A 111254-nucleotide genomic window follows, 5' to 3' on the forward strand; every position below is an offset into this window, starting at 1 on the left:
TGGCGGGAGGTGCCGGAGACGGTGAGGACCGAGGGCAGGCGGCGCGCGACGCGCTTCTGCATGCGGGTGAACGCGTACCAGCGGCGGACGGAGGCGCGGCGCTTCCAGTCGGGCGCGGCGTCCAGTTCGAGCTGCCGGTCGACGGTGATGGGGTGGTGGATGGTGGTGACCAGGGGCGCGCCGAGGTCGCCGAGGAGGCCGTATCCGAGGGTCTGGTTGTCGTGCACGACGTCGAACTCGCCGCGCCGGGCGCGCAGATGCCGCCGGGCCCGCAGGCTGAAGGTGACGGGCTCGGGGAAGCCGCCGGTCCACATCGTCGCCACTTCGAGGGCGTCGACCCAGTCGCGGTACTCGTCGCGCTTGGGCGTGCGGAAGGGGTCGGGCGAGCGGTAGAGGTCGAGGCTGGGCAACTCGGTCAGCTTGAGGTTCTCCAGTCCCGCGCCCTCGTCCAGGACGGGGTAGGGCTGTGCGCCGATCACTTCGACGCGGTGGCCGAGCCGGGCCAGTTCGCGCGAGAGATGGCGTACGTAGACGCCCTGTCCCCCGCAGAACGGGTTCCCCTTGTACGTGAGGAGAGCGATGCGCAACGGGCTTTCGCCGTCGGCGCCCGAGCCCTTGCGGGGGCCTGCCTCCATGGCCTCAGCGGTCACTTACGGCCCCCTTCTCCCTGCAGTTCTCCGCGAGGTTACGCCGGGACGGTAATCTAGAACAAGTTTCAGACTTGATCGCTGAATGATCGCTGGACGAGCTTTGAATCTACCGGCAGGTAGGCGAGGTGTAAGGCCCGGATCAGGTGATTCGCGCCACCACGGGCTCCCTGCCATGCTGTGCGATCTCGCGAGGCGTTTTCGGAGGGGCATCGACATGACAGCGGAAGTCAAGGCGGCGAGCCCTGCGGCGCCACCCCTCACCGAGCGCCAGGAGGCGCGCCGCCGCCGCATCCTGCACGCCAGCGCCCAACTGGCCGGCCGGGGCGGCTTCGACGCCGTGCAGATGCGGGAGGTCGCCGAGGCCGCCGGCGTCGCCCTCGGCACCCTCTACCGCTACTTCCCCTCCAAGGTCCACCTACTGGTCGCCACCATGCAGGACCAGCTTCAGCAGATGCACACGACCATCAGGAAGCGCCCGCCGGCCGGCGAGACACCCGCCGAGCGGGTCGCCGAGACGCTGATGCGGGCCTTCCGCGCGCTCCAGCGCGAACCGCATCTGGCGGACGCGATGGTGCGGGCCCTGACCTTCGCGGACCGCTCGGTGAGCCCCGAGGTCGACACGGTGTCCCGGCTGACGACGGCGATCATCCTGGACGCGATGGGGCTGACCGGGACGCCGACCGCGCAGCAGCTCTCCGCGGTCCGGGTCATCGAGCACACCTGGCACTCGGCGCTGATCACCTGGCTCTCGGGCCGGGCCTCGATCGCCCAGGTGAAGATCGACATCGAGACCGTGTGCCGGCTCATCGACCTGACGGCGGAGTCCCGGACGTAAAGAAGTCCGCCCTGCCGTCTGCCGCACAGGGGCGCACAGTCGTATGGCAAATGCGCCCCCCGCCTCGTCCTTGGCCAGTTCTCTGCGTCACGACGGGGGTACTCACCGCTATGAATGGTCAGCGTGCTTGAACGGAGCAACCGGAAGCGGGGGGCTGGAGGGGCAAGTGTGATCCGGGTTCTTCTCGTGCACGACGCCTGTCTGTTGCGAATGGCTCTGGCGGAACAACTCGCCCGGGAGCCGGATCTGGAGGTGTTCCACGCGCCGTGGTCACACGCGCGCGGCCGTCAACGCAGCGTAAGACCGGACCTCTGCGTGGTGGATCTCGACGACGAGGCCACCTACGCGATGGATCCGCTCGGCGATCTGACCGGCCCCTCGGCGCTCGGCAGGGGCTGCCGGGTCCTGGTGCTCGCCACGGCCAACCGGCCGGGGCAGCTGCGGCGGGCGGCGGAGGCGGACGCGCTCGGTTACGTGAACAAGGCGAGCCCGCCGGAACGGCTGCTCGCCGGCATCAGACAGGTGGCGGCCGGCCGGCGGTTCGTCGACGAATCGCTGGGGTTCGGCTTCCTCAAGGCGGCTCAGATGCCCCTCACACGGCGGGAGTTGAGCGTGCTCTCACTCGCCGCCAGGGGCGCGTCGGTCGCCGAGATCGCGAACAGTCTCCATCTGTCCAACGGCACGGTGCGCAACTACATGGCCGCGATCACCCGCAAGACCGGGGCGCGGAACAGGATCGACGCCATAAGGATCTCGCAGGGCGAGGGGTGGGTGTGAGACGGCATCCGGCTCTCCCCACTCCCCCGCCCCGTTGAGATCCCGGTAGAGGGAGGAAAGCTCCATCAGCTCGTCGTGCCGGCCGCACAGGGCGTGCGCCCCGTCCATCACCAGGACGCGGTCGGCACGGCGGGCCGAGCTGATGCGGTGGGCGATCACCACCAGGGTGCCGCCGGGGCGCGCCGCGAAGGCCCGTTCGGCGCGCGCCTCCGCGACCGGGTCGAGGTGACAGGTCGCCTCGTCGAGGACGGCCAGCGGGGCGTACGAGAGGTGGGCGCGGGTCAGCGCGATCAACTGCCGCTCCCCCGCCGAGAGTTCCGCCGGAGCGAGCGGGGCGTCGAGCCCGCCGAGCCGCCCGATCAGCGGGGCCAGGCCGACGGCTTCGGCGGCCGTGGTCATCTCCTGCTCCGGGACGGGGTCCGCCCGCAGGTAGCACAAGTTGTCGCGGAGCGTCCCGGTGAAGACGTACGCCTCCTGCGGGATGAGGACGCGACGCCCCACGGCCCCCTCGCCGCGCACGGGCATCCCGTCGACTCGCACGTCCCCGGCGTCCGGTTCGAGGAGTCCGGCGATGATTCCGGCCAAAGTTGATTTGCCGATCCCACTGGGTCCGACGACGGCGAGATGCTCCCCGCGGGCGACGGTGAGCCCCAGGTCGCGCAGGACGGGCTCGGCGTGGGGGCCGTAGGCGAAGGTGACGGAGGAGAGGTGGAGGGCCGGGGTCTTCTTTGGCGGAACAGGTTCGGCGGCTTCCGGCGACGGGGGGTCGGCGGCCCCCGTCGCCGGGGTCGGTGTCCCGTCCGTGTCCGGCGGCGGGTCCCACACCAGGCGGCGCAGGACGATCGCCAGGCGGGCGCCGCTCGTGCCCAGGCCGTTGATCAGGTTGTGGAGGGCGGGCAGCAGGGCCTGGGTGACGTAGGCGAGGGCGCCCACCAGGGCGCCGGGCGTCACTCCGTTGTCCAGGAGCCAGGGGCCCGTCGCGAGGAGCAGGACGAGCGGGAGCTGGCCGCCGGTCGCGAGGGCCGCCGTGCGCAGGAGGCCCCAGCGGGCGAGCGCGCCGGCCGCCGCGTACTCCCGGGCGACCCCCCGGTCCAGGTCCGCGGCCACGTCCTGCTCCGCACCCGCCGCCGCGACGTCCCGCAACCCCGGCCCGACCACGCCCAGTTGGCCGGCCAGCCGCTCGTCCGCGACCAGGAAGTCCTCCTGCCGCCGGGCCAGCGGACGCAGCGACACCACGAAGAGGCCGATGCCCGCGAGGAGCGGCGGCGCGACCACGAGGAGCAGGAGCGGGTCGAGCGAGAAGAGTCCGGCGAGCGCGCCCGCCGCCGTGAAGACGAAGGAGCGGGAGACCATCACCAGGCCCGCGAAGGTGTCCCTGGCGATCTCCACCTGCTGGGTGAGCCGGGAGACGGCGGCGCCGTCCGCGTCCCGCAGGCCGCGCCCGACGACCTGCCGCACGAGGGTGTCCCGCAGCGGCTCCACCAGGTCGGCGACGGCGCGGTACACCTGCCCCGTGCCGTACGCGGCGACCAGCACGCCGAGCGCGGCCGCGCCGAGCCAGCCGAGGCCGACCGCCTCGCGCCCGTCGAGGAACCCGTCGTCCAGGGCGCGGGCGAGTGCGTACCCGGTGAGGAACGTCTGGCCGGTCTCCAGGACGGACCAGAGTGCGAGCCGCGCCACCACCGGCCACCTGCGCCGCAGGAAGCGGACGCCCCGTCGGTACGGGCCGTGCGCGCCGGAGGACGGCCTCACGCGCCGAACACCTCCCGGTACTCCGGCCGCTCCCACAGCTCCGCGTGGGTGCCGACCGCCCGGATCCGCCCTTCGTGCAGCCAGGCCACCGTGTCCGCGCGGGCCGCCGTCGCCGCCCGGTGGGCGATGATCAGCCGGCTGCGGTGCGGGGTGTGGCGGAGCAGCGCCTCGGCGATGTGGTGTTCCGTCACCGTGTCCAGGCTGGACATGGCGTCGTCGAGGATCAGCAGGCGGCCGCCGCGCGCGAACGCCCTTGCCAGGCCGAGGCGTTGGGCCTCGCCGCCGGAGAGCGGGGCCTCGGCGCAGGGTGTGGCGTAGCCGTCGGGGAGTCGGGTGATGAAGGTGTCGGCGCGGGCCGCGCGGGCCGCGTCGCGGATGCGCTCCGGCGTCGGGCGCGGTGCTCCGAGACCGATCGTGTCCTCCAGGGTCTCACCGAGCAGCGCGGGCCGCTCGAAGGCGTAGCCGACCTCGCGGCGCAGCTCCTCGCGGCCGAGCGCGTCCAGCGGGACGCCGTCGAGGCGTACGACGCCTTCGTCGGGGTCGGCGAGGCGTCCGGCGAGGGAGGCGAGCAGCGACTTTCCGGCGCCGGACCGGCCGACCACGGCGACCGTGGCGCCTGCGGGCACGGTCAGGTCGACGCCGTCGAGGACGGCGCGTCCGCCGCGCGATGCCTTGACCCCGCGCAGCTCCAGCAGGCCGCCCGTGGGCGGGAGTTGTGTGGTGCCGTACGGGGTGGCCGGTTCGTCGAGGACCTCGGCCAGGCGGTGCGCGGCGGCCTTCGCCCGTACCAGGCCGCCCAGTTGGCCGACGAGCATGCCGATGCCGGTGGCGAGGACCGCGTACCGGGTCGCGGCCAGCAGGTCGCCGACGCTGATGCGCTGGTCGAGCACGAGGAGGCCCGCCACCGCGGCGACCGCGATCTGGAGGAGCGGCGCGACGGCGACGGCCTGCGCCTGGGAGCGGCCCTGGACCCGCCACATCCGGTGGCCCTGGTGGGAGAGTTCGGGGAGGGTCCGCAGGACGCGGGCCTCCTCCTTCTCCTCGGTGTGCGCGGCCGCGATGGTCCGCGCCCCGCCGATCGCCTCGCTGAGGCGGCCCGCGATGTCCCCCTGGATCCGCTGGTAGCGGGCCACGCAGTCGGAGGAGACGCGCACGAACGCCCGCAGGAGCAGGAAGAGGACGGGTGCGCCGACGACGAACACGACGGCGAGTAGGCCGTCGATCAGGGCGAGGGCGATCACCGCGCCGACGGGGGTGACCAGGGCGGCGAGGAGCGCGGCGAAGGTGGCGGGCGCGATGCCCGCGTGTGCCGCGTTGTCGATGAGGCGCGCCACCAGGTCGCCGGGGGCGAAGCGCGCGGTGGTCCGCGGTCCGACGGCCAGCACGTGGCGTGTGACGCGGCCGCGCAGCCAGGCCGTGGTGCGGGCGTTGGTGGTGCCGGTGAGGACGCCGTCGACGGCGTCGAGGAGGGCGCTCGCGCCGATCAGCGCCGCGCACGCGAGGATCCAGCGGGTGGTGTCGGGGTCGGCGCGGCCGGTGAGGTGGCCGGTGAGGACGGCGTCGAGGGCGTGGCCGATCGCGAGCGGCAGGAGCAGGGTGGCGCCGGACCCCGCGACGGCGCAGAGCGCGAGGACGGTGCAGCGGGCGGCGCTGTACCGGGTCGCCGCGCCCAGCAGGCGGGTGTCGGCGGCGGGTCGGTGGGGACGGGTGGTCGTCGTCGCCATGCGGTCCTGGTCTCCGTCGCCTCGTCCTTCGGTGTTCCGTGGCGGGGAAGGGGTGGGCCCGGGCGGGCCCCTCGCGAGGTGCCGCCCGGGCCTTGTATGCCCCGCTCAGATGCGGTCAGGCGTCAGAGACACAGAACGACGCTCGCGTCGCTCCAGCAGAGGAGCAGGCTCGCGAGGCTCGCGCCACCGCCGCCGCCGGTCATCTCGTCGGACTCCATGCTTTGCAGGTCGAGAAGTGCCATGGTCTTACCCTCTCTCTCGGGGGATTGCTTTCTCTCCGTGCTGGTTGTGTCACGACCCCGCTGTGTCGCGGGACCGGCTCTTGGGCCGCCGCAGGGGCGGCAGGAAGGGGACGTGCGCGGTGCCGTCGCCGAGCGCGGCGGCGAGTGCGAGGAGGCAGCCGGCCGTCCCGGTGTGCAGGTCCATGGACAGGCGCAGCATCTGGTGTCCGGGGAAGGCGAGCTGCCCGGCGTACGCCATGGCGAACCAGCCGAGTTCCTCGATCTGCGCGGCGCTGTCCTCGGGGGTGATGCCCGGGGTGGTGGTGCGGTTGACGTGCAGCAGCAGTCCGGCGCGCCCTTGGACCAGGCCCGGCTGCACGCAGAAGCGGGAGCGGGCGGCGGCGAGGATGGCGGGCCGTACCGCCTCGAACACGGCGTCGTCCCGGTGTACGAGGTAGTCGTCGATGACCATGCCGATGCCGACGCTGCCGTCGCCGAGGTAGGGCATGGTGCGCCAGCCCTCGTTGACGGCGAGGCTGCCGTCGCGCTCCTGGGTGACGCACTGGGCGAGGTCGGCGCGCAGGGCGCGGGCCGCCAGGTCGAGGAGCGCCGGGTCGCCGTCGCGCTCGTAGAGCCGCAGGAAGAGCAGGGCGGGGCCGGTGGCGCCGCGCAGCAGTCCGGCGCGCCGCCGGCCGGGCTTCGCGGTGGCGTCGGCGGTCTCGGCGGTGAGGCGTTCGGCGAGGAGTTCGGCCGCGCGCCGCGCGTCGCGGGCGAGGGTGGTCTCGCCGGTGCTGTGCGCGAGGGCGTCGAGGGCGAGGCCGAGTCCGGCGAGGCCGCCGTACAGGTCGGAGGGGAGCCGCTGCCAGTTCTCCCGGAGGATCGCCTCGACGAGGTCGAGGGCGCGGGTGCGGTGGCCGAGCCGGTCGAGGACGTGGGCGACGCCGGCGAGACCGTCGTGGAGGCCGAGCGGGGTGCCGGTCGGGGCGGGCGCGGTGTGTTTCAGGAGCCAGCGTTCGCCCTCCTCGTAGCGTTCGGCGCCGCTCTCGGCGAGGGCGAGCAGCACGCCGGCCGCGCCGTGCGCGAGGCCGAGGCCGCCGCCCTCGGAGAACTGCGCGATGTCGCCGGGGAAGAGCCGGTCGTCGCGTTCCGGGGTGGCGGTGGCGAGGATGGCCTTGACCATGGAGTCCCGGCTGTGCGGCCAGTCGCCGGGGTCGACCAAAGGCGTGGCCGTCACCGCCGCGGGCCCGGGGCTCCCGGCCGTACTCGGGCCGCCGCGCTCGATCTCCGCGACCGCCTCGGCCAGGAACTCCTCGGGTACGTCGGGGAATTCGGCCGCGATCACCTGTGCGAAGTGGGCGGCCTTGCCGCGGTCGATGGAGAGCAGCGAGGTGATCGGCAGGAAGAGGGCGAGGCGCAGACAGGCGAGGGCGTAGCGGTCGATGTCGGTGCCCCTGCGGTCCGGTGGCGCGAGGAAGCCGGGGTGGGCGACGACTTGGCGGCCCGCGTCGCCGACGGCTGTCGCCGCCTCGAAGTCGAGGAGGGAGACGGACTTCTCGTCGGGCGAGACCATGATGTTGAAGAGGTGCAGGTCGTTGAAGACGACGCCCCGCTCGTGGACGGCGGCGACGGCCTCCTCGACGGCGCGGTGCATGCGCAGCGCCCAGGCCGTGTACTCCGCGATGGCCGCGGTGTCGGGCCGGCTGGTGCACAGCGGGTGCCGGTGGGCGAAGAACGAGTTGAGGGTGGACCCTTCGAGGAAGTCCATGACGAGGAAGCGGTGGCCGTCGAGGAGGAACCAGTCCCGGACCTCGGGGGCGACGCCGAGTCCGGAGAGTTTCTCCAGGGCGTCCCTCTCGCGTTCGAGCCGGGCCACGGCGTCGGCGCCGTCGGAGGCGAGGCCCGCGTGCGGGCGGCCCTCCTTGAGGACGACCTTGCGGCCGTCGCGGGTGTCGGTGCCGGCGTAGACGCCGCCGCCGTTGGAGAAGTGCAGGGCCTTCTCGATGCGGTACGGCAGGTCGGCGAGGGTCGTCGTGTTGCGGGCCGCGAGCGCCGGTTCGAGGAAGGCCGGCAGGGTCACCCACTCGGGGACCTTGAAGGCGGGGTCGCGCGGGTCGGGTACGAGCTGTCCCTCGCCGTTCTCGATGGCGGGCACCAGGGTGCCCTTGCCGTTGTCGCACATGCGGCGGGTGAACGCGCCGTACCTGACGTACAGCGGGCCCTGCCGCCAGCGCAGGTCGGTGAGGATGTACGGTCCTTCGGACCCGTCGAGCAGGTCGCCCAACTCGCCGAGGGTCCGCTCCAGTTGCGCCTCGTCGGCCGGGTAGACGGTGACGGCCTTGCCGCTGTGGTCACGTCCGGCGTACTTGCTGTTGCGCAGGTGCAGCAGGTGCTTGGCCGGCACGAACTTGAAGGGGATGCCGCGCGGCACGCAGTAGTCCCACACGGTCGCCGTGACGCGGTCGGCGTTCTCCAGGGTGGCGGAGACGTGGATCTTCCAGCCCTGCTGGGGGCCGGGGAGCGAGGTTCCGCCGTCGTCCACGGGGACGAGGGAGAGCCAGTCGCCGATGCGTCCCGAGCGCCATCCTGCGGGAACGGGGCGACCCGCGGCGGGGAACTCCGGGGCGCTCGAAGCACCCTTGGACGACAACCGGTCCGGGGTCTCGTAGAAGTGCCTGTCGGCCAGACAGTAGACCTCGTACCGCTTGTCCATGGTGTCCCCTCTCCGCTGGGCGTGGCAGAGAGATTTCCAGGACGCAAAGAGGCGGAACAGTCACGAGTGTCATCGGATGGCCGTGCGGAACGCATGCGTAAAGTCACGTTCGCTCTTGTTCGAGAGCACAGAGTATCCGCGGACCGGACAAATGGCGACGCCCGCGCCTTGATCAGGATGAACAGGGCGCGGGCGCACGGCGTTCGGGCCGGTCCGGGCTACTCCTCCGGCGGGAAGACGATCTCGCCGCCGCCCGCCAGGGCGATCGTGATCGCCTCGACCGGGCAGCCCTCCGCGGCCTCCAGGATCTTCTCGTCGGCGTCGGTCTCGGCCGCGGTGGGGTGCGACTGGCGGGCGGTGTCCAGCTCGAAGCCGCCGGGCGCGGTGAGCACGCACATCCCGGAGCCGATGCAGACCGACCGGTCGACCTCGATGTGCCAGCGGTCCCCCATCAGGCACCGCTCCCCTGGTAGCCGTTGGGGAGGTGGATCATCTTGTGCTCGAAGTACTCGCCGTACCCCTCGGGGCCGAACTCGCGGCCGAGGCCGGAGTTCTTGTAGCCGCCGAAGGGGCCGAGCATGTCGAGGCTGAAGGTGTTCACGGAGTACGTCCCGGTGCGCACCCGCCGTGCGATGTCGATGCCGTGCTCGACGTCGGCGGTCCAGACGCTGCCGCTGAGTCCGTAGTCGGAGTCGTTGGCGATCCGCACCGCCTCGCTCTCGTCGCCGTACGGCAGCAGGCAGATGACGGGCCCGAAGATCTCCTCGCGGGCGATGCGCATGGAGTTGTCGACGCCGCCGAACAGCGTCGGCTCGACGTACCAGCCCTGGTCGAGGCCGGGCGGCCGGCCGCCGCCCGCGAGGAGCTTGGCGCCCTCCTCCTGGCCGATGCGGATGTAGTCGAGGGAGCGCTGCTGCTGGCGCCGGGCGACGAGCGGGCCGAGTTCGGTGGCGGGGTCGAGCGGGTCGCCGACCTTCAGGGCGGACGCGGCGGCGGCGAAGGCCTCGGCGAACTCGTCGTAGCGGGTGTGCGGCACGAGGATGCGGGTCTGGGCCACGCACGCCTGGCCGTTGATCATCCAGGCGAACGGCGTGATGCCCGCGACCGCGCTCGCCGCGTCGGCGTCCGGCAGGACGACGGCGGCCGACTTGCCGCCCAGCTCCAGCGTCACGCGCGTCAGGTTGCGGGCGGCGACCTCCATGACGCGTTTGCCCGCGGCGACGGACCCGGTGAAGGAGACCTTGTCGACGCCGGGGTGCCCGACGAGGTACTCGCTCACCTCGCGGTCGGCGCAGATGATCGAGAGGACTCCTTCGGGCAGCCCCGCCTCGGCGGCCAGCTCGGCGAGTATGTACGCGTCGAGGGGCGCCTCCGGGGAGGTCTTGAGGATCACCGGGCACCCGGCGAGCAGCGCGGGCGCCAGTTTGGCGGCGGCGGTGAACTGCGGGACGTTCCACGGTACGACGGCCGCGACGACACCCATCGGCTCGCGCCGGACGAGGATCCTGCCGAGGACTCCGTCGCGCGCCTCCTCGTACGGGAAGTCGCGGGCGACGGTGATCGCCGCGTCCCACACCATCATCGCGGCGAGCGCCTGCACCATCACGCTGGAGGTGTAGGGGGTGCCGTTCTCGGTGCTGATGACGCGGGCGATCTCCTCGTGGCGCGCCGCGAAGCCGTCCTTGATCTTGGTGATGACCTCGATGCGCTCGTCCAGGGTCATGCGCGGCCAGGGCCCGTGCTCGAAGGCCCCGCGGGCGGCGGCGACGGCGCGGTCGACGTCGGCGGGGGCCGCGTGCGGCACCCGCGCGAAGACCTCGCCGGTGTGCGGGGAGACGACGTCGATGACGTCCTTGCCCAGCGGGTCCACCAACTCCCCGCCGATGAACAGCTGTCCGTGTTCCACGAGCTCGGTCATGGCTGACTGCCTCCTGCGGGGCGGTTCCTGACACCGTTTCAGAACTGATACCAGTTCTAGTTGGCGGAGTCCACGAGCGGAAGAGCCAACTCTGCGTCGAGTCGGCCGACTTGGCCGCCCGTTGAAACCAGTTCTAGTTATAGTGGCGGCACCCGGCGACGAGAGACGAGGCCCCATGACCCCGACCCCGCAGGTGACGGACCCGCCGGTGACCGAGCACGGCGGCGGCGTGTGGAGCATCAAGGTCCCGATCCCCGACAACCCCCTCGGCTGCACCCTCGTCCACCTCCTGGACACCGACGCGGGCCCCGTCCTCATCGACACCGGCTGGGACGACCCGACGTCCTGGGACACCCTCACCGCTAGACTCGCCGCGTGCGGCGTCGCGCCCGCCGAGGTGCACGGCGTCGTCATCACCCACCACCACCCCGACCACCACGGGCTCTCCCAGCGCGTCCGGGACGCCTCCGGGGCGTGGATCGCCATGCACGAGGCCGACGCGGCCGTGGTCCGCCGCACCCGGTCGAGCCCCCCGGACCGCTGGTACGCCTACCTGGTCGACAAGCTCACGGCCGCCGGCGCCCCCGCCGACCACATCGCCCCGCTCGTCCGTGCCAGGGACGAGGGCCGCCCCCGCAAGCTCCCCGGCCTGGCGCCCGCCCTTCCGGACCGCCCCATCACCCCCGGCGAACTCCTCGCCCTGCCCGGACGCAGGCTGCGCGCGATCTGGACGCCCGGCCACACACCGGGACACGTCTGCCTGCACCTGGAGGAGGACCACCCCACGGGCCTGCCCGGCCACGGCCGCCTCTTCTCCGGCGACCACCTGCTGCCCGGCATCACCCCGCACATCGGCCTGTACGAGGACCCCGACGCCGAGACGGCCACAGACCCCCTCGGCGACTACCTGGACTCCCTCGAACGCGTCGGCCGCCTCGTCCCCGCGGAGATCCTCCCCGCCCACCAGCGCGCGTTCACCGACGCCCCCGCCCGCGTCCGCGCACTCCTCGCCCACCACGAGGACCGCCTGACCGGACTTCTCACCCTGCTCGCCGAGCCCCTCACCCCCTGGCAGATCGCCGCGCGCATGGAGTGGAACCGCCCCTGGGACGAGATCCCCTACGGCTCGCGCAACATCGCCGTCTCGGAGGCCGAGGCACATGTGCGGCGCCTGGTGAAGCTGGGGCGCGCGGAGGCCGTGGCGGGGAGCGATCCGGTCGCGTTCGTGGCGGTGTGACCCGGAGGGCGCACGGACCGGCCGATAGAGTGGGCGAGTCGTCCTCACGTCCGCGCAGGGGGAAGCCGGTGCGAATCCGGCGCTGACCCTTCCCCGAGCTCTCGGCTTCGCTCGAGCAGGGGAGGCCCCCATCCGTATGCCATCGAGCGTGGCAAGCCGGAATGCCCGGTGCGGTTCGTGACCGGCTCGCTTCATCGGACCCCGATGAGCGGCACCGTCGAGGTATACGGAGCCGGAGCCGCCCGGCAGCCGTGCTCGCACGCGCCGTGCCGCCCCGCTCCCCGCAGGGAGAGGCAACCCGCCGCATCATGAACGTTCGCCGCAGCGCAGCGGTCCTGGCCGCCGTGGCCGTGTTCGGCTCGGTGGCAGCACCGGCCGCCTTCGCGGACGACGGCAAGCCGTCGCCCTCGGCCGCGCTCCCCTCGGGCCTCTACGGCAAGGGCGACCCCAAGTTCGACGGCGTCTTCCGCCAGTCGTACGCCCTGCTCGCCCAGAACAGCGAGGGCGTCGAGCCCGCCGAGAAGGCCGTCGACTGGCTGACCGGGCAGCAGTGCGCGAGCGGCGGCTTCGCGGCGTACCGCGCGGACGCGAGCGAGCCGTGCGACTCCAAGACCCCGGTGGACAGCAACTCCACCGCCGCCGCCGTGCAGGCCCTCGCCGCGCTCGGCGGCCAGGACGCGACGGTCAAGAAGAGCGTCGAGTGGCTGAAGTCCGTGCAGAACACCGACGGCGGCTGGGGCAACACCCCGGGGCTGCCCTCCGACGCGAACTCCACCGGCATCGTGGTCGGCGCGCTCGTCGCCGCGGGTCGCAACCCCGCCGACGTGAAGTCGCAGGACGGCAAGTCCGCCTACGACGCGCTGCCGAAGCTCGCCATGGACTGCAAGGACGGCGGCGCCTTCGGCCTCGCCGACCCCAAGTCCGGCAAGCTCGCGCCGAACGCCTACGCCACCGCCGCAGGGGTGCTCGGCAGCCTCGGCAAGGGCCTCGTCGTCACCGCGCCCAAGAAGTCCGAGGACACCGCGCCCAAGTGCGCGAAGCCGGACACCGCCACGCAGGCCGCGAGCAACGGCGTCGGCTACCTGCTCGACGCCCTCGGCAAGGCCGACGACCACCTCATGTCGCCGATGGCGGGCGCCAAGGACCAGCCGGACTTCGGCACCACCGCCGACTCCGTGCTCGCCCTCGCCGCCGCGGGACAGAGCGAGCAGGCCGAGAAGTCCGCCCAGTGGCTCGCGAAGAACTCCGCGGACTGGGCGAAGCAGTCCGGCCCGGCCGCGTACTCCAAGCTGATCTTCGCCGCGCACGCGACCGGCATGGACCCCCGCGACTTCGGCGGCGCCGACCTCGTCAAGCAGCTGAACGCCCAGGGCCCGGCCCCGCAGTCCGCGAAGTCCCCGGAGGCCTCCGACGCGGACGAGAAGAAGGACGACGACGGCGGCGTCAGCATCTGGTGGATCATCGGTGTCGGCATGGTCGCCGGCATCGGCATCGGCTTCCTGTACAGCGGCAACCGCAAGAAGCAGCAGCCGTGACGCGCGGCCGGGTGCGGCGCGGCCGGCTGCTGGCCGGGGCGCTCCTCGGGGCCCTGCTCGGCCTTCTCCTCGCCGCGCCCGCCCAGGCCGCCGGCTACCGCTACTGGTCGTTCTGGGAGCGGGACGGCGACCGGTGGACGTACGCCAACGAAGGGCCGGGCACCGCGCACCCCGACGACGGTGACGTGCAGGGCTTCCGCTTCTCCGTCTCCGACGACTCCAAGAACTCCGCCCGGCCGCGCGGCCGGGCCGACTTCCAGGACATCTGCGCGAAGACGCCCGCCAAGGACGGCCGCAAGCGGGTCGCGCTGGTCATCGACTTCGGCCTGCGGAAGGACGCGCCCAAGGGCGAGACACCGCCCGCGCCGCGGCTGGCCTGCGCGCGGGTCGCCCCCGACGCCACCAGCGCGGACGCCCTCGCCTCGGTCGCCGAGCCGCTGCGCTACGACGTGAAGGCGCTGCTCTGTGCCATCGACGGCTACCCGAAGACGGGCTGCGGCGAGCAGGTCAGCGGCTCGGACGCCACCGAGGCGCGCCCGAAGACGGACTCGGACACCGCGGACGACGGCGGGCCCTCCCTCGGCATGGTCGCCGGGATCGCCGCCGTCGCACTGCTCGGCGGTGCCGCGATCTGGCAGACCAGGCGCCGCCGCGGCTGACACGGGGCCGGCCCCACGGACCGGCACGGACACCACCATCGACAACGACTCCGAATCCGACAGCAGAGCACCATGACCGACCACGGCAGCAGGGCGCCCGGACCCCTCCGGCGCCGCCTCGCCCCCCAGGCGCACCGGAGCAACGCCCTGCACCCGGGCGCCTGGTGGGTGTGGGCCATCGGCCTGGGCACCGCGGCGTCCCGCACCACCAATCCGCTGCTGATCGGCCTGCTGATCGGTGTCGCCGGCTATGTGGTGGCGGCGCGGCGGACGTCGGCGCCGTGGGCGAAGTCGTACGGCGCGTTCGTGAAGCTGGGGCTGGTCGTCATCGCGATCCGTCTCGTCTTCGCCATCGTGCTCGGCTCGCCGATCCCCGGCACGCACACCGTCGTCACCCTGCCCGAGGTGCCGCTGCCCGACTGGGCGAAGGGCGTACGGATCGGCGGCCGCGTCACCGCCGAGGGCCTGGTCTTCGCGCTCTACGACGGCATCCGGCTGGCCGGCCTGCTGATCTGCGTCGGCGCGGCGAACGCCCTGGCGAGCCCGGCGCGGCTGCTGAAGTCGCTGCCGGGCGCGCTGTACGAGGTCGGGGTCGCCGTCGTCGTCGCGATGACGTTCGCGCCGAACCTCATCACCGACGTGCAGCGGCTGCGCGCGGCGCGCCGCCTGCGCGGCCGCCCGGACAGCGGCATCCGGGGGCTCGTCCAGGTCGGCCTGCCCGTCCTGGAGGGCGCGCTGGAGCGGTCGGTCGCGCTGGCCGCCGCGATGGACGCGCGCGGCTTCGGCCGCACCGCGCCCGTCCCCGCCGGGGTGCGCAGGGTGACGGCCGTGCTGACGCTCGGGGGCCTGATGGGCGTCTGCGTGGGGACGTACGGACTGCTGACCGCGCAAGGCGCCTCGTACGGCCTGGCCTGCCTGCTCGCCGGGCTGCTCGCCGCGCTCGCGGGGCTGCGGCTCGGCGGTCGCCGCTCGGTGCGCACCCGCTACCGGCCCGACCCGTGGGGCCCGCGCGCCTGGCTGGTCTCCGCGTCCGGGGTCGCGGTGGCGGCGCTGGTCATCTGGTCCGCGTCCCACGACCCGGCGGCCCTCCACCCCGGCGTCGTCCCGCTGGTCGCCCCGTCCCTGCCGCTGTGGCCCGCGCTTGCGGTACTGATCGGGCTGCTTCCCGCGGTCGTGGCTCCGGTGCCGGGGGCGGACGGGACGTCACCCGTGCGGCAGGACCAGGACAGTCAGGACAGGGACAGGGCCGCTGCTCCCGAGGCCACCCAGTGGGGCGCCTCGCCCGCCGCATGGCGAACGGCCCCCTCCCCCGACGAACCCACCTCCCCCACACGCCCCACACCCTCCGAGGAGCCCTCATGATCCGCTTCGAGGATGTCTCGGTGACCTACGAGGGGGCGCCCGGGCCGACCGTCCGCGGGGTCGACCTCACCGTGCCCGAGGGCGAGCTCGTGCTGCTCGTCGGGCCGTCCGGGGTCGGCAAGTCGACGCTGCTCGGGACCGTGAGCGGGCTCGTGCCGCACTTCACGGGAGGCACCCTGCGCGGCCGCGTGACCGTGGCGGGGCGCGACACCCGTACGCACAAGCCGCGTGAGCTCGCCGACGTCGTCGGGACCGTGGGCCAGGACCCGCTCTCGCACTTCGTGACGGACACCGTCGAGGACGAGCTGGCGTACGGGATGGAGTCGCTGGGGCTCGCGCCCGACGTGATGCGGCGGCGCGTCGAGGAGACCCTCGACCTGCTCGGTCTCGCCGGCCTGCGCGACCGTCCCATCGCCACCCTCTCCGGCGGCCAGCAGCAGCGCGTCGCCATCGGGTCGGTCCTCACCCCGCACCCGCGGGTCCTCGTTCTCGACGAGCCGACGTCCGCCCTCGACCCCGCCGCGGCGGAAGAGGTCCTCGCCGTGCTCCAGCGGCTGGTGCACGATCTCGGCACGACCGTCCTGATGGCCGAGCACCGCTTGGAGCGGGTCGTGCAGTACGCGGACCAGGTGCTGCTGCTCGCCGCGCCGGGCGAGGCGCCGGTGCTGGGCGATCCGGCCGCGCTGATGGCCCGCTCCCCCGTCTTCCCGCCCGTGGTCGCGCTCGGCCGTCTCGCGGGCTGGTCGCCGCTGCCGCTGACCGTGCGGGACGCGCGGCGCAGGGCGGGCGCGCTGCGGGAGCGGCTCGCGGAGGCCGGTCCGCCCCGGGACACGCCCACCGAACCGGCCGCCGCCGAGCGGACCCCCGGCCGGTGGCCCCGGCTGCGCAAGGAACGTACGCTCCGTACACCCGAAACACCCCGTACGTCCCCTGCACCCCGCACGCCCGAAGCCGCGCCGGCCGCCCGTGTCGAACGCCTCGCCGTGCGCCGCGGCCGCGTCGAGGCGCTGCGCCGCGTCGACCTGATCGTCACCCCCGGCGAGACCGTCGCGCTGATGGGCCGCAACGGCGCCGGGAAGTCCACACTCCTCTCCGCCCTCGTCGGTCTGCTGGAGCCCACCTCCGGCACGGTCCGGGTGGGCGGCGCGGTCCCCCACCGCACGGCACCGCGGCAGCTGATCCGGCACGTCGGCCTCGTCCCGCAGGAGCCGCGCGACCTGCTGTACGCGGACACGGTGGCCGCCGAGTGCGCCGCGGCGGACCGGGACGCCGGTGCGCCGCCGGGAGCGTGCCGCGCCCTGGTGAGCGAGCTGCTGCCCGGCATCACCGACGACACGCACCCCCGGGACCTCTCCGAGGGGCAGCGTCTGGCGCTCGCCCTGTCGATCGTGCTGGCCACGCGCCCGCCCCTGCTGCTCCTGGACGAGCCGACCCGCGGCCTCGACTACGCGGCGAAGGCGCGGCTGGTCGGGATCCTGCGGGGGCTCGCCGCCGAGGGCCACGCGATCATGCTGGCCACGCACGACGTGGAGCTGGCCGCCGAGATCGCCCACCGCGTGGTGATCCTCGCGGACGGCGAGGTCGTCGCGGACGGCCCGACCGAGCAGATCGTGGTGTCGTCGCCGTCCTTCGCGCCGCAGGTCACGAAGGTCCTCGCGCCGCAGGAGTGGCTGACGGTGGCGCAGGTGCGGCAGGCGCTGGCACTGGACGAGGAGGGCGTGTCGTGACGGGTGGGCGGAAGGTCCCCCTCGCGCCGGGCGGCCCGCGCCGGGTGCGTCCCATCCGCCTCGGCCTCCGCTCCGTCGCCGCGCTCGCGCTGGTCAGCGCGGTGGGCGTGGCCGCGTTCGGGTGGCCGCTGCTCGCGGCCGGCGGTTCGGGGCTCAGCGATCACGCGCAGGACGCGCCGTGGCTGTTCGCGGCGCTGCTTCCGCTGCTGCTCGCCGTCGTGGTGGCGACCATCGCGGACGTCGGGCTCGACGCGAAGGCCATCGCGATGCTGGGCGTGCTGGCCGCGGCCGGTGCCGCGCTGCGGCCGCTGGGCGCGGGGACCGCGGGCATCGAGCCGATGTTCTTCCTGATGGTGCTGAGCGGCCGGGTGCTCGGGCCCGGCTTCGGGTTCGTGCTCGGGGCGGTGTCGATGTTCGCGTCGGCGCTCCTGACCGGTGGTGTCGGGCCGTGGATGCCGTTCCAGATGCTGTCGATGGGCTGGGTCTGCATGGGCGCGGGGCTGCTGCCGGGGCCCGACACCCTGCGCGGCCGCCGTGAGCTGTGGCTGCTCGCGGCCTACGGGGCGGTCTCCTCCGTCCTGTACGGCACGGTGATGAACCTCCAGGGGTGGCCCTACCTCGGCGGCCTGGCCACCGGTGTCTCCTTCGTGCCGGGCGATCCGCTCGCGGACAACCTCGGCCGTTTCGTCGCGTACTGCCTGGCGACCTCGCTCGGCTGGGACCTGCCGCGGGCCGTGGTCACGGTGCTGCTGAGCCTCGCGCTCGGCCCCGCCGTCCTGAAGGCGCTGCGGCGGGCCACGCGCCGGGCGGCGTTCGAGGCGCCGGTCACATTCGAGGCCCCCAAGGCGTGAGGGAGCCGGCACGGGCCGTCACATCGGGGGCCCGTGTGCGTGAGGCGGCCCACAGGACCTTGGTCCTCTACGAAAGAGGTCCGTACCCCGCACCTCTTGACGTACATGCATCAATACCCCGTCTGACCTGGGCATTGAGAGCCACGTCACACGATGGACATTCGGTCCGAGTGCGGCTTCCACTAGTAAAAGGGGTCATTGCGGCAAGGGCTCGGGCCTGTTTCTCTGGATGAGTCGCAAGGCGCCGACAGCCCCCCGGGGCCTCGGCGCCGCCGCATGTCCCCCACACTTCCGTGTGCGACGGCGTGCGCCGCGACCGCCCCGTTCCCCACCGGAAGGTCCTCTGTGCCCGCCTCGCTCATCCGCCGCATCGCTTCTCCGAAGAAGGCCCTCACCGGCGGCCTCGTCGCCGCCGCCGCCTCCGGCATGGTCTTCGCCGCGGCACCGGCCCAGGCAGCCACCCCGACCACCGCGAAGGCCGCCGTCCCGGCCGCCGCCCCCGCCGCCGCTCCCGCGTCCGCCAAGGCGATCGCCAAGAAGATGATCCCGGACCCGGCGCAGTTCGCCGCGTTCGACAAGATCGTCTCGCACGAGAGCGGCTGGAACCCGAGCGCGACCAACTCCTCGTCCGGCGCCTACGGCCTGGTCCAGGCCCTGCCCGGCTCGAAGATGGCCTCCGCGGGCGCCGACTGGAAGACCAACCCCGAGACCCAGATCGAGTGGGGCCTCAAGTACATGAACGAGCGCTACGGCAGCCCGACCGGCGCGTGGAGCCACTGGCAGGCGAACGGCTGGTATTGAGCCGCCGTGACCCGCCACTGAAGGAGGCGGCGACCCCGGACCGGGGTCGCCGCCTCCTTCGCGTCCCGCTGCGGCTACAGCCGCTGAATGATCGTCCCCGTCGCCACCGCCCCGCCCGCACACATGGTGATGAGCGCGAACTCCTTATCCCTGCGCTCCAGTTCGTGCAGGGCCGTCGTGATGAGCCGCGCCCCCGTCGCCCCGACCGGGTGACCGAGCGCGATCGCCCCGCCGTTCACGTTGACCTTCTCCAGGTCCTGCTCGAAGACCTGCGCCCAGCTCAGCACCACCGAGGCGAAGGCCTCGTTGACCTCGACGATGTCGATGTCCTTCAGGGACATCCCGGCCTTGCCGAGCACCGCGCGCGTTGCGTCGATCGGACCGTCCAGGTGGAAGTGCGGGTCGGCGCCGACGAGGGCCTGCGCGACGATGCGGGCCCGCGGCTTCAGCTTGAGGGCCCGCGCCATCCGCTTGGACGCCCACATGAGGGCGGCCGCGCCGTCCGAGATCTGCGAGGAGTTGCCCGCGGTGTGCACGGCGGTCGGCATGACCGGCTTGAGGCCGCCGAGGCCCTCCATCGTGGTGTCGCGCAGCCCCTCGTCGCGGTCCACGAGCCGCCACATGCCCTGCCCCGCGGCCTGCTCCTCCTCCGTGGTGGGCACCTGCACGGCGAACGTCTCGCGTTTGAAGCGCTCCTCGGCCCAGGCGACGGCCGCCCGCTCCTGCGAGATGAGGCCGAGCGAGTCCACGTTCTCGCGGGTGAGGCCGCGCTTGCGGGCGATGCGCTCGGCGGCCTCGAACTGGTTGGGCAGGTCGACGTTCCACTCGTCGGGGAAGGGCTTGCCGGGGCCGTGCTTGGACCCGGAGCCGAGCGGCACCCGCGACATCGCCTCGACGCCACAACTGATGCCGACGTCGATGACACCGGCCGCGACCATGTTGGCGACCATGTGGCTCGCCTGCTGGGAAGAGCCGCACTGGCAGTCCACGGTGGTCGCCGCGGTCTCGTACGGCAGCCCCATGGTGAGCCAGGCCGTGCGCGCCGGGTTCATGGACTGCTCACCGGCGTGCGTCACCGTGCCGCCGACGATCTGCTCGACGCAGTCGGCGTGGATGCCGGTGCGGCCGAGAAGTTCGCGGTAGGTCTCACCGAGCAGGTAGGCGGGGTGGAGATTGGCGAGCGCGCCTGAGCGCTTGCCGATGGGCGTGCGCACTGCTTCGACGATGACGGGTTCCGCGGCCATGGGGTGGTCCTCCCTCTCCACGTCCCGCGAGCCGTCCCGGCGGCTCGCGAGTAGAACTAGTACGCGTTCTAGTTCCGTTCAGCAGTCTGCGGAGCGGAGCCCCGGTGCCGCAAGGGTCTTGCACGCACTGCGCCCGGGATCCGCACGCAACCGGACCCGCCGTGGGCCTTGTGTCTTGTAGAACCCGTTACTACCTTGCGGGCCAAGCCTTCTGACTGACCGTCAGGACATGCGCCGGGCGGCCCGTCGGAATCCAGTTCACGCCTGGAGTTGCCGATGTCCTGTCCAGCGCTGCCCGACGGGTTCGACTTCACCGACCCCGACCTGATCCAGGACCGGATCCCCCTGCCGGAGTTCGCGCGGCTGCGGCAGACGGAACCGGTGCACTGGGTGACCCAGCCGTACCGCGTCTCCGGCTACGACGACGCGGGCTACTGGGCCGTCACGCGGCACGAGGACGTCAAGTACGTCTCCACGCACCCGGAGCTCTTCTCCACCAACGTCAACACCGCGATCATCCGCTTCAACGAGTCGATGGACCGGGACCGGATCGAGGTCCAGAAACTGATCATGATCAACATGGACCCGCCCGAGCACACCCGGGTCCGCCAGATAGTGCAGCGCGGCTTCACGCCCCGCGCCATCCGCTCCCTGGAGGACGCGCTGCGCGCCCGCGCCCGCTCCATCGTGGAGACGGCGCTCGCCGGCGCGGGCGACGACGGCTCCTTCGACTTCGTCACGAACGTCGCCTCCGAGCTTCCGCTACAGGCCATCGCCGAGCTGATCGGCGTGCCCCAGGAGGACCGCTCCAAGATCTTCGACTGGTCCAACAAGATGGCGGCGTACGACGATCCGGAGTACGCCATCACCGAGGAGATCGGCGCCGAGGCGGCCATGGAGATCGTCGCGTACGCGATGAACCTCGCCGCGGCCCGCAAGGAGTGCCCCGCCAAGGACATCGTCAGCCAGCTGGTGGCCGCCGAGGACGAGGGCAACCTCTCCTCCGACGAGTTCGGCTTCTTCGTGATCCTGCTGGCGGTGGCCGGCAACGAGACCACCCGCAACGCCATCACCCACGGCATGCACGCCTTCCTCACGCACCCCGACCAGTGGGAGCTCTACAAGCGCGAGCGCCCCGCCACGACGGCGGAGGAGATCGTGCGCTGGGCGACCCCGGTGGTCTCCTTCCAGCGCACCGCCACCCAGGACACCGAGCTCGGTGGCGCCCGGATCAGGAAGGGCGACCGGGTCGGCATCTTCTACTCGTCGGCCAACCACGACCCCGACGTCTTCGAGTCGCCCGAGAAGTTCGACATCGGCCGCGACCCCAATCCGCACCTCGGCTTCGGCGGCGGCGGCCCGCACTTCTGTCTCGGCAAGTCCCTCGCCGTCCTGGAGATCAACCTCATCTTCAACGCGATCGCCGACACCATGCCCGATCTGCGCCTGACCGGCGACCCGCGCAGACTCCGCTCCGCCTGGCTCAACGGCGTCAAGGAGCTCCGGGTCAGCACCGGCCGCGGCGCCCGCCCATGAGCCGATAGAGCGCCTTGAGGCGACCTATCAGGTCAATCACCTTTACGGAACCAACGTTTCCGTTGCATGAAGCGTCCTGAGAAGTGAACCTTGGCTTCCCAGGACTCGAACGGAAACGGTGACCGTGGTCTCTGCCGACGTCTCGCTCGCCCCGTCCGGCACTGCGTCCACCGGCCGGAACCCCCCGCTCCGGCATTTCCTGCGGCGCTACCGCGTACCGCTCCTGGCCACCGTCCCCACCCTTCCCCTGTACGCCGTGTGGGTGGCGTTCCTCGCGACGGGCGGCGGCGACCTCGCGGCGCAGGAGGCCTGGGCGCGGTTCGCCTCCGAGCACGGCACGGCCGCGTACAACCTCTTCTGGTACGGCGGCATGCACACCGCCAACTACAGCCTGATCTCGCCCTATCTGATGGCCGCCCTCGGTGTGAAGACCGTGACGGCGGTGTCGGGGATCGCGGGCGCCTGGCTGGTCGCCGTCCTGATCGAGCGCACCGGCATCCGCAGACCCCTGTGGCCCGCCGTGCTCGCCTCGCTCGCCGTCTGGTGCAACGTCGCCTCGGGGCGGACGACGTTCGCGCTCGGCCTCGCCTTCGGCCTCGCCGCCTGTCTCGCCCTGGTGGGCCGCCGGCGCACCGTCGCCGCGGTGGTCTGCGCCGCCCTCGCCACCATGGGGTCCCCGGTCGCGGGGCTCTTCCTCGTCGTGGCGGGCGCCGGCTACTTCTTCGTACGCGACTGGGTGCGGTCGGCCGCGCTGCTCCTGCCGCCGTTCCTGGTCGTCGCGGCGACCACGGTGCTCTTCCCGTTCACCGGTGAGCACCTGATGCCCTTCGACCGGATCTTCCCGCCCGTCCTGTTCAGCCTGGCGCTGATCGTCGCGGGCCCGCGCGAGTGGCGGGTGCTGCGGTGGGGCGCGGCCGTCTACGCGGCCGGGACCGTCCTCACGTACCTCATCCCCTCCCCCATCGGCACCAACGTCGAGCGGCTCGCGGAGCTGGTCGGGCCCGCCGTGCTGCTCGCCGCGCTGCTCGCCCCCGGCCTGACGCGGGCCCGCCGGATCGTCCTGACGGTGGCGCTCGTGCTGTCCTCGGCCTGGGTGGCGCAGAAGACCCTCGACGACCTGCGGGTCTCCACGAAGGTGCCGAAGTGGGCCGTCGACACCCACGGCGTGGTGCGGGAGCTGGAGCGCCTGGAGGCCAACCGGACCCGCGTCGAGGTCGTGCCGACCCGCAACCACCGCGAGGCCACCGCCCTCGCCCCGTACGTCAACATGGCGCGCGGCTGGAACCGCCAGCTCGACATCGAGCGCGGCCGCCTCTTCTACGACGGGTCGTTCTCGGCGGCCAGCTACCGCAAGTGGCTCGACAAGTGGGCCGTCGGATACGTGGTGCTGCCCGCGGGCAAGCCGGACGGCTTCGCCGAGGACGAGGCGGAGCTGGTGGCGAGCGGCCCGAAGTGGCTGGAGCCGGTGTGGAAGGACGCGCACTGGCAGATCTTCCGGGTGAAGGACCCGGTGCCGCTGGTGTCCGAGCCCGCGGCCGTCGTCCGCTCCACGGGCTCGAACGTGGTGGTGCGGGTGCCCGAGCGGGGCTCGGTGACGGTACGCCTCGTGTACTCGCCGTGGCTCCGGGCGGAGGGGGCCTGCCTGAAGCGGCACGGCGAGTTCACGCGTCTGTCGGTGCCCGCGCCCGGCACCTACGAGATCAGCTCGGGGTACGGTCCTGCGCGCAGTCGTCCTTCGACATGCCGGTGACCGGCTCCCTCACGGGCGTCTCGCGCTGCTGCCGGACCCGGGGCCCGGACAGCAGATAGGTGAGGCCGAAGCCCGCGCCGACGACGGCCGCGCCGCCCACCGCGTCCAGGATCCAGTGGTTGCCGGTCCCCACGATCGCGCAGACCGTGAAGAACGGGTGCAGCAGGCCGAGCGCCTTCATCCACCACCGGGGCGCGACGACCGCGATGACCAGGCCGCACCAGAGCGACCAGCCGAAGTGCAGCGAGGGCATCGCCGCGTACTGGTTGGTGAGCGCGGTCAGCGTGCCGTAGTCGGGCTGGGTGAAGTCCTGCACGCCGTGCACCGTGTCGGTGAAGCCGAGCTCCGGCATCAGGCGCGGCGGGGCGAGCGGATAGGCCCAGAAGCCGATGAGGGCGAGGACGGTGGCGAAGCCGAGCGCCGAGCGCGCCCACCGGTAGTCGGCGGGGCGGCGGACGTAGAGCACCGCGAGGACGCTCAGCGGCACCAGGAAGTGGAACGACGTGTAGTAGAAGTTGAAGAACTCCTCCATCCAGCCGGTCCGCGCCGTCAGCTGGTTGAACCAGTGCTCGATGTCGATGAACAGGAACTGCTCGATCGCGTGCACCTGCTCGCCGTGGTGCTCGGCGGTGGCCCGGCCCCCGGAGATCGTGCCACCGGTCGCCGCGAGCCTGACCTGCTGATACGCGGAGTAGCCGACGCGGATCAGGAGCAGTTCGAGCAGCAGGTTCGGGCGGGTCACCACGCGCCGCCAGAACGGGACGAGCGGCACCCACTTCCAGCGCGCCGGGACGGGCGCCGCGTAGTCCGTGGGGATGGGGCTGCGGTACTGCGGGTGCGTCCGCGGCAGGAACGGCACGACGGTGGCCGCGGCGAGCGCCGCGATCAGCACGACGTTGTCCCGGATCGGCTCGGTGACCGGCATGTTCGGCAGCATCATCTTGGCGGGCAGCGTCGACACGAGGACGACGGCCACCGGCCACATGTAGCGGTCGGACCGGCGCTTGCCGACCCGGCCGACCACCGCGAAGAGCACCCACAGGAGCTGGTGCTGCCAGGTCGTCGGTGAGACCGCGACCGCGACACAGCCGGTGATCGCGACGGCGAGGAGCAGCTGCCCGTCCTTCGCGTAGCGCACCGCGCGGCGCAGGCCGACGAGGACGAGGGCCGCGCTCAGGGCCAGGAAGAGCGCGATCTCCAGCGGGCCCTCGAAGCCGAAGCGGAGCAGCATGCCGTGGAGCGACTGGTTGGCGTTGGCGTCCGGGTTCGCGCCGAGGCCCGCGCCCCCGAGGTGGTGGAACCAGTACGTCGACGAATCGCTCGGCATCGCCGCCCAGGTGAGCGCGGTGCAGGCGGCGAAGGCGGCGCCGGTGGACGCGGCGGCCTTCCTGCGGCCCGTGTACCAGAGCAGCGGCGCGAAGAGCAGCATGGTCGGCTGGAGGGCCGCGCCGACGCCGATGAGGACTCCGCCGGTCCGCTCGCCGCGGACCGCGAAGAGGCCGAGCAGGACGAGCAGGACGGGGAGGATGCTGGTCTGGCCGAGGTGCAGGGTGTTGCGGACCGGCAGCGACAGCATGAGCAGGCTGACCGCGACGGGGGCGGCGAGCAGGGCGGTGCGCCGGGTGACCGGCCGGGGCAGGGCGCGGGCGGCGACCAGGCCGAGCGCGACGACGAGGCCGAGCGTGCCGAAGGTCCAGGCCCAGCCGAGCGCCTGCTCGCCCGAGCGTGAGAGCGGCTTGAGGACAAGGCCCGCGAAGGGGGTGCCGGTGAACTTGTCCGTGTCGTAGAAGGAGCCCTTCACATGGAGGACGCCCTCGGGCCCGATCCACGTCTCCAGGTCTGTGAGGCGCTCGCCCGCGGGGGTCCGCAGGACGTCGGTCGCCTGCCGGATCGCGAGGACGGCGGCGAGCAGCCAGAGGACGACGCGGGCCGCTCCGGTCCGCGAGTCGGGGCCACCGGCCGGCCCTGCCCCCAGGGCGCCGCCACTCCTGTGTTCAACGTTCGCCACGCGCCGTCGACCCTCCCGCCCCGCTCGTCCTGTCCTCTGCCCTGTCCAAGCTCTTCGCGGCCCTTTCCAAGCCCCTCATGTGAGACGCACGCAACCACCTTTTCACCTGGCAGCCACATCGCTTTCTCTCGGCCTCTCCGGGCGCCGCACGGTGCCGCGCCCGCCGCCGGGGGCCGGGAATCGGCCCCCGACCTGCGGTTCCGGTGCCGCTCCTGTGCGGTTCACGTGTGCTTGGCGTGCGCTTGGCGTGCCGTATGCGTGCGGTTCCGTGCCGGGGCGGCGACATAGATCACATACAGACCTAGTCTCCCCTACCGGGCGAAAAGCCGTTTGGCCTGGACAACAGCGGTTTCCGTGCGGTCCGCTGCCGCCCGGACACCCACCGTAATGATGCCCCTTGCACCTATGGTCGCTTTTCGGGCCGCCCCCGGCTACCGGGTGCGGCCGTGTCCTTGTCGTCGACCGAAAGAGGCGAGCGAACCCTTGGCGAGCGCCACACCCGTCGCAGTACGCAAGCCGGAGTCCTGGCAAGGACACCTGCCCGAGCCCCGGACCGGGGCCCCGGAAGAAGCAGCTCAGGACGGCACCGTCACCGTCACCGACCCCGCGATGGTCAAGCGCGCGGTGAAGGCGGCCGCCCTCGGCAACGCGATGGAGTGGTTCGACTTCGGTGTCTACAGCTACATCGCCGTCACCCTGGGCAAGGTCTTCTTCCCCTCGGGCAACCCGACGGCGCAGCTGCTCTCCACCTTCGGCGCCTTCGCCGCGGCCTTCCTGATCCGGCCGCTCGGCGGCATGGTCTTCGGCCCGCTCGGCGACCGCGTCGGCCGTCAGAAGGTCCTCGCCCTGACCATGATCATGATGGCGGCGGGCACCTTCGCGATTGGCTTGATCCCTTCGTACGCGTCGATCGGTGTCTGGGCACCCGTGCTGCTCCTCGCGGCCCGCCTGGTGCAGGGCTTCTCCACGGGCGGCGAGTACGCGGGCGCCTCCACGTTCATCGCCGAGTACGCCCCCGACAAGAAGCGGGGCTTCCTCGGCAGCTGGCTGGAGTTCGGCACGCTGGCGGGCTACATCGGCGGCGCGGGCCTCGTGACCCTGATGACGGCCCTGCTCTCCTCGGACGACCTGCTCTCCTGGGGCTGGCGCATCCCGTTCCTGATCGCGGGTCCGATGGGTCTGATCGGCCTCTACCTCCGCATGAAGCTGGAGGAGACCCCGGCCTTCGCCGCCGAGCTGGAGAAGGCCCACAAGGACGAGCAGACCCGCGCGAAGGTGCGCCTGCGCGACATGGTCACGGGCCAGTGGAAGGCGCTCCTCCTCTGCATGGGCCTGGTCCTGGTCTTCAACGTCACGGACTACATGCTGCTGTCGTACATGCCGAGCTATCTGACCAGCGAGCTCAAGTACGACGAGACGCACGGCCTGCTCGTCATCCTGGCCGTCATGGCGCTCATGATGTGCGCCCAGCCGTTCATGGGGGCGCTCACGGACCGTGTGGGCCGCCGCCCGGTGATCGCCGCGGGCTGCGCCGGCTTCCTCCTGCTCTCCGTCCCCGCCATGCTCCTGATCCGCGACGGCTCCCTGTGGGCGATCGCGCTGGGCCTCGGCGCGCTCGGCATGCTCCTGGTCTGCTTCACGGCGTCGATGCCGTCGACGCTCCCCGCCCTCTTCCCGACCAAGGTCCGCTACGGCTCCCTGTCCATCGGCTTCAACATCTCCGTCTCGGTCTTCGGCGGCACGACCCCCCTGGTCGTGACGGCACTGATCGGCGCGACGGGCGACAAGATGATGCCCGCGTACTACATGATGGTGGCGGCCGTGGTGGGCGGCATCGCCGTCTGGTACATGACGGAATCGGCCCGCAGCCCGCTGCCGGGGTCACCGCCGGCGGTGGAGACGGAGGCGGAGGCGAGGGCGCTGAGGGGTTGCGACGTCCCCTAAAGGGCCGGCTCGGGGAACGGCGCCCCCGCCTGCCACCCCGCGAACAGCGGCATCTCCCCCGCCCCGTCGAGCACGACGACCCCGAAGGGCCGGTCGAAGGCGACCCGCTCCACCCGTCGCGGGCGGTACGCCGAACCCGGCCGCATCGGCACGGCCGTCACCGCCGCCGCCTCGACCCCCCGCTCCGCGATCCTCACCACCGCCTCCTGCACCACCTGGGATATCGCGAGCCGCTCCGGCGACATCCCGGAGAAGTCGGCCGCGTCGCTCATGGCCCACCGCACGCCGAGCGCGCCGAGCTGCCCTGTCGCCTCGGTGCGCGTACGCAGCGAGAAGCGGGGCAGGGCCATGACGATCTGCTCGGCGTCGATCGCCGACCGCCGCTCGCGAGGCGCCCAGGCGAGCGGCAGCACCGCGGCAGGCCCGGCCCCCGGCTCCCCGAGGACGAACCGGACCCGTACGCCCCGGAGAGAAGGCAGCCCGTCACGCGAGGCACACCACATCTCGACGACGCGCGCACCCGCGTCCGCCGCTGCCCCCGCACCCAGAGCCGCGTCCACCCTCCACGCGTCCCCCGACGCCACCTCCCGCCGCATGGTCGGCACCTGATGCGCGACGCCCACCGCGTCCGTGAAGAGGGCGTCCCGCGTGGCCGCCCCCTCGAAGGGGTCCTCCCAACGCGCCTGCAAAGCCAGCGCGTTGACCAGCAGGAGCAGTGTGTCCGGGGTGACGGTCACGGGCAGGCGCTCGATCATGCCCCCCGTGGCCTCCCGCACCCACGCGTCGGCGGCGTCCGCGTCCATGGGCCCGAAGCCGATGTCCGGCAAGGCCTTCTCGTACTCCCGCAGGACCGGCACCCGGCTCCACACGCGCGTGGCGGCGCCCAGCGCGTCCGTGTCCGTGAGGGCCCGCGCGCCCTCCGTCACCGCGCGGGCGGCCTCGGCCCCGGCGACGCCGAGCAGCCCCCGCAGCTCGTCGGCGGTCTCGCCACGGGCGCCCGCCGCGACGGAGGCCAACGCGAGCCACATGCCGGCCGGCGAGCACACGAAGTCACCCGGCCCCTCGGCCTCCCCGGCCGACCGCACCATCTCGGGCAGCCACCGCTCGGCGAACCCCCGCACCACTCCCCCGTACGCCACCACATTTCCCCCGTACGCCACCACAATTTCCCCCGTCGCCAGAACCCGCTGATCTACAACTCCCAGTATGCGAGCCCCCACTGACAATCCCCTCCACTCACCGTAGACTCCTTAGCGAAACTAACTAGAGAGTCGAACATTCGAACGTCGAGCAGCCGAAGGGAACGTGCGAGCCGCATGAACCAGCAGCAGTGGAACTCCGTCGACGACTACTTCACCGACCTCCTCGCCCCCGCCGACGAGGCCCTGACCGCAGCCCTGCGCGACAGCGACACGGCCGGCCTCCCCCACATCAACGTCGCCCCGAACCAGGGCAAGCTGCTCCACCTCCTCGCGCAGACACAGGGTGCCCGCCGTGTCCTTGAGATCGGCACGCTCGGCGGCTACAGCACCATCTGGCTGGCCCGCGCCCTGCCCTCCGACGGCCGCCTCATCACCCTCGAACACAACCCCGTCCACGCGGACGTGGCGCGCGGCAACCTCGCCCGCGCCGGACTCGACAAGCTCGTCGAGGTGCGCGTCGGCCCGGCCCTCGACTCGCTCACCGCGCTCGGCGCCGAACACGCCGCGCACCCCGACCCCTTCGACCTCGTCTTCATCGACGCCGACAAGGCCAACAACGCGCACTATCTGGAGTGGTCGCTCAAGCTCACCCGCCCGGGCAGCCTGATCATCCTCGACAACGTCGTACGGGGCGGTGCCGTCACCGACGCCGCAAGCACCGACCCGAGCGTGCTCGGCACCCGGGCCGCGCTCGAACTCATCGCCGACCACCCCAAGTTGAACGGGACGGCGGTGCAGACGGTCGGCGTCAAGGGGTACGACGGCTTCGCACTCGCCCGCGTACTGCCCTGACGCCAGACCTGTGCGGGCTCAACCCTCGTGGTAGTAACCGATGTTCACGCTCCGCGGCCCCGACCTGTCCTGGATCACGATCTCCCCGGAGCCGCCCCGGGAGAGCGACGCCGCCCCTCCGTAGACGAGGGGCCGCGCCGCGCCGTCGGACACCACCCGCACCTCGGAGGCCGGATCGGGGTTCGAGCCGCGCAGCCACCGGACGGACCAGGCCCCGTCGGGCCCGCAGCGGAACTCCAGATGCGTACGCGACACGAACAGCCAGTCGTCGGGCGTCACCAGACGGCACACGCTCCTGTCCCGTCCCACCCGCAGCACCGCGCCCGGCTCGCTCGGCGTCTCGGCCATGAACATGCCCGCGGTGGCGCCCGCGTCCGCCCCGGACACCGAGGCCATGGTCAGCTCCAGCACGTCGGTACGCTCCTTCAACTCGGGGCGGCACGGCCGTGGTTGGCGGTCCGCGGCCGCTGTGTCGCGCTGCCGCATCCTAAGCGCCTCCCCCGTGCGGACGCACGGCCCCAGGGACAAGCCACTCCCCGAGGGCCCCGACCCGACGTACGACGTCGACGAGGTGACCCGCGACCGGCGGAGGCGCCACCAGGCCTGACCCGCCCTCGGGAGCCGCCGTTTGACGGTCCCTTTTCGGGCAACTCGATTCGGGGAACGGGTGTCGAGGCCCCCAGGGTCTCGCGCCCCAGGCCGATCCCCGAGCCGAAAAGGGCACCCACCCATGTCCACAGTCCTGCTCATCGTTCTGATCGTGGTCGCCGTCGTCCTCGTCGCCGCCGCTTTCGCCGTACTGAGCCGCAAGCGGCGGGGCGCGGGCGGCAAGCGCAGCCTCAGGCACCGCTTCGGGCCCGAGTACGACCGCGCGGTCGCCCGGCACGACGGCGACACCAAGGCCGCCGAGCGCGACCTCGGCGAGCGTGTGAAGCGGCACGGTTCGCTGCGTACGCGACCGCTGGCGCCCGCCGCCCGCGAGGGGTACACGGCGCGCTGGACCGTCGCCCAGGAACGTTTCGTCGACTCGCCCCGCGAGGCCCTGATCGAGGCCGACCGGCTCATCTCGGAGGTGGCGGCGGCCCGCGGCTTCCCCGACGCGGGCCACTACGAGGACCAGGTCGACGCGCTCTCCGTGCACCACGCCCACCACGTCCATGGCTACCGCAAGGTGCACCGCGCGGCGCTCGAGACGCCGGGCACCGACGAACAGCGCACCGGCACCGGCACCGGCACCGAGGAGATGCGCGCCGCCATGATCGAGGCGCGGGCGCTCTTCGACGCCTTGGTGAAGGATCACCACGCCGACGCCGACGCCGCGCACGACAGCAGGCGCGGTATCAACAAGCGCTCCACCGGCATCACCCACAAGGGAGTTCAGCATGGCTGACGGCACCGGCACCGGGACCGCTCTCTTCCCGCCCGACGCACGCGACAAGCTGACGCTGCGCCTCCAGAACGCCGTGAACGGCTTCGTCGACGAGCCGCGAACCGCCGTCGAGAGCGCCGACCGCGTCCTGGAGGACACGATCGCCGACCTGACGCGCACCCTGGAGGAATACCGCCGCACCCTGCGCACGTCCTGGCAGTCCCTGCCGGCGCAGGGCGCACCCGGCGAGCCCGCACCCGCGACCATCGACGCCACCCCGCCCGCTGCGCCCCGGCCCCACACCGGCGACCACACGACCGGCGCCACCGGCGACGCCGCCACCGGGGACACGGAGCAGCTCCGTCTGGCCCTGCGCGACTACCGCGAGACGGCGGAACGCCTGATGCGCCTGTGACGCGCGCTCCCGTTCCCCCCGCCGGGGTTCACGCCGCTCCGACATCCCGGTGCGGCAGGATGGCGGTATGAGCATCGTGAAGATCAATGCCCTCACCGTCCCCGAAGAACAGCGCGAGATCCTGGAGAAGCGCTTCGCCTCCCGTGCGGGCGCGGTGGAGAACTCGGACGGCTTCGAGTGGTTCGAACTCCTCCGCCCGATCGAGGGCACCGACCAGTACCTGGTCTACACCCGCTGGCGCGACGAGGCCTCCTTCCAGGCGTGGATGGAGGGCCCCATGAAGGCCGCGCACCAGGGCGGCGGCGAGGGCGGCGACCGCCCCAAGCCCGCCGCCAGCGGGTCCTCGGTCTGGTCCTTCGAGGTCATCCAGCAGGCCGCGCCCAAGGGCGCATAGCCTCGCGACGGCAAGCGGCAGTGTCCCGTACCCGGATCGAGCACTCAGCTCCGAGTACGGGACATTGCCGTGTCCGGAGAGACGTCCGGAGACGATGGAGCGCCTCCCCCTCCTCAGTCCCCGCACTGTTCCCAAGGGTCCGGAGTGCCGTGGGAGAGGACGAGGCCGTACGACTCCGGGAGCTCGCAGTCGTTCTGCTGGGTCCACTGGTAGGCCAGGACGCTCCAGACGGCGACCACGATCACCGTGACCACGCCCGGCACACTCCAGCGCGACGGTCCTCCGGGAGCGCCGCCTCCGTTGCGGGGCGGTCCGACGGGCGGGCGCTCGGGCGGGACGCCGGGCGGTCCCCCGGGGGGCGGCTTGGGCGGTTGCCAGGCCGGGCCCGTGTACCCCCGGGGCCGCCACCCTTCCTCACGGTCCTCGCGGTCCTCATGGTTCGGCATGCCCACCAGTATCGCGGCGATGCCCTCAACTGCACCTGTCGCGTGCGCAGTTGAGCGCAGGCCGCCTCACTCCATCACGCCGCTCGCGCCACCGTCGACCCGTTGTGGGGGCGCTCCGCCTCCGAGCCGCAGAGTTCGGAGCTGAGCTCCTTGACCAGCTGGGCCAGGTCGGTCGGGCGGTGGGGGCCCCACCAGTCGCCGAGCAGTTCGGACAGGGACTCCTCGCGGGCCGTGGCCAGTTCGGCGGCGACCTCGCGGCCCCGGTCGGTGAGGACCATCTCCAGGCCCTGGCGTTCGGCCAGGCGGCGCTCCTCGACCTGGCGGGCGGCGGCCGTGATGACGGTCAGCGGCACCGTGGTGCGCTCGGCGAGCACGCCGGGCTCGACGGAGCCGTGCCGGGCGACGCGCAGGAGCAGCCAGCTCGACGCGGGCAGCAGGTCGTAGCCGGCCCGCTCCGTGATCCTCTCGTAGATCTTGCGCCGGCCCTCGCGCGTCCCGAGCACCGAGAGCGCCCGCGCGCACTCGTCGTACGACGAACGCTCCACGGGGTTGCTGGCCAGCGTCTGTGTCGGGTCGGGTGCCGTGACGGAGGCGCGCAGCTTGTCCTCGCGCAGGAACCAGGCGAGGAGGAAGGCCGCCAGGGCGACCGGCGCCGCGTAGAGGAAGACATCGGTGATGGCCGAGGCGTACGCGTGCAGGGCGCTGGGGCGCAGCTCGGCGGGGAGCCGGGCGATGCCGCGCGGGTCGGTCTCCAGGGTGCTCACGCTCAGGCCGGGCGGCAGCTGCTGTCCGCCGAGGGCGTCGGTGAGTTTGTCGCCGAGCCGGTTGGTGAAGACGGTGCCGAAGATCGCGACGCCGAAGGAGGCGCCGATGGAGCGGAAGAACGTCGCGCCGGACGTGGCGACGCCGAGGTCCTCGTAGCTGACGGCGTTCTGCACGATGAGGACGAGGACCTGCATGACCAGGCCGAGGCCCAGACCGAAGACGAAGAAGTACGCGCTCATCTCGCCGGTGCCGCTGTTCTCGTTCAGCTGGTGGAGCAGGAGCAGTCCGAGCGTGGTGATGGCCGTACCGGCGATCGGGAAGACCTTCCAGCGGCCCGTACGGCTGACGATCTGGCCGGAGGCGGTCGTCGACAGGAGCATGCCGGCCACCATCGGCAGCATGTGCACGCCCGACATCGTCGGGGAGACGCCCTGCACGACCTGGAGGAACGTGGGCAGATAGGTCATCGCCCCGAACATCGCGAAGCCGACGATGAAGCTGATGACGGCGGAGAGCGTGAAGGTGCGGATGCGGAAGAGCTTCAGCGGGATCACGGGCTCCGCCGCCCTGCGCTCCACCGCCACGAAGGCCACGGCGAGGACCACGCCGAGCACCGCCAGGCCGATGATCTGGGGCGAGCCCCAGGCCCAGGTGGTGCCGCCGAGGGAGGCGACGAGGACCAGGCAGGTGGCGACGGACGCGATGAGGAACGTGCCGAGGTAGTCGATGGTGTGCCGGGTCCCGCGCACCGGGATGTGGAGGGTGGCGGCGATGACGGCGAGGGCGAGCACGCCGATGGGCAGGTTGATGTAGAAGACCCAGCGCCAGCTGAGGTGCTCCGTGAAGAGCCCGCCGAGCAGCGGCCCGAGGACGCTGGTCGCACCGAACACCGCGCCGAACAGACCCTGGTACTTGCCGCGCTCGCGAGGCGACACCAGGTCACCCACGATCGCCATGGACAGCACCATGAGCCCGCCGCCGCCGAGTCCCTGTAGCGCGCGGAACCCGATGAGCTGCGGCATGTTCTGCGCCATGCCGCACAGCGCCGAGCCGACCAGGAAGATCACGATCGCGGTCTGGAACAGCTTCTTGCGGCCGTACTGGTCGCCGAGCTTGCCCCAGAGCGGGGTCGCGGCCGTCGCCGCCAGCATGTACGCGGTGACGACCCACGACAGGTGGTCCATGCCGCCGAGCTCGCTGACGATCGTCGGCAGAGCGGTGGAGACGATGGTCTGGTCGAGGGCGGCGAGGAGCATGCCGAGCAGCAGTGCGCCGATGGAGATCAATACGTTTCCGGGGGGATGCCCGTTGCCGCCGCCGGCGGCGTGCGTGTGACCGGGGCCGGGTCCCTCTCCTGCGGAGCGGGCGCTGACGTCCTGCGACATGGACACCTCCTGGGGGTCCGTCGGGGCCGCGGATCCTCGGGTCAACTGGCTCAACTGGCTCGACGGAGCCGACTGCTCTCGCCGGTTCGGCGGGCTCAGCTGTTCTCGCCGAGCCCGCCGGGCCTGCCGGGCCTATCGGGTCTATCGGGGCTGAAGTGTCCGGTGAGTCTGTTGAGCCCGGGGAGTCCGTTGCGGCCTTCCCATTCCATCCTGGTCCGTGTCTCCCGTTATGGCCTGTTGAAGCGAGGGTCTGCATAATCGCTGGAGCTCTCGGGGCGGGCGGGACGCAGGAGGGGAGGAACGGCCGGTGGCCGGACGGGACGAACGGCAGGAGGGGTTACGGGGCGGGCGAGGGTGCCCCGCGTGCGGGGCCGGACCTGGTGAGGCCGGGGGTGCCGCCTTCGCTTGCGGTTGCGTGGCGGGGGTGGGTGGCGTGGCGGGCGCTGGCAGCCCGGCAGGCACGGGCGGTGCGGGTGACCTGGCAGACGCGGTCGGCCCGGCAGGCCCGGCAGACGCGGTCGGCCCGGCAGGCCCGGCAGACGCGGTCGGCCCGGCAGGCCCTGCCTGCGCAGCAGGCGAGGGCGACGCTGTGCGGCCGCCGCGGAAGGACGGCACGGCCGACCGGGTCGACGCCGCCGACCCGGCAAACCCGGGCGGCGCGGGCGGCGCGGGCGGCCCGGCCCGTGGGGCAGGGGTGGGCGGCGTGGTGGGGTCGGTTGATGCTGTGGAGCGTGCTCGTGTGCGGTCTGCGGAGGCTGCCGTCGCCGGGGACTTCGATCCGTTGCGCATACGGCCCTACGTTTCGTTGCCGGACCCGGACACGGCCGTACCTGCGGGGCATGCGGGGGCGGGTACACCCACGCCCCGCAGCTTCTCCGGCCACCGGGGCGTGGGGGTCGGCGCCGACACCGGCACGGGCACCGAAAGGCACCGTGAGCCCGTGGCCGACGTGGCCTCGGGTCGCAAGCGGCGCCTCGCGTTGCTCGCCGTGGGCGGGGCCGGGACCGCAGCGGCCGTCGTGGCCGTCGGCGTCTTCGCGGTGGGGCTGGTCTCGTCGGCCACGGACGGGCCGACCCGGGACCGGGCACTGCCGGGCGACCCCGCGTCGGCGTACGCCGATCCGACGAAGCCCGCCCCACCGTCGGCGAGACGGTCCGCGTCGGCCTCCCTCTCGCGCACGCCCTCCGTCACCCCGAGCGCACCGCGCGTGAACCTGCCGCCCACGCCCACGCCCACCCGCTCGGCGTCACCGACGCCCTCGGCCCCGTCCCCGACGGCGCGCGCGACCGGCTCGACCCGGCCGTCGGCGTCAGCGCCGCCCCGCAAGGCGGCCGACACCACGCTGAGGCAGGGCGACAAGGGGGCGCCCGTCGCCGAGTTGCAGGGTCGGCTGGCGCAGCTCTACCTGTACGTGGGTGAGCGGGACGGCGTCTACACGTTCCGGGTCGCCGACGCGGTGGCCCGCTACCAGTGGGCCCGCGGCCTCACGGACGACGCCCGGGGCGAGTACGGCCGCCAGACCCGCCGCAGCCTGGAGGCGGAGACCTCGGAGCCCTGAACCGCCTCGCCGGCCAGTCCATCCGGGCCGGGCCGGGCCGAACCAGGCCCTCACTCAGCCCGGTCGGCGGTGCGGATGTCAGGCGAACGTGAGCCGGATCGACCCGTCCCCCGCGTCCGCGACCCCCACACCCGTCAGGTCGTCCACATGCACCGTCGGCGCGAAGCGCGCGGCCCGGGGGCCGACGCCCACCACCCTCATGCCGGCCGCCTGTCCCGCGCGTATGCCCGCCTCGGAGTCCTCGAAGACCACGCAGTCCGCCGGGTCGAACCCGAGCGCCGCCGCCCCCTTGAGGAACCCCTCGGGGTCCGGCTTGCTCGCGCCCACGCTCTCCGCGGTCACCCGTACGTCGGGCAGCGCGAGCCCGGCCGCCGCCATGCGGCCGGTGGACAGGGGCACGTCGGCGGAGGTCACGAGCGCGTGCGGCAGGCCGAGGTCCGCCAGCGCGGCCATGAAGGCGGGCGCGCCCGGCACGGGCACGACGCCGTCCATGTCGGCGGTCTCCGCGGCGAGCATCTCGCGGTTCTCCGCGTAGTTCTCCTCCATGGGGCGCTCCGGCAGCAGCACCGCCATGGACGCGTACCCCTGCCGCCCGTGGACGACCTTGATGACCTCGTCGAAGTCGAGCCCGTGCCGCACGGCCCAGCGCCGCCAGCAGCGCTCGACGACGGCGTCGGAGTTCACGAGGGTGCCGTCCATGTCGAGGAGAACGGCCCGGGCGGTCAGAACGGGTGCGACAGAGTCGGCGGTCGTCGCCGTCATCGGGTGCTCCAGAGCGCAGAGGCAGCGAAAGATCAAGGCAGCCCCGCCCGCCGGTCAGGGAGTACGGGCGGAGCCACTTTGTTTCTGCACGGTACAAAAAGCGGGCCCCAAAAGCCAACGCCGCAGGTCAGACCGGTCAAGACCCGCAAAAAGGACCCGGGACCGCCAGCGGCATTAGCGCCACCTGGGCCACCTGGGCCACCTGGGCCACCAGCACCACCAGGGCCGCCTAGGCCACCTGCGCCGCCAGTGCCACCGGCACCACCCGGGCCACCAGCACCCCCAGCACCCCCAAGGCCACCGGGATCACCAGAGCGACCCGACCTCAAGCAATCGCCTCATACAGACTCCATACCCCGAGCCCCAGCATCAGCAGCGCCGCGATCTTCGTGATGAGCGCCAGCGGCACCCGCTTCATCAGCGCCTTTCCGCCGACGACGCCGAGTCCCGCGACCGCCCACAGCGCGAGCACCGCGCCGAGGCCGACGGAGAGCGGGTCGTCGTAGCGCGCCGCCATGTTCGCGGTCATGATCTGCGTCAGGTCGCCGAACTCGGCGACGAGGATGAGCATGAAGCCCGCCCCCGAGACCTTCCAGAAGCTCTGGTCCTCGGGCTGCCTGACCTCTTCCTCCTCGCCGCCGCCCTTCAGGAGCAGCATCGCGGCGCCGCCGAGGAAGAGGACGCCCGTCAGCGCGTGGACCAGCTGCTGCGGCAGCAGGGTCAGGACGCTGCCCGCCGCGACGGCGAGCACCACGTGGACGGTGAAGGCGGCCGCGACGCCGGCGAACACGTACGAGGCGCGGTAGCGCGTGCCGAGGACGAGGCCGGCCAGCGCCGTCTTGTCCGGCAGCTCGGCAAGGAAGACAACGCCGAAGACGAGCGCCGTCACGCTGAAGCTGATCAAGGGTTCCTCAATCGGTCGGGGCCGCCCCACCGAGAGTGTTCCACCGTTTCGCGTACGACACCTCGGCACGGCAGCGCACACGGACGTACACGGGTGTGGACGTCTGGACGTACACAGGGCTGCGCACGTCGGGCACTGCTTGCCGAAGGTCTCGCTGGCCTGCCCCGCGGGGCCTGCCTCCGGGCGCCGGCTCAGACGAGCTGAGCAGTATGTCGACGGTCCGGCGAAGAGCTACTCCCCTTCTGCGCCGTCCATCGTACGGGACGGCGCAGAGGTCGCGACCAGGGACTTTTGACCCGCGCCGGAGTGACCTGGAACACGCAAGCGCACGGAAGGGGTGCGGAGGGGTGCGGAAGGGGTGCGCCGAGGTCAGGAGCGCACACGCCGCACGGAAATGCACGGAATGCAACTTCCGTCCCGCCCAATGCACTTGACGCCCCGCCAGAACCCTTGAAGTCGGCACCTCTTTGACGCGACCCTGTCACTAGACGCACATCCACCCGTAACCACGACCCGCAACTCTGACCGCCCCACCGGTCAACAGCCCCCCACACCAAGGGAGTTCGCATGCCCACTGTCTACGCGCGTCGATGCACCCGGCCCGCCTTCGCCGCCGCGGCCCTCGCCCTGGCCACCGCCACCACCCTCCTCACCGGCACCTCCGCCCAGGCCGCTCCCCCGGCCCCGGTCAGCGCCGCCACGGCCCGCACCTACCTCGGCGAGCTCACCGTCAAGGCCGAGGGCTCCTCCGACGGCTACAGCCGCGACAAGTTCCCGCACTGGAAGACGCAGTCCGGCACCTGCAACACGCGCGAGGTCGTCCTCAAGCGCGACGGCACCAACGTCCAGCAGGACGCCAGCTGCGCCGCCACCTCCGGCACCTGGAAGTCCCCCTACGACGGCGGCACCTGGACCGCCGCGTCCGACGTCGACATCGACCACGTCGTGCCGCTCTCCGAGGCGTGGAAGTCCGGTGCGAGCGGCTGGACCACCGCGCAGCGCGAGGGCTTCGCCAACGACCTGGCCCAGCCGCAGCTGATCGCCGTCACCGACAACGTGAACCAGGCCAAGGGCGACCAGGACCCGGCGGAATGGCTGCCGCCCACCACCTCGTACCACTGCTACTACGCCCGGATGTGGGTGGACGTGAAGCACCACTACAAGCTGTCGGTGAACACCGAGGAGAAGAGCGCCCTGTCCTCCCTGCTCAGCGGCTGCTGAAACGATTCCTGACCGCCGGCGGTCCTGCCGGGTCCGACGGGTTGCCCGGAACCGGCCCGCCCTCCTCCGTCGTTCCGTACCGTACGGGGCGACGGAGGAGGGTGATCACCTGTGGCACGGCTGCGCCTGGGTCCACTGCTGAGGTACGTCGACGGCGCCACGGCGACCGTCTGGGTCGAGGCCGACCGGCCCTGCACCGCCGAGGTGCGGTGCGCCGACGGCGCGCGCGGCTCGGCGCGCACCTTCCAGATCTCCGGCCATCACTACGCACTCGTCCCGGTCACCGGCCTGACCCCCGGCACCGAGACGGCGTACGAGGTGCGGCTCGGCGACGGCGAGGGCGCCGCCGTCTGGCCCCTGCCCGAATCGCCCCATCCCGCGAGCACCATCCGCACGCCGGCCGAGGGCGGCGACACCGGCGCCGACGAGCTGCGCGTCACCTTCGGCTCCTGCCGGTGGGCCGCGCCGCCGTCCGGCGAGCACGACCCCGTGGGGCCCGACGCCCTGGACACCCTCGCCGCCCGCATCGCCGCCGACCCGGCCGCCGAGCGCCCGGACGTCCTGCTGCTCCTGGGCGACCAGGTCTACGCGGACCAGACCTCCAAGGCCACCCAGCGCTGGCTCGCCGCCCGCCGCGACCTCGCCGATCCCCCGGGCGCCCAGGTCGCGGACTATGAGGAGTACGCCCACCTCTACTACGAGTCCTGGCTCGACCCGGAGATCCGCTGGCTGCTCTCCACCGTGCCCAGCAACATGATCTTCGACGACCACGACATCATCGACGACTGGAACACCAGTGCGGCCTGGCTCGCCGAGATGCGGGCCACGCCCTGGTGGCGCGAGCGCATCCTGAGCGGCCTGATGTCGTACTGGGTCTACCAGCACCTCGGCAACCTGCCGCCCGAAGAACTCGCGCGCGACGCCCTCTACGCCTCGGTGTGCGCGACCCCGGACGGCACCGACGCGCTGCGCGCCTTCGCCGCCAAGGCCGACGCGGACCCCACCACCGCCCGCTGGAGCTACCGGCGGGACTTCGGCCGCGTCCGCCTGCTGATGGTCGACACCCGCGCGGCCCGCGTCCTGGCCGAGGGCGGGCGCGCCATGCTCGACGCCGACGAGGCCGACTGGCTGCGCGAGCAGGCGCTGGCGGAGCCGGGTTCGTACGACCATCTCCTCATCGGCACCTCCCTGCCCTGGCTCCTCCCCCACCTCATCCACGACGCCGAGGGGTGGAACGCAGCGCTGTGCGGCGGCGAGCGCGGCGACCGCTGGGCCCGCTTCGGCGAGAACCTGCGAAGACGCTCGGACCTGGAGCACTGGGCCGCCTTCCCCGCCTCCTTCGAGGCGCTCACCGCGCTGATCGCGGAGGCGGGTTCGGGCCCGCGGGCCCCCGCGACGGTGTGCGTGCTCTCCGGCGACGTCCACCACGCCTACATCGCCGAGCCGAGCTGGCCCGCGGGCGAGGGCCCCGAGGCCCGGGTCCTCCAGCTCACCTGCTCCCCCGTGCACAACTCCATCCCCGCCTCCATCAAGCTCGGTTTCCGCTTCGGCTGGAGCCGGGTGGGGCGCGCCCTGGGACGGCGCTTCGCGCGGCACGGCGGGGTGACGCAGGCGGGCATCGACTGGCGCAGGACGGGCAGCCCCTGGTTCGGCAACCAGCTGATGACCCTGACGCTGCGCGGCCGTTCGGCCCTGCTCCGGCTCGATCAGGCACGGGCGGTGCGCGGCGGGAGCGTACGCCTGGAGACGGCGGAGTCGACGCGCCTCTCGTGACGGACGTCCGGGCGTGACGCGTCCCACAGCCGGAAGCGGATCCTCCGGCAGGGGTTCGGCATCAGGGTCGCCGACGGCATGATGAGGCGGACCGATGCGGACCGTCCGGTTCCAGCGTTACAGCGTTGCAGCGTTGCAGCTGTTTCGAGGTTCTGGCGTTCCGGCGTTCTCTATATGCCCCGGGAGTCACGCTTTTGTCTGCACCCGTATCCGCGCCGCTCCCACCCGCGCCACCCCGGCCCGCACCGCACGAGTCCGCCCTCGCCCTGGTCGGCGCGGGCCCCCGCGGCACCAGCGTGCTCGAACGGCTCTGCGCGTCGGCGGCCGAACTCCTCGCACCGGGGACACGGCTGACGGTGCATGTCATCGACCCCGCCCCGCCGGGCGCCGGCCGCGTCTGGCGCACCGCGCAGCCCGCCGAGCTCCTGATGAACACCGTCGCGTCCCAGGTGACCCTCTTCACGGACGAGAGCGTCGACTGCTCGGGGCCGATACGGCCGGGCCCGAGCCTGTACGAATGGGCGGCCGCCGGACACGCCCCGGGGCTCGGGCCCGACGACTACCCGACCCGCGCCTGCTACGGCCGCTACCTGGAGTGGGTCTTCGCCGAAACCGTGCGCGGCGCCCCCGGCGCGGTCCGCGTCCAGGTGCACGCGGCGCGCGCGGTGCGCCTGACCGGGACGGCCGACGGGGCGCAGACCCTCGTACTGGACGACGGCCGCCGCCTGTCCGGCCTCGCGGCGGTCGTGCTCGCGCAGGGCCACCTGCCGACGGCCGCCACGCCGGAGCAGCGGCGCCTGACGGACCACGCGGCGCGGCACGGCCTGCGCCACTTCCCGCCCGCCAACCCCGCCGACCTGGACCTCTCCGCCGTCGCCCCCGGCGAGCGGGTGCTGCTGCGCGGGCTCGGTCTCAACTTCTTCGACCACATGGCGCTGCTCACCGAGGGCCGCGGCGGCCGGTACGCGCGCACGCGCGGCGGCGCACTGCGGTACCTGCCCTCGGGCCGCGAGCCGCGCCTGTACGCGGGCTCGCGGCGCGGCGTCCCGTACCAGGCGCGCGGCGACAACGCGAAGGGCCCGTACGGGCGGCACGTCCCCGCGGTCCTGACCGCTGACGTCGTGGCCCGCTTCCGCAAGCGCGCGGAGAGCGGGGACGCCCCCGACTTCCTCGTCGAGATATGGCCGTTGATCGCGAAGGAGGTGGAGACGGTCTACTACGCGGCGATGCTTGCGGGCCGGCGCGGCAGCGGTCCGGCGGAGGTGAGTGACTTCCGTGGACGGTTTCTCACCACCGCCCATCGCAGCCCTGAAGAGGCGCGCGTCCTGGGCGAGTTCGGTATCGCCGAAGCCGACCGCTGGTCGTGGGACCGGCTCTCCCGGCCGCACCCGGCCCGCCCCTTCGCCTCCGCACGCGCCCATCGCGCGTGGCTCCTGGACCGGCTGCGCGAGGACGCCGCGCAGGCCGCGCTCGGCAATGTCGCCGGGCCGCTGAAGGCCGCCCTCGACGTGCTGCGCGACCTGCGCAACGAGCTCCGCGGCATCGTCGACCACGGCGGCCTCTCCGGCGCCTCGCGCCGCGACCACCTCGACCGCTGGTACACACCCCTCAACGCCTTCCTGTCCATCGGCCCGCCGCGCCGCCGCATCGAGGAGATGACGGCACTGATCGAGGCGGGGGTCCTTGAGGTGCTCGGCCCGCGCCTGACCGTGCGGCCCGACGACGGAGCGTTCCTGGCGCACTCCCCCGACGTGCCGGACTCCGCCGTCCGTGTCACCACGCTGATCGAGGCCCGGCTGCCCGAGCCCGACCTGCGCCGCACCGGCGACGCGCTGCTCGGCGAGCTCCTGGCGGGCGGCGGGTGCAGGCCGCATGTGGTCGATGGTTATGAAACCGGAGGCCTCGACGTGACGCCGCGGCCCTACTGCCTGATCGACCGTCAAGGCCGCGTCCAGACACGGAGGTTCGCGTTCGGAGTGCCCACCGAAGGGGTCCACTGGGTGACCGCGGCCGGTGCCAGACCCGGCGTGGACTCGGTCACCCTGTCGGACGCGGACGCGGTGGCGCGGGCCGCGCTCCGCCTGGCCGCCGGGGCCGACGAGCCGCTTCCCGGGCCCGGGGCGGAGCCGAAGCGGAATCTTCGGCCGACCGAATGTTGAACTTGCAAGCACTAATTAGGTTCGCCTAATCTTGGGCCTCCGCTCGGTTACCGTCCCCCGACCGAAGGAGTTCCCCACCATGACTGGACGTCTCAACAGCGCCCAGCCCTACGCCCTCGGCCTGTTCCGCATAGTGATCGGCCTGCTCTTCGCCTGCCACGGAGTCGCCTCGCTCTTCGGCGTCCTCGGCGGCGCGGCGGGCGGCGGCACGATCGCCGCCGGCACCTGGCCCGGCTGGTACGCGGCCGTCATCCAGCTCGTCGGCGGCACGCTGGTCCTGCTGGGCCTCGGCACCCGGGCCGCCGCGTTCGTCTCGTCCGGCTCGATGGCCTACGCCTACTTCACGGTCCACCAGCCGGAGGCGCTGTGGCCCATCGAGAACGGCGGCGACGCCCCGGCGCTCTTCTGCTGGTCCATGCTGCTGCTCGTCTTCACCGGGTCCGGCGCGTTCGGCCTCGACCGGTTCTTCGCCTCGCGGGGCGAGAGCGGGGCCGACGGGCAGGACGCGGACTCGAAGCGCGCGCCGGTCGCGGCCTGACCCGCGCGGCATCCGCTCACGGGGCGGCGCCTCCTCACTCGTGCCTCGCGGTACGGGTGAGGGGGCGCCGTTTCGCGTGGACGCCTGAGCACGGGGGCCGCCCGGACTCGGGACTTCGGGGCCGTACGCCGCATCGGAGGAGGCAGCCGGGTGAACGTGATGTAGGGAACATCTAAACCCCCAGTGGATGTCTCGCCCCCCACGCGGCGTACGCTGTACAGCTGTCACCAGGCCGCCCCTGCCGTTCCCCGCGACAACAGCGGCAACGCGCTGCCAACCGGGGAGTAACGGGGAGTTACGGTGCTTGAGAGTGTGGGGGCCTTGACCGGCAGTCCGTGGATCTACGCGGTCGTCGCCCTGTCCGTCCTGTTCGACGTGTTCGTACCCGTGCTGCCGAGCGGCGTCCTCGTCATCATGTCGGCGACGGCGGCCGCGGCGGCCGGAACCGGTGCGGGGCATGTGCCGCACGGCGTCCCCGACATTCTGGTGCTCACCCTCTGCGCGGCGACGGCCTCCGTGCTCGGCGACATGGTCGCCTTCCGCCTGGCCTGGCGCGGCGGCGAACGGCTCGACCGCGCCATCGCCCGCTCCCGGCGCCTGACCACCGCGCAGGAACGGCTCGGCACCGCGCTCGCGCGGGGCGGCGGCATCCTCGTCGTCATCGCCCGCTTCGCACCGGCGGGCCGCTCGATCGTCTCCCTCGGCGCGGGCGCGGCCCACCGCAAGCTGCGCGAGTTCCTGCCCTGGTCGGCCCTGGCGGGCCTGGCCTGGGCCGGCTACAGCGTCGCCCTCGGCTACTTCGGCGGCCAGTGGCTCGGCGCGACGTGGCTCGCCACGGGTGTCTCACTTCTCGCCCTGTTCGCGGCGGGGGCGGGGGCGGCGTTCTTGGTGCGCCGCCCGGGGGCGGAGGCGGCGGAGGCGTAAGCCCGCCGCCGTCCCGGCGGTCCGCATCCCGCGACCTGCGGGCCGGTCGTGGCTTGGCGCGCAGTTCCCCGCGCCCCTGAGAGGCCACCCGGGGCGGGGCACCCTTTCGCAGCACGCGCCGTCACGAAGGCCGGGCCTCGCGCACAGGGGCGGTCCGTATCTCCGCGACCTGCGGGCCGGTCGCGGCTTGGCGCGCAGTTCCCCGCGCCCCTGAAAAGCCACCCGCCTGAAAAGCCACCCGGCGCCGTTTCCGGCGGTACATGCGCGGCCACGGAAGCCGAACCGGCGCGGGGGGCGCGACAGCGTGAGCGGTTACGACGCGCGTGCCCCGCGTACTTCCAGGCCTGCCAACAGTTCCGCCGTCGCCTCCGCCACCGCGTCCACCGCGCGTTCGAACACCTCGCGGTTGTGCGCGGCCGGGGCGCGGAAGCCGGAGACCTTGCGTACGTACTGAAGCGCGGCGGCCCGGATCTCCTCCTCGGTGGCGTCCTCGGGGATGGCGGGCGGACGGAGCGTCTTGATGCTGCGGCACATGCCTCCAGCTTGCCACCGACCTGCCGCCCCGCGGGCCGCCTCGGGCCACCTCAAGCCACCTCGGGCCAACCAGAGGGTCGGTGCCGAGTTCGAGACCAGACCCACCGGCCGGATCACTCGCACACGCAATTCGAACAGGAGTACCATTACGGCGTGCCTGCCACCCCAGCCCATGACTTCCCGAGCGACCTCCTCGCCGGCCAGGAGGAACTGCACCAGGTCCGCTCCACGCTCCTGGCGCTGCTCAAACGCCTGCCCTGGTCGGTCGAGCCCCTCGACGGCTTCAGCGACACGGGTGGCTGGCGCAGGGTGGAACGCCCCGCTTCCCCCGGCTGGACCCCCGACGAACAGGCCGAGGTCGAGAAACTGCGCACGCGCGAAAGGGAGTTGGCGGTCTTCGTGACCTGCCACCGCTACTGGGAGCAGGTCTCCGGACCGGACGTCGTCGCCGCGCGGGCCCACCTCAAGCACGTCCACGAGACGCCCGGCGACTGACTCCCGTAAAGCCATTGACACGCGCAGACAGCGGGCGTTGACTCCCTACCAGCCGCGCACAAGAGCCCCCTTCGAGCCACGGAGGTGCAGCCATGAACGTCTTGATAGTCGTCGCGATCCTGGCTCTCGTCGGCCTCGGCTTCGATCAGCCTCTGCTCTGGCTGGCCGCGGCGGCACTCGCCTTCTACCTGGTCCGTTTCTACGAGGGCGGTTCGGCCGACAAGAAGAGCGGTTCCGGAAGCGGCGGCAGTGGCGGAAGCGGTGCGGGTGGGGGAGGCGGCGCAGGAGGCGGCGGCTACCCCAAGACGTACCGCGACTACCGCATCCGCAAGGAGCGCCAGGAGCGGTGGGACCGCAGGTACCGCAGGACGCACCCCGGATCCGGCCGCTGAGGCCCCGGCAGGGACGGCCGAAGAACAGCGCCATGTGAAGCGCGAAGGCCCCCGTCGACAGTCGCCTGTCGGCGGGGGCCTTGGCAGCCCACGGCAGGTTGCGCCACTGATGGCGACCTGCCGGCACCCGGAGCGGCGTCAGTGGCGCGGACCCTGCTTCCGGTCGCGCCAGGCGTCGCCCATCGCGCCACCGCGCTCACGCTCGCCCTTGCCGCGGTCGAACTCGATCTGCTCCTTGCGCACGGAGTCGGAGATCTCCTGCGTCTCGGTGACCTTCTCGGTCTCCAGACGCACCCGCTCGACCGGCACCGACTCCTTGCTGACCACCGCCTTCTCGGCGTGCAGGGTCACCTCGGTCTCGGCCTCGCCGATGTTGGCGCGGGTCCGGTCGCCCTCCCGGATGGGCTCGCGGACCACACGAACCTCCTCGTGGGAGACGGGTACGGACGTCTTTACGTCCTCGGTGACGACCACCTTGCGCAGACGGGCCCGCCCGACCACTTCCTCTTCCGTCCCCACCCGCAGCCGCTCCTCGGAGCGCACCATGTCCTCGGCCTTGCCGGTGTCGGCCGCGCCGGCCCGCGTGGCGAACTCCCGCGAGCCACCGGCTCCCGCGCCCGCGCCCGCCATACCGGCGGCGGTCCGCGTCTGGTTGCCGCCCGCCGTGCCGCGCGTGGTCGCGTCCGGCCGGGCGAGTCCGTAGTGGGCGTAGAGCTCGTGCTCCTCACCCGGCTCTATGTGCTGGTCGGCGTCGATACGGGGAGCGTCCTTGACGGCCTCCTTCGTCGTCGCCACGTGCAGCTTGTCCTCCTGACGGCGGGCGCCGGCCAACGGGACGAAGCTCTGCTTCATACCGAACAGACCGGTCTTGACGGTGATCCACTCGGGGCGGCCGCTGCGGTCGTCGAGATACACCTGCTCGACACTGCCGATCTTCTCGCCGGTCCGGTCGTAGGCCGTCAGGCCCGCAAGCCCGTCGGGGGTGGTGAAGGCCTCGCCCTGCGTCATGGGTGATCACTCCCTTGGAGCGCGCGACAGGCGAAAACCGACTTTCGCCTCGGAGGACGCACGCCTCCCCTCCATCGCGCTCCGCCCGGCGGCACACCGCAACCAGGAAAGTCACGCACCGTGCCCGGACGCCCCGTCGGAGGCCCCCCACCTGCACGCCTGCGGCGATCGGACCGATCTGGCCCCGCACCCCTCGATTAGCCCATTCGAGTGACCCCGGGGGAGGCCCCGCAGCGGCCCCGCAGTGGCCCACATGAAGAAGCCCCCCAGCCGATCACGGCTGGGGGGCCACGAGCAGGATCAACCCGCTACTTCACCCGGTGGGCGCGGACGGTTTCGAACCGCCGACATCCTCCTTGTAAGGGAGGCGCTCTACCCCTGAGCTACGCGCCCGGGACGAGTGGACAGCCTACCTTGCCGCAGGCAGTGCCCCGCAAACCCCTTATCGGCAGCGGGCAGCGGGCAGCGGGCAGCCGGGGGTTAACCCCACCCCGGATCCGGTGGCCGGCGGGATTCTCCCGGCTCGGGCGGTTCCGTAAGGTCTGTCCCGGAGCACAAGATCACTTCAGGGGGAGCCCGCCATGCCCGTCCGCACCCGTCGCCGTACGCGCACCACCCGCGCACTCGCCGCCGCCGGCGGAACCGTCGCCGTCGTCCTCCTGGTCGGCGCGTGCGGGGCCGACGCCGCGGACGACACCGAACCGGAGCACCGGACGTTCGCCCTGGCGGGCAAGACGCTGACCGTCGTGTCCAGCGACTCCACCCTCGAACTGGCCCCCGCCGACAGCGACGCCAAGGGCGTGCAGGTGACCCGGTGGTTCGACGGGGAGACCGTACTGGGCGGCGACCCCAAGGTGACGTGGAAGATGGACGGGGACCGGCTCACGCTCGACATGAAGTGCTCCGGAGTCATCGCCAACTGTTCGGCCAGGCATCGGGTCGAGGTGCCGCGCGGGGTCGCGGTGACCGTCGAGAACGAGGACGGCTCGGTCACGGCGAGCGGGTTCCAGAAGCCTTTGAAGATACGGACGAAGGACGGCTCGGTCACCGTCAAGAACACCCGCGCACCTCTCGACCTGCGCAGCTCCGACGGCTCCGTCACCGTCGACGGCGCCGAGGGACCGCTCGACCTGCGCAGCTCCGACGGTTCCGTCACCGCACGCCACATCACCTCGCGACAGGTGAGCGTCGACTCCAAGGACGGCCGCGTGCGCCTGGAACTGGCCTCCGTGCCCGACCGCGTCGAGGCCCGGAGCAAGGACGGGTCCGTCGACATAGCGGTGCCCGGCAGGCAGGGCGGGAAGAAGGTCGCGTACGACGTACGGACCGACGTCTCCGACGGCTCCGTCGACGTGTCGGTGCCGCGCGACGACACCAGCTCCCACCGCCTGTCCGTCCGCAGCGCCGACGGCAAAGTCACTGTGCGCAGCGCGAACTAACCGGCCCGTGTATTCGTCCTTAACCGGTGGGAGAATGTGACACCGGGCAGGGCGGATGAAGCACGGGAGAGGGATAGTGACGGCGACACCTTCGCAGCCGTACACACCGGACAGAACCGAGGCCGAGAGCACCACAGCAGCGACAGCCACAGCGGCGGATTCAGGGGTCGGGGGCGGGGCGGGTGCGGTCGGTCGTCGCGCGGGGCGCGCCCGGCGGGTTCCCGGCCGTCGCCCCGGGTCCCGGCCCCGGCCCGGCGGGAGCGCGCGCCGCGGCGCTCCCCTCCGTGCCGCCCTCGACACCCTCGCCCTCGTCACCGCCGTCACCCTCTCCCTGCCGCTGCTCGCCGCCGCCGTGCCGGCCGCGTTCGCGGGCGGCGGCACCCGCCGGTGGTTCGGCGGCCGCGGCGAGAGCCTGCGCGCCGAGGCGCAGGCCGCGAAGGACGCCGCCGCCGCGGCCTTCTACGAACTGGACACCGCCCAGCGCGATCTGCGCATCTCCATCGAGACGATCGTGGCCGTGGACTCCTCGCCCGCGGCCCAGCGCGCCGTCTCGGACTTCGAGGCGATCGGGCGGCGCATCGACGAGGTCAGCCATCAGTACATCAACGCGGTGGACGCCCACGACCTCGACCGGGACGACCTGGAGTCCTCGGTCGCGGCCCGCGCCAAGACCGAACTCACCGCGGCCAGGACCGAGCTGGGCAGGACGAAGCAGGACCTGGAGCGCTTCCAGCAGGGCCTCGGCCCGCTGCTCGACAAGGCGGAGACCCAACTGGCGCGGCTCGCCCCCGCGGTGGAGCGGGCCCGCCAGACGCTGCTCGCCGCGAGCAACGCCCTGGACACCGTGCGGGCCGCGGGCCTCAAGGCCGACGACCTCGCCGCCCGGCTCGCCGCCCTCGGCCCCGAGCTGACCAAGCTCAACCAGGGCGCGGGCCGGCACGGGGTGCCGGAGACGTTGCAGCGGGCCGACCGCGTCCTGCGCGACGCCGAGGCCGTGCGCGCCGAGGCCGAGCGGCTGCCCGAGCGGGCCGCCGAGATCGACCGGCGGCTCGTCTCGCTGCGCACCCGCGCGCAGGCGCTGACGACCCGCAGCGGCCAGGTCGAGCCCGTCCTCAGCGAGCTGCGGCGCAGGTTCTCCGCCGCCTGCTGGCAGGACCTTCAGCACGTGCCCGACCAGGCCGCGGAGCACGTGCGCCAGGCCGAGGCCAAGCTCGCGGAGGCGCGGCAGGCCCGTGAGGAGCAGCGCTGGCCCGACGCCACCGCGCGGCTCTCGACCGTCCGCGCCCTGCTGAACTCCACGGACGAGGCGGTCTCGGCGGCCGGCGACCGCCTCCAGCGGCTGAACGCGGTGTCGAAGGACCCGCAGCAGGAGATCGACCGCACCCGCTTCGCGATCCGGGACGCACAGCGCCTGGCGATGGCGGGCCGCCAGACCCCCGAGCCGCGCCACGCCCGCCCGCTCGACGACTCCGTGGCCCGCCTGGACCGCGCGGTGGCCTCCTTGGAGGGCCGCCACCCCGATTACTGGCACTTCCTCACCGAGACCGAGGCGGTTCGCACGACCGTGGCGCGCGTGGTCGCGCAGATCCGGGAGGAGCGGGGGCAGGGGGTCTGAGAGCCTGTCGCACGACCCCGCCCGGGGTCCGGCTTGAACCACTGTGCGAATGTGGGGAGATGCGTGACTTCCCCACGGATCTCCGGGCGCGGCGCCTCGTCGCCATCGTGCGCGGCACCGATCCCGACGCCTCCTTCCGTACGGTCATGACGCTCGTGGAGTCCGGCGTTCCGCTGGTCGAGGTCTCCCTCAGCGGCGCCGACGCCCTGGGCGTGCTGCGCCGGGCGCGGGCCGAGCTCGGCCCGGACGCCTGGCTCGGCGCGGGCACGGTCCGCACCGCCGACGACGCCCGCCGCGCCGCCGACGCGGGTGCCGACCTCATCGTCACGCCGGGGCTCGGCGCGGGCGTCGACGAGGCGGTACGCCTCGGACTGCCCGTACTCGGCGGCGTCCTCACGCCCACCGAGGTCATCGCGGCCGAGGCGGCGGGCGTGACAGCGCTGAAGGTCTTCCCGGCGTCGGCGATGGGCGGCCCCACGTATCTCAAGGCGCTGCGCGCCCCCTTCCCCCACACGCCCTTCGTGCCGGTCGGCGGGGTGGACGCGGTGGCCGCCGAGGCGTATCTGGAGTTCGGCGCGGTGGCGGTGGGCGTCGGCTCACCGCTGATCGGTGACGCGGCGGACGGCGGCGACCTGGGCGCGCTGCGGGCGCGGGCGGCGGAGTTCGTGGCGGTCACGGCGGTGACGGCCCGATGAGCGACGTCCTCACCCTCGGCGAGACCATGGTCGCCCTGCGCGGCAGCGGCCCCCTCAAGCTGGGCGGCTCGATGGACGTGTCGGTCGCGGGCGCCGAGAGCAATGTCGCCATCGGCCTGTCCCGGCTCGGCCACACCGTCCGCTGGGCGGGCGCGGTCGGCGACGACGAGGCCGGTGAGCTGGTCCTGCGCACGCTGCGCGCGGAGGGCGTCGACGTCACCGCGGCCACGCGCGACCCGCTGGCGCCGACGGGCCTGGTCCTCTTCGAGCCGCGGCTGCCGGAGGTGACCCGCGTGCACTACTACCGTGCGGGGTCGGCGGGTTCACGGCTCGCCCCGGACGCGGTCGAGGCGGCCTTCGCGACCGCCCGGCCCCCGCGCGTCCTGCACCTGACGGGCATCACGCCGGCGCTCGGCCCGTCGGCGGCCGAGGCGTGCCGGCGCGCCCTGCGCCTCGCCCGCGAGCACGGCACCCAGGTCTGCCTGGACGTGAACTTCCGCGCCCGCCTGTGGAGTCCCGAGCAGGCGGCGACGGAGCTGCGCGGATGGCTCCCGTACGTCGACGTCCTCATCGCCTCCGACGACGAACTGCCGCTGTGCCTGCCGGCGGGCGCCACGGAGAAGTGCCTCATCGACGACGGGGTCCGCGAGGTCGTGGTCAAACTCGGCGCGGCCGGCGCCACGGTCCACACCGCCGAGGGCGAACTCCACTCCGCCGCACGCGAGGTGCGGGCCGTGGACACGGTGGGCGCCGGCGACGCGTTCGTCGCCGGCTACCTGTCGGCCCTGCTGGACGACACGGACGTACGGACCCGCCTGGCCCGAGCGATCACGACGGGAGCATTCGCGGTGACAACCCGCGGCGACTGGGAGGGCGCCCCGACACGCGCGGAGCTGCCCCTACTGGAAGCGGCCGCAGGAACGACGCTCCGCTAGCCCGGGAGGGCGCGGGGCCCGGGGGAAAGCGCCCGCAGGGCAGCTTTTCAGAGGCGCGGGGCCCGGAGGGGGAAAGCGCCCGCAGGGCAGCGCTTTCAGGGGCGCGGGGAACTGCGCGACCAGCCACACCCAGCCCGCAGACGAACTCCCCCAGTCCCCCAACGGCGCCACGCCTCACCCGCAGCAGCCCCCACCACAACAACCGCCCCCGCCACCACCAGCAGCACCCGCACCACCACTCGGCGCCGCAGCAGAGCCCCCCACAGCCACGGTGGAAAGCAACTTAACCGTGTCCTCGTGCCCTCCGGGGCACACCGCGGGATCCCCCGACTCGGCCATGGGACGGCTCAGCTCAAAGGTCTCACCACAGGACCGGCACCGGTATTCGTATCGAGGCATGGCCCCAGGTTACTGGGGCCCCACCGCCCTGAGGAACGCCCTCACGATCGACTCCCCCGCCGCGACCCCGCGCTCCCCGAGCACCGTGAGCCCCGGCGCCGTGAACCCCGTGTCGGCGAGCTCCCCGTGGCCGGGCCGCCAGGAGCGGTCCGCCGCGAGCAGCAGGTCGGCGTCGAGCAGCGAGTCCCCCGCCGCGAGGACCTCCGTCGCGCCGGCCCGCCGCGCGACCTCCCGTACCGCCGCGCTCTTGGTGAGCGGCTTCGGCACGGCGTAGAGCTTGCGGCCCTGGAGCGAGACGGTCCACCCGCGCTCCTCGGCCCAGACGGCGAGCTCCTTCACCCACTCCGCGGGCAGCAGCGCGCGCTCGACGACGAGGTACGCGAAGAGGTCCTCGGCGACGCGCTCCTTGAGCAGCCAGGCCGGGTCGGCGGTGCGCACCAGGTGGGCGCGGACCTCGTCGAGGGTGGCGCACTCGGCGGCGAGGCGGCGGTCGACCGCCGCCCGCCAGTCGGGGTCGGAGACGCCGTCGACGAGCAGGTGCCCGCCGTTGGCGCAGATCGCGAACCGCGGCGCCGGGCCCGGCAGATGGATGCGCCCGTACTGTTCGCGGGTCCGGGTCGTGGTCGGCACGAAGACGGCGGTGCGGCCCAGCTCGTCGAGGAGCCCGGCGGCGGTCTCGGTGACGTACGACAGCGGCTTGCCCTCGTACACCTCGACGCAGAGCAGGCGTGGCGCCTCGGCGTCGGGCATGATCAGGCCGAGGGCGGCGGTGGAGTAGATGAGGGTGCGGTCGAGGTCGCTGGCGATCACCATGGTGCTCACTTGGCGGTCACCGCCCTGCCGTCCGCGCCCGTCGCGCCGCGCGTGTACTTGGGGTGGATCAACCCGACGCAGGTGTACGGGAGTTCACCGACCTCCTCGACGGGCACGCCCCGCTGCTCGGCGAGCAGGCGTACGTGGTCGAGGTCGGCCCCGGCGCCCGCGCGGGCCAGGATCTTCCAGGGGACGCGGCGAAGGAGCACGCGGGTCGTCTCGCCGACGCCCGGCTTGACGAGGTTCACGTCGTGGATGCCGTACTCCTCGCTGATGCGCTCGACGGCGGCCCAGCCTTCCCAGGTCGGCTCGCGATCGGCGGAGAGCACCTCCTTGACCTGCGCGTCCACCAGGTCATCGACCTCCGCGAAGCGGCGCGCGATCGCGTCGATGAACTCGCCGGACAGATCCGCCCCCGCGAGCTCGCGGTAGAACTTCGCCCCGTGGAAGTCGTCCGGGCCGACCAGGTCGGCGCGGAGCACGGTGCGCGAAATGAGCCCGGAGACCGTGGAGTTGAGGCAGGCGGAGGGGATGAGGAAGTCCTCGCGGGTGCCGTAGGTGCGGACGCACGAGCCGGGGTCGGCGAGCACGGCGATCTCCGGGCTGAACCCGGCGGCGCCGCCCGCCGCCTCGAACTCGCGCACCGCGTCGGCCAGTTCGCGGGTGATCGCGCCCTTGCCGGTCCAGCCGTCGACGAAGACGACGTCGGCCGGGTCGTGGTGGGCGGCGAGCCAGCGCAGCGCGTTGGCGTCGATGCCGCGGCCGCGGACGATCGACACGGCGTAGTGGGGCAGGTCGAGGCCGTGCCGGTGGGCGGCCCAGCGGCGCATCAGGACGCCGACGGGGGTGCCCGCGCGGGCCAGGGAGACCAGGACCGGGCGCGGGGACCGCTCCGCGAGTACGGTCTCGGTGACCGTGCCGACGGCCTGCGCGATGCGGGCGGCGGACGTGTCGAGCGCGGCGCGGAACAGCTCCTGGTAGCGCTCGCTCGGCTGGTACTCGACGGGCAGCGACTCGGCGTAGTGCGCGCCACCGCTCTGTATCGCCTCCTCGCGCTCCTCCGTGGGGGCTTCGAGCGTCACGTCCGAGAGGTCCTGGAGCAGCCAGCCGACGTCTTCGGGCGCGTACGAGGAGAAGGCGGGGCCGCGGAGGGGCGCGGGGAGCATGCGGGACCTTTCAGGGACGTGCCGGGATGCGCATTCGGGTACGTACGAGGGGACGACGGCCAGCAGGACGTGCCCGGTGTGCGCGGACAGCTGCGCCAACAGGCCGTCGGAGCCGTGCAGTTGGGGCGTGTCCGCGACCGAGTCCACGACCGCGACGACCGCGTCGAAGCCGCCGCCCGCGACGTTGTACGCGTACCGCGTGCCGGGGCCGTCGGCCGGGTCGTCGTGCGCGGGGAAGGTGAGGCGGGTGCGTATCGCGTAGCCGGGGTCGTCCACGGCGAGGACGGGCGAGCGCGTCGTGGTGGAGAACCGCACCTCGACACCGCCCCGCGCCCTGCCGTCGCCCCGCGCCCCGCCACCGACCCGCGCTCCGTCACCGGCCCCCGCCTCACCGCCGGTCCGCGCCCCGCCGCCGATCCTGCGCTCCAGCTCCGCGCCGAGCGCGAGCGGCGCGTACATCAGCTCCTCGAAACCGAGGACGAGCACGCGGCGCGCCCCGGCCGGCAGGGCCTTCTCGATCTCGGCCGCCATGTCCGGCAGCGCCGCGTCGAGGGCGGCGCGGTGCGCGGGCGTGAAGCCGTGCCGCCCGCCGTCGGGGACGCCCGCGGGCCAGCCGAGCTCGACGCGCGTGACGGGACCGGGGCCGGAATCGAGGTCCCCTCCGGACGGCGGGACGGTGCGCGTCTCGTACTCCGCGACCAGCGCCTGCCCCTTCTCCAGGACGCCGTCGGGCAGCCGCACCGTGCCGGACGCCGTGGCGACGAGGTCGACGCGCGCGCCGATCTCGCGGGCGAAGCCGGCGAGCCGCCCCCGGTCCGCGGGCGAGCGCATGTCGACCAGCGCCACTATCACGTACCGCTCGCGGGGGAAGCGCTCGTGCAGGGCGCGGATGGTGTTGAGGACGGTGTTGCCGGTGGAGAACTCGTCGTCGACGAGGATCAGGGGTCCTGCGCCGGCGAGCAGCCGCGGGTCCTCGGGCAGCAGCAGGTGCGAGGTGGCGTGCGAGTGGGACTCCTCGAAGCCGCCCGCGCGCTCGACGCCGTCGACGGGGCGCCGGGTGGAGTGCAGGTAGGGCGCGAGGGCGACGCCGTCGGCGACCGCGTGGCCGAGGCCCGTCGCGGTCTCCGCGTAGCCGAGGACGACGGCGCGCCGGGCCTCGTCGTCGCCGAGCAGCTCCCGCACCCGGACGCCGAGGTCGTGCCCGGCCGCGTACACGACCGAGGGGCGCTGGGGCACGTGCTTGCCCAGGACGTTCGACACCAGGAGGTGCGCCCGCTTGGGGTTGCGGCGCAGGGCGAGGCCGAGCAGGCCGCGCAGCGACGCGTCACCGTCGAGCCCGACCCCGAGCCGCTCGGCGACCCAGGTCCCCGACCACGCCGTCGTCTCCGGCACCGCGTCTTCAGTCACGTACGTCATGTCCCTTACGTTCGTCGGCCGGGAAACCGGCACGTTCGTCGGCCGGAGATCCGGCACCTTCGTCGGCCGGGGAGTCCGGCCGGTCAAGCGGGAAGTCCCGCGGTGAGCAGCTCCACGAAGCCGATGTCCGCCTTGGCCACGCCGAAGACCTCGGCGCGCCGCAGGGTCCGCTCGGCCCAGGCGCGGTGCGGCTTCACCTCGTTCATCTTGTTCGTGTACGAGGAGCGCAGCACCCCGCCGCCGCCCCGCTCGGGCCGGAGGATGTCCTCGGCGTCGCTGAACTCCTCGTGGCTGACCACGGAGAGCGCGTGCACGGGCAGCACGTGCGAGGGGTGGATGCAGGTCTTGCCGAGCAGTCCGTTGGCGCGGTCGAGCTCGATCTCGCGGAGCAGCCCGTCCATGTCGTGCGCGATGAGGGCCTGGCGCAGCTCTTCGGCCCGGCTCTCCAGGAAGGGGCTGCGGCGCAGCTGCGGCTTGAACATCCGCTCCTGGACGCGGAAGTACTCCCACACGGGCCCGGTCACGGTGAAGCCCGTGCCGTCGGCCCTGCCGAGGACGTTGACCACGTCGGCGATGACGGAGGCGACGATCTGCACGTCGTAGGCGGTCATGTCCGGCGGTCGGCGCAGTCCGTACGCCGAGCAGAAGTCGGTGACACCGAGGCGCAGCGCGAGGACCCGGTCGCGATACTTGTCGACGGTGCGGGCGATGCCGGCGAGGGTCTCGGCGCGGCTCTCCAGGTGCAGCAGCTCGGGCGACTCCAGGACGGGCATGGCGAAGAGTCGGCGGCCCTGGCCGCCCGCGGGCCCCGCGGGGAGCTCCGCCTCCGCGGCCACCACCGCCTCCAGGAACGGAACGCCCCGCTCCTCGGTGAACTTGGGCAGTACGAATCCGGACAGCAGCCGGACGCTCGTCCCGAGCCTGCGGACGAGGTCGGGTATCTGCTCGGCGGCGCGGACCCGGATGAAGAGCAGCGGCGGCTCCGCGTCCCGCTCCGCGAGGTCGGCGAACTGCCGGACGAGGTTCTCCTCGGCGTCGGCGACCTCGGAGTCGTCGATGGAATCCTCCAGGCAGACCACCATGGAGACCACGCCGCGCCCGGCCTGCTTCATGATGTCTTCCGCGAGGCGGGGGCGGGTGGCCGGGCTGTAGAGCGTGGCGCCCAGGGCGGGCGCGAGCAGGTGGGGCGGGGAGTCCGCGGTGAAGGCACACGGCTCCCGGTGGAAGAGGCGCTGACGCACCTCTGGGGCGATGTGCCCGAAATGACGCATGTGATTCCCCTGCTGTCGCCTGTTTCGTCGACGTGGGCCGTTCGGATGTGGCCGGTAATAGTACGTAGAGACGGGTGCCGGGGGTTCCCTCCGGGCATGAACTTCAGGTAACCCGGCCATGTCACACATGCTCACCACACCACCGTCGCACGTTCGCAGCACCCGCAGGTCAGGGGCGTGATGACGCGACCGGGAGCTTCGGCCCCCCGCGTTGTCCCACTCGTGCGGGGGAAGGCAGGATGACCGTATGACGCACGCGATGTTGAAGGGGTCGAACGTCCCTCTCGAAGCCTCGTCCGTCCGCGCGGTGCTGCGCTGGGCTCCGGGCCAGGGCGTCCCCGACGTCGACGCGTCGGCGCTGCTGCTCGGCGGCGACGGCCGGGTCCGCTCCGACGAGGACTTCGTCTTCTACAACCAGCCCCGCCACCCCGGCGGCAAGGTCTGGCGGCTCGGCAAGAAGCGGGTCGCCGAGGGGCTCACCGACACGATCCAGACGGATCTGGCGGGTCTGGATCCGGCCGTGGACCGTGTGCTCCTCGCCGCGTCGGCCGAGGGTGTCTCCTTCGAGCACGTACCCGCGCTGCGGATCCTGCTCTTCGACGCCGCGGTCGCCGAGGGCGAGCCGCTGGCCTACTTCGACATCACGCCGCAGACCGGCGAGGAGACCGCGCTGATCTGCGGGGAGCTCTACCGCCGCGGTGAGGGCTGGAAATTCCGTGCGCTCGGCGAGGGGTACTCCAACGGTCTGGAGGGGCTCGCCTCCGACTTCGGGATCTCCGTGGACGACTCGGATTCCGGCGCCCCGGAGCCCTCGCCCGCCCCCTCGGCCTCCTTCCCCCTGCCGCCCCGGCAGCCGGTGCCGCAGCACCCCCAGCCGTCCGCCGCCCAGCCGGCCCCGCAGACGCCCCCGCAGCCCGCGTACGGCTACCCGCCCGAGCCGCCCCGCCACCCGGCGCCCCAGCCCGCGTACGGCTATCCGCCGGCGGCGGCCACCCAGCCCGCCCCGATGGCGCCGCCGCCCCCGGTCGCCCAGCCGTCGTACGGCTATCCGCAGCCGGTGACGCCGATGCCGGACCCGAACTTCCGGCTGCCGCCGCAGGGGCCGCAGTTCCTGCCCCGCTGAGAGGGCGGGCCGGCCCGGCGGGCGCACGGGGCTCAGCCCACCTTGGTCTTGTAGCCCCGGCCCCATTGCAGTCCCCAGCCGTACAGCCGGTCGAGCTCGGCCTGGAAGCCGTAGACGAACTTCACCTCGCGGCGCACGATCAGCTCGTTCTTCACGTTCTCGATGGAGACGACCGCGCAGGAGCGGGCCTGCGGCTGCCGCTCGTCCAGGTCGATCTCGATCCGCGGGCCGTTGCTGGGGTAGAGCGTGACCTTGGCCTGTGTGCGGTCGAAGGCCGGCGTCTGGTCGTAGATGTAGGCGAAGACCAGGAGCCGCTTGATGGACTCGCGGTGGTCGAGGTTGACGTAGATGGTCTCGCCGGACGGTGAGCCGAACCGGTCGTCGCCGCTGAGCTTCACGAACGGCGGGCCGTTCAGGTCCCCGAAGAAGCTGCCGAGGGGTTGTACGACACCCTTGGTGCCGTCCATCAGTTCGTACAGACAGCCGATGTCGAGGTCGACGTTGACCACGCCCTGTGTGTGGGCCTGGACGACGTCGGGCTGGAAGAGTTTGAAGGGGTGCCGCAGCAGGCCGCCGCCGCGGCGCGGCTTGCCGATGAGGTCGGACGTACGCATCTGCCAGGACAGGTTGACGCGCAGGTTGCCGGTGGCCGCGCCCTGTTTGGAGAGCGAGACCGTCGGGTGCCGTTTGGTGAGTTCGATGGAGTTGCTGGCGGCGCTGCCCGACTCGAAGTCCATCGAGCGCCCGCGCCACAGACCGTCCCAGAAGGACATTCCGCCCCCAAGTGCCCTTGTGCCGCCTACGGAACCGACGGGGCGGCCGTGAGGACATCTCCTCGACGGCCGCCCCGCACAGAGCGTTCCTCACCCGGGCCGTCATCACACTCCGGAAACCGGAATCGGACAGCTCGGTGAGCGAATCAGTCAGTGTCAGACACCTGACGACACCTGGGTCTTGTCACCGCTCGCGTTCCCCTCGGCCGCCGCCAGCCTCCGGTTGCGCAGCACGGACGAGACGAAGGACCAGGCGATGAGGATGACGCCGACGGAGCCGGTGATGACCTCGTGGATCTCGTACTGGATGGTGACCAGGAGGATCACGGCGAGGGCGCCGATCGCGTAGTGCGCGCCGTGCTCCAGGTAGACGTAGTCGTCGAGGGTGCCCTGGCGGACCAGGTAGACCGTGAGGGACCGGACGTACATCGCGCCGATACCGAGACCCAGCGCCATCAGCACGATGTCGTTGGTGACGGCGAAGGCGCCGATGACACCGTCGAAGGAGAAGGACGCGTCCAGGACCTCCAGGTAGAGGAACATGAAGAACGCGGCCTTGCCGGCCATCACGACGGCAGGAACCTTCTTGCCGGACCGCTTGGCCTCTTCCTCCTGCTCGTGCTCGCGCTCCTCTTCCTCCTCCAGCTTGTTCTCGAAGTAGCCGGAGAGGCCGCCGACGACGAGATACGTGATGAGACCCGCGATACCGGAGATGAGGACCGTCTGCGCCTTGTCCACATGGGTGCCACCGTGCTGGTGGGCCTGGGTGGCGAAGGTCATCGCGGTGATCATGAGCACGATGAGCGCGATGCAGACCGACAGCATGTCGACCTTGCCGAGCTTGGCGAGCGGGCGCTCGATCCAGCCGAGCCACTTGATGTCCCGGTCCTCGAAGATGAAGTCGAGGAAGATCATCAGCAGGAACATGCCACCGAAGGCGGCGATCGACGGGTGGGCGTCGGTGACCAGCTGCTGGTACTGGTCCTTGTCGTTGAGGGCGAGGCGGACCGCCTCGATCGGGCCGGTCTTGGCGCTGATGGCCACGATCACGACGGGGAAGACCAGTCGCATACCGAAGACCGCGATCAGGACACCGATGGTGAGGAAGATCTTCTGCCAGAAGGCACTCATCTTCTTCAGGATTCCGGCGTTGACCACCGCGTTGTCGAAGGACAGCGAGATCTCGAGGATGGACAGGATCGCCACGACGCCGAAGCCGGTCCACCCCCCGTAGAACACCGCGGCGACCAGGCCGAGCGCGGTCACCGCGAACGACCAGCCGAAGGTTTTCAGAATCACTGGTTACCCAATCGTGTGTTTACGGGCTCCCGTTTAGCGGTCTCCCCCGCGCCGGTCCCCTGCTTTACGAAACGTTGACCCCGAAGTCTAGAGCGATACCACGCAGGCCAGACGCGTACCCCTGCCCGACGGCACGGAACTTCCACTCTTCCCCGTACCGATAGACCTCGCCGAAGATCATCGCGGTCTCCGTGGAGGCGTCCTCACTGAGGTCGTACCGCGCGAGCTCCTGGCCGTCCGCCTGGTTCACGACGCGGATGAACGCGTTGCTGACCTGGCCGAACGTCTGCCCTCTGTTGTCCGCGTCATGGATCGAGACGGGGAAGACGATCCTGTCGCAGTTGGCCGGCACCTTGGAGAGGTCGATCAGGACCGACTCGTCGTCGCCGTCACCCTCACCCGTGAGGTTGTCGCCGGTGTGCTCGACGGAGCCGTCGGGGCTCTTCAGGTTGTTGTAGAAGACGAACCACTCGTCGCCCAGGACCCGGCCCGCGTTGCACAGCAGGGCGCTGGCGTCGAGGTCGAAGGGGGCGCCGGTGGTGGAGCGCGCGTCCCAGCCGAGGCCCACGAGGACCTGGGTGAGATCGGGTGCGGCCTTGGAGAGGGAGACATTGCCTCCCTTGGCGAGCGTGACGCCCATGGTGCTGGTCCTCCCCGTGGTGACGAGAGCCGTGCGCCCGCGGTGACGGGCGCACCAGGTGGTTGAGCGCGTCCGGCGCCGCACCTCGTGCGTGTGCGGCGCCGGACGGATGACGCGGGGGTGTGCTCGGCTCAGACGTTGACGCCGAAGTCCTGCGCGATGCCGCGCAGGCCCGAGGCGTAACCCTGGCCGACCGCGCGGAACTTCCACTCGGCGCCGTGGCGGTACAGCTCGCCGAAGACCATCGCGGTCTCCGTCGAGGCGTCCTCGGAGAGGTCGTACCGCGCGATCTCGGCGCCGCCCGCCTGGTTCACGACGCGGATGAACGCGTTGCGGACCTGGCCGAACGACTGCTGGCGGTTCTCGGCGTCGTAGATCGAGACGGGGAAGACGACCTTCTCGACGTCGGCGGGGACCGCGGCCAGGTCGACCTTGATCACCTCGTCGTCGCCCTCGCCCTCACCGGTGGTGTTGTCACCGGTGTGCTCGACGGAGCCGTCGGGGCTCTTCAGGTTGTTGAAGAAGACGAAGTTCTGGTCGCTGCTGACCTTGCCCTCCGCGTTCGTCAGGATCGCGCTGGCGTCGAGGTCGAAGTCCGTACCGGTGGTGGTGCGGACGTCCCAGCCGAGGCCGACCAGAACCGCGGTCAGGCCCGGCGCCTCCTTGCTCAGCGATACGTTGCCGCCCTTGCTGAGGCTGACTCCCACGAGTCCTCCCAATTGGTGTCCAGGGGCGGGGAGCCCCAAGCGTTGCGTTGCCATCGGATCAACGTGTGGATCCTAGTGACCGGTTCCCGGCCGCGAGCGAAAACGGGGGTTGCTCAGAGCGTTTCGAGGGCCTTGACGTACTCATTCAGGTCACGGGCGTCCGGCAGGCCGTTGACGACGCTCCAGCGGACCACGCCCTCCTTGTCGATGATGAAGGTGCCGCGCACCGCGCAGCCCTTCTCCTTGTCGAAGACGCCGTACGCCCGCGAGACCTCGCCGTGCGGCCAGAAGTCGGAGAGCAGCGGGTACTCCAGGCCCTCCTGCTCGGCGAAGACGCGCAGCGTGTGGATGGAGTCGTTGGAGACGGCGAGCAGCTGGGTGTCGTCGTTGACGAACTTCGGCAGCTCGTCGCGGAGCGCGCAGAGCTCGCCGGTGCAGACGCCGGTGAACGCGAACGGGTAGAAGAGCAGCACCACGTTCTTCTCGCCGCGGAAGTCGGAGAGCCGCACGGTCCGGCCGTGGTTGTCCTTCAGCTCGAACTCCGGGGCCTCGGTGCCCACCTCGATCGCCATGAGTGCGCATCCCTTCGACGGGGCCCCTCGGGTGGGGCCGTTCGGGTGACACCCACCCTACTTGCGGGGATCTACGCCTTTCGGGGCGCTCGGCACACGCGTGAGGCCCCCGCCGACGGATGGTCGTCGGCGGGGGCCTCACGGTCGTTACGCGGTGCCGCTGCGGGCTCCATCGGGGCCCGGCGCTCTAGCGCTTCTTGGCGGCGCCCTTGGGGGTGAGCAGCCGGCTGCCGTTCCAGTCCTTGCCGGCGTTGATGCTCTTGGTCTGGGAGAGGCCCGCTGTGGTGGCCGCCTCGCCGATCTCGCTCGGCTCGACGTACCCGTCACGACCGGTCTTCGGAGTGAGCAGCAGGATCGAGCCGCCTTCCTCCATGTAGGCGATGGCATCCACCAGCGCATCGGTCAGGTCCCCGTCGTCCTCACGGAACCAGAGCACCACGGCGTCGGCAACGTCGTCGTAGTCCTCGTCGACGAGCTCGGAGCCAATGGTCTCTTCGATGACCTCGCGGAGCTCCTGATCGACGTCGTCGTCGTAGCCGATCTCCTGGACCACCTGGTCGGGCTGGAAACCAAGCCTTACGGCAAGGTTCGTCTCCGCGTGGTCCGCGGTCGCGCTCACGGATTGCCTCCTGATCATGTTTTTGGGAATGCCTGTCAGCCACGCGCGTGCGCGGGGCGTTGGCCGTAGTCCACACGGGCGGGACGGATCGCGCAAGTACCCGGCCGTCGAGACCGCCGAAACGGTGATGTTCCCGACCGTGTCGCCGCAACTGCCGCCACACCTGTACGAGGCCGAACGGCTCTGCGAAGCGGCTGGACACGTTGGGCGTATCGTTGCGATTTGGGCCGAGCCTACCCCAGGGTGGCCGGATGAGCGTCTCGGTTACCAATCGGTAGACATGACGTTTGCGTCCGCGAGGTACACGATGGGAAACGCCGCACGGCCAGCACACCGCAGGCGAGAGCCCCAACAGCGAAGGAACAGCGTGGCTTCCGGATCCGATCGCAACCCGATCATCATTGGCGGCCTGCCGAGTCAGGTCCCGGACTTCGATCCCGAAGAGACCCAGGAGTGGCTCGACTCCCTCGACGCCGCGGTCGACGAACGCGGCCGCGAGCGGGCCCGCTACCTGATGCTCCGACTGATCGAACGTGCGCGCGAGAAGCGCGTCGCCGTGCCCGAGATGCGCAGCACGGACTACGTGAACACGATCGCCACCAAGGACGAGCCGTTCTTCCCCGGCAACGAGGAAGTCGAACGCAAGATCCTGAACGCGACCCGCTGGAACGCCGCGGTGATGGTCTCCCGCGCCCAGCGCCCCGGCATCGGCGTCGGCGGCCACATCGCCACCTTCGCCTCCTCCGCCTCGCTCTACGACGTGGGCTTCAACCACTTCTTCCGCGGCAAGGACGAGGGCGACGGCGGCGACCAGATCTTCTTCCAGGGGCACGCCTCCCCCGGTATCTACGCCCGCGCCTTCCTCCTCGACCGGCTCACCGAGCCGCAGCTCGACGCGTTCCGCCAGGAGAGGTCCAAGGCGCCCAACGGCCTCTCGTCGTACCCGCACCCGCGCCTGATGCCGGACTTCTGGGAGTTCCCGACCGTCTCCATGGGCCTCGGTCCGCTCGGCGCGATCTTCCAGGCCCGGATGAACCGCTACATGGAGGCGCGCTCCATCGCGGACACCTCCAAGTCGCACGTCTGGGCGTTCCTCGGCGACGGCGAGATGGACGAGCCGGAGTCGCTCGGCCAGCTCTCCATCGCCGCCCGCGAGGGCCTGGACAACCTCACCTTCGTCGTCAACTGCAACCTCCAGCGCCTCGACGGCCCGGTGCGCGGCAACGGCAAGATCATCCAGGAGCTGGAGTCGCAGTTCCGCGGCGCCGGCTGGAACGTCATCAAGCTGGTCTGGGACCGCAGCTGGGACCCGCTGCTCGCGCAGGACCGCGACGGCATCCTGGTCAACAAGCTGAACACGACGCCCGACGGCCAGTTCCAGACGTACGCCACCGAGACCGGCGCGTACATCCGCGACCACTTCTTCGGCGACGACCACCGGCTGCGCGCCATGGTCGAGAACATGACCGACGACCAGATCCTGCACCTGGGCCGCGGCGGTCACGACCACAAGAAGATCTTCGCGGCGTTCTCGGCGGCCAAGGCGCACAAGGGCCAGCCGACGGTGATCCTCGCCCAGACGGTCAAGGGCTGGACCCTCGGCCCGAACTTCGAGGGCCGCAACGCCACGCACCAGATGAAGAAGCTGACGGTCGACGACCTCAAGGGCTTCCGGGACCGGCTGCACATCCCGATCACGGACAAGCAGCTGGAGGACGGCGCCCCGCCCTACTACCACCCGGGCCGGGACTCCGAAGAGATCCAGTACATGCACGACCGCCGCAAGGGCCTCGGGGGCTACGTCCCGACCCGCGTCGTGCGCGCCAAGCCTCTCCAGCTGCCCGACGACAAGGCGTACGCGGCCGCGAAGAAGGGCTCGGGCCAGCAGTCGATCGCCACCACCATGGCGTTCGTCCGCATCCTGAAGGACCTCATGCGGGACAAGGAGATCGGCAAGCGCTTCGTGCTGATCGCCCCCGACGAGTACCGCACCTTCGGCATGGACGCGTTCTTCCCGAGCGCGAAGATCTACAACCCGCTCGGTCAGCAGTACGAGGCGGTGGACCGCGAACTCCTCCTCGCGTACAAGGAGTCGCCGACGGGCCAGATGCTGCACGACGGCATCTCGGAGGCGGGCTGCACGGCGTCCCTCATCGCCGCCGGTTCGGCCTACGCCACCCACGGCGAGCCGCTGATCCCCGTCTACGTCTTCTACTCGATGTTCGGTTTCCAGCGCACCGGCGACCAGTTCTGGCAGATGGCCGACCAGCTCGCGCGCGGTTTCGTCCTGGGCGCGACCGCCGGGCGCACGACCCTGACCGGTGAGGGCCTTCAGCACGCGGACGGCCACTCGCAGCTGCTCGCCTCCACGAACCCCGGCTGTGTCGCCTACGACCCGGCCTTCGGCTACGAGATCGCGCACATCGTCAAGGACGGCCTGCGCCGGATGTACGGCCCCGACAGTGAGGACGTCTTCTACTACCTCACCGTCTACAACGAGCCGATCCAGCACCCGGCCGAGCCCGCCGACGTGGACGTCGACGGCATCATCAAGGGCATCTACCGCTTCAAGACTGGTGAACAGGGCGCCATTCCGGCCCAGATCATCGCGTCCGGCGTCGCGGTGCCGTGGGCGGTCGAGGCGCAGCGGATCCTCGCCGCGGAGTGGAACGTCAAGGCGGACGTCTGGTCGGCGACCTCCTGGAACGAACTGCGCCGCGAGGCGGTGGACGTGGAGCGCCACAATCTTCTGCACCCCGACGAGGAGCAGCGCGTCCCCTACGTCACGCAGAAGCTGTCCGGCGCCGAGGGCCCGTTCGTGGCCGTCTCCGACTGGATGCGGAGCGTCCCCGACCAGATCTCCCGCTGGGTGCCCGGCACGTACCAGTCGCTGGGCGCGGACGGCTTCGGCTTCGCCGACACCCGCGGCGCGGCCCGCCGCTTCTTCCACATCGACGCGCAGTCGATCGTGGTCGGCGTGCTGACCGAGCTGGCCCGTGAGGGCAAGGTCGACCGCTCCGTCCTGAAGCAGGCGATCGACCGCTACCAGCTCCTCGACGTCACGGCCGCGGACCCGGGCGCGGCCGGGGGCGACGCGTAACACTCCATCCGAAGGGCGGCGGGGTACGGTCCCGCCGTCCTTCGGCGTTTTCTACGATGCGCCCATGAAGGAAGAACCGGCGCCAACCGCACAGAGCCGCTGGGAGCGGCGCACCCAGCGCCCGCTCCTCGCGCTCGCGGTGGCGTTCGCCGTCGCCTACGCCGTGCCGATCGTGCTGCCCGACGCCGGCCGGGCCGTGACGCGTACCTGTTCGTTGGTGGAATGGTGCGTCTGGGGCGCGTTCGCCGTCGACTACGTCGTGCGTCTCCTCCTCGCCGAGCACCGCGGACGGTTCGTGCGCACCCACTGGCTGGACCTGTGTGCCGTGCTCCTTCCGATGATTCAGCCGCTGCGGCTGCTGCGGCTCGTCGCCACACTGACTCTCGTCGGCCGCCGGGCGCGGATGGCGTCGCAGATCCGGCTGACGACGTATGTCGTGGGCTCGGTGGTGGGCCTGCTGATGTTCGGTTCCCTGGCGGTGCTCTCCGTGGAACGGGACGCACCGGGCGGGAACATCAAGACGCTCGGCGACGCGGTGTGGTGGTCCTTCACCACGATGACCACCGTCGGCTACGGCGATCACGCGCCGACGACGGGCCTCGGCAGGGTGCTCGCGGTCGGTCTGATGCTGTCGGGCATCGCCCTTCTCGGTGTCGTCACCGCGAACATCGCGGCGTGGTTCATCGCCCGCTTCGAGAAGGACGACGCCGAGGAGCGGCGGCAGACGGCCGCGATCGAGGCGCTGACGGCCGAGGTACGGGCGCTGCGGGCGCAGGTGACGGCGCTGTCGGGTGCGCAGCCGGGAGCGGTGGGCGCCGAGCCGCAGGCGGGTCCGGCGCCGCAGGTGGGTGCGGTGCCGCGGCCCGGAGCGGGGAAGCCCGGCGCGTAGCCGGAGCCTCCCGTCCCGGTGAGCGTCGCGCGATCCTGCCGACTCCGCGACCACGTACGGCCGCGTGAGCCGGGGCGCTTGCGCGTGGTGTTTTGCGAGTACCCCCGTTCAACTCTCCCAGACCTTGAAAGCCCGTACCCGATAAGGGGATTCGGGGGCCCAAGTGCCGCTGCCCGGATAGGTGTTGAACTCGCCGGTCTCGGCGCACTCCGCCGACTGGTACACCGTCACGGGCCGTCCCGTGCGGTTGGCGACGGCCTCCGCGCTGCCCCCCTCCGGCAGCGCGGTGCAGCTCTCGATGTCGATGTCCGCCAGTTCGTACGCATGGCGGGTGCCGTGGAAGTTCGCCTTCTCCCAGAGGCAGAGCTCGCCGGCGCCGCACCCGCGCAGTGTCGGTGGGGCGGCGGCCCCGGCGTGCGTGGGCGTGAGGACGATCGCGGCGAGTGCGGCTGCCGTGACGGTCGTGAGCGTGGTCGTGAACGTGGTCGTACGCATGTGTGTCGTCCCCCGTATGCCGTGTGCGGATCCTCTGTCCGCCCGGATCCTCTGTCCGCGCGGATCTTCTGTCTGCACTGTGGACCCGCGGGTCGGCCCGCCGGAAGGGGTGCGCAGGCGCGCCACCCTGATAGGCGAAAGCCCCCCAGGTTCTCCCTGAGGGGCTTTCCCCGAGACTCGCGACAACTGCGGCGGCGTGGGCCTCAGATGTGGCCCACGCCCGCGCCCGCCTCGGCGTTGGCGCCGCGCTTGGTCAGGAACGCGACGAAGACCGCGGCCACGGCGACTCCGGTGGCGACCAGGCAGGCCAGGCCCATGCCCGACATGAACGTGTCGTGGGCGACCGAGGTGATCTGGTCGGCGATGGACGGCGGAGCCTTCGGCGGCACCGGCGCCACACCGACCTGGACGGCCTCGGCGGCCTTGTCGAGCTCGGCCTCGCTGAGCGGCGGAAGCTTCGCCCCGGCCCAGTTGTCCGGCAGGTCGCTGTCGACCTTCGACGCCATGACGGCGCCGAGGACGGCCGTGCCGAGGCTGCCGCCGATCTGCATCGCGGCCTGCTGGAGACCGCCGGCGACGCCGGAGAGCTCCATCGGCGCGTTGCCCACGATGACCTCCGTGGCGCCGACCATCACCGGGGCGAGGCCGAGGCCGAGGAGCGCGAACCAGATCGACATGAGGCCGCTGCCCGTGCCCGCCTCCAGCGTGGACATGCCGTACATGGCGACGGCGGTGAAGAGCATGCCGCCGGCCAGCGGGACGCGCGGGCCCACCTTGGTGATCATCGCGCCCGCCAGCGGCGAGCCGATGATCATCATGCCGGTGAGCGGCAGCAGGTGCAGGCCGCTGTCGACGGGGCTCATCCCGTGCACGTTCTGCAAGTAGAAGGTGACGAAGAAGAGGCCGCCCATGAAGGCGATGGCCATGAGCACCATCAGGACCACGCCCGCGGAGAGCGGCACCGAGCGGAACAGGGCCAGCGGGACGAGCGGTTCCGCGACCTTCGACTCCCAGGCGGCGAAGAGCGCGAAGCTCAGCACGGAGGCGCCGATGAAGGTCCAGGTCAGGCCATCGCCCCAGCCCCACTCCGGGGCCTTGATGAGCGCCCAGACCAGGCAGAACATGGCCGCGGACAGCAGCGCGATGCCGACGACGTCGAAGGACTTCGGCGCGTTCTCCGCCCGGTGGTCCTTGAGGATGACCACGCCGAGCACCACGGCGATGATGCCGACCGGCACGTTGATGAAGAAGACGGACTGCCAGCTGACGTGCTGGACGAGGAGACCGCCGAGGATCGGGCCGCCGGCCGTGGAGGCGCCGATCACCATGCCCCAGATGCCGATGGCCATGTTGAGCTTCTCGGCCGGGAACGTCGCCCGGAGCAGGCCGAGCGCGGCGGGCATCAGCAGGGCGCCGAAGAGCCCCTGGAGCACGCGGAAGGCGACGACCAGCGGGATGGTGTCGGAGAGGCCGATGGCCCCCGAGGCGGCGGCGAAGCCCACCACGCCTATGAGGAAGGTCTGGCGGTGGCCGAAGCGGTCGCCCAGCTTGCCCGCGGTGATCAGCGCGACGGCGAGGGCGAGGAAGTAGCCGTTGGTGATCCACTGCACCTCGGCGAAGGTGGCGCCCAGGTCCTTCTGGATGGCCGGGTTGGCGATCGCCACGATGGTGCCGTCCAGGGCGACCATCATCACGCCGATCGCGACGGCGAAGAGCGTCAGCCAGGGGTGGCCGCGGAGCCCCTTGGCCGGGGCCGGAACGGAGACGGGCTCCGGCGCCTCGTCCGCCTTGTCGACGGTGGTCTGACTAGTCATGCGCCGAGGTTAGTGACAGCGTCTGACAGTTGACAAACCATTTCACTAGTCGGTAACTGTCACGTGCCTCACAGGTAAGGTGAACCGGGCAAACAGCCGGAAAGAGGACCCTGGTGTGAAGACGACCGCGGAGAGCCCCAGGCCGGGGCTGCGCGAGCGCAAGAAGCAGCGCACCCGGGACGCCCTGCTGCGCGTGGCGCTCGAACTCTTCACCACCAAGGGGTACGAGGAGACGACCGTCGACGAGATCGCCGAGGCCGTCGACGTCTCCCAGCGCACGTTCTTCCGCTACTTCGCCAACAAGCAGGAGGCCGCCTTCGCGGTCCAGGAGATGGTGGAGGCGCGCTTCGTCCGCGCCCTGCGCGACCGCCCCGCCCACGAGGCCCCGCTGGTGGCGCTGCGCGGTGCCGTGCTGGGCGCCTGGGAGGCGATGGGCCAGTCCATCGAGGAGGTCGTCCCGGTCGAACTCCACATGCGGACCTACCAGATGATCGAGTCGACACCCGCCCTGCTCGCCGTCCACCTGCGCCGCTCCATCGAGATGGAGGACGAGATCGCCCGCGTGATCGCCGAGCGCGAGGGCCTCGACGTGGACGGCGACCCGCGCCCGCGCGTGGCGGTGGCGGCCTTCAGCGGCGTCATGCGCGTGACGGGACGGCTGTGGGGTGCGGGCGAGGACACCAGCCCGGAGTCGATCCGCGATCTCACGGAGACGTACCTCGACCACCTGGGGCCCGCCCTGGCCGAGGAGTGGCGCACCCCCCGCACCCTCTGAAGCCGCTCGGCCGACCGCCCGGCCCGGCCGTCCGGTCGACCGTCCAACCGGCCGGAGCCGCTCCTACGTTGAGCAGCCCCCCATACACCCTGGGTCGCTCGCCGTGTCGGCTTTGCCTCAATTACCCCTACGGAAACGTGATCTGCCTCACGCGATGCACGGTAAACATCACGATTCTCCTAGGGTGTTCCGTAGTGACTTCCTTCGACTCCTCCCCTCAACTCAACGCCTGGCGTGCCCTGCTCGCGCTCGCCGTCGTGTTCGTCATGCTCGCCACCACCGGCTGGACGGCCGTGCGCCACAACAGAGGCGACGCGTCGCCTCTGGAGGCCGCGCTCACCGCCTGGGAGAAGGGCAGCATCGACGGACGCGCGCTGCCCGACCCGGACGGGCCCGCCGGCCGCATCGCCCACTTCTTCGCCTCGCTCGACACGCAGCAGCGCAACCGGCTCGCCGCCCGCTACCCGCTCGCGGTCGGCAACATGAACGGTGCGCCCACCCGGCTCCGCTACCGCGCCAACCACATCGCACTGGGGCAGGCCCGCAAGGTGGAGCGCCAGCGCATGCGCGACAACCGCCTCTCCCCGCTGGGGAAGCAGGAGGCCGAGCGCAGAATGAAGCGGTTCGGGGTGATGATGCGCCCGGGACGCCAGGTGCTCGCCTTCGACCCCATGGGCGCGGGACGCATGGCCGAGGTCTTCGGAGACATGGACAAGGCCCGCCGCGTGTCGGTGGTCGTGCCCGGTGTCGACACCAACGTACTGACCTTCGAGCGCACGTTCCGCAAGTACTCCGCGCCGGTCGGCATGGCCAGGGCGCTCTACCGCGAGGAGCGTGCGGTGGACCCCCGCGCGCGTACCGCCGTGATCGCCTGGGCCGACTACACCGCGCCCGTCGGGATCGGCGTGGACGCGGCGACGGCGATGCGCGCCGAGGACGGCGCCACGCGCCTCGACTCCCTGGTGCGCGGCCTGCCCGGCCGCACGCCGGTCGCGCTGTACTGCCACAGCTACGGCTCCGTGGTGTGCGGTGTGGCCGCGCGGAAGCTGCCCCCGCGGGTCACGGACATCGCGGTGGCCGGCAGCCCCGGCATGCGCGCCGACTCGGCCTCGCACCTGGGTACGAAGGCCCGGATCTGGGCCACCCGGGACGGCGACGACTGGATCCAGGACGTACCGAACATGGAGATCGGCGGGCTCGGCCACGGCGCCGACCCGGTGGCCGTCGGCTTCGGCGCGCGCGTGCTCTCCGCGGCCGGCGCGCAGGGCCACACGGGCTATTTCGAGCCGGGCACGGAGAGCCTGCGCAACTTCGCGGAAATCGGCACCGGCGCGTACCACTCGGTGCGGTGCGCGAGCGACGACGACGCCTGCCGGAAGGGTTTTTCCGGCGCGGCGGCGGCCTGACGCGCGTAGAAATCGATGAAACAGCGGCCCGCCGCAGGAGGGACGGAGGCGCTCGTGCCGCCTACGATGAGCCGCATGGGTGATGTTCTGGCCGGATTTCATGCCGCCTGGGAGTTCGAGTCCGACTCCGTGGTCATCCGCTTCGAACGGGGGATCCGCACGCCGAAGCTCTTCCAGGCTCTCGGTGAGCGGCGCATCCCCCATGAGGCGATCGCGGCAGTGACGCTCTCCCCCGGCAAACGCGGGACCGTGGTGCTGCACGCCGTGCCGAGACCGGGCGCCGATCCGCTGATGGAGGCCGCGGCGGGCCAGCTCAAGGACGGCAGCGACCCGTACCGCCTGGTGCTGCCCGCGGAGCGGGAGACGCTCGCCGAGTACTACGCGGACGAGCTGCGGGCGCAGCTCGCCCCGGACCGCGAGGAGCCCGCGGACCGCTTCCTGGTGGCCGCCCCCGTGGCGCCCCTCCAGTTCAAGGCGTACGACGGGAAGGCGTCCTTCGACGGCAAGCAGGTGGCCTTCCGCTGGTTCTGGACGGGCGCGTCGTCGGCGAAGTGGAAGGCCGGGGACCAGAGCTTCCCCGTCACGGACCTGAGCGGCATCGAATGGCGCTCCCCGGAGGTCTTCGAGGGCCATCTGCGGCTGCTGCGCCGGGAGACCCCGGTGCAGCAGCCGGGCCAGCCCGACCAGGACCCGGCGGCCATCGTCTTCGGCCTCGGCTACGGCCCGGTCCACGAGTCGCTGCCGTTCGCCGCGTCGGTCCTCGCCGCGGTCCGCGCGTCGAGCCCGGCCCTGCTGCCCGACGGCGTCGGCGCGGGCGCGCCCGCGGTGCGGGCCGTGCGCCGCGATCCGGCGGACATCGCGGACCGCATCCGGCACCTCGGCGAGCTGCACCAGGCCGGCCTGCTCACGGACGACGAGTTCACGACGAAGAAGGCCGAGCTGCTGGCGGAGCTCTGACCGGGCCGCCGCTGCCGGCTACTCCCGGCCCGCCGAGGTGAAGGTCATGTCGGCGTAGCGGTTGCCCGCGACGTCGGCGGCGATCGGGTCGAGCAGGGCGAGGTCGTCGTCGGTGAGGACGATGCGTGTGGCCGCGGTGTTCTCCTCGACGCGGGCGGGCCTGCGGGTGCCGGGGATCGGGACGACGGGGAGGCCGTGGACCGCGGCCCGCTGCTGGACCCAGGCCAGGGCGATCTGCCCGAGGCTCGCTCCGTGGGCGTCGGCGACGGCGCGGACCGGGGCCAGGAGTGCGGCGTTGGCGGTGGCGTTCTCGCCGGTGAAGCGGGGCTGCTGACGGCGGAAGTCGTCCGCGGCGAGCTCCTTGTCCGCGTGGGTGAAGGAGCCGGTGAGGAAGCCACGGCCGAGCGGCGAGTAGGGCACGAGCGCCACGCCGAGCTCGGCGGCCGCGGGGACCACGCTCCGCTCGATGTCGCGGCTGAAGAGCGACCACTCCGACTGCACGGCGGCGATCGGGTGGACGGCGTGCGCCGCGCGCAGCTCGGCGCCGGTGACCTCGCTCAGGCCCACGTGCTTGACCTTGCCCGCGGCGACGAGCTCGGAGAGCACACCGACCGTCTCCTCGATGGGCACCTGCGGGTCGCGGCGGTGCATGTAGTAGAGGTCGACGACGTCCGTCTCCAGGCGGCGCAGGCTGGCGTCGATACTGGCGCGGATGTACTCGGGGGAGTTGTCGATGCGCCGCTTCGTCGGCTCGGCCGGGTCGATGGCCAGGGCGAACTTGGTGGCGAGGACGATCTCGTCGCGGTGTGCCTTGACGAAGGGGGCCAGGAACTTCTCGTTCTCGCCCATGCCGTAGACGTCGGCGGTGTCGTAGTGGGTGACGCCGAGGTCCAGGGCGCGGTCCAGGGTGGCCCTGGCCTCGCCGGTGTCCGTGGGGCCGTAGGCGAAGCTCATGCCCATGCAGCCGAGGCCCTGGACGCCGACCTCCGGGCCTTCGTCGCCGAGTCGCACCTTCGTGATGTTCGTGTCCGTCATCGTGTTCAGGGCCCTTCCGACGCCCGACGGGCGCCCGCGTATGTGTCGATCTTGTAGTCGAGGACGGCGAGGGTGTCCTGGAGCTCCGCGATGCGGGCGCGGACGTCGCGCCGGGTGCTCTCCAGGAGCTCCTGGCGCTCGGGGAAGGTGTGTTCGCCCTCGCGCACCAGTTCCGCGTAACGGACCATGTCCGCCACCGGCATCCCGGTCAGGCGCAGCTTGCCGACGAAGGCCAGCCAGTCCAGGTCGCGGCTGCTGTAGCGGCGCTGGCCGGTGTGGGAGCGGTCGATGTGCGGCATCAGGCCGATCCGCTCGTACCAGCGCAGGGTGTAGGCGCTGAGCCCGGTACGGGCGGCGACTTCGCTGATCGTGTAGCGGTCCTCACCGTTCGGCCGGGCTGGTGCGCTGCTGGTCTCCGTCACCGTCATGCCCCTCACGCTAGAACCCTGGAGTGCACTCCAAGCAAGGGGGAATCCGCGGGCACCTGCGGCCGCGGTGGAAATTCAGGAGACGCCCCGCCCCCTGGTCACTACGGTCCCGGCCATGAGTCTTGTACGTCGTGCGACGCCAGAGGATGCCGAGGAACTGCTCAGGCTGCGGCAGGTGATGATCGATGCGGTGCACACGGCCCACTCGGGGGGCGCGTCCGACACCAGTTGGCACGCCGAGTCCGTGCCGACCCTGCGGCGCCGCCTCGCGGAGGCCGAGGGGAACTTCGCGGCGTTCGTGATCGACCATCCGGAGCGGCCGGGCGGGCTCGCGGCGCTGGCCGTCGGGACGGTCGAGTACCGGATCGGGCGGGCCGGCAATCCGCACGGCCGCGTCGGCCAGGTGTTCAGTGTGGCCACCGACCCGGACCAGCGGCGCAAGGGGCATGCGCGCGCCTGCATGGAGGTGCTGCTCGACTGGTTCCGTGAGCAGGGGGCGGCCAGCGTGGACCTCAACGCGTCGCAGGAGGCGGAGCCGCTGTACGTCTCGCTCGGCTTCGTGCGCAAGCCCGACCCCTCGATGCGGCTCACCTTGTAGGGCGCTTAGGCTCGGGGGCATGCAGAGCCTGGCGTTGATCGAGAACTGGCCGGTCCCCACCGCTGCCGCGGCCGTCGTCCGTGCGGACGGCACCGTCGTCGGGACGCACGGCCCCACGGACCGGCGGTTCGCCCTCGCCTCGGTCACCAAGCCCCTCGCGGCGTACGCGGCCCTCGTCGCGTACGAGGAAGGGGCGGTCGAGCTCGACGAGCCCGCCGGGCCCGAGGGGTCGACCGTGCGGCATCTGCTGGCGCACACCAGCGGCCTCGCCTTCGACGAGCACCGGGTGACGTCGGCGCCGGGGACGCGGCGGCTGTACTCGAACGCGGGCTTCGAGGTGCTGGGCGACCACATCGCCAAGGCGACGGACATCCCCTTCGGGGAGTATCTGCGCCAGGCGGTGCTCGAGCCGCTCGGGATGACCGCGACCGCGCTGGAGGGCGACGGGTCGCCCGCCAAGGACGGGGTGTCCACGGTCGACGACCTCGTCAGGTTCGCCGCGGAGGTGCAGGCCCCCCGGCTGCTCGACGCGCGGACCGTGGCGGCGGCGATGACGGTGACGTACCCGGGCCTGAAGGGCGTCCTGCCGGGATACGGGCATCAGAACCCGAACGACTGGGGCCTCGGGTTCGAGATCCGGGACTCCAAGACGCCGCACTGGACGGGAAGTTCCTCGTCACCCCGTACGTTCGGGCACTTCGGGCAGGCGGGGACGTTCCTGTGGATCGACCCGGACGCGGGGGCGGCCTGTGTCGCGCTCACCGACCGGCCCTTCGGGCCGTGGGCCGCCGAGGTGTGGCCCCCGTTCACGGACGCGGTGCTCTCCGAGCTGCGCGGCTGACCGGGCGCCCCTGGGGCGGCTAGGGTGCGTCCGCCATCTCCCAGATCAGCAGTTCCGCCGCGCCCGAGGCCACCCCTTCCAGGCCCGCCCCGCCGGTGATCCGCGCGGCGTCGCCCGGCCCCAACTCCTCCTCGGCCAGGGCGACTTCGCCGCGCACCACATGGACGTACACGAACGGCGCGGCCGGCACCGCGAACCGCTCGCCCGCCGCCGGGCGCCGCACATGGAGCAGCGCCCCGGCGCGGGGCACCGCGTACGGCGTCGAGTCGGCGATCCCGCGGACCACTTCGTAGGCCGGGTCGCCGCCCGGGGCGAGGGGGGCCAGCCACATCTGGACGAAGACGAGCGGGGCCGCGCCGTCATTGCGTTCCACATGGCGGACGCCGCCCGCCGCGGACAGGTGCTGCACGTCGCCGGGGCGGACCAGCGACGCGTGGCCCGCCGAGTCGCGGTGGGTGAGCTCGCCCTCGACGACCCAGGTGATGATCTCGGTGTGGCTGTGCGGGTGTTCGTCGAAGCCCGCGCCGGGCGCGAGGCGCTCTTCGTTGCAGGCCAGGACCGCGCCGAAGCGGAGGTTGTCCGGGTCGTAGTGCGGCCCGAAGGAGAAGGCGTGGAAGGACTCGATGCCGGCCGCGGTCTCCCCGCCGCGGTACCGGTCGCCGGAGCGCCGTACGTCTGTCACGCGTCCCACCGTAGCCCCGGCACCGCACGTCCCCGCCCCGATAAGGCAGTCTTGTCCCGTGCCCGAACCCTCAGCGAACGAAGCCCACCAGGAGTCCCGCCGGGAATCCCGCCCGGAGTCCGGCCAGGACGCCCGCCGGTCCGCCCACGCCCACACCGCGACCCTGAAGCGGCTGGAGAAGTCGTCAGGGAGCCTCGCGGCGCAGGCCATCGCGCGGATGGACGAGACGCTGTCCTGGTACCGGGCGATGCCGCCGGAGAACCGCTCCTGGATCGGTCTGGTCGCGCAGGCCGGTATCGCCGCGTTCACCGAGTGGTTCCGGCACCCGGACGCCCCCCAGGCCATCTCCACCGATGTCTTCGGCACCGCTCCCCGCGAGCTGACCAGGGCGATCACCCTGCGCCAGACCGTGGAGATGGTGCGTACGACGATCGAGGTGATGGAGTCCGCGATCGACGAGGTCGCGGCCCCCGGCGACGAGTCCGTGCTCCGGGAGGCCCTGCTCGTCTACGCCCGCGAGATCGCCTTCGCCACCGCGCAGGTGTACGCGCAGGCCGCGGAGGCACGCGGTGCCTGGGACGCCCGCCTGGAGTCCCTGGTGGTGAACGCGGTGCTCTCCGGGGAGGCCGACGAGGGCGCCGTCTCGCGCGCCGCCGCGCTCGGCTGGAACTCGCCCGACCATGTCTGCGTGGTCCTCGGCACCGCCCCCGACGGCGACAGCGAGCTCACCGTCGAGGCCATCCGCCGCGCCGCCCGGCACGCGAAATTGCAGGTCCTGACCGGTGTCCTCGGCACCCGCCTGGTCGTCATCGCGGGCGGCAACGACAATCCGCTGCATGTGGCGAAGTCCTTGATCGGGCCGTACGCCGCGGGTCCCGTGGTGGCGGGACCGATCGTTCCCGACCTGCTCGCCGCGACCCGTTCCGCGCAGGCCGCGGCCGCCGGACTCAAGGCCTGTGCCGCCTGGCAGGACGCCCCGCGGCCGGTCCTCGCGGACGATCTGCTGCCGGAGCGCGCGATGGCGGGGGATCCGGCGGCCCGTGAGCAGCTGGTGGAGGAGATCTACAGACCGCTGGAGGAGGCGGGTTCCGCGCTCCTGGAGACGCTGAGCGTCTACCTGGAGCAGGCGAGCAGCCTCGAAGGGGCGGCCCGGATGCTCTTTGTTCATCCCAACACCGTGCGCTACCGGCTCCGACGTGTGACTGACGTCACCGGTTGGTCACCTTCCGATGTGCGCTCCGCCTTCACGCTGCGGATCGCGCTGATTCTGGGACGTCTGGCCGACGGGGATCTTCAATCGTAGGGTTTTGTCGAGCTCCTACAATTCCCTCAGCCGTTCTTCGTCCCTGTCCCCACGGGCGGCCCCCGCCGTCCACAAGAGAGAGTGTAAGAGTGCTCGTACTCGTCGCTCCCGGCCAAGGCGCTCAGACGCCCGGCTTCCTGACCCCCTGGCTCGACCTCCCCGGTGCTGCCGACCGCATCGCCGCCTGGTCGGACGCCATCGGGCTCGACCTCGCCCATTACGGCACCCAGGCCGACGCGGACGCGATCCGCGACACGGCCGTGGCCCAGCCGCTGCTCGTGGCCGCCGGACTGCTGTCCGCCGCGGCACTCGGTGACATCACGCCGGGCGCCGTCGCCGGACACAGCGTCGGCGAGATCACCGCCGCCGCGTACGCCGGGGTGCTGAGCGACGACGCGGCCATGGGCTTCGTCCGCACCCGCGGCCTGGCGATGGCGGAGGCCGCCGCGGTCACGGAGACCGGCATGGCGGCGCTGCTCGGCGGCGACCCCGAGGTCACCGTCCCGCACCTCCACAAGCTCGGTCTGACCCCGGCGAACGTGAACGGCGCGGGCCAGATCGTCGCGGCGGGTACGCTGGAACAGCTGGAGGCCCTTCAGGCCGACAAGCCCGAAGGTGTCCGCAAGGTCGTCGCCCTCAAGGTCGCGGGCGCGTTCCACACGGAGCACATGGCGCCCGCCGTGGGGCGGCTGGAGCAGGCCGCGGCCGGTCTCACCGCCGCCGACCCGACGGTTCCGTACGTGTCGAACCGCGACGGCCGCACGGTCGCCACCGGTGCCGACGTGATCTCCCGCCTGGTCGGCCAGGTCGCCAACCCGGTCCGCTGGGACCTGTGCATGGAGACCTTCGAGGAGCTCGGTGTGACCGCGCTGATCGAGGTCTGCCCCGGTGGCACCCTGACCGGTCTGGCCAAGCGCGCGCTGAAGGGCGTCCAGACGCTCGCGGTGAAGACCCCCGAGGACCTCGACGCGGCCCGCGCGCTCGTCGCCGAGCATTCCTGAGCCGACGACAGACAAGGAGCCGTAGCGCATGTCGAAGATCAAGGCCGGCAAGGGCCATCCGTACGCGCGGATCATGGGCGTCGGCGGCTACCGGCCCACCCGTGTGGTGCCGAACGAGGTCATCCTGGAGACGATCGACTCGTCCGACGAATGGATCCGTTCCCGCTCCGGCATCGCGACCCGCCACTGGGCCTCCGAGGAGGAGACCGTGGCCGCGATGTCGGTCGAGGCGTCGGGCAAGGCGCTCGCGGACGCGGGCATCGCGCCCGCGCAGATCGGTGCCGTGATCGTCTCCACCGTCTCGCACTTCAAGCAGACCCCGGCCATCGCGACCGAGATCGCGGACAAGATCGGCGCGGGCAAGCCCGCCGCGTTCGACATCTCCGCGGGCTGCGCCGGCTTCGGCTACGGCCTGACGCTGGCCAAGGGCATGGTCGTCGACGGCTCCGCCGAGTACGTCCTGGTCATCGGTGTGGAGCGGCTCAGCGACCTCACCGACCTGCACGACCGCGCGACGGCGTTCCTCTTCGGGGACGGCGCGGGCGCCGTGGTCGTGGGCCCGGCCAAGGAGCCGATGATCGGCCCGACGGTCTGGGGCTCGGAGGGCGACAAGGCCGAGACGATCAAGCAGACCGAGCCCTGGGACGTGTACCGCAACGGCGGGGCCCCCGCCAAGTACCCTGCGATCACGCAGGAGGGCCAGGCGGTCTTCCGCTGGGCCGTGTTCGAGATGGCGAAGGTCGCCCAGCAGGCGCTGGACGCGGCCGGAATCACCGCGGACGACCTGGACGTCTTCATTCCGCACCAGGCCAACGAGCGGATCATCGACTCGATGGTGAAGACTCTCAAACTGCCCGAACACGTCACGGTCGCCCGTGATGTGCGCACCACCGGCAACACCTCGGCCGCCTCGATCCCGCTCGCGATGGAGCGGCTCCTGGCGACCGGCGAGGCGAAGAGCGGCGACACCGCGCTCGTCATCGGCTTCGGGGCGGGTCTCGTGTACGCCGCCACGGTCGTTACCCTCCCCTAGGCATCACGTGCGGATCACCCGGTCCGCACCCACGACGCCACACCCTCTGGATACACAAGAAGGAGCGCCAACATGGCCGCCACGCAGGAAGAGATCGTCGCCGGTCTCGCGGAGATCGTCAACGAGATCGCCGGCATCCCGGTCGAGGACGTCCAGACGGACAAGTCCTTCACCGACGACCTGGACGTCGACTCGCTGTCCATGGTCGAGGTCGTCGTCGCCGCCGAAGAGCGCTTCGACGTCAAGATCCCGGACGACGACGTCAAGAACCTCAAGACGGTCGGCGACGCGACCGAGTACATCCTGAAGCACCAGGCCTGATCCAGGCCGTGCTCAGTCGCCACCCGGCGGTGGCGCCGCTGATCCCCTCAACACCGTGGAGAATTTTCCTGTGAACTCGACCAATCGCACCGTGGTCGTCACCGGTATCGGCGCAACCACACCGCTGGGTGGCGACGCAGCCTCGACGTGGGAGGGCCTGCTCGCGGGCCGTTCCGGCGTCAGCACGCTGGAGCAGGACTGGGCAGCCGAGCTGCCGGTCCGCATCGCCGGCCAGATCGCCGTGGAGCCGGGCGAGGTCATCCCCCGCCCGCAGGCCCGCAAGCTGGACCGGTCGGCGCAGTTCGCGCTGATCGCCGCCAAGGAGGCCTGGGCGGACGCCGGCTACACCGCCAAGGCAGGCGAGGACACCAACGTGGACCCGCACCGTCTCGGCGCGGTCATCGCCTCCGGCATCGGCGGCGTGACCACGCTCCTCGACCAGTACGACGTGCTCAAGGAGAAGGGCGTACGCCGCGTCTCCCCGCACACCGTGCCGATGCTGATGCCCAACTCCCCGGCGGCCAACGTCGGCATCGAGCTGGGCGCCATGTCGGGCGTCCACACCCCGGTGTCGGCCTGCGCCTCGGGCGCGGAGGCCATCGGCTACGCGATCGAGATGATCCGCACCGGCCGTGCCGACGTCGTCGTCGCGGGCGGCACGGAGGCGGCGATCCACCCGCTGCCCATCGTCGCCTTCGGCAACATGATGGCGATGTCCAAGAACAACGACGACCCGCAGGGCGCCTCGCGTCCCTACGACGCGGACCGCAACGGCTTCGTGCTCGGTGAGGGCGCCGGTGTGATCGTCCTGGAGTCCGAGGAGCACGCCAAGGCCCGCGGCGCCAAGATCTACGCGGAGGCCGTCGGCCAGGGCATCTCGGCCGACGCGCACCACATCACGCAGCCCGAGCCGTCCGGCAACGGCATCGCCGCGGCGCTCCAGAACCTGATCGACACGACGGACCTCAAGCCCGCCGAGATCGTGCACGTGAACGCGCACGCGACCTCGACGCCGCAGGGTGACGTCGCGGAGATCAAGGCGCTGCGCAAGGCGTTCGGCGACGACGTGGACCACATGGCGATCTCCAGCACCAAGTCGATGACCGGGCACCTGCTCGGTGGCGCGGGCGGCGTGGAGACCGTGGCGACGGTCCTCGCGCTGAAGCACCGGATGGCCCCGCCGACGATCAACATCGACAACCTCGACCCCGAGGTCGACGCGGACATCGTCCGCGGCGAGGCCCGTCCGCTGCCCGAGGGCACGATCGCGGCGCTGAACGATTCGTTCGGCTTCGGCGGCCACAACGTCGTCCTGGCGTTCCGCAGCGTCTGAGTCTTCCGTACATGACGCGAAGGGGCCCCACCCATGGGTGGGGCCCCTTCGCGTGGGTCAGACCACTTGGTGCAGCCAGCGCACGGGCGCCCCTTCGCCCGCGTACCTGAAGGGCTCCAGTTCGTCGTCCCAGGGCTTGCCGAGGAGCTTGGCGAGCTCCGCCTCCAGGTTGCTCTCGCCGCGCTGCGAGCGGGCCAGCGCGGCGCGGAGCCGGTCCTCGGGGATCAGGATGTCGCCGTGGATGCCGGTCACGGCGTGGTAGATGCCGAGCTCGGGCGTGGCGCTGTACCGCTCGCCCTCGGCGCTGGTGCAGGGCTCCGCCGTCACTTCGAAGCGCAGCAGATCCCAGCCGCGCAGGGCGGAGGCGAGCTTGGAGGCGGTGCCCACCGAGCCCTGCCAGGAGAATTCGGATCTCCAGGTGCCCGGCGCCGCGGGCTGTCTGATCCAGTCGAGGCTCACACGCGCACCGAGCACGCCCGCGACAGCCCACTCGACGTGTGGGCACAGCGCGCGCGGAGCGGAGTGCACGTACAGAACTCCACGTGTCGTCACCGGGACCTCCAGTGTGGGTCGAGGTTCGCCTTCCCCAGCGGCCTCGCGCCCGTGCCGAGCAGTTTTCCCCAAATACTAGATAAACCTGGGAAAAGGGGACAGATGTGACGTGATGTAATTTAGCGGAACCACCGCAGCGGGGCGCCACCGGGTGGACCACCCGCCTGTCGCCGCCGTGGCAGCAGTGGCCCGGCGGCTACGGGCCGAGGCTACCGTGCGGCGGCGCAAGGAGTGTGACGTACCGTCGGTCCGAAGGCCAGGAAACTCCGACCTTTCACCCGGCGGGGCGCAACCCCGGCCACGCGCACGACGTCACGTTGAACGACCGAGGGGAGCAGGGGATGCGCAACCGCAGGCACCGCTCGCGTGCCGTCGTCGCCCTCGCGACGACGGCCCTTCTCTGCGGCGGTGCGCTCACCGCGTGCGACGCGCAGGGCGGCAACTCCGGGGCGCCCGGCGGCTCGTCCGCCCACCGGCCGTCCCCGAAACCCACCCCCTCCTGGGACACCTCGCCCCGCTCGCTGGCCGCCGTCGGCGACTCCATCACGCGCGGCTTCGACGCCTGCTCGGTGCTCTCCGACTGCCCCGAGGCGTCCTGGGCGACCGGCACCGACACCGAGATCAACAGCCTGGCGACGCGGCTGCTCGGGAAGGAGCGCGCCGCCACGCACAGTTGGAACCACGCGAAGACCGGCGCCCGCATGGCGGATCTGACCGGGCAGGTCGAGGAGGCCGCCGCCGAGCGCCCTGAGCTGGTGACGGTGATGACGGGTGCCAACGACGCCTGCCGCTCGTCGGCCGACGCGATGACGCCGGTCGCGCGGTTCCGCGCCGACTTCCAGGAGGCGATGCGCACGCTCCGCCGCGAGCTGCCGAAGGCGCAGGTGTACGTGGCGTCGGTGCCGGACCTGAAGCGGCTCTGGTCCCAGGGGCGGACCAATCCGCTGGGCAAGCAGGTGTGGAAGCTGGGCATCTGCGCCTCCATGCTGGCGGACCCGGACGACCTGGACGTGCGGGCGACACAGCGGCGGGACGCGGTGCGGGACCGTGTGGTCGCGTACAACGAAGTCCTCAAAGAGGTGTGTGAGAAGGACCGGCGCTGCCGGCACGACGGCGGGGCGGTCTTCGACTACCGCTTCGACGGCGACCAGTTGAGCCACTGGGACTGGTTCCACCCCAGCAAGAACGGCCAGGCGCGGCTCGCCGAGATCGCCTACCGACAGGTGACGTCGCGGAAGCCCGCCGCCTAGCGGGGTGGTCCTGGCGCGGGCCCCGTTAGGGTCTCGATCATGCGCAGTGAACTCTTCGGGACGCTTCCCGACGGCAGCCCCGTCCACCGTTGGACGCTGGAAAGGGCCGGGGTGCGGGTGCGTGTCCTGACGTACGGCGGGATCGTGCAGTCGGTGGACGTCCCGGACCGGTCGGGGCGTGTGGTGCCGGTGGCGCTGGGCTTCGAGCGGCTCGACGGCTATCTGGCACACCCGGGGCCGTACTTCGGGGCGCTGGTGGGGCGGTACGCGAACCGGATCGCGGGTGGTTCCTTCGTCCTCGACGGGCGGACGTACACCCTCGCGCGGAACAACGGGCCCAACGCGCTGCACGGCGGGGAGCGCGGCTTCGACAAGCACGTCTGGGACGCGGAGCCCGCGGGCGCGCACGGGGTGCGGCTCTCGCGGGTCTCCCCCGACGGCGAGGAGGGCTATCCCGGGCGGCTCGTGGTCTCGGCGACGTACTCGCTGGACGGGGCGGGGGCGCTGCGGATCGCGTACGGGGCGACGACCGACGCGCCGACCGTCGTGAACCTCACCAACCACACGTACTGGAACCTCGCAGGGGCGGGGACGGGGAGCGCCCTCGGGCACGAGGTGCGGATCGCGGCCTCCCGCATCACCCCGACGGACGGTGCCGGGATTCCGACCGGGGTGTACGAGGACGTGGCGGGGACCCGGTTCGACTTCCGTGCGGCTCGCGGGGCCGGGCCCGGCCACGACCACAACTACGTGCTGGACAAGGGGGTCACGGCACAGCCGGTCGAGGTGGCCGTGGTGCGCGACCCCGGCTCCGGGCGGACCCTGACCGTCGCGACGACGGAGCCGGGCCTTCAGCTGTACACGGCGGACCACTTCGCCCCGGAGCTCCCCTTCCCGCCCTGCGGCGGGATCGCGCTGGAGACCCAGCGGTTCCCCGACTCGCCGCACCGGCCGCACTTTCCTTCCACGGTGCTGCGGCCGGGCGAGGCGTACGCGTCGGAGACGGTGTACGGCTTCTCATGAATTGCCTTGACCCGCGGGCTCCTTGACGGCTTCCATGCGGGGCCGGAGCGATGAACCGAGGGGGACATGTGGGCAGCGGGAAGATGCACGCCGACGAGGCCGACATCGACGAGGGGCTGGTGCGGCGGCTGGTCGGTGCGCAGTTCCCCGCGTGGGCCGGGCTGCCCGTGGAGCGGGTCGAGTCGGCCGGGACGTCCAACGCCATGTACCGGCTCGGCGCGGACATGGTCGTACGGCTGCCGCGGGTGGCGGGCGCCGCCGAGGACGTGGAGCGGGAGCAGGTGTGGCTGCCCCGGCTCGCACCCGCGCTGCCCGTCGCCGTCCCGGTGCCGCTCGGGAAGGGGCGGCCGGGCGACGGGTACCCGTACGCGTGGTCGGTGTTCCGGTGGCTGGACGGCACGACACCGGACCCGGCCCGGCCGCTCGCGGAGCCCGCCCTCCTCTCCCGGTTCGCCGAGGACGTCGCGGAGTTCGTGACCGCCCTGCGCGAGGTGGACGCGGCCGGGGCGCCCACCTCCTACCGCGGCGACCCGCTCGCCGGGCGCGACACCCACACCCGCGAGGTGATCGCCGGACTCGGCGGGCTCATCGACGGGCGGGCCGCGACCGCCGTGTGGGAGGCCGCCGTACGCGCCCCGGCGTGGGAGGGCCCCGGCGTCTGGGTGCACGGGGACCTGCAACCGGGCAACGTCCTCGTCGACGGGGGCCGCCTCAGCGCCGTCATCGACTTCGGCTGCATGGGTACGGCGGATCCCGGGGTCGACCTGATCGCCGCGTGGTACCTGATGGACGCCGGGGCCCGCCGCACCTTCCGCGCCGCGCTCGGCCCGGCCGCCGACGACGCCATGTGGGCGCGCGGCCGGGGCTGGGCCCTCACGATCGCCGCCACGGAACTCGCGTACTACCAGGAGACGAACCCGGTGATGGCGAACACCGCGCGCCGCGTCATCGGCCGACTGCTCAGCGCCGGGGACTCAGCAGCAGATGGATCACGAGCCCTGTGATCAGCGCGGGCGGGGCCGAGGGAGGTGCCGGTCCTTGCGGTGACCGCCCGCCGGGTCACCCAGGAGCGCGGGGAACTTCTGGTCGACGGTACGCCGGGGTACCCAGGGGCGCGGGGAACTGCGCGACCAGCCCCCACCGGCCCGCAGGCGAGGGACCGCTCACCCCACCCGCACCGTCAGGCCCTCCGCGTACCTCTTCAGCACCTCCCGCGCCGACTCCGGCGTGTGGTGGCCCACCAGTACCTGCGCGGTGAGGCCGTCCGTCAGAGCCACCAAGGCGTGGGCCTCCGCGGAGGGGTCCAGCGAGGAGGTCAACTCACCCGTGTCCTGGCCGTAGCCGATCAGCCAGACGAGGAGTTCGTGGAGTTTCGCGTACGTCTCGCGCAGCACCTTCGCCAACTCGCCGCTCACCGCCGCGTGCGCGACGAACGCCCCCCAGACCCGCGCCTCCGTCTCGTCCTCCGGCTCGACGAGCGCCAGGGCGCAGAGCGTGCGGTCCAGCAGGGTCACGGCCGACTCCGGGGTGCCCGACGCCGCGATGCGTGCCTTCGCCCGGTCGCCGATCCGCTGCGAGATGCCCTCCAGGGCGAAGAGCAGCATCTCGTCCTTCGTACGGAAGCACCGCTGTACCGCGCCCATCGACACCCCCGCCTCAGTCGCCACGTCGCGCAGGCTGACGGCCTCCATCCCGGAGCGTGCGATCAGGAGGCACACCGCCTCGGCGATGCGGGCCCGGCGGTCCTCGTAGTCGACCTGCTTGGGCATGGTTCGCGTGCCTTTCCTTACGGGGGGCGGGAGCGGGGTGCGAGCCCCGGGGCTTTTCGATGCGGTTGCATCGTATCCCGCCTCACGTGCATGATGTGATGCGACCGCATCGGAACAAGCGGCGCAACCGCCCTACCTGTAGCGCCGCTCATGAGGAGACGAGATACGTGGCCAGCAAGACGAAGACCAAGACCAAGACGTCGTCCGCGGGGCTTCTTGCCCTCTTCGGTTTCATCCTGCTCGTGCAGGGCTTCGGCTCCGCGATCACGGAAGCCGGCTGGGACACCTCGTTCGGCGTCTCCGCCCTGCTGCGGAAGGCCGGCGCCCCGGTCTGGACCGACCTCGTGGTCGGAGCGGTCGGGTGTGCGCTGCTCGCGGCCGCGGCCCGCAGCCGGTTCGGGCGGAAGGCACCGTAGCGCTCACCCCACGCGCCCCGCGATACTTCCGCCACCTCACCGGTTACGGAAGGACTCGCGTGCACATACGAATCGGCGCTCTCGGCGTCGCCGCCCTGCTGGCCGGGCTGGGGCTCGGCTTCCCGGCGCCCGCCTCCGCCACCCCCACCGCCCCCGCGGCCCCCACCGCGCCCACCGCCCCCACCGTCGAGGAAGCGCGGCTCGACCGTGCCGCCCCTCGGGAGATCCTGCGGCGCAGCGGCTTCGACACCGCCGCCCCCGAGCTGGCGCGTGCGCTGGAGCGGGCCCGCTCCTACGACCAGGCCCGGCGTCTCGTCGTACGCGAAGGGAAGTCCCTGTGGCGGCGGGCCGTCGACCGGGCGCAGGGCGAGCAGCAGGCAGGGCTCAGCAAGGACGACGACCGGCCGCTCTACTGGGCCCGGCTCGGCATGACGCGGGAGCTGCGGCAGTGGGAGCCCTCCCGCTTCGCCCTCGCCGAGGGTCAACGGGGCAAGCTCATTGGCGCGTTGGAACGCTCGTCCCGCGGGCAGGACACCGTCGACCACCGCTCCGGCAAGCACGGGCACGGGCACGTCAAGCGCATCCTCGTCACCGGCTTCGACCCCTTCACCCTCGACCGCGACGTCCGGATCAGCAATCCGTCGGGCGCCGCGGCGCTCGCCCTGGACGGCACGACGATCCGGACCGCCGACGGGCCCGCGCGCGTCGAGGCAATGGTCTTCCCGGTCCGCTGGGACGACTTCGCGGACGGCGCCGTGGAGCGGGCGCTCCGCCCGCACCTGCCTCGCGTCGACCTCTTCACCACCATCAGCCAGGGCCGCGTGGGCCGGTTCGACATCGAGCGGACCAACGGCGCCTGGCGCGGCGGCTTCGCGGACAACGAGAACCTGTCACGCACCGGTACCGTGCCGGTGCGCGATCCCGCCACGCAGCCCCAGTGGACGTCGACGACCCTCCCGTACAAGGAGATCGTCGCGGCGAAGACGGGCCGCTTCCCGGTGTACGACAACACGTCGGTGACCGAGATACCTGCGGGCGGCACCGAGCCCGTGGTCCGGCCGGGCGGGCCCACCGAGGGGTCGACGGCGCGCGCGGGCGGCGGCGGGGACTATCTGTCGAACGAGATCGCCTACCGGGCGACGCTGCTGCGGGACCGCCTCGGGCTGCGCGACCGGCTGCCCGGCGGGCATGTGCACACGCCCGTCCTTCAGTTCGGCGCGGGGAACACCGACCCGGCGACGGGCGCCGTGACCGATCCCGAGTTCGTGCGGAACCGGCTCGACATCATCGCTCAGGTGCGGGGCATCCTCGGCGCGGCCGCCTCGTCGTCCTGACGGCCCGAGGGACCGTTCTCGCCCAGCAGGTCCCGGGCCATCAGCGTCGCGCCCGCGACCGCGCCCGGCATCAGGAACACCGCGACGAAGGGCACCAGGAAGGCGACGGCGAGCGGCGTCCCGAAGCCCCAGGCGAGGGTCTTGCGGGCGCGCAACAGGGCGAGCCTTTCGCGGAGTTCGACACCGCGGCGCTGCATGGCGACCGCGGTGAGCTCCTCGACCAGGAAGAAGCCGGTCACGCAGAAGCCGATCACGGGCACCACGGTCTGGCCGACGACGGGGATGAAGCCGAGCGCGAAGAGCAGCACGCCCCAGCAGAGCGCGCGCACGACGATGCGCAGGCTGTCCCGCGCCGAGATCCACAGGTCACGCCAGAACGGCAGCCCCGACTCGGGGGCGTGGCCGCACTCGGAGATGTCGACCTGCTCGGACAGCTTCTCGTAGAAGGGGTCGCCGATGAGCAGGGTCACCGCGGTGAAGGTGAGGACGGACAGCAGCAGCGCGAGGGCGAAGAGCAGGGCCGTCAGGAAGCCGCGGAACAGGCCGAGCCAGGGTGACGACCAGTCGTCGGCGAAGGGCGTGGCCCAGCCGACGAGGTCGTCGCCCCACAGGGCGAGCGACACGAGCGCGCCCGCGTAGAGGACGAGCGTGATGAGGCCGGGCAGCAGCCCCCATCCGTACTGCTTGCCGTGCTGGGCGACCCAGCGCTGGCCCTTCATCAAGTAGCCGAAGCCCACACCCAGATCGCGCATGCGGCACACCCTAGCCGCAGGTGGGCGGGGGTTTGCCCGGCGGCGGTCGGCAGGACTGTCACAGGTGGTGCACAAGTGTGGAACAAGGCCCTCTTGTTGAACGGGAGTTGAACCGGTAAGACCTCGCTTACCGATCTCCCGGAGGTACGTATGGGTATATCCCGGCCATCCAGACCCGTTCTGCTCACCACCGCCGCCACCGCGGGCGCGCTGGTCCTCACCGCGCTCGCCCCGGGCAGCGCGAGCGCCGACCCGACGCCGCGCCCCGCCGTCCGCGAGGGCTCGCCGCTCGGCTCCGGCCGGGCCGCCACGGCGCCGGAAGCGGCCGCCGAGCGCGCCCTCCGCGACGCGGGGAGCACGGGGGACGCGGGTCTCGCCGACGACAAGGGTCTCGCCGGCGCCAAGGGCCGCGGCTATCCGCGCGAGCTGAAGCTCACCGCACCCCCGGAGAACCCTGCCGACAAGTCGATAAAACTGGGGCTCACGCCGTACCACGGCATAGCCCCGAAGCTGAACGCCCTGCAACGCCTCGGCGACCGCGTGAGCGTGGAGATCGCGGGCCGTTCCGCGGGCGGGCACCAGCTCTACCTGGTGACGGTCACCGCCCCCGAGTCCGCGCGGGAGACGGCCCGGCAGGAGCGGATGCGCGAGCGCATCGAGGACTCCCCCGCGGCCGCCGCCCGGGACAGGACGATCAAGTCCGCGTACAAGACGCCCGTCTTCATCAACAACAACATCCACGGCAACGAGTGGGAGGGCACCGACGCCGCCCTGAAGCTCATCGAGAAGCTGGCGAAGGCGAAGGACCGGAAGAGCCGGTCGCTGCTCGCCCACAACCGCCTCTACTTCAACATCACCACCAACCCCGACGGCCGTGTCGCGGGCACCCGCGCCAACGCCAACGGCTTCGACCTCAACCGCGACTTCGTCACCGCCTCGCAGCCCGAGACCCGCGCGGTCCGGCGGATCGCCATCACCAAGCAGCCCGCCGTCATGATCGACCTGCACGGGTACGTGAACGGCACGCTGATCGAGCCGACCACTCCCCCGCACGGCGAGAACTACGAGTACGACCTCTTCCTCAAGAATTCCTACGCCAACGCCCTCGGCATGGAGGCCGCCGTCAACGGGCTCGGCTACACCGAGGAGAAGGACGGTGTGAAGCCCGCCGTCATTCCCTTCCGGGACCAGGAGGAGGGCTGGGACGACTGGCCGCCGATCTTCACCCCGCAGTACATGCCGTTCCACGGCGCGGTCGCGACGCACACCATCGAGTTCCCGATGCAGGTGAACAACGCCGCGTACGACACGCAGCCGGTCGCGGAGCTGCGCCGCAGGGCCGCGATCAACGTGGACATCGCGGGCGCCGCGATGCGCGCCACCCTTGACTGGACCGACCGCCACCGCGCCTCGGTGATCGCCGACCAGATCGAGGTCTTCCGGCGGGGCGCGACGGGCGCCGAGCAGGTCCCGGTGTCGGAGGAGACGGTGCCGGGGGTGCCCGGCATCGGCCCCGAGGACGTGTACACGACCAAGTTCCCGCGCGCGTACGTGATCCCCGCGGACGGGCGCGGTCAGCGGTCCGCGCCGGCGGCGGCGCGGCTCGTCGACCATCTGGTCGCCAACGACGTGCGGGTGAAGCGCGCGAGCCACGGCTTCCGGCTCGGCGGACGGACGTATCCGAAGGGGTCGTACGTCGTCGACATGCACCAGCCGAAGCGCGGCCTCGCCAATGTGATGCTGGCCGACGGGCGCGACATCAGCGACAAGGTGTCGACCATGTACGACATCTCGGGGTGGAGCCTCGGCCGCCTGTGGGGCGCGAGCGTGGACTCCGTCGAGAGCGGTGACCTGCGTGGCGTGCACGGCCGCACGGTGCGTGCCGCGTCCCGCGTCGGGTACGTGGCGCCGCACGGCGACCTGCGGCTGCGCCTCGACGACCCGCGCGAGATCGCCGCGCTCAACTCCCTTCTGGACAAGGGGGTTTCCGTGCGGCGCGACCGGGACGGCAGTGCCGTCGTGCCGTCGTCCGCGCGACGTGCCGCGACCGCCGCCGCGAAGGAGTACGACGTCGCCTTCGACGCCACGAAGGCGAAGGGCGGCGCCGCGCTGCACCGCACACGGGTCGCGGCGGCCGTCACGCCGGGCGAGCTGTTCGCGCTGCGGGAGATGGACTTCGACGTCGTGCCCGTGTCGACCGCCGTGCTCAACTCCGGCTTCGACTGGCGCGGGACCGATGTCCTCTTCGTGTCGGCCGGGCTCGACCGCGGGAAGCTGAATCCGGCGGCCCGCGCCGGGCTCGACCGGTTCCTCGCCGGGGGCGGCGGTCTGGTCGGGCGGGGCGCGGCCGGCGCCGCGCTCAACGCCGACGCCGGACTGCTCCCCGTGACGGCCGTCGAGGGCAACGGCGACGCCAACGGCGTGGTGCGGGTGGCCAACGCGGGCGGCACGGTCACCGGCGGGGCGCCGGACCACAGCTTCGTCTACTCGCCGTCGTGGTTCACCGACCTCGGGCGCGGGGTGCGCGTCGAGCAGAAGTACGGCACCGGCAACCCGCTCGTCTCCGGGCACTGGCGGGCCACGGAGGACGGCTCGGGCGGCCCCGCGGCCGCGGCGGGCCGCGCCTCGGTCGTCAGCGGGTCGGCGGGCGGCGCGGACGTGGTGCTGTTCGGTACGGAGCCGCTCTTCCGCGACCACCCGAAGGGGATTTTCCCGCAGGTCGGGCGGGCGCTGCTGAGCGTAGGACGCTGATGCGGTCAGGCTCCGGCCGGTAGCGGGAATGCGCCGCAGGGGCGCGGCGGTTGACCGAGTCACTGTCCCACCGCCGCGCCCTCAGGAGGCCCCGCCGCCATGACCCGTGAGATCCGAGTGCAGGGAACGGTCGCCGACGGGTACGAGGCGGTGCGAGAGGAGTTCACCGCCGTACTCGCGAACGAACTGCCCGAGTACGAGGGCCAGTTGACCGCCCACGTGCGGGGGCGCCGGGTCGTCGACCTGTGGGTGGGCCCGGACGTCACCGGCGAGAGTCTGTACGGCGTCTTCTCGTCCACCAAGGGCGCCGCCCACCTCGTCGTGGCCCTGCTCGTGCAGGACGGCGTCCTCGACCTGGACCGCGCGGTCGCCGCGTACTGGCCGGAGTTCGCCGCCGAAGGCAAGGGTGCGGTGACCCTGCGGGAGCTGCTCGCGCACCGGGCGGGCGTCGCGGGCCCCGACGTCGGCTTCTCGCCGGAGGAGCTCGCCGACGACCGGGCCATCGCCGCGCGCCTCGCCGCGCAGCACCCCCTATGGCGGCCGGGGAACGCCTTCGGCTACCACGCCTTCTCCATCGGGGCCCTCGCCGGGGAGGTGGTGTTCCGCGCCACCGGGCGTACCTTGCGGGAGGTGTACGAGGAGCGGGTCCGCGCCCCGTACGGCCTGGACTTCTTCCTCGGGCTGCCCGAGGAGCACGAGAAGCGGTTCCGCTCCGTGCAGCCGATGGCGCCCACGCCCGAGCAGGCGGCCCTGCTCGCCGCGGAACCGCCCCAGCCGCACACCTTCAACGCCCTCGCCTTCAACCGGCACGCGGCCGAGCCCACCGACCTGGAGGCGGCGCCCAACTCCCGGCTCCTGCGCGCCGAGGGGAACGCGTCGATCGGCGGAGTGGCGTCCGCGCGGGGCCTCGCCGGGATGTACGCGGCGGCGGTCACCGGCCTCGACGGCCGGGAGGCGCTGCTCACGCCCGACACGGTCGCCGCGTTCGGGCAGGTCCAGTCCGTCGGGCACGACCTGGTCTCGGGCGCCTTCAAGGCGTTCGCGGTCGGTTTCCAGGCGCCGTCGGTGGCCGTGTACCCGTTCCTGGGCGCGGGCACGATCGGGCACAGCGGCGCGGGCGGCTCGCAGGCGTTCGCCGACCCGCGCAGCGGCCTCGCGTACGGGTACACGCGGCGGCGGTTCGCGTACCCGGGCGGTCCCGCCGTCGAGAACGAGCGGCTGGTCCGTGCGGTGCACGAGGCGGCGCTCGCGGCGGGCTGACCGCCGAGGTCATGACTGAGGGCCGCCCCCGACGGGAAGCGGCCCTCACATCCGTGCGCGTCCGCGGATCAGGCGGCCGAGACCTCGACCTTGATGTTGCCGCGCGTGGCGTTCGAGTACGGGCACACCTGGTGCGCCTTCTCGACCAGCGACTGCGCGGTGGCCGCGTCCACGTTCGGGATGGAGGCGGTGATGGCGACCTCCAGGCCGAAGCCGCCGGCCTCGTTCTGGCCGATGCCGACCTTGGCGGTCACGGTCGAGCCCGAGATGTCGGCGTTCTCCTTGCGGGCGACGACGCCGAGGGCGCCCTGGAAGCAGGCGCTGTAGCCGGCGGCGAAGAGCTGCTCCGGGTTGGTGCCTGCGCCGCTGCCGCCCATCTCCTTCGGCGGGTTCACGACGACGTCGAGCTTGCCGTCGTCGCTGGCGACGCGGCCGTCGCGGCCGTTCTCCGCGGTGGCCACGGCGGTGTACTTGACGTCGATCTTCTGGATGGACATAACTGCTCTTTCCTCCTGAGATGTGACGTGGTGCGCGCCCACAACCACGGTTTGCGGAATCAGGTTATCGGATGCCGGAAGTGAACCGGTGGTCCCGTTGAGCCGACCGGTGGGCCCGTTCAGCCGAGGGAGACGATCATCTTTCCGGTGTTCTCGCCGCGGAGCATGCCGAGGAAGGCGTCCACGCCGTTCTCCACACCCTCGACGACCGTCTCGCGGTACTTGAGCTCGCCGGAGCGGATCCAGCCGCCGACCTCGCGGACGAACTCCGGCTGGAGCGCGCTGTGGTCCTGGACGAGCATGCCCGTCAGGCGCAGGCGCTTGCCGATGACCAGGGCGAGGTTGCGCGGGGCGGGGGTCGGCTCGGTGTCGTTGTAGCCCGCGATCATGCCGCAGATCGTGACCCGGCCGTGCACGTTGAGGCGGCTGATCGCGGCCTCCAGGTGCTCGCCGCCGACGTTGTCGAAGTAGACGTCGATGCCGTCGGGGGCGGCCTCCTTGAGCTGCTCGACGACGGGCTTGTCGTCCTTGTAGTTGAAGGCGGCGTCGAAGCCGTACTCCTCGACGAGCAGCTTGACCTTGTCGTCCGAGCCGGCCGAGCCGACGACGCGGGAGGCGCCCTTGAGCTTGGCGATCTGGCCGACCTGGCCGCCGACGGCACCGGCGGCGCCGGAGACGAAGACGGCGTCGCCCTCCTTGAAGGAGGCCACTTCGAGCAGCCCGGCGTACGCGGTCAGGCCCGTCATGCCGAGGACGCCGAGGTAGGCGGAGAGCGGCGCGGCCTCCGGGTCGACCTTCGTGGCGTGCTGGGCGGGGACGGAGGCGTACTCGCGCCAGCCCGCGAAGTGCAGGACGTGGTCGCCCACGGCGAAACCCTCGGCGTTCGACGCGACGACCTCGCCGACCGCGCCGCCCTCCATGGGGCGGTCGAGCTGGAACGGCGGCACGTACGACTTCACGTCGTTCATCCGGCCCCGCATGTACGGGTCGACGGAGAAGTGCAGGTTGCGCACGAGGACGCGGCCCTCGGCGGGGGCCTCCACGGGGACCTCGCGCAGCGCGAAGTCCTCCGGCACCGGCCAGCCGGACGGGCGCCGCACGAGGTGCCACTCGCGGCTGACGGAGGGAAGCTGCTGCTCGGGGGTGACGGTCATGGGGGCGTCCTCCTACTGCGGATCAGCGTCAGGAAATATTCGAGATCAAGGAAAGTACTTGATGTTCTTAAACAACCATGCTCCTGAATATTTCATGATGTCAAGTAAATGGGTAGCCTGGTCACCATGGCCACCAGTAGCTCCGACGACCGCGTACCTCGCGGCCGCTCCCCTCACACCGACCCGCTGACGCTCGAAGTCGTCGAGCTCATCGGCACGGTCGTGGCGCGCTACTACGAGGAGTACGAGGAGGCGGCCGCCGAGCACGCGCTGACCGGCGCGCAGGCGCGCGTCCTGCGGCTGCTCTCCCTCGAACCTATGCCCATGCGCCGCATCGCGCAGAAGCTGAAGTGCGAGCCGTCGAACATCACGGGGATCATCGACCGCCTGGAGGCACGCGGACTCGTCGAGCGACGCCCCGACACGTCCGACCGCCGCGTCAAGCTGGCGGCACCCACGGCACAGGGCACGGAGGTCGCCCGGAGCCTCCGGGACTCCCTGGACTTCGCCCGCGAGCCGCTGGCGGAACTGTCACGCGAGGAGCGGGTCGTGCTGCGGGGGTTGCTGCGAAGGATGCTCGGCGAGGGGACTATCTGAGCCCTTGGCTCAGTGACGGGCCGGCGGGTGGGGCGGTGACGGGCCAGGTGTAGGCGAACCCGTGCAGTACGCCGGGTTCGGCGACGGCATCGGCGTCGCCCGCCACGGCGGTGACGATCTCCACCAGCGCATTCTCCCGGCTAACGCAACCCCGCGTCCACCGACCGTGGCACCCCCTCCCCACCCCTGACGCATCCGTCCTCCCGCTGCGCCGCACTGCGGGCGGTCGGGCCGACGTAGGGTCGGGTCTCATGGTCGCGAGTGCGCGCCGACGCCGAGGAGTGGGACTGGTCGCTGACGTGTCGGTGCTGGCGGCCGGGAGGCGTCATTCGGTCGGGCGGCGGTTCGACGGGACGGTTCTTGCCGTGGGTCATACCGGTGCCGGTGAATGCCGCGTCAAGGGGTGGGTGGACGTCGTCGCGGTAGCGGCCGGCAACGTCCACACCGCGGCCAACACGGGCAGGTCTCACACGGTCGGACTTCGGTCGGACGGCACGGTGCTGGCAACGGGGTGGAACGGCGACGGGCAGTGCGATGTCGCCGCATGGCACGGCGTGACGGCCGTGGCCGCAGGGTGGCGGCGCACGCTCGGACTCCTCGCCGACGGGCGCGTGCTGGCCGCCGGCCGGAGCGCGGAGGGCCAGTGCGACGTGCGGTCCTGGCGCGAGATGGTCGCGCTGTGCTGTGGTGACTGGCACTCGGTCGGTGTCCGGTCGGACGGGCGTGCACTGGCCGTGGGGAACAACCGGCGAGGGCAGTGCGCCGTCGACGGGTGGCGTGACCTGGTGGCCGTGTCGGCCGGGTCCGTGCATACCGTCGGCCTCCGAGCCGACGGGCGGGCGGTCGCGTCCGGGAACCGGGCGAGCGGGGCATGCGCGGTCGAGAACTGGGAGGATGTGGTGGCGCTCGACGCGGGCAGCCACCACACCGTCGCCGTCACGGCGTCCGGGCGCGTCCTGGCAGCGGGAGACAACAGCCACGGACAGTGCGATGTCGGCCGTTGGCGCGGCATCGTCGCCGTGGCCGCCGGTTCGGCGCACACGCTCGGCCTGCGCGCCGACGGCACGGTCGTGACCACGGGGAACAACGCCGACGGGCAGTGCGATGTCGGTGCCTGGGCGGGAGTCCGGCTGCTGTAGCCGGGGGCCGCGCCGGCAGGTGCTTACGTGCACCACCACAGGAAGCGGTCGCACGGCTCCGTGGGCTCGGGTTCCGGAGGGCGCGTGGGCTTCGGGGCGTCCGTGGGAGGCGGGGGCGTCGGGGCGGGGGTGTCCGGGGTGCCGCCCTGGGGTGGGGGTGCGGTGGAGGTGGGTGTGCCGGGGCCGTCGTTGCCCTGGCCCGCCTCGGTTTCCCGGTCCTGTCCGTGCCGGTCGGCGGCGGTGCCGTCGCCGGTATCGCCGTCGTCCTTCTTCTTTTCCTTGCCGTCCTTGTCGTCCCGCCTCTCGGCGTCCTTGGACTCGTCCGCGCTCGGGCCGGACGACGTGGCCGCCGCGTCCTCGGCCGTCGTGCCGCCGGAAGCGCTCCCGGCCGCGCCCGTCGACGCCGAGGGGGACGGGTCCGCGGCGCCGCCGTCCGGGGCGGAGGCCGCCCGGTCGCCGGCGCTTCCCTCCGTGCCCAGCTCGGCGAGGCTCAGGCCGCCCGCCGCGAGCGCGAGGCCCGCGGTCGCGAACAGGATCTTGCGGCGTCTGCGCCGGTGCGCCCTGCGGGCGCGCTCCTTGCGGCGGCCGCGGCCGCGGACGCGCGGGGACGACTCCTCGTCCGCGCCGTCGTGGGTGTCGGGTTCTTCCCGCGACGCGGTGACGGACTGCGCGTACTCCCGGCAGGCGTCGGCCGGGGTTCCGCACCCCGGGCAGGCGAGGGCGCCGTTGAGGTGCCTGCGGCACGGGTGGCAGTAGTCCATGAGGCATGGAGGCTAGGCGCCACGCCGGTAACAGCGGAAGCGGGGGCTGTGAAGGTTGTGTGCGGAATCGAAAAGTCCGGTGGTTCCGCGGCGTGGCGCGCGGGCGTCACGCCCTGCCCAGGAGGCCTCTCAAGCGGCGCGCCCGCAGCACCAGTTCCAGTTCGAAACGGCGGTCCGGGTCGTCCACCTCGTCGCCCCAGAGCTCCCTTATCTGGCGCAGGCGGTAACGGACCGTCTGCGGGTGGACGCCCAGGCGGGCCGCCACCTCGGGTGCGCCGCCGCGGGTTTCCAGCCAGGCCAGGAGGGTCTCGGCGAGGCGCCGGCCGTGGGCGGGACCGCAGTGTTCCAGCGGGGCCAGACAGCGGCGGGCCAGGTCCTCGATGAGCTCCTCGGGTTGCAGCAGCACCAGCGCCTCGGTGTGTTCCGTGCAGTGCAGCACCTCGCCGGTGGGCAGCAGCCCGCGCTCCATCAGACGCACCGCCGCCTCCGCCCAGCGCAGCGACTTCGCGGCGTCGGCCAGGGCGACGGGCGGGCCGATGGCGCCGGACCAGCCGGTCATGGCGCGGCGCAGGAGTTCGGGCCGTCCCGCCGCTTCGGGGTCGGGCACCACCATGCGGGGCTGCTCGGCCTCCATGTCGAGCAGGACGCCCTCGCCGACGGCGGGTGCGACGGCCTCCCGCGCGGGGCGGAGCAAAACGCCCACGGCGACGCGTTCGGGCAGCTGCCAGCCGACGCGGGCAGCGCGCTCGCCGAGGGCGTTGCCGAGGGCCGAGGTCTTGCCGCCGGACGCGGGGCCCACGCCCGCCCCGGGTCCGCTCACGGGCCCCAGCGTGCTGTCGGAGCGCCGCTCGGAGAGCAGCAGCTCCATCAACTTGCGTTGCAGGCGCAGGCGTTCGCCGGCCTCCCGGGCCGCCGCCTCCGCGTATCCGCGTACGGACTGGTCGACGAGGCCGTCCAGGTACTCGAAGCCGGACTCGGCGAGTTCGTACATGGCGGGCGGCGGGATCTCTATCTGCTGGCCGATCTCGGCGAGGCGGCGCCAGGCCAGGCGTACGCCCAGGCGGTAGATCGCCTGGAGCGAGTCGAGGCTGCGGCCGTGCAGGCCCTCGCCGCGGCCGAACTCCTGGAAGACCTCCAGGTGGTAGCGGGGCCGGCCCTCCTGGGACGCCAGCTGCTGGACGAAGCCCTCCAGGGCGCGGCGGATGCCGATCAGGGCCATCGGCTCGCCGGAGTCGTCGAGGACGACGGGCAGGCCGGGGTACTCGGCGCGGATCTCGCGCAGGATGTCCTGGGCGAGCGCGGGCACCTCCTCCAGGGCGAGCGCGGCGAACTGCCGCACCTGCCGGGGCGGTACGTCGCGCCAGGCGGAGCGGTGCGCGCCCTCCGGCGGCCGGTCGGCGGGCAGGTACGTCTCACCCGGGAAGCTGTCGTCGGCCGTCCGGTCGCCGGACGGCTGAGCGCTGGTGGCGGCCACGGTCGCTCACTGCCCCCGCGCCGGTGTCTCGTAATGCACGAGCGGCGTATTGGGCTGGTCCGGTGTGGCGTCGAGGAGCGCGACGATGCCGAGCGCCGCGCCCACGGCGAGGAGCGCCGCGGCGGCGACGGTGAGTGAAGCGGCGAGCAGTCGATGCATTGCGAGGGTCAGCCTCTCTGTCGGAGGTCGTCCCCACCCCGGGGCGCGCAGGCGCTCGGCCGGTCTCGAACTCCGGCCGAAAAGTCCTGGTCGCACAGCCCGTGCCGGCCCCGTCCGGCAAGGGCCCAGTCTCTGCAATGCATTGACACTTCGTCAAGGGTGGGCCTACGTTCCCGGCCCATACGGCTCAGTAACACTTCTCCCGCCTCAGCCCAGGAGTGACCTCATGCGCCGCACCGCCTCACCTCTGTCGCTGATCCTTCTCGGGCTCGGCGCGTTTCTTCTGGTCCTCGCGCCGATGCTGGCCTGGTACGTGGAGCCCCGAGCGAAACGCACGCCCGTGGACATCGACACCATCACGGTCTTCAAGGGCAAAGGAAGCTATTTCGACACCAAGAAGATCAAGACCGTTCACGACAAGAACCTCACGATCACCCGCCAGGTCCGCGGCGACGTCGCCGACAGCGAGGAGAGCGGGCGGGCCGTCTGGGACGTGGTGACGTCCGTCGACCCGGACAAGTCGCTGCCCGCCGCCAGCCCGCACGACGCGCTCCAGTGGACCCAGGAACGCTGGGTCACCGACCGGAAGACCAACAAGCCGGTGCACTGCTGCGACGAGGAGCCGTACTTCGAGGGCGAGGCCTATCTGAAGTTCCCCTTCGACGTGGAGAAGCGTTCCTACCGCTGGTGGGACAACACCTTGGGCGCGACCGTGCCGCTCACCTACCGGGGCACGAAGAAGATCCAGGGGTACGAGGGCTACCGCTTCACCGCGACCGTGAAGGCCACCAAGACCGGCACCCGTCAGGTGCCGGGGCGGATGGTCGGCCAACCGAGGAAGAGCCAGGTCATCGCGGACGAGTACTACGCCAACCACGGCATCGAGCTCGTCGCGGACCAGCGCACCGGCCGGATCATCTACGCCGCCATCGGGCCCCGCAAGACGCTGCGCGCGCCGGGCTCGGAGAAGGACGCGACGGTGCTGCTCGACAGCGAGCGGATCGCGTTCACGCCGGCCACGCAGAAGGCGCAGGTGAAGCTCGCCGACGACGACAGCAGCCGTCTGAAACTGGTCGGTGAGACGCTTCCGGTAGGTGCGGGCGTGCTGGGCGGGGTACTGGCGGTGGCGGGTGTCGTGCTCGTCGCGCGGGGACGGCGCCACGACGACGGGGCGAACGGCCCCGGACGGCACGGCGGTTCGGCGGAGCCCGGGAGTCCGAATCCGGATCCGTCACCGACCGCCCTGCAAACAAGCACGATGTGATGATTCGTCAGCCCTTGAAAGCGCAAAAATTGTCACTTCGGTGAGTAGCCGCGCGGTACGGGGCGGCGAAAACTATCCACCCCACCCACGCACAGCCCCGCACCGCCCCGGCTCCACCCCCGCACCAACCCCAGCAGGACCGTTCAGCCGACCGGCCCCCCACAGTTCCGCACCCTGAGACGAGTTGGAGCACGCATGCCCCAGCACGTACCGTCCTCGCTGCGCGCGGCCGCCCCACGCCGCGCGGAGCACCTTCCGGCGCCTCCCCCACAGCCGCGCCGGATCGTCTTCCTCGCCCACCGCGACCTCGGCAATCCGGCCGCGGGAGGCTCCGAACTCCTCGTCGACCGGCTCGCCGACGGGCTCAGTGGCCTCGGCCACCAGGTGACCCTGTTGTGCGGCGGCCCCGCCGCGTACCGCGACTACCGCGTGGTGTCCGCGGGCGGCGACCTCGGCCACTTCGTACGGGCGCGCTCCGCGTTCGCCCGGCAGGTCGGCGACTGCGACCTGCTCGTCGAGGTCTGCAACGGCATGCCGTACCTGGCGCCGCTGTGGCACCGCGGGCCCACGCTGTGCCTGGTCAACCACGTCCACACCGACCTGTGGGGGATGCGCTTCCAGGGCGCGCTCGCCCCCGCGGCACGGCTCGGCCGACGACTCGAGCACTGGGCGCTGTCCGGTGCGCAGCGCGACAACCTGCTCGTGGCCGTGTCGCCGTCGACGGCGACGGCGCTGCGGGCGATCGGCGTCGAGCGCGAGCGCATCCGCATCGTGCACAACGGCGTCGAGGAGCCGGGGCCGCTGCACCCCCGCTCCGACGAGCCCCTGTTCCTCGCGATGGGGCGGCTCGTCGAGTACAAGCGCATCGATCTCCTGCTGCGGCTCTGGGAGCGGGTCAGACCCGTCACGGGCGGGCGGCTCGTGATCGTGGGCGACGGCCCAGAGCGCGGCCGCCTCGAACAACTGGCGGGCCCCGGCGTCGAGTTCAAGGGCCATGTCTCCGAGGCGGAGAAGCACCGGCTGCTCTGCGAGGCGTGGCTGCTGCTGCATCCGTCGGCCGTGGAGGGCTGGGGTCTCGTCATCACCGAGGCGGCGACCCGCTTCACGCCCTCGATCGGCTTCGACGTCCCGGGGGTGTGCGACTCCGTCGAGGACGGCGTGACCGGGCTCCTCGCCCGCGGCGAGAGCTCCTTCGCCGCCGCCTGGTGCACCCTCGCCCTCAGCGCCGAACGCCGCAGGTCCCTCGGCAAGGCCGCCGGTGAGCGGGCCGCGCAGTTCCGCTGGGGCAACACGGTGCGGCAGTTCCAGTCGGTCGCGGCCGAGGCGGTCGCCGCCCACCACGCGGCCCGCATACCCCAGGGGTCTGCGTGAAGGACCCCTCGCTGCGCCGTTCCGCCACCCTCTTCCGGGCCTTCCTGCGCGAGCAGCGGGAACCCGAACGGTGCTACACCCTCCTCGCCCGGGACGCCGCCGACCAGGTCGAGGCGTACGTACCGGTGAAGGACCGCGTCGTCGTCGACATCGGCGGCGGGGGCGGCTACTTCACCGAGGAGTTCCGGCGGCGCGGCGCGCAGTGCTTCCTCTTCGAGCCGGATCCGGCCGAGTTGGGGGCCAAGCCGCCCGAGGGCGCGGTGGTGGCCGACGGATATCTGCTGCCGCTGGCGGACGGCGTCGCCGACGTCACGTTCTCCTCGAACGTCCTGGAGCACGTCGACGACCCGCAGACGTTCCTGAGCGAGATGGTCCGGGTCACCAGGCCCGGCGGTCTGATCTATGTCTCGTTCACCAACTGGCTCTCCCCGTGGGGCGGGCACGAGTGGGCGCCCTGGCACTATCTGGGCGCCGACCGGGCCCGCGCCCGCTATGAACGGCGTACCGGCAAGGCCGCGAAGCACACGCTCGGCGAGAACCTCTTCGCCCACCACGTCGGCACGACCCTGCGCGAGGTGCGGGGCCGCGACGACGTGTCCGTCGTATCGGCGCGTTCGCGCTACTGGCCGTTCCTGGCCGGGGCGATCACCAAGGTGCCGGGTGTGCGCGAGATCGCGACCTGGAATCTCCTTCTCATTCTCAGGCGGTGTCCATGACCACGGTCCAGGCCCCACCCCCGGCGGCCGTAAGACCCACGACCGATGCCCCCGAACCCTCGCGGGGGCCGCGCTCGCGGCGCTGGCTCCTCGGGTTCTGGGCCGTGGTGTTCGTGCTCTTCCTCGCGGTGAAACCGGGGCGGATGACGTTCGACACCAAGCTCGGTGTCGCCGTCGACCCCTGGCAGTTCCTCTCCGACCTGGGCCAGCTCTGGCACGACCGGGGCGGCTTCGGCGGTATCCAGGACCAGTACGTCGGCTATGTCTTCCCGATGCTGCCGTTCTACGGCCTGGCCGACCTGGTGCAGCTGCCGGTGTGGCTGGCCGAGCGGCTGTGGCTGTCGCTGATCGTGGCGGCGGCGTTCTGGGGTGCGCTGCGGCTCGCCGAGCGCCTGGGCGTCGGCAGCCGCCCCAGCCGGCTGCTCGGCGCGGCGGTGTACGCGCTGTGGCCGACGTTCACCGTGGTGGTGGGGTCGACGTCGGCGGCCGCGCTGCCCGGCGCGGTGCTGCCGTGGGTGCTGCTTCCGCTCGCCGACGAGCGGATCAGCGCGCGCCTCGCCGCGTGCCGCTCGGCGCTGATCATCCCGTTCATGGGCGGCGTGAACGCGGCGGCGACGCTCGCCTCGCTGCTGCCCGTGGGCCTCTATCTGCTCTCCCGGCCGAACGGCCCCCGCAAGAGAAGACTGATCACCTGGTGGGTGCCGGGCGTCATCCTCGCCACCGCCTGGTGGGTCGTGCCGCTGCTGATGCTCGGCATCTACGGCGAGAACTTCCTTCCGTACGTGGAGAATTCGGCGACGACGACGGGCACGATGTCGGCGACCGAGACGCTGCGCGGCGCCGGGAACTGGGTCGCGTACCTGCACTTCGGCGAGGCGTGGCTGCCCGCCGGGTGGACGGTGGCGACGGCCGTCGTGACGATCGTCTGCTCGGCGCTCGCCGCGGCGCTCGGCCTCGCGGGCCTCGCGCGGCGCGATCTGCCGGAGCGGCGCTGGCTGGTCCTGACGGTGCTGTCCGTCGTCCTGGTCACGCTCGCCGGGTACGGCGGCGCGTTCGGGGCGCCCTTCCACGAGACCGTCCAGTCCTGGCTGAACGGCGGCCTCGTGCCGTTCCGCAACATCTACAAGTTCCAGACGGGCCTGGCGCTCGCGCTGGTCCTCGGGCTGATGCACCTGGTGGGCGTGGCCTCCCAGGCGCGCGGTGCGCGGCCGGTGCGGGGGCGGCGTCTCGCGCCGCTGATCGCCGCGGCCCTGGTGCTGCCCGGCCTCGCCTGGCCCTACCTCAACGGCTCCATCTTGCAGCCCGGTTCGTTCCAGAAGCTGCCGACGTACTGGCAGGCGACGGCCGACTGGCTGGAGAAGTACTCCCCCGACTCCCGTGCCCTCGTCGTCCCGGCGACCGCGCACGGCATCTACACCTGGGGCTCGCCCATCGACCAGCCCCTGGACGTGCTCGCCGACTCGCGGTGGGCGCAGCGCGACTACGTGCCGTTCGGCACGCCGGGCAACCGCCGCGCGATGGACGCGGTCGAGCAGGCGCTGATGACCGGCGGCCAAGTGCCGGGCCTGCGCGACTACTTGACGCGCGCCGGCCTGTACTACGTCGTCGTACGCAACGACCTCGACCCCGACCAGGTCGGCCACGTGCCGTCCGCGACGGTGAAGCGGACCCTGGAGGAGTCGGGCTTCAGCCGGGTCACGGGCCTCGGTCCGACGACGACCGGCGGGAAGATCGAGGACGACACCCCCATCCAGGTCGAGGGGCTCTATCCGCGCCAGCGCGCGGTCGAGATCTACGCTCCGGGCAAGGGCGCCGAGCGCCCCGGCCAGGCGGGTCTGAAGCCGGTCTCCAACACGGCGGTCGTCAGCGGCGGCCCGGAGGCGCTGCTCCCGCTCTCCGCCGACCCGTCGATGCGGGACCGCCCGGCCGTCCTGACCGGCGACAACCACCCGGGCATCGGGGCGCCGGGGCTCCAGGCGGTCGGCGACGGCCTGCGCCGCGCCGACACCCGCTTCGGCCTGGTCAACTCCAACACCTCCTACACGTACGGCCGCGATGAGCGCAACGCCGTCGACGCCGTGCAGGACCCGGGCAAGAAGCCGCACCAGATCCTGCCGACCAAGGGCGTCGAGCACCAGACGACGGCGGAGCTGCGCGGCGCCAAGTCTGTCTCCGCGTCCAGCTACGGCAACTGGCTCTTCCACCTGCCGCAGTACGACCCGGTGAACGCGTTCGACGGGAACCCGGCCACGGCCTGGGCCGAGGGCGGCTCGGGTGCGGCGGACGGCGAGTGGATCAAGGCCGAGTTCAACGCGGCGATCTCCGTCCCGTCCTCCTTCCGCGTCACACCGCTGCCGCAGGACGGCGTGCGGTCCGCGCCCACCCGGGTGCGCGTGGAGACGGAGCGGGGCAGCGTCACCAGCGACCTCCAGCCGAACGGCACGGCCCAGCGGATCAAGGCCCGCCCGGGCACCACCGACTGGATCAGGATCACGATCGTGGACACCGAGGAGCCGCGCCCCGGCCTGGCCGGCGCGGGCTTCGCGGAGATCAGCATCCCCGACGTGCGCGTCACCAAGCTCCTCCAGCTCCCCAGGGACGCGGAGAAGTCCACCGACGCCAAGGCGACGACGTACTCCATGCACCGCTCGTCGGACCCGAGCGCCCTGTCGCCGGTGAACTCCGAGGCCGGCCTGCACCGCCGCTTCACGACGACGGGCGAGGGCGCGTACGAGTTCAAGGCGAGCGCGGTCGCCGTGCCGGGCGCCGAACTGGACGAGCTGCTGTACAAGGTGGCGCCGGAGCAGGAGCGGCAGATCATCGCGACGGCGGACTCCACGGCGCGGCTCGGCAGCGGTCTGTCACCGCGCAACCTCACCGACGGCGACCTGACGACGGGCTGGATCGCGGGCTCCGCGGACCGCCCCGTGATCCACCTCAAGTGGCCGGGCAAGCAGCCGGTGGGCGAGATCGTGCTGCCCGCCGCGGGCGGCCTCTCCACCCGCCCCGTGAAGATCGAGATCAGCTCGCCGGACGGCGCGGCGACCGCGGGCGTGGACGAGCACGGCAACGCCCGCTTCGCCCCGATCACCACCGACGAGATGGACATCACCATCACGGAGACCGCGCCGCTCACGGTCCACAACCCGGTGGCGGACGACGACCTCCAGCTGCCGGTGGGCCTCACCGAGGTGTACGTCCCGGCGCTCGACGAGTACCGCACCAAGCAGCCCGACCCGGCGGACCGCTTCTCGCTGCCCTGCGGCCAGGGCCCGACGATGTCGATCGACGGCGAGCTGTACGAGACGAGCGCCAAGGGCCGGGTCCGTGACCTCACCGAGCGGCGCCCGGTCGACATCACGCTCTGCCAGGAGGGCGAGAAGTCCTCGGCGGTCCGGCTCGGCGCGGGGGCGCACAGCGTGGAGACGGGCGACGCGGGCCCGCTGGCCGTCATGGACGCGTCGCTGACCCACGGCACGCCGGGCGAGGTCGACACGGCCACCCGCGAGCTGAAGGTCAAGGACTGGCTCGGCGACCGCCGCGAGGTGACGGTCGGCTCCGGAGCGGCCTCGTACCTCACCACGTACGAGAACGTGAACGACGGCTGGAAGGCGACCCTCAACGGCAAGGAGCTCACCTCGGTGCGGCTCGACGGCTGGCAGCAGGGCTGGCTGGTGCCGAACGGCGAGGGCGGCACGGTCAAGCTGACCTACGAACCGTCGCAGATCTACGAGATCGGGCTGATCCTGGCCGGTGTCGGCGTCCTCGCCCTGGCGGGCCTGGTCGTGGTCCTCACGCGGCGCCGCGACACCGACACGGACGCCCCGGCAGGACCGCCGCCCGCCCCCGGCATCGTCCTCGGCACGGTGGCGCTCACGCTGGTCGCCGCGGTGATCGCGGGCCCGTTCGCCCTGCTGGTCCCGGCACTCGCCCTCCTGGCTTGGTGGCGCCACGCGCTCCTGGTGCCGATCGCGTTCCTGGCGATGGCGGGCGCGGGCGTCGCGGCGGCGACGGGCGCGGGCGAGGCGACTTCGGCGGACCAGGGCGCGTTCGGCCCGGTGGCCCAACTCCTCGCTCTCATCGCGCTGTTCGCGGCGCTGGTGACGGTACGGGAGACACGGCACCGCACCACGGATACGTTGGAGTACGGCCCGGTCCCGCCCTACCCGCCCACGCCGGGACCCGCCCCCGCGACGCCCCCGCTGCCCCGCCGCACGCGAGGCGGCCCGGACACCGCACCGGAAGCGCCCCGGCACGACGCGGGCCCGACCGTCTCGGCCCGCGGCCCCGCGGCCGCCCAGCCGGAACCCTCACCGCCGGGCCGCAGGGCGCTGCGCCTCGCACGCCGCGGACGGAAGGCCACGACAGGAGAAGGCACCCAGCGATGACCGCACTGGAACATCCGGCACGGCGCGCGGACGGCCCCGGGCGACCGCCCGCGCGCGTGCCGTTCCCCGTCGTCGACGAGGTCTCCCGGCACTGCCTCCAGGAGGAGGAGCCGGAGACCGTGCACATCGAGGTGCACCTGCCGGGCACCCCGGACCCGGACCGCCTGCGGACCGCGTTCGCCGAGGCCCTGCGCCGCCACCCCCGCATCCTGATGCGGGAGGCGCGGGGTCCCTGGTACCGGCGCCGTTACGAGTGGGAGCTGACGGCCGACCCGGACGTCGAGGTCGTGACGTTCCCGCCCGCCGAGCCCGACGCCCTCAAGCGGGCGCGTGAGCGCGCCCTGGCCGAGGCGCCCCCGCTGACGTCCTCCCCGCCGATCCGCCTGGAGGTGGTCACGCCGCCCCCGGCGGAGGGCGCGGCGGAGGCCGGGAGCCGGGGTTCCGTCCTCTTCCTCACCATCAACCACACCGCACTGGACGGCCCCGCCTGCCTGCGCGTCCTCGCGACCGCCGCGGAGCTCTACGGCGGCCGCGACAACTCCCCGGCGGCCCCGCCCTCCCGTGCGCCCGCCGGGCCGGGGGCGGCACAGGAACAGCTGCCGCCCGACGCGCCCTCGGGGTGGTCGCCCCCGGCCCGGGTCGCGAAGGGCTCGCCCGAGCCCTCACCCGGCAACGGCATGCTCGTCGCGGAGCTCCCGGTGCCGCGCCGCCCCAAGGGCTCCCCCTTCACCGTGAACGACCAGCTCATGGTCGCCACCGCGCTGATGCTCGCCCACTGGAACCGGGAACACGGCGCCCGGCCCCGCCCCCTGCGCATCACGATGCCCGTCGACGACCGCCCCCGCGACGCCACCATGCCGATCGGCAACGGCACCCGCCTCGTCGAAGTCGCGTTCGGTGCGCATGAGTTGGCGTCCCGCGACTGGACTTGGGAGGCCACCCGCGACCTGCTGCGCCGCACCTCCGAACGCACCCGCGCCCTCAAGGCCCTGCCCCGCCCCCAACTGGGCCGCGGGGCGGCGCTCCTGACCGCGCCCGTGCTCCCCGTCACGCTCCGGGCGGCCGCCACCCGCGGCCTGCGCAGGGCCGCCGCGCCCTGGACGTCGACGACGCTCCTCAGCAACATCGGCCGCGTGCCGTACGCCCTGGACTTCGGCGACGCGGGCCGCGCGCACGCCGTGTGGTTCTCCGCGCCGGCCCGGCTGCCCCGCGGCCTCACCGTGACGACGGCCTCGACGGCGGGCCGCCTCCACCTCGCCCTGCGCTGGTCGAAGACGCTGCTCAGCCACGGCGACGGCGCACACCTGCGCGACCTCTTCGAGCACTACCTCCACGCGACGGAGCACACCGAGCCCGGCGGCCCCGCCGCGCAGAAGAAGGAGGGGCCCAAGTGACCACCACGACCACCCGACGCCCCGCGGAACTGCGGGACTTCTACGAGAACCCGGCCGTCCCCGTCGCGTCCGGCGACGCCCGCAGCCTGCGCCAGGCCCGCATCCTCGCCGCCGCGCTCGGCCCCGCCACCGCCCGCACCGCCACGGTCCTCGACATCGGCTGCGGGGACGGCAGGGCCGCGGCGACCGCGGCACCGGTCCTCGCGGGCCACCGCGTCATCGGCGTGGACTGGTCGCAGGACGCCCTGAAGCGGGCGCACGCCCGGATCCCGTACGTCGTCCGCGGTGAACTCTCCGACGGCGGCCTGCCGTTCGCCGACGGGGCCGCCGACGCCGTGCTGTTCAGCGAGGTCGTCGAACACCTCGTCGACCCGGACAGCGCCCTCGACGAGCTGAGAAGGGTGCTGCGGCCGGGCGGACACCTGATGCTCTCCACCCCCAACCTCGCCGCCTGGTACAACCGCGGCCTGCTCCTCGCCGGTGTGCAGCCCGTCTTCTCCGAGGTCAGCCTGCGCGCCATCCACGGCCGCCCCGGCAAGGAGGTCGTGGGACACCTGCGGCTGTACACGGCCCGCGCCCTGCGCGAGTTCGTCGCGGCCGCCGGCTTCGAGGTCGTACGCCTCTCCGGCGCCCCCTTCCACGGCGTGCCGCGCCCGCTGCGCGCCCTGGACCGCCTCGCCTGCGCCGTGCCGAGCGCCGCCTCGATCCTCCTGCTGCACGCCCGAAGGGCCTGACCATGTGGTGGGGCGTGGCCGCGGCACTGATCGCGAACCTGCTCTACAGCACCGGCTTCGTCCTGGAGAAGCGGGCGCTGACGGCCATGCCGTCGATCAGCGTCCGCAGCCCCGCCCGGCTGCTGCGGCAGGTGCTCGGCAGTCCGCTGTGGATCGGCGGCTCGCTGGCCCTGGCGGCGGGCTTCGCCGCCCAGCTGGCCGTCTACCGCACCCTGCCGATCGCCGCCGCGCAGGGCATCTTCGTATCGGGTCTGGTCCTCCTCCTGCTGCTCTCCTCCGTCCTGCTCGGCGAGCGGACCTCGGGCCGCGAGCGGTACGCGGTCGCCGCGATCCTGCTCGCGCTGCTCATGGTGGTCCTCTCCCTCAGCGAGGACAGCGACACGGTCGGCCGCGGCGCGCCCGTGGCGCTCATCCTGACGGTGTGCCTGCCGTCGCTCGCGGCCGGCGTCTGGCTGTACGGCTCCGCGGAGCGCCGCGCCAGGCACCGGCACCGCATGCCGACGGCGGGCGTCGAGTACGGCGTCGCCGTGGGCCTGCTGTACGGGGTGAGCTCGCTGGCCATCAAGGGCGTGTCCAGCTATCTGACGACGGAGGACATCGGCGGCGCCCTCGGCGGCCTGCTGCGCTCGCCCTACCCCTATCTGCTCCTGTTCACCGGCGCGTTCGGCCTGATCATGTCGCAGGCGGCCCTCCAGCGCTGCCGGGCGTCGCTGATCGTCCCGGTGTGCACGACGGTGACGTCCCTGTTCACCGCGGTGCTCGGCACGCTCGCGTTCGGCGAGGCGCTGCCGCACGAACCGGTGCGCCTGACGCTGCGCATCGCGGGCACCGTCCTCGCCGTCTCCGTGCTCATCGCCATGCCGAAGCACGACGGCACCACTCCCCGACCCTCGACCGCCCCCAAGGAGTTGACCAGCGGATGAACCCCGACGACCCGCTGCTGAAGATCCTCGCCTGCCCGCTCGACAAGGGCCCGCTGCACCTGCTGCCCGCCGAGGAACCCCTCGTACCGGAGGAGTCGCTGTACAACCCGCGGCTGCGCCGCCGCTACCCCGTCGTCGACGGCATACCCCAGCTGCTGCCCTCCTCCGGCGAACAGGTCCCGGAGGACGCGCACGAGCAGCTGCTCAAACGAATGTCCCCCTGACGAGAGGGTGCACATGACTTTCGCCGCCCGCGTGGCGCCCTATGTCCCCGACCGTCTGATCGCCGCCCTGGCCCGGCTCGTCTACCCCCGCTTCGAACCGGAGCTGGGGCGGCTCGCCGACCTCTGCCCGCCGGGCTGCGGCACCGCCGTGGACGTCGGCGGCTGGTACGGCCCGTGGTCGCGGCGGCTCGCCCCCCGCGCGCGCCGCGTGGTGACCGTGGAGCCGGTGCCGCACCTGGCGCGGCTGCTCCGCGCCAGCACCCCCCGCAACGTCCGGGTGGTCCAGGCCGCGGCGACGGACCGCCCGGGCACGGCCCGGCTCTGGCTGCCGCGCGGCGACCGCGGTGAGCGGGGCGTGTCGTCCCTCGTCCGCCGCGACATCCACGACGTCGCCGTGGACGTGCCGTGCGTGACCCTGGACGGGCTCGGCCTGCGCGACGTGCACTTCCTCAAGATCGACGTGGACGGCAACGAGCTGCCGGTGCTGCGCGGCGCGCACGAGCTGATCACCCGCGACCGTCCGGCGATCTTCATCGAGCTGGAGTCCCGCATCCAGCCGATCGCCCCGATCGTGGAGCTCCTGACCCGCGGCCACGGCTACCGGGGCTGGGTGCTGCCGCACGACAGATGGCTGCCGCTGGCCTCCTTCGACCTGGAGACGCACCAGTCCGGCACGGCGTACGTCGTGTCGCAGGGCCTGCTGCGCCGGGTGCTCACACCGAGACACCCGCGGTACGTCAACTCGGTCTTGTTCCTGCCCGACGGCCACCGCCCGGGGGCGCTCGCGGTGCGCGACGATGGGGTGCATGTCCGCTAGCCCCTCGTTCAACGCCCTGGACTTCCAGCTGGTCCTGCTGCGCCGCATGGCCGACCACAACCCCGGCCTCGTGGAGGACGCCCGGCGCGCCCTCGGCACGTCCGCCGCGGACATGCGGGAGGCCAACCGCCGCTGGCAGGCCATGACCCGCTCCGCGCGCTCCCGGGGCGCCGCCGCGCGCTACCGCTCGGTCCTCGGCACGCCGGAGTCGGCGACCCGCCGCCGGATCGGCGACCTGGAGTGCGAGGCGCTGCGCTGGCCGGTGCCGCTCTGGCCCGACCTGCGCTTCGAGGTGCTGCTCGCGCCGAACGGGGCGGTGTGGAACGACTGGCTGGTGCGCGCGCCGGAAGCGCCCGCGCCCGAGCTGCGGACCCTCGACGACCTCACCCCGTGGTCGTGCACGGTCGACGAGGTGGCGCGCGCCTTCGCTCCGGCGCGCCCCATGGAGGGGTCGGCGCCGACGCGGTGGGGCCTCGCGTTCGAAGCGCCGGATGGGCAGGGTCAACGGCAGTCGTGTGTCGCCGAGTTCACCTGGGGGTTGCTCCAACGCTCAGCCATTACCCCCAGGCGACCGTGAGCCCCCTCCGCTGGAGCCCGTGCTACAGCGCCGCCTTGTGGATCGCCTCCGCGACGCGGGTCGGCGAACCGGGGTGCACGGCGAGGAAGAGGTTGGGTTCGACGAGTTCGAGCTCCATGACGTGCGGGTCGCCGTCGGCGCCGTCGACGAGGTCCACGCGCGCGTACAGCAGCTCGGGGGAGCCCGGCACCGCGGCCAACGCCCGCGCGGCGACGTCGAGTTCGGCCTCGGTGGGCTGCCAGGGGCGCAGGTCGGGGTGGGCCGTCTTGGCCGCGTCGTACGCCGTGCCGGGCGCGAGGACCGCACCCTTCTGGACGGCGTGCAGGAACTGCCCGCCGCAGAAGACGAGGGCGCGCTCCCCGGTCACGTCTATGCGCCGCATGTAGGGCTGCACCATGGCGGTGAAGCCCTCCTCGTGCATGCGGGCCAGGTGCGCCAGTGCGGTCTCCCGCTCGTCCGCGCGGTAGCGGGCGGCGTACCGCGCGCCGGCGCCGGACGTCGGCTTGACGACGAACTCTCCGTCGGTAGGTGGGAGTTCCGCCGCGCCGCCGGGCGCGCGGTAGTAGGTCGGGACGACGGGCACACCGGCCTCGGCGAGCTCGCCGAGGTAGCGCTTGTCGGTGTTCCACCGGACGACGTCCGCGGGGTTGGCGAGCCGCGTGAGCCGGGCGCACCGCTCGGCCCACGCCACGTACTCGCCGGCGCGCCAGCTGTAGTCCCACGTGGACCTGATCACCGCGAGGTCGAATCCGGACCAGTCGACGTCCGGGTCGTCCCAGCCGACGAGGTGCGCCTCGGCGCCCGTGTCGCCGAGGGCGCGCGCGAGGGACGGCAGGTCGTGGTCGTACTCGGGCATCGGCCGACGGGTGACCAGTGCGATGCGGGGGCTTGCCACGGGGGACTCCTTGTACGTACGCGGTCACGGACCCCGCAGGCTAACAACCGCGCCTCATGCACCCTCGGGAAGAAGAGGCGCGTGCCCCGGAGGCAAAAGCCCGGCCCCGGCCTTGTTCGCCGCCTCCAACATCTGCTTATGATTCGACGGTGTTCGATTCGCGGCACATCAGGACGTTCCACGAGGTGGTCCGGGCCGGTTCGTACTCGGCGGCCGCCCGCTCGCTCGGCTATACGCAGCCGGCGATCACCCAGCAGATGAAGGCTCTGGAACGGTCCGTCGGCACTCCGCTGTTCACCCGCGTCGGCCGCCGCATGCGGCTGACGGAGGCGGGCGAGGCGCTGTCGCGGCACGCGGGGATCATCCTGGACGACATCTCCGCAGCCCAGCAGCAGATGAACGCGATCACGCGGCTGCGCTCGGGCCGGGTGCGGGTCTGCGCGTTCCCCAGCGCCAACGCGACCCTCATCCCCGAGGCCCTGGCCCGGCTCGCCACCGGGCACCCGGGGGTGCGCGTGGAGCTCCTGGAGGACGAGCCGCCCGAATCGCTGCGGCGCGTGGTGCGCGGCGAGTGCGACATCACGCTCGCCTTCACCTATCCCGGCCTGCACGACGAGGTGCCGGAGGAGCTGGCGGAGATCCCGCTCCTGGAGGACCAGCTGACCGTGCTGCTGCCCGCCGGGCACCGGATGGCGCGCCAGCGGTCGGTCAGGCTCGCCGAGCTGGCGGAGGAGCGGTGGATCGCGGGGTGCCCGCGCTGCCGGGCCAACTTCCTGCACGAGTGCGCCGAGCTGGGCTTCGCGCCCGACATCGCCTTCACCACCGACGACAACCTGGTGGTGCAGAGCCTGGTCGCCGAGGGGCTCGGCATCGCGATGATGCCGGGTCTCGTCCTGAACTTCCTCTGCCACCAGAAGGTGACGGGCCGCGCCCTGGACCCGGCCTCGCGGCGCCAGGTGTCGGCGTACGTCCTCAAGGACCATCTGCGGATACCGGCCACCGCCCTGGTCCTCGACGAGCTGCGGACCGTGGCCGCCAACCGCGTCGGCTGCTGACCGCCCGCGCCCCCGCGCCGCCGCATCCATAAGCGGAAGTTGGGGGGTTGCCAAAAGACTGTCGTTGGACGTGATGGATCGGCGGCGCGACGCTGCCCGTATGAGCACTCCGACCGCGTACCGGGCCGCCCGGACCACAGAGCGCCTCGACGCCCTCGTCGCCGACGTGCGTGAGGCCGTGGGGCGCGGCCTGCCCCCCGACCTGACCGCGTACCTGGTCGGCGAGCGGCTCGCCCCG

Annotated in this window: 103 protein-coding genes, 1 tRNA gene and 1 pseudogene (2 of these 105 only partly in view); 62 read left to right on the top strand and 43 right to left on the bottom strand. The window is 72.4% G+C overall.

The window, feature by feature from the left end; translation table 11 throughout:
• A protein-coding gene (locus tag ACZ4Z4_RS00890; protein WP_468320347.1) for a glycosyltransferase family 4 protein crosses the window boundary here: on the bottom strand, positions 1-650 show its 5' end (the start). It extends 724 nt beyond the left edge of the window; the window shows 650 of its 1374 coding nt (coding positions 1-650); it begins with the start codon at positions 648-650; its stop codon lies off the left edge, out of view.
• A gap of 214 nt (positions 651-864) precedes the next feature.
• On the opposite strand from ACZ4Z4_RS00890, the gene ACZ4Z4_RS00895 reads away from it, so the two are divergent.
• On the top strand, positions 865-1485 hold the full coding sequence (locus ACZ4Z4_RS00895) for a TetR family transcriptional regulator (protein WP_468320349.1): 621 nt from the start codon (positions 865-867) through the stop codon (positions 1483-1485).
• Between the two features lie 348 nt (positions 1486-1833).
• Positions 1834-2178 (top strand): annotated as a pseudogene (locus tag ACZ4Z4_RS00900) (LuxR C-terminal-related transcriptional regulator); the annotation flags it as partial.
• Here ACZ4Z4_RS00900 and ACZ4Z4_RS00905 read toward each other — a convergent pair.
• From ACZ4Z4_RS00905 to ACZ4Z4_RS00930, 6 genes are all read right to left on the bottom strand, one after another.
• Positions 2104-4014, bottom strand: a complete 1911-nt coding sequence (locus ACZ4Z4_RS00905) for an ATP-binding cassette domain-containing protein (RefSeq protein WP_468320351.1) — start codon at positions 4012-4014, stop codon at positions 2104-2106. The pseudogene ACZ4Z4_RS00900 and the gene ACZ4Z4_RS00905 overlap by 75 nt on opposite strands.
• Positions 4011-5738 (bottom strand): ABC transporter ATP-binding protein, encoded by a 1728-nt coding sequence (locus ACZ4Z4_RS00910; protein WP_468320354.1) that lies wholly within the window; start codon positions 5736-5738, stop codon positions 4011-4013. The genes ACZ4Z4_RS00905 and ACZ4Z4_RS00910 overlap by 4 nt, the downstream gene beginning before the upstream one ends.
• A 122-nt stretch (positions 5739-5860) precedes the next feature.
• On the bottom strand, positions 5861-5980 hold the full coding sequence (locus ACZ4Z4_RS00915; RefSeq protein ID WP_468320357.1) for a SapB/AmfS family lanthipeptide: 120 nt from the start codon (positions 5978-5980) through the stop codon (positions 5861-5863).
• Positions 5981-6029: 49 nt separating this feature from the next.
• Positions 6030-8669, bottom strand: coding sequence for a class III lanthionine synthetase LanKC (gene lanKC / locus ACZ4Z4_RS00920; RefSeq protein ID WP_468320360.1), 2640 nt, complete (start codon positions 8667-8669; stop codon positions 6030-6032).
• 218 nt (positions 8670-8887) lie between these two features.
• A complete protein-coding gene (locus ACZ4Z4_RS00925; RefSeq protein WP_468320363.1) occupies positions 8888-9121 on the bottom strand; it encodes a ferredoxin in 234 nt (77 codons plus the stop codon).
• Complete coding sequence (locus ACZ4Z4_RS00930; protein ID WP_468320366.1) at positions 9121-10587, bottom strand: aldehyde dehydrogenase; 1467 nt, start codon at positions 10585-10587, stop codon at positions 9121-9123. The genes ACZ4Z4_RS00925 and ACZ4Z4_RS00930 overlap by 1 nt, the downstream gene beginning before the upstream one ends.
• A 175-nt stretch (positions 10588-10762) precedes the next feature.
• Between ACZ4Z4_RS00930 and ACZ4Z4_RS00935 the strand changes: the two genes are divergently transcribed.
• The 7 genes from ACZ4Z4_RS00935 (at position 10763) to ACZ4Z4_RS00965 (ending at position 18759) form a co-directional block, all read left to right on the top strand.
• Entirely contained in the window at positions 10763-11824 is a 1062-nt protein-coding gene (locus tag ACZ4Z4_RS00935; protein WP_468320369.1) for an MBL fold metallo-hydrolase, read from the top strand.
• Between the two features lie 308 nt (positions 11825-12132).
• The gene (locus ACZ4Z4_RS00940) at positions 12133-13359 is read left to right on the top strand and encodes a prenyltransferase/squalene oxidase repeat-containing protein (protein WP_468320371.1); all 1227 of its coding nucleotides are present in this window, start codon (positions 12133-12135) and stop codon (positions 13357-13359) included.
• A complete protein-coding gene (locus ACZ4Z4_RS00945) occupies positions 13356-14018 on the top strand; it encodes an SCO2322 family protein (RefSeq protein ID WP_468320374.1) in 663 nt (220 codons plus the stop codon). The genes ACZ4Z4_RS00940 and ACZ4Z4_RS00945 overlap by 4 nt, the downstream gene beginning before the upstream one ends.
• A gap of 72 nt (positions 14019-14090) precedes the next feature.
• Positions 14091-15380 carry an energy-coupling factor transporter transmembrane component T gene (locus ACZ4Z4_RS00950; RefSeq protein WP_468320377.1) on the top strand — a complete coding sequence of 430 codons (1290 nt, stop codon included), beginning with the start codon at positions 14091-14093 and terminating at the stop codon, positions 15378-15380.
• A complete protein-coding gene (locus tag ACZ4Z4_RS00955; RefSeq protein WP_468320380.1) occupies positions 15377-17107 on the top strand; it encodes an ABC transporter ATP-binding protein in 1731 nt (576 codons plus the stop codon). The genes ACZ4Z4_RS00950 and ACZ4Z4_RS00955 overlap by 4 nt, the downstream gene beginning before the upstream one ends.
• On the top strand, positions 17104-17958 hold the full coding sequence (locus ACZ4Z4_RS00960) for an ECF transporter S component (protein WP_468320383.1): 855 nt from the start codon (positions 17104-17106) through the stop codon (positions 17956-17958). Before ACZ4Z4_RS00955 ends, ACZ4Z4_RS00960 begins: the two co-directional genes overlap by 4 nt.
• A gap of 345 nt (positions 17959-18303) precedes the next feature.
• Positions 18304-18759, top strand: a complete 456-nt coding sequence (locus tag ACZ4Z4_RS00965) for an aggregation-promoting factor C-terminal-like domain-containing protein (protein ID WP_468320386.1) — start codon at positions 18304-18306, stop codon at positions 18757-18759.
• Positions 18760-18833: 74 nt separating this feature from the next.
• Here the strand turns inward: ACZ4Z4_RS00965 and ACZ4Z4_RS00970 are convergent, their stop codons facing one another.
• Positions 18834-20003: a steroid 3-ketoacyl-CoA thiolase gene (locus ACZ4Z4_RS00970; protein ID WP_468320389.1), complete on the bottom strand. Its 1170-nt coding sequence runs from the start codon at positions 20001-20003 to the stop codon at positions 18834-18836.
• 276 nt (positions 20004-20279) lie between these two features.
• On the opposite strand from ACZ4Z4_RS00970, the gene ACZ4Z4_RS00975 reads away from it, so the two are divergent.
• Together ACZ4Z4_RS00975 and ACZ4Z4_RS00980 are read left to right on the top strand one after the other, a co-directional pair.
• Entirely contained in the window at positions 20280-21539 is a 1260-nt protein-coding gene (locus ACZ4Z4_RS00975) for a cytochrome P450 (protein ID WP_468320391.1), read from the top strand.
• Between the two features lie 118 nt (positions 21540-21657).
• Positions 21658-23289 carry a hypothetical protein gene (locus tag ACZ4Z4_RS00980; protein WP_468320394.1) on the top strand — a complete coding sequence of 544 codons (1632 nt, stop codon included), beginning with the start codon at positions 21658-21660 and terminating at the stop codon, positions 23287-23289.
• Here the strand turns inward: ACZ4Z4_RS00980 and ACZ4Z4_RS00985 are convergent.
• Positions 23240-25297, bottom strand: a complete 2058-nt coding sequence (locus ACZ4Z4_RS00985) for a bifunctional glycosyltransferase 87/phosphatase PAP2 family protein (RefSeq protein WP_468320397.1) — start codon at positions 25295-25297, stop codon at positions 23240-23242. The genes ACZ4Z4_RS00980 and ACZ4Z4_RS00985 overlap by 50 nt on opposite strands.
• A 483-nt stretch (positions 25298-25780) precedes the next feature.
• On the opposite strand from ACZ4Z4_RS00985, the gene proP reads away from it, so the two are divergent.
• Complete coding sequence (gene proP, locus ACZ4Z4_RS00990; RefSeq protein WP_468320399.1) at positions 25781-27241, top strand: glycine betaine/L-proline transporter ProP; 1461 nt, start codon at positions 25781-25783, stop codon at positions 27239-27241.
• Here the strand turns inward: proP and ACZ4Z4_RS00995 are convergent.
• Positions 27238-28329, bottom strand: coding sequence for a serpin family protein (locus ACZ4Z4_RS00995; protein WP_468322036.1), 1092 nt, complete (start codon positions 28327-28329; stop codon positions 27238-27240). The two genes, proP and ACZ4Z4_RS00995, sit on opposite strands and share 4 nt — an antisense overlap.
• A gap of 228 nt (positions 28330-28557) precedes the next feature.
• Here ACZ4Z4_RS00995 and ACZ4Z4_RS01000 point away from each other — a divergent pair, with 228 nt between their 5' ends.
• On the top strand, positions 28558-29235 hold the full coding sequence (locus ACZ4Z4_RS01000; RefSeq protein WP_468320402.1) for an O-methyltransferase: 678 nt from the start codon (positions 28558-28560) through the stop codon (positions 29233-29235).
• Positions 29236-29253: 18 nt separating this feature from the next.
• Here the strand turns inward: ACZ4Z4_RS01000 and ACZ4Z4_RS01005 are convergent, their stop codons facing one another.
• Positions 29254-29646 (bottom strand): FHA domain-containing protein, encoded by a 393-nt coding sequence (locus ACZ4Z4_RS01005; RefSeq protein ID WP_468320405.1) that lies wholly within the window; start codon positions 29644-29646, stop codon positions 29254-29256.
• Positions 29647-29965: 319 nt separating this feature from the next.
• Between ACZ4Z4_RS01005 and ACZ4Z4_RS01010 the strand changes: the two genes are divergently transcribed.
• The 3 genes from ACZ4Z4_RS01010 to ACZ4Z4_RS01020 all read left to right on the top strand — a co-directional run bounded on the left by ACZ4Z4_RS01010 (position 29966) and on the right by ACZ4Z4_RS01020 (position 31413).
• Positions 29966-30625, top strand: coding sequence for a hypothetical protein (locus tag ACZ4Z4_RS01010; protein WP_468320407.1), 660 nt, complete (start codon positions 29966-29968; stop codon positions 30623-30625).
• Positions 30618-31019, top strand: coding sequence for a hypothetical protein (locus ACZ4Z4_RS01015; protein WP_468320410.1), 402 nt, complete (start codon positions 30618-30620; stop codon positions 31017-31019). Before ACZ4Z4_RS01010 ends, ACZ4Z4_RS01015 begins: the two co-directional genes overlap by 8 nt.
• 67 nt (positions 31020-31086) lie before the next feature.
• Positions 31087-31413, top strand: a complete 327-nt coding sequence (locus ACZ4Z4_RS01020) for an antibiotic biosynthesis monooxygenase family protein (protein WP_468320412.1) — start codon at positions 31087-31089, stop codon at positions 31411-31413.
• A gap of 113 nt (positions 31414-31526) precedes the next feature.
• Here ACZ4Z4_RS01020 and ACZ4Z4_RS01025 read toward each other — a convergent pair whose 3' ends face one another.
• Together ACZ4Z4_RS01025 and ACZ4Z4_RS01030 are read right to left on the bottom strand one after the other, a co-directional pair.
• Entirely contained in the window at positions 31527-31859 is a 333-nt protein-coding gene (locus tag ACZ4Z4_RS01025; RefSeq protein ID WP_468320415.1) for a hypothetical protein, read from the bottom strand.
• Positions 31860-31933: 74 nt separating this feature from the next.
• The gene (locus tag ACZ4Z4_RS01030; RefSeq protein ID WP_468320418.1) at positions 31934-34009 is read right to left on the bottom strand and encodes a DHA2 family efflux MFS transporter permease subunit; all 2076 of its coding nucleotides are present in this window, start codon (positions 34007-34009) and stop codon (positions 31934-31936) included.
• 940 nt (positions 34010-34949) lie between these two features.
• Between ACZ4Z4_RS01030 and ACZ4Z4_RS01035 the strand changes: the two genes are divergently transcribed.
• Entirely contained in the window at positions 34950-35567 is a 618-nt protein-coding gene (locus tag ACZ4Z4_RS01035; protein ID WP_468320421.1) for a peptidoglycan-binding domain-containing protein, read from the top strand.
• A gap of 78 nt (positions 35568-35645) precedes the next feature.
• Here ACZ4Z4_RS01035 and ACZ4Z4_RS01040 read toward each other — a convergent pair whose 3' ends face one another.
• Together ACZ4Z4_RS01040 and ACZ4Z4_RS01045 are read right to left on the bottom strand one after the other, a co-directional pair.
• Entirely contained in the window at positions 35646-36329 is a 684-nt protein-coding gene (locus ACZ4Z4_RS01040; RefSeq protein WP_468320424.1) for an HAD-IA family hydrolase, read from the bottom strand.
• A gap of 325 nt (positions 36330-36654) precedes the next feature.
• Positions 36655-37233 carry a TMEM165/GDT1 family protein gene (locus ACZ4Z4_RS01045; RefSeq protein ID WP_468320427.1) on the bottom strand — a complete coding sequence of 193 codons (579 nt, stop codon included), beginning with the start codon at positions 37231-37233 and terminating at the stop codon, positions 36655-36657.
• A gap of 567 nt (positions 37234-37800) precedes the next feature.
• On the opposite strand from ACZ4Z4_RS01045, the gene ACZ4Z4_RS01050 reads away from it, so the two are divergent.
• The 5 genes from ACZ4Z4_RS01050 to ACZ4Z4_RS01070 all read left to right on the top strand — a co-directional run bounded on the left by ACZ4Z4_RS01050 (position 37801) and on the right by ACZ4Z4_RS01070 (position 43848).
• Positions 37801-38454: an HNH endonuclease family protein gene (locus ACZ4Z4_RS01050; protein WP_468320430.1), complete on the top strand. Its 654-nt coding sequence runs from the start codon at positions 37801-37803 to the stop codon at positions 38452-38454.
• 111 nt (positions 38455-38565) lie between these two features.
• On the top strand, positions 38566-40227 hold the full coding sequence (locus ACZ4Z4_RS01055; protein WP_468320433.1) for a DUF7800 domain-containing protein: 1662 nt from the start codon (positions 38566-38568) through the stop codon (positions 40225-40227).
• A 194-nt stretch (positions 40228-40421) separates the two neighbouring features.
• Positions 40422-42386: an FAD/NAD(P)-binding protein gene (locus ACZ4Z4_RS01060; protein WP_468320436.1), complete on the top strand. Its 1965-nt coding sequence runs from the start codon at positions 40422-40424 to the stop codon at positions 42384-42386.
• Between the two features lie 79 nt (positions 42387-42465).
• A complete protein-coding gene (locus tag ACZ4Z4_RS01065) occupies positions 42466-42924 on the top strand; it encodes a DoxX family protein (RefSeq protein ID WP_468320438.1) in 459 nt (152 codons plus the stop codon).
• Positions 42925-43224: 300 nt separating this feature from the next.
• The gene (locus ACZ4Z4_RS01070) at positions 43225-43848 is read left to right on the top strand and encodes a DedA family protein (protein ID WP_468320441.1); all 624 of its coding nucleotides are present in this window, start codon (positions 43225-43227) and stop codon (positions 43846-43848) included.
• 312 nt (positions 43849-44160) lie between these two features.
• Here ACZ4Z4_RS01070 and ACZ4Z4_RS01075 read toward each other — a convergent pair whose 3' ends face one another.
• On the bottom strand, positions 44161-44382 hold the full coding sequence (locus ACZ4Z4_RS01075; protein ID WP_468320444.1) for a DUF2277 domain-containing protein: 222 nt from the start codon (positions 44380-44382) through the stop codon (positions 44161-44163).
• Between the two features lie 153 nt (positions 44383-44535).
• Between ACZ4Z4_RS01075 and ACZ4Z4_RS01080 the strand changes: the two genes are divergently transcribed.
• Positions 44536-44877, top strand: a complete 342-nt coding sequence (locus ACZ4Z4_RS01080) for a hypothetical protein (protein ID WP_468320446.1) — start codon at positions 44536-44538, stop codon at positions 44875-44877.
• Between the two features lie 92 nt (positions 44878-44969).
• Positions 44970-45269: a hypothetical protein gene (locus ACZ4Z4_RS01085; RefSeq protein WP_468320448.1), complete on the top strand. Its 300-nt coding sequence runs from the start codon at positions 44970-44972 to the stop codon at positions 45267-45269.
• Between the two features lie 138 nt (positions 45270-45407).
• Here ACZ4Z4_RS01085 and ACZ4Z4_RS01090 read toward each other — a convergent pair whose 3' ends face one another.
• Positions 45408-46277 (bottom strand): DUF2382 domain-containing protein, encoded by an 870-nt coding sequence (locus tag ACZ4Z4_RS01090; RefSeq protein ID WP_468320450.1) that lies wholly within the window; start codon positions 46275-46277, stop codon positions 45408-45410.
• 321 nt (positions 46278-46598) lie between these two features.
• A tRNA-Val gene (locus ACZ4Z4_RS01095) sits at positions 46599-46670 on the bottom strand.
• 188 nt (positions 46671-46858) lie between these two features.
• On the opposite strand from ACZ4Z4_RS01095, the gene ACZ4Z4_RS01100 reads away from it, so the two are divergent.
• The 4 genes from ACZ4Z4_RS01100 to ACZ4Z4_RS01115 all read left to right on the top strand — a co-directional run bounded on the left by ACZ4Z4_RS01100 (position 46859) and on the right by ACZ4Z4_RS01115 (position 50961).
• Positions 46859-47716, top strand: coding sequence for a DUF4097 family beta strand repeat-containing protein (locus ACZ4Z4_RS01100; RefSeq protein ID WP_468320452.1), 858 nt, complete (start codon positions 46859-46861; stop codon positions 47714-47716).
• A 76-nt stretch (positions 47717-47792) separates the two neighbouring features.
• Positions 47793-49331: a hypothetical protein gene (locus ACZ4Z4_RS01105; RefSeq protein ID WP_468320454.1), complete on the top strand. Its 1539-nt coding sequence runs from the start codon at positions 47793-47795 to the stop codon at positions 49329-49331.
• Between the two features lie 59 nt (positions 49332-49390).
• Positions 49391-50026 (top strand): bifunctional 4-hydroxy-2-oxoglutarate aldolase/2-dehydro-3-deoxy-phosphogluconate aldolase, encoded by a 636-nt coding sequence (locus ACZ4Z4_RS01110; protein ID WP_468320456.1) that lies wholly within the window; start codon positions 49391-49393, stop codon positions 50024-50026.
• A complete protein-coding gene (locus ACZ4Z4_RS01115; protein WP_468320459.1) occupies positions 50023-50961 on the top strand; it encodes a sugar kinase in 939 nt (312 codons plus the stop codon). Before ACZ4Z4_RS01110 ends, ACZ4Z4_RS01115 begins: the two co-directional genes overlap by 4 nt.
• A 174-nt stretch (positions 50962-51135) precedes the next feature.
• On the opposite strand, the gene ACZ4Z4_RS01120 is transcribed toward ACZ4Z4_RS01115, so the two are convergent.
• The 4 genes from ACZ4Z4_RS01120 to ACZ4Z4_RS01135 all read right to left on the bottom strand — a co-directional run bounded on the left by ACZ4Z4_RS01120 (position 51136) and on the right by ACZ4Z4_RS01135 (position 56026).
• Entirely contained in the window at positions 51136-51360 is a 225-nt protein-coding gene (locus tag ACZ4Z4_RS01120; RefSeq protein WP_468320462.1) for an FmdB family zinc ribbon protein, read from the bottom strand.
• Between the two features lie 9 nt (positions 51361-51369).
• Positions 51370-52173 (bottom strand): HAD family hydrolase, encoded by an 804-nt coding sequence (locus ACZ4Z4_RS01125; protein WP_468322039.1) that lies wholly within the window; start codon positions 52171-52173, stop codon positions 51370-51372.
• A 5-nt stretch (positions 52174-52178) separates the two neighbouring features.
• A complete protein-coding gene (locus ACZ4Z4_RS01130; RefSeq protein WP_468320465.1) occupies positions 52179-54755 on the bottom strand; it encodes a phosphoribosyltransferase in 2577 nt (858 codons plus the stop codon).
• Positions 54756-54838: 83 nt separating this feature from the next.
• Complete coding sequence (locus ACZ4Z4_RS01135) at positions 54839-56026, bottom strand: HpcH/HpaI aldolase/citrate lyase family protein (RefSeq protein WP_468320468.1); 1188 nt, start codon at positions 56024-56026, stop codon at positions 54839-54841.
• 247 nt (positions 56027-56273) lie between these two features.
• On the opposite strand from ACZ4Z4_RS01135, the gene ACZ4Z4_RS01140 reads away from it, so the two are divergent.
• Positions 56274-57149 carry a TerD family protein gene (locus tag ACZ4Z4_RS01140; protein ID WP_468320471.1) on the top strand — a complete coding sequence of 292 codons (876 nt, stop codon included), beginning with the start codon at positions 56274-56276 and terminating at the stop codon, positions 57147-57149.
• Positions 57150-57181: 32 nt separating this feature from the next.
• Here the strand turns inward: ACZ4Z4_RS01140 and ACZ4Z4_RS01145 are convergent, their stop codons facing one another.
• The 6 genes from ACZ4Z4_RS01145 to ACZ4Z4_RS01170 form a co-directional block, all read right to left on the bottom strand.
• A complete protein-coding gene (locus ACZ4Z4_RS01145) occupies positions 57182-57922 on the bottom strand; it encodes a TerD family protein (RefSeq protein ID WP_468320474.1) in 741 nt (246 codons plus the stop codon).
• Positions 57923-58078: 156 nt separating this feature from the next.
• A complete protein-coding gene (locus ACZ4Z4_RS01150) occupies positions 58079-59221 on the bottom strand; it encodes a DUF475 domain-containing protein (protein ID WP_468320476.1) in 1143 nt (380 codons plus the stop codon).
• Positions 59222-59285: 64 nt separating this feature from the next.
• Entirely contained in the window at positions 59286-59861 is a 576-nt protein-coding gene (locus ACZ4Z4_RS01155; protein ID WP_468320479.1) for a TerD family protein, read from the bottom strand.
• A gap of 131 nt (positions 59862-59992) precedes the next feature.
• The gene (locus ACZ4Z4_RS01160) at positions 59993-60568 is read right to left on the bottom strand and encodes a TerD family protein (RefSeq protein ID WP_362994506.1); all 576 of its coding nucleotides are present in this window, start codon (positions 60566-60568) and stop codon (positions 59993-59995) included.
• Positions 60569-60681: 113 nt separating this feature from the next.
• Entirely contained in the window at positions 60682-61140 is a 459-nt protein-coding gene (locus tag ACZ4Z4_RS01165; RefSeq protein WP_468320482.1) for a peroxiredoxin, read from the bottom strand.
• Positions 61141-61327: 187 nt separating this feature from the next.
• The gene (locus ACZ4Z4_RS01170; RefSeq protein WP_398297326.1) at positions 61328-61759 is read right to left on the bottom strand and encodes a DUF3052 domain-containing protein; all 432 of its coding nucleotides are present in this window, start codon (positions 61757-61759) and stop codon (positions 61328-61330) included.
• Positions 61760-62126: 367 nt separating this feature from the next.
• Between ACZ4Z4_RS01170 and aceE the strand changes: the two genes are divergently transcribed.
• On the top strand, positions 62127-64859 hold the full coding sequence (gene aceE / locus ACZ4Z4_RS01175; RefSeq protein WP_468320485.1) for a pyruvate dehydrogenase (acetyl-transferring), homodimeric type: 2733 nt from the start codon (positions 62127-62129) through the stop codon (positions 64857-64859).
• Positions 64860-64923: 64 nt separating this feature from the next.
• Positions 64924-65748, top strand: coding sequence for a potassium channel family protein (locus ACZ4Z4_RS01180; protein WP_468320488.1), 825 nt, complete (start codon positions 64924-64926; stop codon positions 65746-65748).
• A 108-nt stretch (positions 65749-65856) separates the two neighbouring features.
• On the opposite strand, the gene ACZ4Z4_RS01185 is transcribed toward ACZ4Z4_RS01180, so the two are convergent.
• Positions 65857-66243, bottom strand: coding sequence for a peptidase inhibitor family I36 protein (locus tag ACZ4Z4_RS01185; RefSeq protein ID WP_468320491.1), 387 nt, complete (start codon positions 66241-66243; stop codon positions 65857-65859).
• A 203-nt stretch (positions 66244-66446) separates the two neighbouring features.
• Complete coding sequence (locus ACZ4Z4_RS01190) at positions 66447-68057, bottom strand: MFS transporter (protein ID WP_468320494.1); 1611 nt, start codon at positions 68055-68057, stop codon at positions 66447-66449.
• Positions 68058-68172: 115 nt separating this feature from the next.
• Between ACZ4Z4_RS01190 and ACZ4Z4_RS01195 the strand changes: the two genes are divergently transcribed.
• From ACZ4Z4_RS01195 to ACZ4Z4_RS01205, 3 genes are all read left to right on the top strand, one after another.
• Positions 68173-68832 carry a TetR family transcriptional regulator gene (locus tag ACZ4Z4_RS01195; protein WP_468320497.1) on the top strand — a complete coding sequence of 220 codons (660 nt, stop codon included), beginning with the start codon at positions 68173-68175 and terminating at the stop codon, positions 68830-68832.
• A gap of 194 nt (positions 68833-69026) precedes the next feature.
• Positions 69027-70238 (top strand): alpha/beta hydrolase, encoded by a 1212-nt coding sequence (locus ACZ4Z4_RS01200; protein ID WP_468320500.1) that lies wholly within the window; start codon positions 69027-69029, stop codon positions 70236-70238.
• A 75-nt stretch (positions 70239-70313) separates the two neighbouring features.
• A complete protein-coding gene (locus tag ACZ4Z4_RS01205) occupies positions 70314-71195 on the top strand; it encodes a DUF4429 domain-containing protein (RefSeq protein ID WP_468320503.1) in 882 nt (293 codons plus the stop codon).
• A gap of 18 nt (positions 71196-71213) precedes the next feature.
• Here the strand turns inward: ACZ4Z4_RS01205 and ACZ4Z4_RS01210 are convergent, their stop codons facing one another.
• On the bottom strand, positions 71214-72230 hold the full coding sequence (locus tag ACZ4Z4_RS01210) for an aldo/keto reductase (protein WP_468320506.1): 1017 nt from the start codon (positions 72228-72230) through the stop codon (positions 71214-71216).
• A gap of 5 nt (positions 72231-72235) precedes the next feature.
• Entirely contained in the window at positions 72236-72658 is a 423-nt protein-coding gene (locus tag ACZ4Z4_RS01215) for a MerR family transcriptional regulator (RefSeq protein WP_468320508.1), read from the bottom strand.
• A gap of 115 nt (positions 72659-72773) precedes the next feature.
• Here ACZ4Z4_RS01215 and ACZ4Z4_RS01220 point away from each other — a divergent pair, with 115 nt between their 5' ends.
• Both ACZ4Z4_RS01220 and ACZ4Z4_RS01225 read left to right on the top strand, forming a co-directional pair.
• Positions 72774-73256: a GNAT family N-acetyltransferase gene (locus tag ACZ4Z4_RS01220; protein ID WP_468320511.1), complete on the top strand. Its 483-nt coding sequence runs from the start codon at positions 72774-72776 to the stop codon at positions 73254-73256.
• 19 nt (positions 73257-73275) lie between these two features.
• Positions 73276-74097 (top strand): serine hydrolase domain-containing protein, encoded by an 822-nt coding sequence (locus tag ACZ4Z4_RS01225; protein ID WP_468320513.1) that lies wholly within the window; start codon positions 73276-73278, stop codon positions 74095-74097.
• 19 nt (positions 74098-74116) lie between these two features.
• On the opposite strand, the gene ACZ4Z4_RS01230 is transcribed toward ACZ4Z4_RS01225, so the two are convergent.
• A complete protein-coding gene (locus ACZ4Z4_RS01230; RefSeq protein WP_468320515.1) occupies positions 74117-74779 on the bottom strand; it encodes a pirin family protein in 663 nt (220 codons plus the stop codon).
• Positions 74780-74942: 163 nt separating this feature from the next.
• Here ACZ4Z4_RS01230 and fasR point away from each other — a divergent pair, with 163 nt between their 5' ends.
• The 5 genes from fasR (at position 74943) to fabF (ending at position 79770) form a co-directional block, all read left to right on the top strand.
• On the top strand, positions 74943-76082 hold the full coding sequence (gene fasR, locus ACZ4Z4_RS01235; protein ID WP_468322042.1) for a fatty acid biosynthesis transcriptional regulator FasR: 1140 nt from the start codon (positions 74943-74945) through the stop codon (positions 76080-76082).
• Between the two features lie 89 nt (positions 76083-76171).
• On the top strand, positions 76172-77083 hold the full coding sequence (locus ACZ4Z4_RS01240) for an ACP S-malonyltransferase (protein WP_468320517.1): 912 nt from the start codon (positions 76172-76174) through the stop codon (positions 77081-77083).
• Between the two features lie 28 nt (positions 77084-77111).
• Positions 77112-78116, top strand: coding sequence for a beta-ketoacyl-ACP synthase 3 (locus ACZ4Z4_RS01245; protein ID WP_468320520.1), 1005 nt, complete (start codon positions 77112-77114; stop codon positions 78114-78116).
• Between the two features lie 72 nt (positions 78117-78188).
• Positions 78189-78437 carry an acyl carrier protein gene (locus tag ACZ4Z4_RS01250; protein ID WP_468320521.1) on the top strand — a complete coding sequence of 83 codons (249 nt, stop codon included), beginning with the start codon at positions 78189-78191 and terminating at the stop codon, positions 78435-78437.
• Between the two features lie 70 nt (positions 78438-78507).
• Positions 78508-79770 (top strand): beta-ketoacyl-ACP synthase II, encoded by a 1263-nt coding sequence (fabF, locus tag ACZ4Z4_RS01255; protein ID WP_468320523.1) that lies wholly within the window; start codon positions 78508-78510, stop codon positions 79768-79770.
• A 57-nt stretch (positions 79771-79827) separates the two neighbouring features.
• On the opposite strand, the gene ACZ4Z4_RS01260 is transcribed toward fabF, so the two are convergent.
• Positions 79828-80322 (bottom strand): DUF3145 domain-containing protein, encoded by a 495-nt coding sequence (locus ACZ4Z4_RS01260; RefSeq protein WP_468320525.1) that lies wholly within the window; start codon positions 80320-80322, stop codon positions 79828-79830.
• Between the two features lie 341 nt (positions 80323-80663).
• On the opposite strand from ACZ4Z4_RS01260, the gene ACZ4Z4_RS01265 reads away from it, so the two are divergent.
• The 3 genes from ACZ4Z4_RS01265 (at position 80664) to ACZ4Z4_RS01275 (ending at position 83599) form a co-directional block, all read left to right on the top strand.
• A complete protein-coding gene (locus ACZ4Z4_RS01265; RefSeq protein ID WP_468320528.1) occupies positions 80664-81572 on the top strand; it encodes an SGNH/GDSL hydrolase family protein in 909 nt (302 codons plus the stop codon).
• A 39-nt stretch (positions 81573-81611) separates the two neighbouring features.
• A complete protein-coding gene (locus ACZ4Z4_RS01270) occupies positions 81612-82595 on the top strand; it encodes an aldose epimerase family protein (protein ID WP_468320531.1) in 984 nt (327 codons plus the stop codon).
• Between the two features lie 83 nt (positions 82596-82678).
• Positions 82679-83599 carry an aminoglycoside phosphotransferase family protein gene (locus ACZ4Z4_RS01275; protein ID WP_468322045.1) on the top strand — a complete coding sequence of 307 codons (921 nt, stop codon included), beginning with the start codon at positions 82679-82681 and terminating at the stop codon, positions 83597-83599.
• 159 nt (positions 83600-83758) lie between these two features.
• Here the strand turns inward: ACZ4Z4_RS01275 and ACZ4Z4_RS01280 are convergent, their stop codons facing one another.
• Positions 83759-84364: a TetR/AcrR family transcriptional regulator gene (locus tag ACZ4Z4_RS01280; protein ID WP_468320533.1), complete on the bottom strand. Its 606-nt coding sequence runs from the start codon at positions 84362-84364 to the stop codon at positions 83759-83761.
• Positions 84365-84531: 167 nt separating this feature from the next.
• Here ACZ4Z4_RS01280 and ACZ4Z4_RS01285 point away from each other — a divergent pair, with 167 nt between their 5' ends.
• Complete coding sequence (locus ACZ4Z4_RS01285) at positions 84532-84780, top strand: hypothetical protein (RefSeq protein ID WP_468320535.1); 249 nt, start codon at positions 84532-84534, stop codon at positions 84778-84780.
• Positions 84781-84839: 59 nt separating this feature from the next.
• A complete protein-coding gene (locus ACZ4Z4_RS01290; RefSeq protein WP_468320538.1) occupies positions 84840-86114 on the top strand; it encodes a pyroglutamyl-peptidase I in 1275 nt (424 codons plus the stop codon).
• Here ACZ4Z4_RS01290 and ACZ4Z4_RS01295 read toward each other — a convergent pair.
• On the bottom strand, positions 86072-86866 hold the full coding sequence (locus tag ACZ4Z4_RS01295; RefSeq protein WP_468320540.1) for an EI24 domain-containing protein: 795 nt from the start codon (positions 86864-86866) through the stop codon (positions 86072-86074). The genes ACZ4Z4_RS01290 and ACZ4Z4_RS01295 overlap by 43 nt on opposite strands.
• A 150-nt stretch (positions 86867-87016) precedes the next feature.
• Here ACZ4Z4_RS01295 and ACZ4Z4_RS01300 point away from each other — a divergent pair, with 150 nt between their 5' ends.
• Entirely contained in the window at positions 87017-89617 is a 2601-nt protein-coding gene (locus tag ACZ4Z4_RS01300; RefSeq protein WP_468320543.1) for a M14 family zinc carboxypeptidase, read from the top strand.
• 99 nt (positions 89618-89716) lie between these two features.
• On the top strand, positions 89717-90877 hold the full coding sequence (locus ACZ4Z4_RS01305) for a serine hydrolase domain-containing protein (protein ID WP_468320546.1): 1161 nt from the start codon (positions 89717-89719) through the stop codon (positions 90875-90877).
• Positions 90878-90945: 68 nt separating this feature from the next.
• Here ACZ4Z4_RS01305 and ACZ4Z4_RS01310 read toward each other — a convergent pair whose 3' ends face one another.
• A complete protein-coding gene (locus ACZ4Z4_RS01310) occupies positions 90946-91374 on the bottom strand; it encodes an organic hydroperoxide resistance protein (protein ID WP_098242314.1) in 429 nt (142 codons plus the stop codon).
• Positions 91375-91493: 119 nt separating this feature from the next.
• Positions 91494-92528 carry an NADP-dependent oxidoreductase gene (locus ACZ4Z4_RS01315; protein WP_468320549.1) on the bottom strand — a complete coding sequence of 345 codons (1035 nt, stop codon included), beginning with the start codon at positions 92526-92528 and terminating at the stop codon, positions 91494-91496.
• A 126-nt stretch (positions 92529-92654) separates the two neighbouring features.
• On the opposite strand from ACZ4Z4_RS01315, the gene ACZ4Z4_RS01320 reads away from it, so the two are divergent.
• Positions 92655-93125, top strand: coding sequence for a MarR family winged helix-turn-helix transcriptional regulator (locus ACZ4Z4_RS01320; RefSeq protein WP_468320551.1), 471 nt, complete (start codon positions 92655-92657; stop codon positions 93123-93125).
• On the opposite strand, the gene ACZ4Z4_RS01325 is transcribed toward ACZ4Z4_RS01320, so the two are convergent.
• On the bottom strand, positions 93118-93249 hold the full coding sequence (locus tag ACZ4Z4_RS01325) for a hypothetical protein (protein ID WP_468320553.1): 132 nt from the start codon (positions 93247-93249) through the stop codon (positions 93118-93120). The genes ACZ4Z4_RS01320 and ACZ4Z4_RS01325 overlap by 8 nt on opposite strands.
• Positions 93250-93490: 241 nt before the next feature.
• Between ACZ4Z4_RS01325 and ACZ4Z4_RS01330 the strand changes: the two genes are divergently transcribed.
• Entirely contained in the window at positions 93491-94264 is a 774-nt protein-coding gene (locus ACZ4Z4_RS01330; RefSeq protein ID WP_468320556.1) for an RCC1 domain-containing protein, read from the top strand.
• Between the two features lie 23 nt (positions 94265-94287).
• On the opposite strand, the gene ACZ4Z4_RS01335 is transcribed toward ACZ4Z4_RS01330, so the two are convergent.
• The 3 genes from ACZ4Z4_RS01335 to ACZ4Z4_RS01345 form a co-directional block, all read right to left on the bottom strand.
• Positions 94288-95025, bottom strand: coding sequence for an SCO2400 family protein (locus ACZ4Z4_RS01335; RefSeq protein ID WP_468320558.1), 738 nt, complete (start codon positions 95023-95025; stop codon positions 94288-94290).
• Positions 95026-95131: 106 nt separating this feature from the next.
• A complete protein-coding gene (locus ACZ4Z4_RS01340; protein WP_468322048.1) occupies positions 95132-96430 on the bottom strand; it encodes a PucR-like N-terminal domain-containing protein in 1299 nt (432 codons plus the stop codon).
• A gap of 75 nt (positions 96431-96505) precedes the next feature.
• Positions 96506-96658: a hypothetical protein gene (locus ACZ4Z4_RS01345; protein ID WP_365355998.1), complete on the bottom strand. Its 153-nt coding sequence runs from the start codon at positions 96656-96658 to the stop codon at positions 96506-96508.
• A gap of 226 nt (positions 96659-96884) precedes the next feature.
• On the opposite strand from ACZ4Z4_RS01345, the gene pgfA reads away from it, so the two are divergent.
• The 10 genes from pgfA to ACZ4Z4_RS01395 all read left to right on the top strand — a co-directional run bounded on the left by pgfA (position 96885) and on the right by ACZ4Z4_RS01395 (position 109066).
• Positions 96885-97922: a cell envelope lipid trafficking protein PgfA gene (gene pgfA / locus ACZ4Z4_RS01350; protein ID WP_468320562.1), complete on the top strand. Its 1038-nt coding sequence runs from the start codon at positions 96885-96887 to the stop codon at positions 97920-97922.
• 195 nt (positions 97923-98117) lie between these two features.
• A complete protein-coding gene (locus ACZ4Z4_RS01355) occupies positions 98118-99293 on the top strand; it encodes a glycosyltransferase family 4 protein (protein ID WP_468320565.1) in 1176 nt (391 codons plus the stop codon).
• Positions 99290-100009, top strand: a complete 720-nt coding sequence (locus ACZ4Z4_RS01360; protein ID WP_468320567.1) for a class I SAM-dependent methyltransferase — start codon at positions 99290-99292, stop codon at positions 100007-100009. Before ACZ4Z4_RS01355 ends, ACZ4Z4_RS01360 begins: the two co-directional genes overlap by 4 nt.
• Positions 100006-104397, top strand: coding sequence for a DUF3367 domain-containing protein (locus ACZ4Z4_RS01365; RefSeq protein WP_468320570.1), 4392 nt, complete (start codon positions 100006-100008; stop codon positions 104395-104397). Before ACZ4Z4_RS01360 ends, ACZ4Z4_RS01365 begins: the two co-directional genes overlap by 4 nt.
• Positions 104394-105791, top strand: a complete 1398-nt coding sequence (locus ACZ4Z4_RS01370; protein ID WP_468320572.1) for a condensation protein — start codon at positions 104394-104396, stop codon at positions 105789-105791. Before ACZ4Z4_RS01365 ends, ACZ4Z4_RS01370 begins: the two co-directional genes overlap by 4 nt.
• On the top strand, positions 105788-106525 hold the full coding sequence (locus ACZ4Z4_RS01375; protein WP_468320574.1) for a class I SAM-dependent methyltransferase: 738 nt from the start codon (positions 105788-105790) through the stop codon (positions 106523-106525). Before ACZ4Z4_RS01370 ends, ACZ4Z4_RS01375 begins: the two co-directional genes overlap by 4 nt.
• Before the next feature lie 14 nt (positions 106526-106539).
• Positions 106540-107448, top strand: coding sequence for a hypothetical protein (locus ACZ4Z4_RS01380; RefSeq protein ID WP_468320576.1), 909 nt, complete (start codon positions 106540-106542; stop codon positions 107446-107448).
• Positions 107445-107672, top strand: a complete 228-nt coding sequence (locus tag ACZ4Z4_RS01385; protein WP_468320579.1) for a Trm112 family protein — start codon at positions 107445-107447, stop codon at positions 107670-107672. The genes ACZ4Z4_RS01380 and ACZ4Z4_RS01385 overlap by 4 nt, the downstream gene beginning before the upstream one ends.
• 13 nt (positions 107673-107685) lie before the next feature.
• Positions 107686-108489 carry an FkbM family methyltransferase gene (locus ACZ4Z4_RS01390; protein WP_468320582.1) on the top strand — a complete coding sequence of 268 codons (804 nt, stop codon included), beginning with the start codon at positions 107686-107688 and terminating at the stop codon, positions 108487-108489.
• Entirely contained in the window at positions 108479-109066 is a 588-nt protein-coding gene (locus ACZ4Z4_RS01395) for a hypothetical protein (protein WP_468320585.1), read from the top strand. Before ACZ4Z4_RS01390 ends, ACZ4Z4_RS01395 begins: the two co-directional genes overlap by 11 nt.
• A gap of 22 nt (positions 109067-109088) precedes the next feature.
• On the opposite strand, the gene ACZ4Z4_RS01400 is transcribed toward ACZ4Z4_RS01395, so the two are convergent.
• Positions 109089-109922, bottom strand: coding sequence for an ATP-grasp domain-containing protein (locus ACZ4Z4_RS01400; RefSeq protein ID WP_468322051.1), 834 nt, complete (start codon positions 109920-109922; stop codon positions 109089-109091).
• Between the two features lie 188 nt (positions 109923-110110).
• On the opposite strand from ACZ4Z4_RS01400, the gene ACZ4Z4_RS01405 reads away from it, so the two are divergent.
• Entirely contained in the window at positions 110111-111016 is a 906-nt protein-coding gene (locus tag ACZ4Z4_RS01405) for a LysR family transcriptional regulator (RefSeq protein ID WP_468320588.1), read from the top strand.
• Between the two features lie 100 nt (positions 111017-111116).
• Positions 111117-111254: the 5' portion of a cysteine dioxygenase family protein gene (locus ACZ4Z4_RS01410; protein WP_468320590.1), read on the top strand. 432 nt of this gene lie beyond the right edge of the window; 138 of the gene's 570 nt are visible here — the first part of the coding sequence; it begins with the start codon at positions 111117-111119; its stop codon lies beyond the right edge, outside the window.

The organism is Streptomyces sp. NPDC030245 (assembly GCF_055572995.1).

What these genes read in the sequence shown, in the direction of transcription:
- ACZ4Z4_RS00895 (WP_468320349.1), top strand. Translation starts at nt 865, where the DNA reads ATGACAGCGGAAGTCAAGGCGGCGAGCCCTGCGGCGCCACCCCTCACC.
- ACZ4Z4_RS00910 (WP_468320354.1), bottom strand. Translation starts at nt 5,738, where the DNA reads ATGGCGACGACGACCACCCGTCCCCACCGACCCGCCGCCGACACCCGC.
- ACZ4Z4_RS00915 (WP_468320357.1), bottom strand. Translation starts at nt 5,980, where the DNA reads ATGGCACTTCTCGACCTGCAAAGCATGGAGTCCGACGAGATGACCGGC.
- lanKC (WP_468320360.1), bottom strand. Translation starts at nt 8,669, where the DNA reads ATGGACAAGCGGTACGAGGTCTACTGTCTGGCCGACAGGCACTTCTAC.
- ACZ4Z4_RS00925 (WP_468320363.1), bottom strand. Translation starts at nt 9,121, where the DNA reads ATGGGGGACCGCTGGCACATCGAGGTCGACCGGTCGGTCTGCATCGGC.
- ACZ4Z4_RS00930 (WP_468320366.1), bottom strand. Translation starts at nt 10,587, where the DNA reads ATGACCGAGCTCGTGGAACACGGACAGCTGTTCATCGGCGGGGAGTTG.
- ACZ4Z4_RS00935 (WP_468320369.1), top strand. Translation starts at nt 10,763, where the DNA reads ATGACCCCGACCCCGCAGGTGACGGACCCGCCGGTGACCGAGCACGGC.
- ACZ4Z4_RS00940 (WP_468320371.1), top strand. Translation starts at nt 12,133, where the DNA reads ATGAACGTTCGCCGCAGCGCAGCGGTCCTGGCCGCCGTGGCCGTGTTC.
- ACZ4Z4_RS00950 (WP_468320377.1), top strand. Translation starts at nt 14,091, where the DNA reads ATGACCGACCACGGCAGCAGGGCGCCCGGACCCCTCCGGCGCCGCCTC.
- ACZ4Z4_RS00955 (WP_468320380.1), top strand. Translation starts at nt 15,377, where the DNA reads ATGATCCGCTTCGAGGATGTCTCGGTGACCTACGAGGGGGCGCCCGGG.
- ACZ4Z4_RS00970 (WP_468320389.1), bottom strand. Translation starts at nt 20,003, where the DNA reads ATGGCCGCGGAACCCGTCATCGTCGAAGCAGTGCGCACGCCCATCGGC.
- ACZ4Z4_RS00975 (WP_468320391.1), top strand. Translation starts at nt 20,280, where the DNA reads ATGTCCTGTCCAGCGCTGCCCGACGGGTTCGACTTCACCGACCCCGAC.
- ACZ4Z4_RS00995 (WP_468322036.1), bottom strand. Translation starts at nt 28,329, where the DNA reads ATGGTGCGGTCGGCCGGGGAGGCCGAGGGGCCGGGTGACTTCGTGTGC.
- ACZ4Z4_RS01000 (WP_468320402.1), top strand. Translation starts at nt 28,558, where the DNA reads ATGAACCAGCAGCAGTGGAACTCCGTCGACGACTACTTCACCGACCTC.
- ACZ4Z4_RS01010 (WP_468320407.1), top strand. Translation starts at nt 29,966, where the DNA reads ATGTCCACAGTCCTGCTCATCGTTCTGATCGTGGTCGCCGTCGTCCTC.
- ACZ4Z4_RS01015 (WP_468320410.1), top strand. Translation starts at nt 30,618, where the DNA reads ATGGCTGACGGCACCGGCACCGGGACCGCTCTCTTCCCGCCCGACGCA.
- ACZ4Z4_RS01020 (WP_468320412.1), top strand. Translation starts at nt 31,087, where the DNA reads ATGAGCATCGTGAAGATCAATGCCCTCACCGTCCCCGAAGAACAGCGC.
- ACZ4Z4_RS01025 (WP_468320415.1), bottom strand. Translation starts at nt 31,859, where the DNA reads ATGCCGAACCATGAGGACCGCGAGGACCGTGAGGAAGGGTGGCGGCCC.
- ACZ4Z4_RS01030 (WP_468320418.1), bottom strand. Translation starts at nt 34,009, where the DNA reads ATGTCGCAGGACGTCAGCGCCCGCTCCGCAGGAGAGGGACCCGGCCCC.
- ACZ4Z4_RS01040 (WP_468320424.1), bottom strand. Translation starts at nt 36,329, where the DNA reads ATGACGGCGACGACCGCCGACTCTGTCGCACCCGTTCTGACCGCCCGG.
- ACZ4Z4_RS01050 (WP_468320430.1), top strand. Translation starts at nt 37,801, where the DNA reads ATGCCCACTGTCTACGCGCGTCGATGCACCCGGCCCGCCTTCGCCGCC.
- ACZ4Z4_RS01065 (WP_468320438.1), top strand. Translation starts at nt 42,466, where the DNA reads ATGACTGGACGTCTCAACAGCGCCCAGCCCTACGCCCTCGGCCTGTTC.
- ACZ4Z4_RS01075 (WP_468320444.1), bottom strand. Translation starts at nt 44,382, where the DNA reads ATGTGCCGCAGCATCAAGACGCTCCGTCCGCCCGCCATCCCCGAGGAC.
- ACZ4Z4_RS01085 (WP_468320448.1), top strand. Translation starts at nt 44,970, where the DNA reads ATGAACGTCTTGATAGTCGTCGCGATCCTGGCTCTCGTCGGCCTCGGC.
- ACZ4Z4_RS01090 (WP_468320450.1), bottom strand. Translation starts at nt 46,277, where the DNA reads ATGACGCAGGGCGAGGCCTTCACCACCCCCGACGGGCTTGCGGGCCTG.
- ACZ4Z4_RS01100 (WP_468320452.1), top strand. Translation starts at nt 46,859, where the DNA reads ATGCCCGTCCGCACCCGTCGCCGTACGCGCACCACCCGCGCACTCGCC.
- ACZ4Z4_RS01110 (WP_468320456.1), top strand. Translation starts at nt 49,391, where the DNA reads ATGCGTGACTTCCCCACGGATCTCCGGGCGCGGCGCCTCGTCGCCATC.
- ACZ4Z4_RS01115 (WP_468320459.1), top strand. Translation starts at nt 50,023, where the DNA reads ATGAGCGACGTCCTCACCCTCGGCGAGACCATGGTCGCCCTGCGCGGC.
- ACZ4Z4_RS01120 (WP_468320462.1), bottom strand. Translation starts at nt 51,360, where the DNA reads ATGCCTCGATACGAATACCGGTGCCGGTCCTGTGGTGAGACCTTTGAG.
- ACZ4Z4_RS01125 (WP_468322039.1), bottom strand. Translation starts at nt 52,173, where the DNA reads ATGGTGATCGCCAGCGACCTCGACCGCACCCTCATCTACTCCACCGCC.
- ACZ4Z4_RS01130 (WP_468320465.1), bottom strand. Translation starts at nt 54,755, where the DNA reads ATGACGTACGTGACTGAAGACGCGGTGCCGGAGACGACGGCGTGGTCG.
- ACZ4Z4_RS01135 (WP_468320468.1), bottom strand. Translation starts at nt 56,026, where the DNA reads ATGCGTCATTTCGGGCACATCGCCCCAGAGGTGCGTCAGCGCCTCTTC.
- ACZ4Z4_RS01140 (WP_468320471.1), top strand. Translation starts at nt 56,274, where the DNA reads ATGACGCACGCGATGTTGAAGGGGTCGAACGTCCCTCTCGAAGCCTCG.
- ACZ4Z4_RS01145 (WP_468320474.1), bottom strand. Translation starts at nt 57,922, where the DNA reads ATGTCCTTCTGGGACGGTCTGTGGCGCGGGCGCTCGATGGACTTCGAG.
- ACZ4Z4_RS01155 (WP_468320479.1), bottom strand. Translation starts at nt 59,861, where the DNA reads ATGGGCGTCACGCTCGCCAAGGGAGGCAATGTCTCCCTCTCCAAGGCC.
- ACZ4Z4_RS01165 (WP_468320482.1), bottom strand. Translation starts at nt 61,140, where the DNA reads ATGGCGATCGAGGTGGGCACCGAGGCCCCGGAGTTCGAGCTGAAGGAC.
- ACZ4Z4_RS01180 (WP_468320488.1), top strand. Translation starts at nt 64,924, where the DNA reads ATGAAGGAAGAACCGGCGCCAACCGCACAGAGCCGCTGGGAGCGGCGC.
- ACZ4Z4_RS01185 (WP_468320491.1), bottom strand. Translation starts at nt 66,243, where the DNA reads ATGCGTACGACCACGTTCACGACCACGCTCACGACCGTCACGGCAGCC.
- ACZ4Z4_RS01190 (WP_468320494.1), bottom strand. Translation starts at nt 68,057, where the DNA reads ATGACTAGTCAGACCACCGTCGACAAGGCGGACGAGGCGCCGGAGCCC.
- ACZ4Z4_RS01205 (WP_468320503.1), top strand. Translation starts at nt 70,314, where the DNA reads ATGGGTGATGTTCTGGCCGGATTTCATGCCGCCTGGGAGTTCGAGTCC.
- ACZ4Z4_RS01210 (WP_468320506.1), bottom strand. Translation starts at nt 72,230, where the DNA reads ATGACGGACACGAACATCACGAAGGTGCGACTCGGCGACGAAGGCCCG.
- ACZ4Z4_RS01215 (WP_468320508.1), bottom strand. Translation starts at nt 72,658, where the DNA reads ATGACGGTGACGGAGACCAGCAGCGCACCAGCCCGGCCGAACGGTGAG.
- ACZ4Z4_RS01220 (WP_468320511.1), top strand. Translation starts at nt 72,774, where the DNA reads ATGAGTCTTGTACGTCGTGCGACGCCAGAGGATGCCGAGGAACTGCTC.
- ACZ4Z4_RS01225 (WP_468320513.1), top strand. Translation starts at nt 73,276, where the DNA reads ATGCAGAGCCTGGCGTTGATCGAGAACTGGCCGGTCCCCACCGCTGCC.
- ACZ4Z4_RS01245 (WP_468320520.1), top strand. Translation starts at nt 77,112, where the DNA reads ATGTCGAAGATCAAGGCCGGCAAGGGCCATCCGTACGCGCGGATCATG.
- ACZ4Z4_RS01250 (WP_468320521.1), top strand. Translation starts at nt 78,189, where the DNA reads ATGGCCGCCACGCAGGAAGAGATCGTCGCCGGTCTCGCGGAGATCGTC.
- ACZ4Z4_RS01265 (WP_468320528.1), top strand. Translation starts at nt 80,664, where the DNA reads ATGCGCAACCGCAGGCACCGCTCGCGTGCCGTCGTCGCCCTCGCGACG.
- ACZ4Z4_RS01270 (WP_468320531.1), top strand. Translation starts at nt 81,612, where the DNA reads ATGCGCAGTGAACTCTTCGGGACGCTTCCCGACGGCAGCCCCGTCCAC.
- ACZ4Z4_RS01275 (WP_468322045.1), top strand. Translation starts at nt 82,679, where the DNA reads ATGCACGCCGACGAGGCCGACATCGACGAGGGGCTGGTGCGGCGGCTG.
- ACZ4Z4_RS01280 (WP_468320533.1), bottom strand. Translation starts at nt 84,364, where the DNA reads ATGCCCAAGCAGGTCGACTACGAGGACCGCCGGGCCCGCATCGCCGAG.
- ACZ4Z4_RS01295 (WP_468320540.1), bottom strand. Translation starts at nt 86,866, where the DNA reads ATGCGCGATCTGGGTGTGGGCTTCGGCTACTTGATGAAGGGCCAGCGC.
- ACZ4Z4_RS01300 (WP_468320543.1), top strand. Translation starts at nt 87,017, where the DNA reads ATGGGTATATCCCGGCCATCCAGACCCGTTCTGCTCACCACCGCCGCC.
- ACZ4Z4_RS01305 (WP_468320546.1), top strand. Translation starts at nt 89,717, where the DNA reads ATGACCCGTGAGATCCGAGTGCAGGGAACGGTCGCCGACGGGTACGAG.
- ACZ4Z4_RS01310 (WP_098242314.1), bottom strand. Translation starts at nt 91,374, where the DNA reads ATGTCCATCCAGAAGATCGACGTCAAGTACACCGCCGTGGCCACCGCG.
- ACZ4Z4_RS01315 (WP_468320549.1), bottom strand. Translation starts at nt 92,528, where the DNA reads ATGACCGTCACCCCCGAGCAGCAGCTTCCCTCCGTCAGCCGCGAGTGG.
- ACZ4Z4_RS01320 (WP_468320551.1), top strand. Translation starts at nt 92,655, where the DNA reads ATGGCCACCAGTAGCTCCGACGACCGCGTACCTCGCGGCCGCTCCCCT.
- ACZ4Z4_RS01335 (WP_468320558.1), bottom strand. Translation starts at nt 95,025, where the DNA reads ATGGACTACTGCCACCCGTGCCGCAGGCACCTCAACGGCGCCCTCGCC.
- ACZ4Z4_RS01345 (WP_365355998.1), bottom strand. Translation starts at nt 96,658, where the DNA reads ATGCATCGACTGCTCGCCGCTTCACTCACCGTCGCCGCCGCGGCGCTC.
- pgfA (WP_468320562.1), top strand. Translation starts at nt 96,885, where the DNA reads ATGCGCCGCACCGCCTCACCTCTGTCGCTGATCCTTCTCGGGCTCGGC.
- ACZ4Z4_RS01355 (WP_468320565.1), top strand. Translation starts at nt 98,118, where the DNA reads ATGCCCCAGCACGTACCGTCCTCGCTGCGCGCGGCCGCCCCACGCCGC.
- ACZ4Z4_RS01365 (WP_468320570.1), top strand. Translation starts at nt 100,006, where the DNA reads ATGACCACGGTCCAGGCCCCACCCCCGGCGGCCGTAAGACCCACGACC.
- ACZ4Z4_RS01370 (WP_468320572.1), top strand. Translation starts at nt 104,394, where the DNA reads ATGACCGCACTGGAACATCCGGCACGGCGCGCGGACGGCCCCGGGCGA.
- ACZ4Z4_RS01385 (WP_468320579.1), top strand. Translation starts at nt 107,445, where the DNA reads ATGAACCCCGACGACCCGCTGCTGAAGATCCTCGCCTGCCCGCTCGAC.
- ACZ4Z4_RS01390 (WP_468320582.1), top strand. Translation starts at nt 107,686, where the DNA reads ATGACTTTCGCCGCCCGCGTGGCGCCCTATGTCCCCGACCGTCTGATC.
- ACZ4Z4_RS01395 (WP_468320585.1), top strand. Translation starts at nt 108,479, where the DNA reads ATGTCCGCTAGCCCCTCGTTCAACGCCCTGGACTTCCAGCTGGTCCTG.
- ACZ4Z4_RS01400 (WP_468322051.1), bottom strand. Translation starts at nt 109,922, where the DNA reads ATGCCCGAGTACGACCACGACCTGCCGTCCCTCGCGCGCGCCCTCGGC.